This window comes from Membranihabitans marinus (assembly GCF_019802045.1).
In the GTDB taxonomy this organism is placed as follows: Bacteria; Bacteroidota; Bacteroidia; order Chitinophagales; family Saprospiraceae; genus Membranihabitans; species Membranihabitans marinus_A.
This window is the reverse complement of record NZ_JAHVHU010000011.1, coordinates 1-115,343: the sequence shown is the minus strand read 5'-3', so window position 1 is coordinate 115,343 and position 115,343 is coordinate 1. Positions and strand designations below refer to the sequence as shown.

Sequence of the window (115,343 nt, the reverse complement as noted above, 5' to 3'; positions counted from 1 at the left end):
GTTTGGAAACCAAAACCATGACAAGGACTGTACTATTACCCCTATTGTTATTGATTTTCGCCATCATAGCTTTCCTATGGGAGGGTTCTTACTGGCATGGCAATCGCTCGTACATCCTGCAACAAGACCAGCTTCAGTCCGAACGGGTAGTACCTGATATATCGCCTTCACTGGAATCCGAGCGCATCAAAAACATCCACTAGGGATTCCGGGCAAAGATCTTAGGAGGTAAAACGGATGCACACCAGGGATGAATTTGGATGAACGGCTGATCCTGAAGGGGCGAGAGACAGAATAGGATTATTCACTACAGGTACTCAGAATATGAAGTTGAGAAGAGATTTTCTTTTAGCTGTTTTTATATTATTTGCCATTCCAGTGATCGGCTATTTTGTGCTACAGCGGGCAGCTGATGACCGAATGAAAATATCAGCCACACTTCAACCCAAAGATAGTATATCCCTAGACCTCAAAGTCCAATTTCTTAATGCGGAAGGCGCAGAACAAACAGAATACCTGGTTAAGTTGCCTTATGTATTGAAAGTAATCGGTACGAAAGAGTCGATTTTTGACATCACACAGATCGAACACATCATGTATATCATAAATGATCGCACTGATCTGGCTTTTATGATGTATGAACCGGAATTGGAACATACAGTCAAAACCCGCATGATGGGGTATCGATATGCCAATTCAGGAGAGGATATGACAAGATATGGCGACGTACTATTAGTCGATGTATTCAATCGAATTCTTCAGATCTATGATCGGGATGATCCCGAATTGTATAAAAAACTTCTGGAAGATATCTCTTATGCCTTTCCAATGGTCGATTATCAGATAGACAAACGAAATCAAAATGCAAAACAAAGCAGCGAATAAATCGCTTGAGAAAAAACTCAATGCAGGTGCTATAGTGGTAAGTATTGTCGTGTTCGTCCTGGTATTGATGATGCGTCGGGTCAAACTGAATGTGGATATTGATTTTGGATACCTGCCTGCCTTTCACGCCACCCTCAATGGTCTGGCTTCCATTTGTCTTTTAATTGCGTTCTGGTCGATCAAAAACAAGAATATTCAGCGCCACCGGCGCTTTATGGTAACAGCTTTGATCCTTTCGGTTTTATTTTTGATGTCGTATGTCGTATATCATTTTACCATGCCAGAAACCCTGTATTGTAAAGAGGGCACGGTCCGTTATATATATTTTTTCTTATTAATCAGTCACATCATATTAGCGGCTGTCATTCTGCCTTTTATTTTGTTTACTTTTATCCGGGCGGTTACCTTCCAATTCGAACGGCATAAGAAAATGGCCCGGTGGGTTTTCCCGCTCTGGTTTTATGTGACCATCACAGGACCTGTTCTATACCTCATGTTGAGGGATTGTTATTAAATTTGTGTATCTTTGAATTGTTATGAGAAATAAAGCACGATATCGAAAAATGATGCTTGCGCTGCTTGTTGTCGGCGTACTTATTCTTCTTCCGGTTGCAGAAGTTATGGCCCAATGTCCCATGTGCCGCATCGGTGCAGAAACCAATTTAGCTTCGGGAGGGACTGCAGGTTCAGGACTTAATAAGGGGATCTTATTGCTACTTGGGCTACCTTACATATTGTTTGGTACTTTCGGCTACATCTGGTGGAAAAATAAGAAGTCTCCGGCAGAGGAATAGCGGAATGGTCGTGATGGCAGGTCGTCCCTGTAACCGTTGGTGTTCTGAAAATGACAATTCATCTTTACCGACGTAAAGATCATTTGGCCTCATACTGCTAACCCATTTATAAAAACGACGAGATTAGCCTGACCGCATCTTGCCGAGGTGTAGGACACAAGAAGTCTGATGTGGCAAATAATCCGGGCTGAGAAAGGAGCTATTGCCTCAGCGTTCCAAAATATATCGTAAGCTAAAACCACCACCCCCGGCTTCAAATCCATTGCCACCGATGAGATATAAGTGCGGCATCCAATCCAGAGAAATATTGAGTGGAATATCTCCAAACGCATAATCGAGTCCGATGGCACCGAGGCCACCTATACCGATTCCCCCACTAGAAAGCAATACAGAAGCACCAATCCCCCAATACCAGGTCAAACCGCGAACATCGTTGGTGAATGCATTGTGTTTTTCATAGGTCAAACTGGCGTAGACGTCCCCAAAATAAAAACCACCCAAAAGTTCAAAAGCAGATTCTGGTCCTACAAATTGCTTATAGGTGACATTCGCACCCAGTCCACCCCGTACGCCGACAGATCTGGAATAATCCTGTGCCTGACCTTGAATGGCAAATAAAAAACAAAGTCCAAATAGAAAGAGTAATGATTTTTTCATAGTCGTTTTAGCTTAAGTCTGTTTCTTATTTTAAAGTACACAATTTTTAAAAAAGGGATGCAAATCTAAATAATTAATTCATGTTTTTCCAGGCATAAACCAGCAGAAGGATCCAGCTTGTCAAAAATAGCAGTCCGCCCAATGGGGTGATGGGACCCAGAATACTCGAAGGGATGGAGTGACCGGATTGGGTGGCCATGAGATACAAGGATCCTGAAAAAAGGATAATCCCTCCAGCAGCAAAATACCAGGCTGCGTTCAACAAAGGATGGCCGCCCTTGATGAGTATGATGCACCCAATGAACAACATCAGAAAGGTGTGGTAGAAATGGTAGCGATTTCCTGTGTTGAATATCTCTTTTCCATAGGTGTCCATCACGCTGTCCAGAGCATGGGCTCCAAAGGCTCCGATACCGACGGCCAGAGCTCCAAAAATAAATGTAATGATGAATTTCATGTTTTGTAAAGTTTAGTGGCCTGAGGGCCGTTTGTTGTTTGTGGCCTGCGGCCGTTTGTGGTTTGCAGGTAGCCAACAGCCAACAGCCAACAGCCAACAGCCAACAGCCAACAGCCAACAGCCAATTTCAAACCTGCCAATTTATGGGTTTTTGCCCATTTTTTGTAAGATATACATTGGTATCGGCAAAATGATTATTCCCATGAAACGCATTCCCTGCCAACGGGGAAGGATGCTTGCTTTCCAGAATTAAGTGTCGTTTCGGATCGATCAGCGATTTTTTGGAACGTGCAAAATTTCCCCACAAAAGAAATGCGATTCCGCTTCGCTCCGTAGACAGTTTATCAATGACAGCATCCGTAAATGTTTCCCACCCCGCTTTGGAATGAGACCGCGGTTGTGCTTCCTCGACGGTCAGGACTGCATTTAGTAAAAACACCCCTTGACGCGACCAGGGTGTCAGGTCGCCATGGCTGGGAATATCAAAATCTGTGCTGCGATGCAGTTCTTTGTATATGTTCCTCAACGAAGGGGGGATCCGGATTCCTTTCGGAACCGAAAAACTTAAGCCCATGGCCTGCCCCGCTTTATGGTAGGGGTCTTGACCGAGAATGACCACTTTCACCTGATCGAATGGCGTGGAATTGAATGCGTTGAAGATCAGTGATCCGGGTGGATAGATGGTTTTATTTTTACTCTGTTCTGATTTTATAAATTGAGTGAGTTTTTGAAAGTATGGTTTCTGAAACTCTTTTTCAAGTACCCGAGCCCAGGATTCTTCGATTTTGACGGAGGACTGATTCGTAGTCATGGCGTGTATCTTAGTTAGTATGAAATTGGTTTTCAAATAGTCGATATAAAATGTACAGAATTGCCCGGTATTTTTTTAGTTTTGTGCCGCAATTCTAACAAATTGGCCCCGTAGCTCAGCTGGATAGAGCAACTGACTTCTAATCAGTAGGTCGCAGGTTCGAATCCTGCCGGGGTCACTTACGGGTGTGAGTGTGGGTGTGAGTGTGGGTGTGAGAGTGAGAGTGGGAATGAGAGTGAGAGTGGGAATGAGAGTGAGAGTGGGAATGAGAGTGAGAGTGGGAATGAGAGTGAGAGTGGCTTGGCCTGCGTAAATTTGTATCCCAATCATTACATAATTCTTTAATTCTCAAATACCACCATACTATTTTATCCCAATGGTGCTATCGCTTACAATGGGTCTTCTGGCTTTCATACATACAAGGGTAAACGCTTCACGGTGTAAAAAATCTATCAAGGTTATGTACTATAAATCTTTGAGTGGATGATCCCAAAAGGTTTTAGTATCAAAATCTATCATTCCCAAATAGGCATCGCTTAAACGTGGAATGTATATTTTGTCCAGATCTTTAATTTATTTTGGAAGATTAGCCGTGTTTGATCAAGTTCCAATGCTATTTCTCTTATCGTAATATTCTATGTACAAATTGGCTGCTATAGCATTTTCGAATACATGGATATTAAATAACTGACTTTCCTTTAACATTGAACCCCGTACGGGGTTCTCAATAGGGAGGGGCTCTTTCTCCCGGCTGCACTTCGCTTGCCGGGGGTTATTCACTTTGAACCCCATCCGGGGTTCTGAGTATTAATGATCTCTTTTTATCGTAAAATTACAATCTATTGGGTCTTCTGTTGAACACCGAGGCCACTCCAGAAAGTCTAAATTGAAATGAGTAACCCCGGTGCTTCAGCCCGGGGTTGTTATGATAACGCAAAATTTGGCTTTAGCCATTAAGAAACATGCATTTGGGGTTAAAGCCCAATAGTGTTTTACATTTTTTTAAGCCCGGCATAAATACCGGGGTTACTTTTGCGAAAATCAGACTTTTCGGAGGAAGCTCAGTACCCAATAACACCGAAGGTGTCGAAGGTGAATAACCCCGAATAAGCCGATAGGTGCCATTCGGGGAGAGGAATGTTAGTGCTTTGAAATCCGTAGGTGTTCAACCTGACCATCTTATTTTTTGACAGAATTTTCGTATTTAAATAACCTGTTTATATGGAATTCTCAACCACGTATTTTTACTAATCCGGTTATAATCAAAAAAATATTTATAGACGTCCGGTAGACTTTTCTTTGACTAAATCTTGCTATAAGAGTTACGGCTTGCTGCACTTACGATAAAGAAAATATGCAAAATGATTCCCGGAATGAAAAACATCATGTATCCTATACGACAATGATCAACCATAAAATACCTCTTAAATCATTGATTGACCCCACTAAGGAAGTAATAAGTCCAAAGGATTTGAAAAGTTGATGGAATTCTTCTATAAACCCCGCAGGATATGATACCGGTCATGATATAATATGAGGATTTTCTCTATTTTTACAGGAACAAAAGCCTGATGTTTTGAAAAAAATAGTTCATCCCACAGATTTTTCTAAAAATGCTTCAACGGCATTATCGTTTGCTATTGGTTTGTGTGAAACGTTTAATGCAGAACTTATTTTAGTAAGTATCGGTGACCTACCCAGTGTACGGCCCAGTTCTTCATCTCTCTTCAGTTTTTCTGAAATAGAGAGAAAACAGGGCCTGTCGTTAAACGATAAATTGAAGTCATATGCTAAGCCGCACCTCACCGACACGGATCTACAGGTATCGTATCGGGTTGCATTGAACAGTACCTATGCCAAGGGAATACTGGAAGTGGTTCAGGACACGAAAGCAGACCTCATCGTGGCGGGTACAAAAGGACAAAGTGAATTAAAACAGATATTGATGGGCAGTACCACGAAAGAGCTGGTGTCAACAGCACCCTGTCCGGTTTTGGCCATACCTGAAAAAGCTGTGTTTGATGGCTTTAATAGCATCGTGTATGCCTCGGATGATGTGCCCAAGGATATTTTTATCATAAATAAAGTGGCGCCTTTTGCCCAGGCATTTGGTGCTCGTATTTCTGCACTTCATGTGTTCAAAAAAGAACCGAAAATGGATGCTGAAAAATCAGATTATATCCAAGAAATCTGTGAAGGCGTGACCTACTCCAATTTTAAATGTGATACCCGAGTATCTCCCGACGTGTCTCAGACATTAGTCGATTATGTGATAGAGAATAAGGCTGATTTATTGGTTTTGTATGAGAAGGAGGCCAAGGGAATCCGCAAACTGTTTCGCAAAGGGAGGGTAAAGGAATTTATAGATTATGTCGCCACAGTTCCATTGATGAGTTACAACACTCACGCTTTGCAGAAAAAACGTTAGAACAATTCGAAATCATTGCCCACGATGAAAAGCACTTGATCGGTGTGGTTGATCTACTTTTCGCTCATGGCTTTTCCTGATTCATTTTGTTTTTTGAGCGTTAGATGATCAGTTTTGGAAGTTTGAAGCCACACATCACCTGATTTTCGAGATACTTGCATCGCCACCCCAAATTTGTCATAGAACTCCTGTTCCACCTGTGCTACGGTCCGCTCTTCGCCAATGTCAATCGATTCCGGTCTCATAATCGTTTTTATGCTGCTGAAAAGTTCATTGGGTGAAATCATGTCGGAAACCCTCGATAATTCCTCTTCATCATGTGGCTTATTGTAAAAATCAATTTTCAAGTAAGGATAAACTTCATGAAACTTGTTTTGCGCATGAGCTATTCTGGTGTCTAAATTAATTTGAATCTGCATGATGTGTTGTTTTTTATACTAATAAAAAAGGGTATTATTCCTTTGCCCCTGATCTCCGGGGTTAACATTGAAATTTTACGGAATCATATGGAAGAGGGTCGTGATATAATCCTTACATTCGTATATACTCCGATCTTGAAAATGAATAGAGTAAAAATACATTAATTTCTATGGAAAGTAAAATATTGAATAAAGGAGTTTATGTAGCGACCACCGAACCCAATAGTGGGAAATCAATTGTGTCATTGGGGCTGATGGATACACTGATAAAAAAGGGACTTCGCGTAGGCTATTTCAGGCCTGTTATCGATGATTTTCCAGAAGGAAAGATAGACAACCACATTAATACGATCACCTCCTATTTTCATCTGGATCTGAAGTTTGAAGATTCCTATGCCTTTACCCGGAACGAGATTATCCGGATGAAGAATGAAAACAAAGATGATGAAATTTTCAGCCGGATTATCAGGAAATACAAAGCTGTAGAGAAACGTTTTGATTTTGTCATCGTAGAGGGTTCCAGTTTTACGGGAGAAGGATCCATCATCGAGTTTGATATTAATATACTTATAGCTAAAAATCTGGCCATCCCGGCCATTATTCTGGCCAGCGGTGTCGGCCGGACCATGGAAGATTTCCTGGGAACCATGCTCATTGCTTATGACTCGTTCAGAGATAAAAGCGTCAAGGTGGTATCGATTATTGCAAACAAGGTGGAGGCTAGAAACCAACAATGGGTGGTGGGGGAATTAGAGAAGAATCTTTCGGATGATCTGGTCGTCAGTGCCATTCCCATGGATCTGGCGTTGTCCAATCCTTCGATCAAGGAGATTGTCGAAGAGTTGGATGCCAAAATACTTTTTGGATCTTCCTATATTAATAATCTGGCCGGGTACTACAGCGTTGGAGCGATGCATCTTCCGAACTACCTTAAGCATCTTAAAGAAAATGGGCTGGTGATCACACCGGGAGACCGGGCAGACCTGATTTTGGGTGCCTTACAAGCTAACATCTCTGCCAACTATCCATCCATTTCAGGTATTGTTCTGACGGGGGGGCTGTTACCAGAAGATTCCATCATCCGCCTTATTGAAGGCCTTTCAGAAATCGTTCCCATTATTTCCACCCAGGGCGGTACTTTTTCTGTAACGAACAGGATTGGTATGATTAAATCTCAGATTTATGCCGAGAATACCGAAAAAATAGCCCTTTCCATCGATAGTTTCAGGAAAAACACGAACGTTGGCCGTTTAACCGAAATGATGTTTGATGTCGAAAGCAAGATCGTGACGCCGGGTATGTTTCAATATGAGCTCCTGGAACAGGCAAAATCAGTGAAGAAGCATATCGTATTACCCGAAGGTGTCGACGAACGTATTCTGCAAGCTGCCCGCCTGTTGATAAAATCAAATGCAGTCGATCTGACTATTCTCGGAAACAGGGCACAGATCGAAGATAAAGTACGGTCCGCAGGTGTTGATCTTGATCTCAATGCGGTTCACGTCATTGATCCTTTGCATTCCGATCGGTTTGATCGTTATGCGGACACGCTTTATGAACTGCGGAAACATAAGAATGTGACGCGGGAACAAGCCCGGGAGCTATTGAAAGAGGTGTCCTATTTTGGGACCATGATGGTGTATTCCGGGGACGCGGACGGCATGGTCTCCGGCGCCATGCATACGACCCAAAATACCATCCGGCCAGCGCTTCAGTTGATCAAGACGAAGCCCGAAACATCCCTGATATCCTCTGTATTCTTTATGTTACTGGAAGATCGGGTATCCGTGTACGGAGATTGCGCGATCAATACCAATCCCACTGCGGAGCAATTAGCACAGATCGCATCTTCTTCAGCAGATACCAGTGTGGCTTTTGGGATTGAACCCAAAATAGCCATGTTGTCCTATTCATCCGGGGCATCCGGAGTAGGAAAGGACGTAGATAAAGTACGGGAAGCGACGACTTTGTTAAAGGAAATCCGACCGGACCTTGATGTGGAAGGCCCGATTCAGTATGATGCTGCGGTTGACCTCAATGTGGGCAAAATTAAAATGCCGGGATCAGCTATTGCCGGACGCGCCAATGTGTTTATATTTCCAGATCTCAATACCGGAAACAATACGTACAAAGCCGTACAGCGTGAGACCAAAGCTCTGGCGATCGGTCCGATTATTCAGGGGTTGAAAAAACCGGTCAATGATCTGAGCAGGGGTTGCACAGTCGAAGATATTGTGAATACGGTCGTCGTTACGGCCATCCAGGCCCAGGATGTATAATAAGAAAAGCAGGATTATGAAGGTATTAATTATCAATTCAGGAAGTTCATCAATCAAGTTCAAGTTACTGGATATGCCCTCCGAAACGATGGTCTGTACAGGTTTGGTCGAACGAATCGGTGCATCCGCTTCCCAATTGAGTTATAGTACAGGCGACACCAAAATACTGAAATCCCATGACTTAAAAAACCACAGACAAGGGCTGGAAAAAGTGGTGGAAATTTTGATGGATTCTGAGGTGGGCGTGATTGCAAGGAAAGAAGAAATTGAGGTGGTAGGGCATCGGGTTGTACACGGCGGAAAAACCTTTTCGGAAACGGTTGAGATTAATGGTGGGGTGAAAAAAGAAATCGAAGAATTTTCCACCCTGGCCCCTTTGCACAATCCACCCAATCTGGAGGGTATACTGGTTGCCGAAGAATTATTTCCTCAGGCTACCCAAATTGCTGTTTTTGACACCGCTTTTCACCGGTCCATCCCCCAAAAAGCCAAACGGTATGCCATCCCCGACCCGCTGTATGTGGAACACGGTATTCAAGTGTATGGGTTTCATGGGATCAGCCATGAATATGTATCTAAAAAGGCGAATGATTATCTGCGTCTTCAGAGGTCAAAAATCATCACCATCCACCTTGGGAATGGATGCAGCATGACCGCTGTGAAAAATAGGGAAAGTGTAGATCATTCGATGGGTTTCTCCCCCAATGAAGGTCTGATCATGGGAACCCGTAGCGGAGATATCGATCAGGGCGTGATCTTTCATTTGATCTCGCACCTGGGCTACGATCCGGAGGAAGTGAACACCCTTCTTACCAAACAAAGCGGGATGCTTGGGCTCACCGGATATTCAGATCTTCGGGACATTGAATCCAGGGCCCTGGCAGGAGATACAGTGTGTACCCTCGCATTGGAAATGAATGCCTACCGAATTCGAAAATACATTGGCGCTTATGCGGCAGCTATGAACGGACTGGATGCGCTGGTGTTTACCGCCGGGATCGGAGAGAATTCCAGTAAAATGCGAAAGCTTATTTGTGCCGATATGGAGTTTCTGGGAATTGACCTCGATGAGGATAAAAATGACATAAAATCCGATCAATTGCGTTCTTTGAATTCTACCACATCCAAAGTTCAGATACTGGTAGTTCCTACGAATGAAGAACTGGAAATTGCAAAACAGGCCTACCGGTTGAAAATGGCGTAATCCGTTGGCTGTATCCGGTACAATCTGACCGATGTTTCCGTGTCAAATGGTTCGAATTATTTCAGACAAGTGCTGTCCATCTTCTATGGGGAATCTCCTCTGGGTTTTAATTTTCGGTTTTCTTTTCCAGATTGCGAAAATATTTACGGAACAAGAAGTTGTGCTTAAGAGCTTCCATGTTTTGATCAAACTTTTCGGTAGCTTCCTGGATGTTATGAAGGCTGTGGTCTATTTTTGCCGTCATCGCCGTGTCTTTTAATAGTGCACTTACAGGTCCACCACCATGGTTTATATTGTTTTGGATATCATCTACTACCGTAGCAGCATTGTGCAGTAGTGAATCCGCTGAATCACCGACCTCTTGAATTTTAGAGATGGCTTCATTTAGATTATGAGCCAAAGTAGTATCAGTGAGAATGGCCCCAGCGGTGCCTTTTCCTTTCTTTACACTATCAACGATCGCATAGAGCTCATTGATCATATCATAGGCTTTTGCGGTGGTCAAATGAACATTCTCTACCGATAGGCTCAATCTCCTGGGTAGATCCTCCGCATTCAGGATACTCCACAAAGCATCACTGCTATTTATACGCTGTACAGTGGCCTTTAATTCCTCAGCGATGATGCTTATATCCTGATTTGTCTTGCTGAGAGTTTGTATAACTTCGTCCGTATTCACCGGAACTTTGGTTGGCAGAATATCACCATCTTCCACCAGGGACGAGATTTGCTTAGTAGACTCTATATTAACGACTTTATTACCCACTAAGCCATCCGTACCAATGGAGACCAACGCATTTTTTTGTATGATTGACTTCATCTTTTCGTCAATAGTCATGACTACTTCCAGGGTGGTATCATTGAGGATCGTGATATTTCTTACTGTTCCTATATCAATGCCGGCATACCGCACATTGTTTCCGGGCTTTAAACCCTGGACATTTTCAAATTTGGCTTTCAATCCAAAATTGGATCCAAACAAGGAGTGATTGTTGCCAATCATATACAAAAGAAATATCAAAAAAAGCAAGCCTGCCAGGACGAACACGCCCAATTTTACATTATTCACTACTTTTTTGCTCATCTGTATTTCTGTTTGATTTTTTATTCAAAAAATTCTTTTACCGCCGGATCTTCATGATTTATAATTTCCTGATACGTTCCGGTGACATGATTAGTCCCGTTCATCAGGACGATGACCCGGTCACCGGTCAGGCGCAAGCAATTCATGTCGTGAGAAATGATGATGGATGACGTATTATACTTTTTTTGTATGTCCAGCATCAGACCGATGATTTCTTTTGCGGTGACCGGATCCAGACCGGTCGTTGGTTCATCATACAATATGATGTCAGGTCTCAATATCAGAGTACGCGCCAGTGCGATCCGCTTACGCATTCCCCCGGATAATTCAGCCGGCATCAAATCGACGGTATGGCTTAATCCTACATCTTTAAGAGCTTCCATGACGATGGTATTGACCTCTTTCTGAGTGATATCCAGCATGTGTCTTCGCAACGGAAATTCAAGGTTTTCCCGTATGGTCATAGAGTCGTACAATGCATTGCTCTGAAAAAGAAAACCGACTCGTGCCATCACCTGATCCAGTTCTGCATCATTTAATTTAGGAATGCTTTTCCCAAACATTTCTACCATCCCTTTATCAGGTTTGATCAACCCTATGATGCATTTGATCAATACAGATTTTCCCGATCCGGATTTGCCAAGAACAACGACGTTTTCTCCTCGGTATAAATCCATGTTAAAATCAATCAGTACATGATTTTCTCCAAATGATTTATAGAGGTGGCGGATTTTTAAAACTGTCTCCTTGGGTTGTCCTCGGTCTCTTTCTGATTTATTACTTACTGCTGGCATCATGAGTATATCGTTCTACGAGAATTTTTCTTAAAATACGGCTTCAATTAAAACCCAATAACTCGGTGATCTGCACGGCTAATAAATCCAGGATGAAGATCATGATGGATGAAATAACAACAGCAGAATTTGCACTTCGACCCACGCCTGCAGTCCCTTTTTGGGTGGTATAGCCTTTGAAGCAACCTATGATCCCCACCGCAAAACCAAAGAAAAAGGTTTTTATAAATGCCGGGATTACATCATAGTAGGCCAGGTTATTAAAAATCTGCGTCCAGAATAAGTTGAAACTGATGTTTCCGCTAATATTTACTCCGATATAGGATCCATATAGTGAAATAGCATCGCTTAATATGGTGAGGATGGGAAGCATGAGGGTCGTGGCCAATACTCTTGTGACCACCAGGTACTTGAATGGATTGGTCCCGCTCACTTTCATTGCATCGATTTGTTCGGATACCTTCATGGATCCTAATTCAGCACCGATACTTGATCCGATCTTTCCTGCAAAAATCAATGCTGTAATCACTGGAGCAATTTCTCTGACCATTGCAATACCAATGATGGCGGGTAATTGTGATTCTACACCATAACTAACCATACTGGGGCGCAGCTGCATCGTAATTACCAAACCCATGATAAATCCAGTCAGACCGATCAATGGCATCGATCGGTAGCCAATAATATAACATTGCCTGAAGAATTCCGCAACCTCATACCGAGGTTTAAAAACCTGGTTGAAAAACCGACCTGCAAAGCGGAATATTTGGCCGGTTTGTCCGAGAAATGCTTTTATGGAGTTCGCTTGAGCCATTCATTATTGGTTTGCCTATTCTGTAATCTTTCTTTTTAGGATGGCGTAGTCGCGGACTGAGGAATCATTGCCTGGCCAGATTGATTCTGTTTGGCAAGTGTCCAGTCATCTGTCTTTGAAGTTTGGAGCCAGAGATCACCCGATCTACGCGATACTTGCATGGCTATCCCCAGTTTCTTATAAATCGTTTTCTCAAGGTCTGACACCTTTCGGTTGGGGCTAATATCTATTGTTTTTGGCGTGATGGATTTGCTTACCAGACCAAAAAGCTTAGTTGGTGCAATCATGTCTTTATCCTCAAATAGTTCCTGTGTTTTATGATGTGTTTTATAAAAGTCTACTCTTAAATAAGGGTAGACCTCTGAGAACGCTGTTTGTACGTCTTTAATGGTTGATTCCGGGCCAATTTTAATTTTCATTGTGTTTTGATTTAAGATGGATAATGCCTGGTGAATCATTCTTGAAAATGGAATTCTGGAATGGCAAACATAGGTTGGTAAGTGTTTGTGTGAAATGATCGTAATCAGTACAACCTATGAATTTGGTCAGTAGCCTGAAAACGGGCTAATTACAATCAGTAGTACCGCTGATGAGAGGCATTTCTTGGGAACTTGCGGGCAGGTATATTTGTGTTCATTAATTTTTCGAACATAACTTTTTCACAAGTACTTCTGTAAAAACCAGATCATGTCAGATATCATAACCATTACCCTGAATCCCTGTATTGATAAAAGTACTTCTGTGAGCGGGATTCAACCGGACAAGAAACTCAGATGTACACCGCCGGTTTTTGATCCGGGAGGTGGAGGCATCAACGTGTCAAGAGCCATCAAGAATCTCGGTGGTGAGGCTCTTGCTATTTATCCCTCCGGCGGTTATTCTGGAGTATTTCTAAATCAGCTTTTAGCAAGGGAAAGCATTCCAGTATTGAATATTCAAACCAAGCAACATACCAGAGAAAACATGATCGCCGTGGATACAATGTGCAATCAGCAGTACCGTTTTGGAATGCCGGGACCGTTGATGGAGGTCGAAGAATGGCAACGATGTTTAGAGGCAGTGGAGCATAATGATTCAGAATATATTGTCGCGAGTGGAAGTTTACCTCCTGGTGTTCCAGTAGATTTCTATGCTAAATTGGCTCTGATTGCAAAGCGAGATAAAAGAAAATTAATAGTGGATACCTCCGGAGAAGCACTTCGGCATGCTGTAAAGGAGGGGGTGTACCTCATAAAGCCAAACCTTGGGGAGCTGAGTAGTTTGGTAGGTGAGAATGAATTGGAAACCAATGAGATAGAGCCGATTGCTAAAGATTTAATCCTGAATGGCGGTTCTGAAATAGTGGTAGTTTCTTTAGGCGCACAAGGTGCTATGCTTATCACTAAGGATGTCACCTATAAGGTGGATGCTCCCATTGTGAAAAGGAAAACGACGGTGGGGGCAGGGGATAGCATGGTCGCGGGAATTGTTTTTTCTATTACGCAAGGTGAAAATCTCCGACATGTATTGCGATATGGGGTCGCCTGTGGAACGGCAGCGACATTAAATGCTGGAACTTCTTTGTGTAGCAGACAGGACGTAGAGCGACTGTACAAACAAATTCAAAATGAAAAATAGCATCACCATACCAGAAACCATAAGTTCACGGATTGTATTTAAGCGGAAGTTCAGTTTAAGGGAAATGTACCGCTCATTTGTTTTTCTCCCGGGTGCAATTTCCAAAATGATTGAAAATAAAAAAAGCAAATTGGTTGATGAGGATTTTATACGTCGACTACAATTGGCTGTCACCGAGGTAAATGGGTGTCCGGCCTGTTCTTATCAGCATACCAAAATGGCGTTGCAGCAGGGTATGTCCAATGAAGAAATAAGCAGCTTTTTAAGCGGTGATGATGACTTTATCAAGCCGGAAGAAGCAAAAGCCATCCTGTTCGCGCAGCATTTTGCGGATTCACGGGGATATCCGGAGAAGTACGCATATGATGCCATTGTCAAAGAATATGGTAAAAATGAAGCACAGACTATTCTGTCAGCTGCCCAAATTATGATAGCGGGAAACATGTACGGAATCCCCTACAGTGCTTTTCAATCCAGGCTGAAAGGCAAGCCGTTCAAAGACAGTACGCTGTTTTATGAATTGGGGATGCTTGTAATGGGGGTCGTTTTATTGCCTGTGGCCATCCTTCATGGAATGGTGAGAATGGTATTTGGGTTTTCAAATATCAAGTTTAAAAATAGTATTTAAATTTAAAACAAAAAGTATGGATAATTCAAATAAGAGTGAAGCAACACTTATAAATGATATGACAGTTGATCTTTTGGTCGTCGGATCGGGAACAGGCCTTTCGGCTGCGTTGGCTGGTAATGAAATCGGTCTTAAGAGTCTCGTGATTGAAAAAACGGCCCATGTTGGAGGCTCTACAGCGCTATCCGGAGGCGCTTTCTGGATCCCTGCCAATCCGATTCTGAAAGCCGAAGGATCAAATGACCATCTTGAGAAGGCTGAACAATATCTCGATACCCTGGTCAAAGATGATGCTCCACGGGACCGCTGGAAGTCATTTCTGGTCCAGGGTAGCGCTGCGGTGGAAATGCTTCAACGCACCACGCCCATGAAATTTTTCTGGTCAAAAGGCTATTCCGATTATCATCCGGAGGAACCAGGCGGAGACGCAGAAGGACGAACTTGTGAGTGCCGGCCTTTTAATATTAAAAGACTGGGCAAAGATCTTTCAAATTTTCGTCCGGGTCTCATGGCTTCATCCCTTCCCATGCCTGTGACCGGGTATGACTATAAGTGGATGAATCTGATGATGCGAAAACCTTTGAAAGCTTTTCCGATAATATTCAAACGGTTATTGCAAGGCGTCGGTGGGATGCTACTGGGAAAAAAATTAGTGGCTGGTGGTCAGGCGCTGGCAGCTGGCTTGTATGCCGGAGCCCTGGAAGCTGATATTCCTGTGGTGACAAACGCGGAGCTGGTCGAGCTTATTGTGGATGAAAAACGTGTGACGGGAGCTGTAGTGGAACAAAATGGTCGTAGAATTTCTATAAAGGTAACGCGGGGCGTTGTATTGGCTGCGGGTGGGTTTGACCACAATATGCCGATGCGTCAACGCTATCAATCAGAATCTTTAGTTGACGATCTCAGTTTTGGTGCAGAAGGGAATACCGGTGATGCTATTGAGCTTTCGCAGGAAATGGGAGCCGATATTGATCTGATGAAGCAAGCCTGGTGGTTTCCCGCGGTGGCTCCCACGAAGCCGGGAGAGAACCCTCAGGTCCTTCTGGCAGAACGCTCCCTTCCGGGCAGCTTTATGGTGAACAGTAAAGGCCAGCGTTTTATCAATGAGGCGATTAACTATATGAGTTTTGGCCAAAAAGTATTGGAATACGAGGAAAAGGGTAATCCGGTTGGTGATATGTGGTTGGTCTTTGATCAGACTTATCGGAACAGATACTTGTTGGCGGGTTCTGTATTTCCCAGGTCACCGCTACCAGATGAGTGGTATGAAGCGGGTATAGCGCATTCAGCGGATTCACCTGCAGCACTTGCGAAGTCCATGGGGCTGCCTGAAAAAGATTTTATGGATTCATTCAACCGGTTTAATCAAATGGCGGAGGAAGGAAAAGATAAAGATTTTCAGCGGGGTGAAAGTGCCTACGATAGATATTACGGTGATCCGACGATTAAGCCCAATCCAAATTTACTCCCGCTTAAGGGGAAATTGTATGCCGTGAAAGTAGTGCTCTCTGATCTGGGTACCTGTGGCGGACTTGTGGCCGATGAACATGGCAGAGTATTGCGTGAAGACAAATCGGTCATCGAAGGTTTGTACGCGATCGGGAACACGGCGGCCAATATCTTTGGAAAGACTTACCCCGGAGCAGGTGGTACGATTTGCCAGGGGCTGGTTTATGGTTACATCGTAGCTCAGCATGCAGCGGCTAAAGAGTCTGTTTCTACCTAGTGCACCAAATCAAAATTAATGTATAGGTATTATCTCGCGCTTCCAGATCGCGACGTTTCCTCTGCGCTCACGAATCGCTTCTTGTGAGAGGCGATCCGTGAACGTGGAACAATCTGGGAGCGCCTCATTATAATGCATACAACTTCTGAATTGGAGCACTTGTGCAAGCGGAACCAAATATAACTTATCGAACTTCATTCTTGTCCTTCATCCTGATGGATATCAAATTCCAACGAGCTGGTATTGGTGTAAGAAAGTAGTGCTGATATTCACCTCGTCGCCCCATAATAGGCGGCCCCCAGCAAGGCTGTTTCGGGGTTTAACAGAATGCGAACAGGTACTTTTTTTAAAAGATAATTCATTCGACCACTGCGCACAAAAGAATCGTTGAAGTGAAATTTTTCAAATAATGGGACTATTTGAGGAGCAATGCCACCTCCTATAAACAACCCGCCGGTGGCCTTCATTTTCAAAGCAAGGTTGGCCGCTTCACGAGCCAGATAATGAATAAAAAGTCGCATGGTTTTGTGACACCGTGGACTATGTTCGATGTGCTGACTAATTTCGGCTGCGGAATCACCGCTGTCAACCTTATGAGTCACCCACGCGGGTTCCTCCAGATTTTTATTTTCTGTTAGAAATTCGTAGATATTGACAATGCCGGGGCCACAGATCAACCGTTCATTGCTGACATACCCGTGCTTTTTCTGCAGGTATTTATACAATTCAAAATCGAATTTATCCCGAGCCGGAAATTCGCAGTGTCCACCTTCTGAGGCAAATGGATGGTAATATGTTCCATCAAAATAGATTCCCGATTCACCCAAGCCTGTCCCAGGAGCCAGTATAGCGGCATTGCCCGAAGGCTGAGTACTGCCTTGATGAATAACTACTACATCCTCATCAGTGAGCATGGCCAATCCAAAAGCGGTTGCTTCCAGATCATTGATCAAGTGGACCTTAGGAAGACCCAGCTGCCGGATGATTTCGCGGCTGTTTACTTCCCAGGAGAGATTGGTTGGCTTCGCACTCCCATGAAATACCGGTCCGGCCACGCCAATACAACAGGTATCGGGCTTCGGTTGATTTTTCAAAAAATCTTTGATTATCTCGGACATGCTTTGATGTTTCTGGGAAGGATAATTCTGTTGTTTGAGTATTTTTTTCTGATCTCCTTTCATTTCGATGAGAGCGAGATTCGATGTAGTACCACCTACATCAGCCGCAAGGACAGAAACAGCATGGTGAGTGATCTCGTGATGCATGGGAAATAGCAAAGGCAACATATTTTGATTTATTTTATTAAATGTACTGAAAAGTATGGATAATACGGATTAGTATGCGGGGAATTAGACTGGAATAAAAAACGAGAACGAAAGAATTTCAAAGTGATCTTATATCAGGTACTTCCCGTTACCTTCTATGTCGCGCTTACTGCCTGATTACTATCATTTGCATGACTGACCAAGGATGTGGCTTAAATGTACAGAGTTCCTTATTTTTATGCTTATATTCCAAGGGCTGGTGCAGTAGGGATTAATTGTTGACTGACATTTTATGAGACGGGCCGGTGACCGTGTGATGATCTGGATCGTCAGGTCAAATTATTGAATGTATGAGCTTACTCCGAAAAGTCAGTTTATTATTTTATTAGCCCCGTGCCTTTAGGCCGGGGATGATAATGCAAAATTATATTGGGCTTTATCCCTGAATGTGTTAATTTATTAATGGTGAAAGCCAATATGTGTGTCATGATAGATATCTCGGGCTAAAGCACCGGGGCTAATCATTTTAAAATATGATTTTCTGGAGTGGACTCAATGTAAGCTATCACAAATCAAGCAAAATGCAAGCAAAAAAATCTAATGAAAAAAAATCACCAAAGGGCTTTAATATTTATTGGATATATGCCGTGTTCTTGGTGATATTGATCGGGTCTTACCTTATGAATCCAGCTACAGAGGGGGCGGAAATAAGCTGGTTGCGCTTTGAGCAGGATATGCTGAGTCAACATGATGTCGAAAAAGTAGTGGTGGTTAACAAAGAACAGGCGGAGATTTACATTAAACCGGGCCGGCTGGAAGAAGAGAAATACCAGGATATTCCGGATAATTTCTTTCAGGGGATGGCCGCGCCGCATTATACGATGCAAATTGGGTCGATTGAAGGTTTTGAAAGCAAATGGGAAGAAGCTCAGCAAGACTTTACACCGGCAGAGAAGGTCGAACTCAAATACGAAAACCGGGTCAACTGGTGGAGTGGTATTTCCTGGCTCTTGCCTTTTGCATTGATTGTGCTTTTTTGGCTTTTTATTTTCCGGAGAATGGGTAGAATGGGCCAAGGCGGAGGAATCGGCTCCATGTTCAATTTCGGAAAATCAACGGCCAAACTCACTGATATCGATACTCGAAGTGAAGTCACTTTTGAAGATGTAGCCGGTTTGAAAGAAGCCAAAGTTGAGGTGATGGAGGTGGTGGATTTTCTCAAAAATCCGAGTGAGTATACCAGACTCGGCGCTAAAATACCTAAAGGCATTCTCTTGTATGGGCCTCCGGGCACAGGGAAGACATTACTCGCTAAGGCGGTGGCTGGCGAAGCCCGGGTGCCTTTCTTTTCATTATCGGGTTCAGAATTTGTTGAAATGTTTGTAGGGGTGGGTGCATCCCGGGTACGGGATCTCTTTAAAAAAGCCAAGGAAAAGGCACCCAGTATCATCTTTATTGATGAAATCGATGCTGTAGGGCGTAGCCGGGATAAGGGGAATGCCCTCCAATCCAACGATGAAAGAGAAAATACCCTGAATCAAATGCTTGCGGAGTTGGATGGTTTTGGACCCAACACGGGTGTGATCGTCCTGGCTGCGACGAACCGTGTAGAGACCCTGGATAAAGCACTGTTAAGGGCGGGCCGATTCGACCGTCACATCTATCTGGAATTGCCCACTAAAGAAGAAAGGATTCAAATATTCCGGGTTCACCTCAAACCACTGAAGCTGGACGATGATGTGGATGTGGAACTGCTGGCGGCATTGACACCGGGCTTTTCGGGCGCTGATATTGCGAACATTTGCAACGAAGCGGCACTATATGCAGCCCGTCATAAAAAGAATATGATATCACAAAATGATTTTGCACAGGCGCGGGATCGGATTGTGGGCGGACTGGAACGGAAAAGTAAAATTATTTCACCCAAAGAAAAATATATTGTGGCTCACCATGAAGCCGGTCATGCGGTAGCCAGCTGGTATATGGAAAATGTGGATTCTTTGGTCAAGGTATCGATCATTCCCAGAGGGAAGTCATTGGGTGCAGCGTGGTATTTGCCTAAAGAACGTCAGATTGTTACCAAGGGGCAGTTTTTAGATCAAATGTGTGCCATGTTGGCCGGCCGGGCAGCTGAAGAGATTATTTTTGATGAAGTGTCATCTGGAGCGTTGGATGATCTGGAGAAGGTGACAAAGCAAGCTTATAACATGGTGGCTTATTATGGATTTGATAAAGAAATTGGGCCGATCAGTTTTTACGATTCCACCGGTCAATATGAGCGCCTACTCGGTAAGCCGTACAGCGAAAATATGGGGAAGCTTATCGATCAAGAAGTACAGCAGCTGATTCTTTCCCAATACAACCGCGCACTGAGCATCTTGACCGAGCATAAGGATGAACTCACAGAGCTGGCACAGCTTTTACTGGACAAAGAAGAAGCGGACAAAGAAGATTTAGTACGAATTTTAGGGAAACGGAAAGCAGCAACATTATTAGGGACTGGAACGAAATAATCGATCCGGTTTTGACTCGCCCTGTGGAATAATGCCTCCCGCATGCCGCGGGACGCGGTATGGCATTGTGTTGAAATGCACGGGGTATAAAGGGTGTTTTTAAGTTGCAAGAGTTCAATCCGGTCCAAAGATGTAAGCTTGCCCGCGCGAAAAAGGAGATTTTCGGTTCCCTCATCCAAGGTCCACTGGACCTTGTGCCTGCAGGCTTCATTCAGTCATCCATCCCGTTTACTACCTTAAGAATTTAGTTCATGATGCACTGGTGCGCAAAAGATCTGGCTAATGCTATATATATATAATTATTTTCAAGCAAGCACATTATACTTTAAGGTTATTGGAATTTACCGAATATTTATTTTATATTTATACAAATTATTTTATTAACGAATCGTGCGCCGAAAATTTGATATTACCTTAGCTTTAATACTTCCATATTCTATGAAACCTCAAACCATTATTCCACACCTCTTATTCTTCATTTTTCTTACCATAGTAGCACGGGCGCAATGCCCCACCGGGGATGTCACCCTCTTGTCTCAGGCTGAGGTTAATGCCTTTGCCACGAATTATCCATCTTGCACGACTCTGCCCGGCCATCTTGGCATATCCGGAAATAATATTATGGACTTAAGCCCCCTCGAAAACCTGGAAACGATCGGCGGGTATCTGCTTATTTACAATAATAGTTCTTTGAAGAATGTGGACGGTTTATCGTCATTGTCATCGATCGGCGGGGATCTGAATATTTATAATAATGGTTCTCTGGCGAATGTGGACGGTTTATCGTCCTTGACATCGATCGACGGGGGTCTGAATATTTATAATAATGGTTCTCTGGCGAATGTGGACGGATTATCGTCCTTGACATCGATCGGCGTCGTTCTGGAAATTCGAGATAATAGTTCTTTGATGAATGTGGACGGTTTATCCGCCTTGAATTCGATCGGCGCGAGTCTTTACATTTTTTATAATAGCTCTTTGACGAATGTGGACGGTTTATCGTCATTGTTGTCGATCGGCAGGAAACTTTATATTGTGAGTAATGTTTCTTTGACAAATGTGGGTGGTTTATCGTCCTTGTCATCGATCGGTGGTGATCTGGCTCTTTACAATAATGGTGCTTTGGCGAATTTGGACGGATTATCGTCCTTGTCATCGGTCGGCGGAAATCTGGACATTCGAGATAATAGTTCTTTGACGAATGTGGATGGTTTATCGTCCTTGTCATCGGTCGGGGGGTGGCTGTGGATTCAGAATAATGCCATACTACCTTCCCTCGAGGGGCTGGAAAACATTGATCCGGGATCGATCACGGATTTACGGATACAAGATAATCCTATACTCTCCTATTGCGACCTGTCCAACATCTGCACCTACTTAGAAGGAACAGGGCCCAGAACGATAAGTAATAATACCGGAGAGTGTGCCACAGAAGCGGACGTGGCATACGCCTGTTTGCCGGAAGTGGTCTCGGTGTCAGATCCAGAAGCCATCGTAGAACTATGTTACGGTACTGCTTGGGAAGATGTCAGAAACTTGCCAGACATTGTTTTGGTAACATTGGAAGATGACAGCGTAGTCGAGGTTTCGGTGGAGTGGAAAAAAGGAGGCTATAATGGCGTTAATCCGGGGAAATATGAATTGAAAGGAGAACTAAGAATCGCACCAGGGGCGGATTATAATAACCTCGGTAAGCTGGAAGCGACACAGACTTTACGGATTTTGCCGTCCCTGGAGATTCAATTGGTATCCGGTGTAGCCCGGGGAGATACGATCCATCTAACCGACTGCCTGCCCCCTGATATTTCCAGAGACGACCTGGACATCAGCCCACACCGGGGGAGGATTTCTTTTCGAAGCAACATATACCCGGCAGATCTTCCCGAACCCCGGCCTCACGGGATGTGGAAACTGCTGGAGTATACATATGAAGTGACAGACCGGTGTGGGGTAACAAAATCCTTCGAAAACTTTGTGGCACTTTACGACCTGGACCCGCCCGTTTTCCGGAATTTTCCGCCTGATATCAGCATCGATTCACCTGATCGTCTTCCTCCGGCACCCTCCGATGTCCGTATCCTCGATATCTGCCGGTATGTGGTGTGGGATACAGTGACCACAACGCCCATAGTGGATCCCGAAACCAGTGATACCCTGGCTTTTGTCCGCCGGTGGACGGCCGAAGACGGTGTGGGGAACAAATCCTTCCGCGACCAGATGATCTATATCCATTCGGTACCCCGACCTGATCTCAATAGGATCAAAGCACATATCGTAAAGGAATCCGACTTGCCAGCGGCCCGGTTCCCCGGTGGCGTCGGTACAGACTCTATTCCGGTGACCCTTTATCGGATTGATTCTGTTACAGGGTCCAATCCTGTGGATACCCGTTTATCTGGCAATTGGCAAGGCAGCAAGGGCACTGTCGTTTTTAGTCCGCTTCTTCCGGGATCGTACCGGATTAATATTGATGTACCACCTGGATATGAAGCTTTTCATCCCGACTCGCTGATCATGGCGGACGGCTGGTCGGATACGCTAGTTCTTTCCGGAGATTCTACCTTGGATCTGGAAACTATCCTGCTGGTACCGGTTCGCGATACCACTGCGATGGCTGGGTCTCTAGTGGAACCAGGCATTCCTGATTATTCTGAAATAAGCGCTGCCGAAATAAAGCCAGTTTCCATATATCCCAACCCCACCTCAGGTCGGATAAAAATAGAGGTTCAAAAAGGAATCTCGCTCAACTATACCATATTCAACCACCTGGGACGGGTCATGGAAAATGGCAGAGTAGAAAATGGATCAGTACTTGACTTGAGCAAACAAGCTCATGGAATGTATTTTATCAGATTAGAAAATCAAGGATTTGTAGCTACCAAAAAGATCCTGTTGTTCAATCAATGATCCGGGCTGGCTTGAGCAACATTCCTGATGAATATCCATAGCGATGGGGAATTATTTCCCGTTTTGGTGCTCTTCAACCGGCAACGATCCGCCAGAGATGGATCACAATGTAAAAAGTCGCCGATACTTTGGATCCTGCCAAGTTCTGTTCAAGAGTTTGGTACAAAATTCACCTCTGGGAGTTTACTAATTGATCCGTTATGTGTCTTGCAAATCAAATCCAGCCATTTTTTGGCAAGATTTATTACATAGTGATATCATTGGGGAGAATAAGGGTTAAGACGGGTCGCTCTCACGCCTGCCCTACTAGTGCACGAACTCATAAATACTATACACTATTGAAGGCTTCTTTTATTGACATATCTTCATCATCAAAATCCTTACTTAGCTATGGCTATGCGCGGTTTTGCTTCTTCGATGTGTCAAAAAATAATCTCTTCTATAGCATACATTACTTATGATTCCACGCACTAGCAACCTTCTTCCCCCATCCTCATTGGTTCTGGCTCATCCAGGCTAGGTATTGGTGGAAGGCACCTGGCCTGGTGTGAAGATTGGGGGGCCTTCCTTAGGTCATGAGGTAAACCTTACACCTGACCTGTTCCAGAGGTGTAAGGCACTATCCTCTCCCTCCAACCTCCACTACAAGTTCCTCCCACCATGCCCCTCTTGTGATTTATCCTTTCTTTTTCAACGCTTCAAATCCAGCCACTACATCAAACAATTCTTCGTCAATCATGCTTTGCCTCATCCGGTTGTAGTTTTGTTGCAGCACTTCCAGCATTTCTTCAATATTTTTTTCGGCTCGAGTCATAGCCGCCAGCCGACTGGCATTTTCACTGGCCAGGGATTCGGCACAGGCTTTGTAAAGGGATACGAATAGGTATTCCCGAACCAGTGTCCGCAATGTTTCTTTTGGATGGCCAATCGTTTCGGGTAGATTCCTGGTAGGCCACCGGAGTTGTCGGACTTCCTGTTCCCATTGTTCATCTATCGGAAACAAACGCCGGCTTTTGGGCTGATAAGTTTCGCCGGTCAGGGGGCTGTTGTGAAAAACGAAGATGGAACCTGAGTTGGGGCTTTTTCTGAATTCCTCAATATGAGTTAGAATATGATTAACCAGTGGCGTGATACCAGATACAGAGGTAGGGACAGTAAATAATTTTGTCGGAAAAAGTTCTGATTCCGATAAGCGAAAAAAAGTTCGCTCACCAATTGCCCAGGACTCCATCCGCCCCGGCACTGCTTTCAATGTTTTTTTTGAAAATAAACTGATGGTATCATTGAATGGTCCGACCAATCCCTGATCAGAACCGAAGACGATGGCTACATGCCGTACGGGTCCGGCTTGATCGTGCATTACTGTCTCACTGGTGATCTGATCTCTTAAGCTAACATACATGCCCAGCGAAATCGACCGATAGTAATCCTGTAAGGCCTCAACAGCCATTTCAAAACTGGTCATATTGGATATCGCCATGGCTTTCATGGTCCGCACGACTAGAGCCAACTCTCCGGCACTCTTTGTTCGCCGTTGTATGTTCTCAAGTGAACCTGTCATGATGCGTCTCTAAAATCTAAATTATCTTCCACCAAAGGCTGAAGAATCTCCTGAATCACGCTGAAAATAAAGGTTTTATCCACTTCCTTCAGTGCTTCGGAAGAGTGAATGCGCCGCACTAGTTCCTCTGGAAGCCGGGATGAACCCTGACTGAGTAAACGTTCTGCTTCTGGTATTTTCTCCAGAGGAATATTTTTCAGTAACCCGCCGGTTAATGCCAGTAAAAGCATGATTTGATCCGGGACTGAAACGGGATTCAACTCGGGCTGTTTTAGACAGGCTCTTATCCGATTTCCATGCGCAATGATTTCTCTGCTTCTTTCATCCATTCGGGTCCCAAAACGCATAAATGACTCCAATTCCTCAAACTGGGCATAAGCCAGCTTCAGATTGCCGGCTACTTCCCGATACACAGTGAGCTGAGCTTTGCCACCTACCCGGGAGACTGAAGTAGCCACATCCACTGCCGGTAACACACCCAGGTCGAACAATCTCGGAGAAAGATACAACTGTCCGTCCGTGATGGAGATCAAGTTGGTCGGAATATACGCTGAAATATTTTGTGCCTCTGTTTCTATGACAGGCAACGCAGTGAGGGATCCTCCACCATGAGCCTTGTTCAGATGGGTGGATCTTTCAAGCAACCTGGAATGAATATAAAATATATCACCCGGAAAGGCCTCCCTGCCTGGTGGCCGCCGGAGTAAAAGAGAGAGTTCCCGGTAGGCCCGGGCGTGGTGGGTGAGGTCATCGTATACGATCAACACGTCGGATCCCTGTTCCATAAAGTATTCCGCAATGCTTGTGGCGGCGTACGGTGCTATGTATTGCAATCCCGGCGGATCGTTCCCTTCGGTGACCACGACAGTGGTATAGTCCATCGCGCCATGATCATTGAGCTGAGATATCACCTTAGCCACGGAAGCAGAGCGCTGTGCGATCGCACAATAAACACAGATGACATTTTTACCTTTTTGATTGATTATGGTGTCGATCGCGATCGAAGTCTTTCCCGTCTGACGATCTCCCAGGATCAGTTCGCGTTGTCCCCTTCCGATCGGAATGATGGCATCGATGACCTTGATCCCGGTTTGCAATGGTACATTGACCGCTTCACGATGCATGATTGGCGGGGCCGCACGCTCGACGGGGTACCTCTGGCTGGATACCACAGGACCTTTGCCATCCAGGGGTAAGCCGAGGGGATTCACGACGCGACCTGAGAGTTCCTCGCCGACCGGAATATCAGCAATCCGGTGGGTCCTCGTAACCGGATCACCGGCACGCAATCGATCTTCCGGTCCCAGAAGGATTACGCCTATTTCATCCGGATCCAGATTAAATGCGATTCCGAACAGACCATTGGGGAATTCCAGCAGCTCTTCGTTCCCTGTACCCGGCAGCCCGCTCACGAGGGCGATGCCGGATGACACATGTGTGACGATACCTTTTTCCCGATACTGAATCCGGGGAGTAAACTCCGCTTTTCTTTCGCTGATTTCACGAAAAGTATTTTCTATAGTTTCTATGAAATTAGGATGTGACATGGTCTTTCTGCTTGTGTGATAACAAGGATGTGAATTCCTTTTGAAATACATCCAGGTACGAATTGATATTCCAGGAAAACTGGAATTTGCCGGTATGGATCGAGATCCCACTAACCAGATCTGGTACGACTTCATATCGAACGGGTACAGATCTGTTTGCAGCTTTGTAGAGCGCTTTTTCAAGCTTATCCCTGGATGCTTGTTCCATAGAGAAGGCACTTTCGATCAGAATCGACCCCGCACCAGAGAGTGCTTCCTCAAAATTTTTATTTTCCCGATCGTCCCAATCATTTATTTTGTCAATAAAGACGGAAACGATCTGCGATTCAAGATCGGCATCGGCCAGGTCTTCCAGGGCTTTACTGGAAATAGCAAAAACGCCATCCTGTAGTTTTTGTTTCAGTAGCCCGGTCTGCTCCTTGGCGTCACGGGCCATCGCTTCAGCATAACGGGCACGCAATGCCTGAGCTTCTGCCCGAATCTCATCAAACCGCCTTTGTTTCTCTTTCCGGACGGCCTCAGCTGCAGCAGCTTTTATTTCTGATTTTTCTTTATCAAATGCCGCATTTTTATGTTTGAATTTTTCCCGTGCTTTTTGAGCTTCTGCTTTTTCATGTTCAGCTTCACTCAGCTGTTCAGCGATTTTTTTCTCCCGTGAATCGATGGCATTCAATACCGGCTTGTATAAAAAGCGCTTGAGCAGCCATACAAGGATAAGAAAATTGACGATTTGTGCTATAACTGTAAACCAGTTGATCTCCATTATAAGCGATTAATTTACTATGAACTGGTTCCAGAAAGGGTTGGCAAAAATGAGGATCATCGACAGTACAAAGCAATAGATCGCGGTCGATTCGATCATAGCCAGTCCTACAAAGAGGGTCCGGGTGATCGTCGAAGCTGCATCCGGCTGTTGTGCGATGGAACTTAGCGCCGTTGATACGGCCCGTCCTTCACCGATGGCAGGCATCATACTGCCGATTCCTGTGGTCAGTCCTGCAGTTACTATTGAAACTGCTGCAATAATTGTTGTGTTATCCATTTTGATTCGTATTTTTTGATGTAATTTTTTGTGCATCTTCTGTAGCAGCCGCAATGTAGACCGTAGCCAATATGGCAAAGATATATGCCTGTACTACGCCGGTGAGCATCCCAAAAGCGCTCATAAGCACCGGAAAGAAAAAAGGCGCAATAGAAAGCAAAATCGTCAGAATCAACCCACCGCTCATTATATTGCCAAACAACCGCATGGCCAGTGAAATGGTCCGCGATATTTCTCCGATGATATTGAATGGCAACATGAGTACATTGGGTTGTATGTAGGTCCGTAAATATCCTTTGATACCACTTTCTGCGATCCCAAAAACGGGAACCGCAATGAATACGCAGAGCGCCAGGGCTACGGTGGTGGACAATGAACCTGTCGGAGGTTCATACCAGGGAATGATCGCCAACAGATTGGAAATGACGATAAAAAGAAACATAGTTCCTATGAATCCTATGTAGCGTCTTGCTTTTGTCAATCCCAATTCCTCGATTTGGTCTTTTATGGCCAGAACCACAATCTCCAGAATCGTTTGCCACCGCGTGGTTTGGAATTCTGATTTTAAATTTTTTGTAATCAACCATGAAGATACCACGAGGAGGATCATAATCACCCAGGTCATTACGATCGTCAGGTTCAGCTGGAAAAATCCTTCCTGCCAGAAAATGATCTCATCAGGGCTGATTCTCATACGGCGCTTCTTTTATCCATCTTCATGATCGGTTGGGGTGCTTTCTGGGACAATCGAGTGGCGATAAACCGGGTTATAAGAAATCCACCCAGACAGATCAGCAGGTATTCCCATCCCATATGGACCATATAGTAAAAAACGGCGAGCACAGAGGCCATCCTGAGCACAAAGCTACTGATGAATATCAACGCAGGTTGACTGGATCGGGCTCCTTTCTGTACGGTCAGCCATAAGACTCCGAAAAATGCACTTCCCAGTGCAATTCCCGTAAAAAATGATAGTAATATTTTAATCGTCATCTTGATTCGTTTTTTTATTGATTTCTTGATTTTCTTTTTCTACCCAATTCCACGCCATCGCCAGCCCGGCTATCAGACCGGCGACCAAAAGGGACAACGTCCAGGAAAAAGGCTGGGGGTACCGCTTGTCGAGCCATACACCAAGTGCAGCTCCCAGGAGTGTGGGCACGACCACAGACCATCCTATTATCCCGAATAACCCAAATCCGGACCAGGCACGTGGTTTTTCTTTTTGGGCTTTCAATTTTCGGTCAGCTTTGTCCCCGATTTCTTTACTGAAGGACCGCTGCATCGTAGGTCGCTCTTTTTTCATCGGTCGTCGATTACTTTCTGAAAATTTCGAATAAAGCCACTTTCCAGTCTGGCCATCGTGGACCGCGCTTCTACTTCGCTTTTATCGAGGTCTAGTATTTCTTCCTCCACCACGCTCCGAAGTTCCTCCAGTGGTGCTCCCCCGACCGCATTGCGCACTGCGATCAGCACTTCGTACCCTGATTTGACCAGGATGCCCGTATCGACTGCTACATAGTTTGTCGCTCCTGATTCTGTTTCATAGGATAATATACCAGGGATAAGTCCTGTGGTCCCGTCCAACCGGTGGGGCAACAGACCATATGCACCGGCATGGGTCTCTACTCCTATTTTAGTGACTCCCTGAACTTCTGCGAATACCTTATTAGGAAGCAAAATTTTCATTTGTATTTTTTGATCATCGTTCATGGGTCAAATCTCTTTTTGATTCCTGGTCCGGGCTTTTTTTACGACTTCATCGATTGATCCGATCATATAAAAATCACTTTCCTGATAATCCATAAATTCATCACTCAATATTCTTTCGCACCCCTCCAGCGCATCCTCCAGCCGTACATTTTTTCCCTTGTATTGGGTGAATTGCTCTGTTGTGAAAAAGGGTTGGGTGAGGAACCGCTCCAATCTGCGGGATCGGTTAACGACCTTTTGGTCCTGCATGGAAAGCTGTTCCAACCCCAGCATTGCAATGATGTCTTTTAGCTCTTCATACTGAGCCAGCGTCTGTCTGATCTCCTGTGCGATCCGGTAATGCCGTTCCCCGATGATGGTCGGAGTGGCCATCTTTGAATCAGATTCCAGGTGATCAATGGCCGGGTACAGACCTTCACTCGCTCTTTTTCTGGACAGAACGATCGATGCAGAAAGGTGAGAGAAGGTATGGACAGCCGCAGGGTCAGTCAGATCATCCGCCGGTACATAGACAGCCTGTATCGAAGTGATCGCTCCGGTCCTGGTGTTGGAGATTCGTTCTTGCAATTGCGACAACTCTGTGCCCATGGTGGGCTGATACCCCAGCCGGGATGGCATTTGGCCCAATAAGCCAGATACTTCCATGCCAGCCTGGATAAATCGGAATACGTTATCGATGAGGAGCAGAACATCTTTGTGTTCATCATCCCTGAAATACTCTGCCATAGTCAACGCAGCATGCCCCACCCGGAACCGGGCGCCTGGAGGTTCGTTCATCTGTCCGAAAAACATTACCATATTGGGCAGGACGCCGGCATCTTTCATGTCATGGTAGAGTTCCAGCCCTTCGCGGCACCGCTCACCGATACCACAAAACATACTGACTCCCTCATGATTTCGGACCATATTGTGGATCAATTCTGTCAACAATACAGTTTTACCAACACCAGCCCCGCCAAACAGTCCGGCCTTTCCGCCCCGTTCCAATGGAACCAGCACGTCGATGGCTTTTATTCCGGTCTCAAAAACTTCAGAACGGGTGGATCGTTCCAGGAGTGAAGGCGGTGCCCTGTGAATGCTTCGTTTTTCCATCCCATCAGGCAATATATAATCATCTGATGGATTCCCGAATACATCAAACATATGGCCCAGTGTAGCCTGTCCCACCGGGACTTGTATGGGTTTATTATGTGATTCTGCCTCCATTCCTCTGGCCAGGCCTTGCGTGGGAGTCAGTGCAACGCCACGAACATGGTGTCTATCCAGGAGCAGCTGCACTTCGATGGTAATCTCTTTTTGGGGACCCGCAAGAATCATTGACCGGATGGGTGGCAGGTCATTTTCAAAATAGATATCTATCGTACTACCGCGAACTGAGGTAATCGTTCCCACATTGATGTGTGGCGAATCAGGAGGGGTACGATGTGGCATAGAAGTATCCATTTGAACTCTTCTTTTATTGTGGTGACCCTGGCCTTATATTAGAACCCGGATCTGAACAGGGTGGTAATGCGCACCCGTTTAATTTTAACTTATAATACTTTTCTGCTCCAGTGTTTCCTGTCAACAGACATTATGCTGCATAGATATAGGAATTCAGAATGAAATAATCTGATGAAGATCATGGCCGAGTATGATACTGATCATTAAGTTGTTTTAGAATCGTATCTATTTTTGATGTAATCAAATGAAAGTCATGAAAACCATCATCCATCCGACAGATTTTTCTGAAAACGCACTCAGAGCTTTAGATTATGCCATAGAATTTTCAGTGCGGTATGGGGCTGAGCTTATTGTATTGCATATAAGCGATTTGCCAACCGCCATGAATAGTAATTCATCATCGACTTCCTACACAGAAATGGAGAATGAAAGAAGAGCCTCCATTACGGAACAGCTAAAAAAATATGTGGCCAACCCAATTAAGAACACACCGGATCCGATCAAAATCGATTTTAAGGTTGTATTTAACAGCACCATCATCGATGGCATACTGGAGACCATTAACCGCAGCGAAGCTGATCTGGTGGTGGTCGGAACGAAAGGGCGTAGTAAGTTGCGCGAACTCATCGTGGGCAGCACGACAAAAGCATTGATTTCAAAAGCTTTTTGTCCTGTCTTGGCTGTGCCTTCTGAAGCAGAATTTAAAGGTTTTGAACACATTATATATGCATCTGATTTTAATCCCAATGATCTGGAGGTCATTCATCGAACCACCGATGTAGCGCAGAAGCACGACGCCGCTGTTTCGGTGCTGCATATATCCAAAGAGGAGCCCGGAAAGGATTCTGATGCAGCGGCATTTAAACAATGGCTGACTGAGGTAGTCCAATATCCAAAGATCAAATTCGAGGCTTTGGTTTCTGAGCAGGTTCCCCCGGCTTTAGCTGGTTATGTCTCCGAAAACGACGCAGATTTGGTCGTGTTTTTTGAAAAAGAAAACTCCTTCATTCGAGGAATATTTCACAGAGGTACGGTGAAGCATTTTGTGGACCATGCAGCGACCGTTCCTCTGATGAGTTTTAATAGTCACTCCATCCGCAAGTAGGATGAAAAGTAATAGTTTTTAGATCATCATAAAAATAAAGTTTTGGCTCGAAGAATATATAGTATCATCACCGCAATATCGATCTTGATTATTATCTATCTGATCAGCACGCCGGTGGTGATCGGGGAGGATGCACTTTTTTGGATTGTCATTGTGTTGTACAGCGTGATCGTCGGTTCCGTCCATGGACTGTTATCTCATTCCATCAGTTCAAAAAAGAAAGACGCTCTGGTATTTTATCCATTTCTGATGGGCGGGTTGTTTATGGCACTACTTCTGATATACATATTTCTAATATTGCCATTCGTTATACCGGGTTTTATGTGATATTTTAGCTCTGGAATATAATTTATCTTTAGTAAAAGCTCCTTTGAGCCCAGTAAGAGCCGAAATAATGCTGAAAAAATTAATACAATCCGATGTCAGCAATGAACATTTTAAAGCTTTTTTCGAGCATGCAGCGATAGGAATCGTAGTCACTACGCTGACTGGTGAAATTACTGCCATTAATCCGTTCGCACTGGAAAAGTTTGGGTATGATTCTACAGAACTCATCGGTGGTAAAATAGAAACCTTGATCCCAAAACGGTTTCATGCAAAGCATGTCAATTACCGGGAAGATTACTCTGAAAATCCAGACTCCAGACCGATGGGGATCGGGATGGATTTATTCGGTGCCCGAAAGGACGGCACAGAATTTCCTGTGGAAGTGAGTCTGGGGCATTATGTGAGTCAGGATGGCCAGTATGTCATCGCGTACATTGCCGATATATCCAGGCGGAAATCTGTTGAGTCCGAATTTGAAGAGCTCCATGCAGAGCTGGAGAACACAGTAGAGGAGCGAACAAAGGAACTTCGGAGAACAGAGCATCTGTTTTTGCAATTGCTTAAAAACTATCCGGATGGCGTGATTTGTATCGTGGACCAACACTATCGGTTCGTTTACACCGGCGGCGAACTGCACAGACAGCTCAATGCAAATATTGACGAATTAATTGGGCAGGAAATCTTCCCTTTTTTTCCGGAAGGATTACGGTCTGTGATACTATCTGAATTGTCGCGTGTGTTCATTCACAAGGAGCGAATTACCGGATTAGAACTGCCTTATACCATCGCTGGTGGAACCTATGTTTTGGACTCGTTCCCACTGATAGAGGGCGAAGACCCGATCCAATACATCGGTATTATAATCAAGAACATCACAGAGTTGAAAAAAGCTGAACAAAGTCTGCGGGAAGACCTCAGAATCGAAAAGGATTTAAATGAATTGAAATCCCGGTTTGTATCGATGGCTTCGCACGAATTTAGAACGCCTCTGAGTACGATTCTATCTTCCGCCTACTTGATCGGTCAATATTCATCTGAAGCGGATCATCCAAAACGCGACCGGCATTTGCAGCGCATCATTTCTTCGGTCAATACCCTCACTGGTATTTTGGATGATTTTCTGAATTTAGGTAAAATAGAAGAAGGTAAAGTACAGCCCCGGTTTTCAGACTTCAATGTGGAGGATCTGATTAAAAATACGCTGGATCAAATAAAGCACAACTTAAAAAAAGACCAGGAGATTAATTATCAGCACGATGGTGATCCGATGGTGTTTTTGGATACCTCCTTGCTCAAGCATATTTTGATGAACTTGATTTCCAATGCCAGCAAGTTTTCGTCAGAAGGCGCACCGATTGAGCTGGTCTCCAGCCAAACTCCGAATCGAATAGAGATTTCGGTCCGGGACTATGGAATTGGGGTGTCACCGGAAGATCAGGAACACTTGCTGGAGCGGTTTTACCGCGGTGCGAATGCTCAGAATATTCAAGGGACCGGTCTGGGACTGTCTATTGTCAACAAGTATGCGGAAATCATGAATGGTCAGGTCTGGTTTGAAAGTGAACTGAATCAAGGGACAAAATTTACCGTCGTATTTGCCAGATCAAAAGAATAATACCCCGTGGGGATTGAATTATGAAAAAAATATTGTTGATAGAGGATAATGAAGATGTTCGCGAGAATACATCAGAGATTCTGGAACTGTCCAACTATGAAGTTGCCGTGGCTGAGAACGGAAAAGTGGGTGTCAAAAAAGCGCTTACTTTTTTACCTGATTTAATTATTTGTGATATCATGATGCCCGAATTAGATGGTTTTGGGGTGCTTCACGCCATTCAGAAGAATGCGGAATTAAAAAACATCCCGTTTATTTTTCTTACAGCAAAAACCGAAAGAAGTGATTTACGCAAAGGTATGGAACTGGGAGCTGATGATTATCTTACCAAGCCTTTTAGTGGCACAGAACTACTCAATGCGGTGGACGGCCGACTAAAGAAAAGAGCCTTGCTCAAAAAAGAATTATCGTCCGGAATGGAAGGATTGCAGCACTTAATGAAAACCTCCTTTGGTGGTTCAGACTTGCAAACAATAACAGAAGGACGTCATACGAATACCTACCAGCCCCATCAACTTATTTATTCAGCTGGAAACCACCCCAATCAATTGTACTATGTTGTCCGAGGTAAAGTCAAGGTTTCCCGGATTAATGACGACGGCAAGGAATTGGTGACCGGGCTGTATACTTCTGGTGATTTTTTCGGCTATGTTGCTATGTTGGATGGAGCGACCTATAGTGCTTCTGCTGCCGCGTTGGAAGATACGGAACTGGCCACTATTCCCCGAGACGATTTTGACCAGCTCATCCACCAGGATCAGAAGATTGCACAACAATTCATAAACCTGTTGGCACAGATGGTCGCTGAAAAAGAGGAACAACTGGTGAATATTGCCTACAACTCTCTTCGCCGAAAGGTAGCTGATGCGCTGATTCTGCTGCATCACAAATTTTATTCAACCTCAAATGATGGGGAGAAGTCCATCGATGTCAGCCGGGGAACCCTTGCATCTGTTGCAGGCACTGCCAAAGAGTCCCTGATCAGGACCCTCAGTGATTTTCGTGCTGAAGCCCTTATTGAAATAAATCAGGACCGAAGCATTACCATTCTCGACTTGAAAAAGCTAAAGGGGATGATCAATTAGTTTTCTTTTTCACGTGAAACTTTCTGTTGAAACTGTTGAAATACAGCAATCAACGAACGAAATCGGTCTTCCGAATAGACCATGTCTTCCCGCAAATGATGAATGGTTTCATAGAGTGTTTTAGGAAATCTAATGGCTTCTAATTTATAGTCCCTTAGTAAATTATCCAGTTCAATGACCTCGCTTTTCAGTACACTGATTATTTCATCTTCTTCGATGGACCTGGTTTGAAAATGTTCGATTTCATCGAGGGATTTTTGGTTGTATTCCTTCTTAAGAATAGCCGAAATATTATTTTTTATCATAATGTTTTGTTCCATTCTGGAATCGAGCATTTGTTTCCACACGGAGACTTCGGCCAGCCATTTTTTTATCCAATCGCTGGGAATAGTATGATTTGGAGTTGACGTATTCATCTACATGCCTTTTTTAAGTTTGTTCTGAGCCTAAAGGTAGTCCTCATTGACATGGTATAGAATGACAACGGTTAATGAAGGGAATGAGGCTGGTCAAGTCCGGGCCCAGAGAAATGAGCAGGGGCATGGAGCAACTTTTTAATGGCGAATTGAAATTTCTATTTCCCCAGTTGGATTAATTTGCGCGACAGGGAACTCGAACCCTGGGTGATGTGTAGAGCGTAATTGCCAGCCGGCAAATGATCGGTGCGAACTTCCATTTGTCGAGCAGATCCCGCAGCGGGCATCTGTCCGGACAAGACCGTCTGGCCCAGCACATTGGTGACCCTATATCGCGCGGTACCTTCACAGTCACTTCGAAGATCCAGTGTAAAATGGGTCGTATATGGATTGGGGTAAACACGCAAATTGAGACAATCATTATTTGTATCATCGTTTGAAGTGGCCACCGTCTGCTGATCGGTCAGATTAAAACGAACCTCACTGAATCCGACACACGGACCGCCGTAGTTATCAGTGGGGGTAATAATCACATAGCGGGTTTGCGTGCCTTTCCAGTCCACCACGGTTTCCCCTTCGTAAATACTGGTCCCCGGCGCCTGGTCCATTTCAAAGGAACCGAGATGCATCCAGAACTGACCGTCCAGGGAATAATCAATTTCGAAGGTGCGCATGCCGGAAGCCCGTTCCTGCGGGATATTTAGATTCCATATTTTTAGTTCTGCGAGCGAATAAACCGATCCAAAATCATAATAGGCCCAATGGGACTGGCCTCTGTTTTCATTGGGGCTTTTGGCTGTTTCACAACTTACCCAGCCTGCTGTCCAGGAGGTGTTGTGCCGGTCCGGGTAGCACTGGCCATGGAGAAAAATCGGCAGAGACAAAAGCATCGATAAGTAGATTATTTTCATGATCACAGGTTTAGAAAGCCAATAGGACGGTTGACGGATGAGGGATTGTAGAAATTACGGAGATTGGGAAAGAGTTCCATTGCTTCTCCTTTGGACACGCCGAACCACAAGGCCAATTCGGCAAAATATTGATCTGCTGAAGTGGTAGGGATCAGGACCCCATTTCCCAGATCGAGTGGGTTTTTTAATTCCAGGGAAGGGTATTCGCCATAAATACGTCCGCCTTCGACTGCGCCACCCATGACCATGGTATGGCCACCCCACGCGTGGTCGGTGCCATTGCCATTGGACGTTAGCGTTCGTGCAAAATCAGAGATTGAAAATGTGGTCACTGCCTGGGATTTATTGATCTCTTCCATTGCTGCCTGGAATTCACTGAGGGCCTTGCTGACCACGGGAAGCATATTCCCTTGATTGGTCAGTATCTCATCGTGGTGATCCCACCCGCCAAAATTGAGGAAGAAGATTTGGCGCTGAAACCCGAGTGTAGCCTGAACCGAAATGGTTTGGGCAATCATTCGGAAGCTATTGGATATGTAATTGTCAGAGAACGGGGTCTGGAACGAATGCGCCTGCTCCAGGGCTTGCTGGAATTCTTGTGTAGCCTCATCTGAACTTTTGATGGTATTGACGTAGGTCTGTTTGTAGATGTCCTGGTACTGTTTGTCCAGCATCTCGCTGAGCGCCGCCTGCTGGATCACATCCAGTTCCCAGGAGCTGTTGCGGCCGTAGATTCCCGGAGCACCGTTGGGACTGATCGCATACTCAAAGATCTCATTGCCTTGTTGAAATACGTTCGTTTCTGACAGGGAGATATTCATGGACATCTTTTGATTGAAATTCATAGACTGCACCAATTCGGCCACACGGCCACCCCATCCGGTCGCAGCACGTTGTTCCGGCCGGCCCGTCTGCCATTGCTGGATCTGATCTGAATGGGAAAAAAGACCGAGGGGGAGGGGATGACTTCCGCTGTAAAATTGTTGTTTGGTGGTGGGTTCGATCAGGGTTCCCACATTGGCAACGAACGCGAGCTTCTCCTGCCCAAAAAGCTCTCTGACTTCCGGCATGCCGGGATGAATTCCAAAATGCCCGGATGCTAAGCCCGGTGAACTCAGAGGTAACAGATCCTGCCGGGGAATCGCCAGATTGGATCGGGTGGTCTGGTAGGTGTTGTACTGGTTTTGCTCCGTGGGCACCAGCATGTTGTAGGAATCATTCCCGCCGGAAAGTAAGATGCACACCAGGGCTTTGTAGTCACCAGCTGCAGCCGTGGTCGAGTCCGCCAGAGCTGCTGCATTAATGGCTTTGAGGTTGATTAAGGAGGAATATAGCGTGGTGTATCCCAGCGCTGCACAACCCATTTGGCCCAAAAATTTTCGTCGTTTCATAGGATGCAGATGGTGTTATTTTAAAATGGCGAAGTCGGGATTGATCAAAGTCAGATACAAAGCAGTAGCCACCCGGTATTCCAGAAAGTCAGCCCCCATATTCCCGGGGCGCAGACTTTCCATCGCTTCGCGGATTATCTTTCGGTTTCCATCGGTCATTTGACCGTGGGTGAAAAGAATGTCCAATTTGTTAAGCAAGATCTCAGGGTCCTTGGCCAGGGGTTCGCAGGTCACATAATCCAGGTAGGTGGGTTCGATCTCTTCCCAGGAATTCAACAAATTCCAGCGGAGCGCCCATTGATAGAACTGGTTGATGATTCCAATACTGGTCTTGGAATTGTGAATCTGAAATTCGGGACCATAGAGATCGCCTTTTTTCTTGAAGGATTGGGGCTGATAATCCGGCAGGAAAAAATTGAACACTGAATTGGAAGCGAGCGGGATCTGTCCGGTGGTTTCAGCAAACTGATAGCCGATGTTCCAGTATTTGCCATTGATATTGAGCAGATCCATGGAGCGAACCACCTGCATATAGCGCTGAAAGGGCTCCCGCAATTTGCCCTGGTATTCATCCTGTATCCAGGCACAGGTGCGTGCCTCAGGGTCAAGCAGAATAGCTTTGACGACCGCTCCGAGATCACCTCGTTCACCGGATCCGTTGTTATTGAACACGGAAGCCACTCGGTCGATGTATTCCGGGCTCGGATTGGATTTGACCAGGTTTTGAATCAACCGCCGGGCCAGAAAGGGCCCTACATTGGGATGCATGGCGAGGTGGTGGATGGCCTGGCGGACATCTTCCATGCCGGATTGTCCGGCCGGGAGGGTGGTCCCGTTGATCAAATTTTTAGCGTCTGTATCATGGTACTCTTCGTACATGACCATCGGCACGGTGTAATCATTCCAGTACGGTTCCAAACCAAAATAGGGTTCGGTCAACCAGTCCGTGGTCTCCTTGATACCACCGGGTCCGAGTCCGGTGAACACCCGGGCCATTTCGGTGATGTCGCTATTGTCGTAGGTCGGGATATCCTGTCCGGCGCCGTCTTTTTTATGCGTTCCGTCATTGTTCAGCATGTAGAGGCCGATGCTAAAAAGCTGCATAACCTCCCGGGCATAGTTTTCATCGGGATGGATGTTTTTCTCCGGATCCGCTTTGGGGTTGTTGTAGTGACTCAGGTAAAAGCCCATGGCCGGAGATAACGTCACCTGATAGAGTAAATCTTCATAATTCCCAAGCGCATTATTGAGCAGGATATCGTAGTAGGTGGCCAGGGCTTCCCCCCGTCCGTCCAGATCGGACCGGATGGAGATCACCATGATTTGGCTCAGTGCCCAGGCGACCCGTTGTCGCAGTAAATCTTCATTTTGGATGTTATTCTGCCAGAACGCATACTGGAAGTGGTTCCAGGCGGGACCATAAAAATCATCGGGATTGTTTTCGGGATCCCGGAGGTAGAGTTCGTACGCTTCCCGGGTGATCGCCGTCATGGTTTCCATCATGGAAGGGCCGTGTATGGAAATTTGGTCATCGATCCAGTTTTCAAACCCCATGTCCATGACCCGGTCGATATCCAGAGCACTTCCGCCAAAGGACGCCTGCGATAGAAAACGGGCGGCGGCTTGTCTGGGGCCATCGAGACCTCGCCCATTGATGGTATTAGCAATGTGGGCCTGTTGATCCCGGCCGGGGGGTTGGAAATCGTTACTGGAATGAACGGTCATCCCCTGATAGTGACCGGCGCCGATATAGTCGGTGTATTCCTGGGCATGAATAAGTGAGGTACTGAAAAGCGCCATCAGAATCAGAATCCAGCGATGCATCATATAGGGTGTGTTTTATTAAGGTCACTCAAATTGTTTCTGATCCCGGGTTGCTGATAAATTTAACGATTTATTAGAGTTGGCGGTATTGAGGGTAGAAACTTTAACCTTTCGGAGCAGGGGGGGCACGACGGACTTCACGAGGAATCAGGGCTCATTTTCACCGAGAATCACGGCGTATGTCGTGTCAAGCACTTGCCGTGAAAGCCTTGCGGGTGTGGATAGTATCTGGCACCTGAATAGCGGACACTCACCAGAACGTGGTTTCGCCGAGAATCACGGCGATTGTGGTGTCAGACACTTGCCGTGAAAGCCTTGTGGGTGTGGATAGTGTCTGGCACCTGTACAGCGGGCATTAACCAGAGCGTGGCTTCACAGAGGATCACGGCGTTTGTGGTGTCAGACACTTGCCGCAAAAGCCTTGCGGGTGTGGATAGTATCTGGCATCTGTATAGCGGGCATTAACCAGAGCGTGGCTTCACAGAGGATCACGGCGTTTGTGGTGTCAGGCACTTGCCGCAAAAGCCCTGCGGGTGTGGGTAGTGTCTGGCACCTGAATAGCGAACCACAGGAACGAATCATAGTTTTGGATATGTCAAACCCCGAGGTATTGTACAATTGTTGATGATTTGAGTGTCCCGGGAGAATGGAGCTCCAGCTCCGTTCATAGTTGGAAATCAACCTAAATCAATGGATGTCAGTAGTCCGACCAGCGCGGATCACTTACAGAGTAAAAAGCAATCGAGTCAACTGCATCGACGATGTAAAAGAGAAATACGAGGCATAGTGTCGAAACAACCGCATCCACTGAACGCAAACATTTCTTTGAAGAAAATTTGATAACTAATAAATAATGGGCACCACATTATTTATATACGAGTTGAGACATATAAGGATGCGGCTTGAGATTTAACAGATCTTCGAGATCTGTCAAATCTGCCGCATTCCAGTATGGTGCGATTAAGAGGATGACGGACAGACATTGACGTTGACGGATTCATTAAGTTTCAATTCCAGTATGGTGCGATTAAGAGCTTGATCTCCTTCACCTCAACCGGACGTGCTCCGTGTTTCAATTCCAGTATGGTGCGATTAAGAGGATAGGGCGGTTCAGCTTCAACAATGGGTATTCATGTTTCAATTCCAGTATGGTGCGATTAAGAGTAAGCTATCTATTGAATCTTACCCTAACCTATCTTCGTTTCAATTCCAGTATGGTGCGATTAAGAGTTAATTCCAGTACGGGGACAGGTACGACATTTAGCCGGTTTCAATTCCAGTATGGTGCGATTAAGAGTTGATAAAAAAGCCTAACGAGCTTTGCTTCCAATAGTTTCAATTCCAGTATGGTGCGATTAAGAGGGGTGCGGGCTGTCAGTAGGAACAGCGGCTACTACAGTTTCAATTCCAGTATGGTGCGATTAAGAGGGTATATGGAAGGGTGGTATATGGATGGATGGCACAGTTTCAATTCCAGTATGGTGCGATTAAGAGCACGCCAATTTAGTTTGGTTGTCAAGTACGGTGCTCGTTTCAATTCCAGTATGGTGCGATTAAGAGTTCCCCGAAATTGTCGCGCTCATATTCTTGACAAAGTTTCAATTCCAGTATGGTGCGATTAAGAGAACTCTATTCTAAACCGAACACCCGGATGCCTGTGAGTTTCAATTCCAGTATGGTGCGATTAAGAGCGGGAAGATATAATTGACGTGATAGGGAAGAGGACAGTTTCAATTCCAGTATGGTGCGATTATGAGCAGACCCAACGTAATCAATATTGAATGTCACAACAGGTTTCAATTCCAGTATGGTGCGATTAAGAGTTTCAAAGCGACGCATCAAATTTGGGCTGAAAACAGTTTCAATTCCAGTATGGTGCGATTAAGAGACCGACATAGTCAGGGGTTGAAAAAAGATGTTACCCGTTTCAATTCCAGTATGGTGCGATTAAGAGAAGTACTTTGCGACCTTGATTAATTCATTAAGTGTGTTTCAATTCCAGTATGGTGCGATTAAGAGTGAATAGTATCATGAAGCCAGTCGTTGTCCTTATACGTTTCAATTCCAGTATGGTGCGATTAAGAGACGTTCCCGTCCTTTGCTTCCGCAGTGCTGTAGAACAGTTTCAATTCCAGTATGGTGCGATTAAGAGTACACTCATTTTTCTTGTTTTGATTAATTAAGATCAGTTTCAATTCCAGTATGGTGCGATTAAGAGAAGCCTATGAGAACATTTCAGTTCAGAAGCTCATAAAGGTTTCAATTCCAGTATGGTGCGATTAAGAGACAGATCAGAAGGTCTTACCCGCGGTTGCAAAGCGTGTTTCAATTCCAGTATGGTGCGATTAAGAGGTTTCAGGAAGCCAAAACAGAGGACGCTATCATCAACGTTTCAATTCCAGTATGGTGCGATTAAGAGTCATCAAAGGATTGGTGTTTATTGTAGTGTAAAAAAGTTTCAATTCCAGTATGGTGCGATTAAGAGATGGCAATCTATCTGGAAGCCATAGGCTGTCATCAGGTTTCAATTCCAGTATGGTGCGATTAAGAGTCTTACCAGGTCTTCTAACACTTCTTTATTAGAAGGGTGTTTCAATTCCAGTATGGTGCGATTAAGAGAGGATCTGTTTTAGGATCTGATCTTTAATATGCGGGTTTCAATTCCAGTATGGTGCGATTAAGAGGAGTGGCAGATGGCTAAGTTCGCAAAGCCTGAATCCAGTTTCAATTCCAGTATGGTGCGATTAAGAGTTTGGTTTGGAAAGTCAAAGAATCACCCTCGGCAAGTTTCAATTCCAGTATGGTGCGATTAAGAGACCATTCTATATTGACCGGTCCGGGGGCATTGATCGGTTTCAATTCCAGTATGGTGCGATTAAGAGCTGGGCCGTTCTCTACATTGACTATTCCGTCAGATGTGTTTCAATTCCAGTATGGTGCGATTAAGAGTTGGGGGACATTGATAAATACAACACAGGCACATTGAGTTTCAATTCCAGTATGGTGCGATTAAGAGGACACCGTTACCTCGAAGTCGTTACACGGGTCTTCGTTTCAATTCCAGTATGGTGCGATTAAGAGTTACAAGTCCGATCTAGATAGCGTAGCGGCGTGGATCGTTTCAATTCCAGTATGGTGCGATTAAGAGGCAACAGGCGGATGGCAGGAAGATAGTGACGGAGTGGTTTCAATTCCAGTATGGTGCGATTAAGAGTTGAAGTGGATGACCTTGTGTCCGAATTGAAGAAAAGTTTCAATTCCAGTATGGTGCGATTAAGAGTTCATTAATCCGAAGTTCTTTTTTCTATTCCACCTGGTTTCAATTCCAGTATGGTGCGATTAAGAGTTCAGGCTCCGATATCTGTAGATTTGTGATTCGGTGTTTCAATTCCAGTATGGTGCGATTAAGAGGATAGGGCGGTTCAGCTTCAACAATGGGTATTCATGTTTCAATTCCAGTATGGTGCGATTAAGAGTTAATTCCAGTACGGGGACAGGTACGACATTTAGCCGGTTTCAATTCCAGTATGGTGCGATTAAGAGGGGTGCGGGCTGTCAGTAGGAACAGCGGCTACTACAGTTTCAATTCCAGTATGGTGCGATTAAGAGTTCCCCGAAATTGTCGCGCTCATATTCTTGACAAAGTTTCAATTCCAGTATGGTGCGATTAAGAGTTTCAAAGCGACGCATCAAATTTGGGCTGAAAACAGTTTCAATTCCAGTATGGTGCGATTAAGAGACCGACATAGTCAGGGGTTGAAAAAAGATGTTACCCGTTTCAATTCCAGTATGGTGCGATTAAGAGAAGTACTTTGCGACCTTGATTAATTCATTAAGTGTGTTTCAATTCCAGTATGGTGCGATTAAGAGGAAAAACACGGAATCAAGAAAGGTAGTTATTTTGGTTTCAATTCCAGTATGGTGCGATTAAGAGACAACAATTCGTTGAACAGGACTTCATTCTAGTAACGTTTCAATTCCAGTATGGTGCGATTAAGAGTCCGGCTGCTATTCCATGTCCGGCCATTGTAGCTAAGTTTCAATTCCAGTATGGTGCGATTAAGAGCGGCATGAAACGTATAAATGACATCATGTTCGAAGGTTTCAATTCCAGTATGGTGCGATTAAGAGTTTGATTAGCCCCAAAATCAGGGCAATAACTCCGAGTTTCAATTCCAGTATGGTGCGATTAAGAGATCAATTTCAGGTGTTAATGAAAATATTCTAAATGTTTCAATTCCAGTATGGTGCGATTAAGAGTTTAAATACCACAAAAATCTAAACCCTAAAATCTAGTTTCAATTCCAGTATGGTGCGATTAAGAGTTACCAATTGAAATTGGCAGACAAATTTATAAAGTCGTTTCAATTCCAGTATGGTGCGATTAAGAGAATAATACAAGCGATTACACCCGGCATCCTGGATCGTTTCAATTCCAGTATGGTGCGATTAAGAGGGCTATACCTGCCCACATGATAGCAATAGAAATCGAGTTTCAATTCCAGTATGGTGCGATTAAGAGTGGATCTTTTGATCGACTGGACAGGGAAAAGTTCGGTTTCAATTCCAGTATGGTGCGATTAAGAGCCGTATAGTTTCGTGAGCTAAAGTACTCACATTCAACATTAATTCCAGTATTTCAAAGAACATTTTGTCTGGTTTTGGCGTCTATCTTTATTCATATGTTTTTATCCTTTGTACGACAAGTAGATAATTAACACGTAACCAAATTGTTATAAATGACAAGCTCAGTAGCTGGCCATATTTGCGTGTTACATATCTTCAGCGACGACTTCAAAGTATAATATCAAGGGGGTTTTTATCAATGCCTATGATCTCTTTTTCCAGCCAATCTTCATGTCGGGATTGAAATATAATCAGACTATCTTCGTCTTCGTTCATTATCTTCCGAGCCTTTATCTTATACTCCTTCAGCTTGACAGGGGTGATATTCCCTTCAAATACTGAATTCTGGATCCAATTTAAATATCTCCGGCTCAATTTCAGCATTTTTGCCACTCGTTTTGTATTTACATCATATACAGCTATTACATACATTACCACCAGATTTTAAAAGGTTTATATTCATCTTCCATTCTCAGTGCATATTTGGCGATTTTATAACACTCCAGCCGAACCAGTCGTTTATAACTCACACTCCGGCCCAATGACCGGTGCTTGATCGTCTGTGTTAATCGTTCGTCAAATTTTTTGATAAACACTTTTTTACCATTTTCTTTCAGAAAACACCCACCAAGTCGTTGTTCAAAATGATCATCCCGCAACATACTCCGGTTGAGTGTCTTAAATATCACCCGGTCAACCAGGATGGGCTTGAATATTTCAGCAATATCCAGCGCCAGACTATATCTTCGAAAATCAGGTTCATGCAAGAAACTGATGGTCGGATTGAGCTGGGTATGATATATCTGCTCTAAAGCCAGCGTGTAACTCATCATATTACCAAAAGAAATCAGCGCATTGATTTCATTTCCCGGTGGTTGCCGTTCCCTTTCACCCATTTCATAATTCTCGATAATGGTGTCAAAAGACTTATAATATTCCTGGCGGATGTTTCCTTCTATGCCCATTAATTCCGCTACATCATTCGTCTGTTTTATTTGATTCCTGTGGGTCTCAACTTTTTCAATATGTGTTTCCAGCCCACCTTTCCGGGACTGGTAATATTTCAGATTCTTCAGCATATTGAAACTTGCTCCCTCGATCAGACTGGTAGCGATATGCATTCGTCTTTTCCGGTTTAAATAGGTTTTGGTTTGGGCAATTTGCATTTTACCAGCCAGCAGATATTCTTTGGGATGGAAGCTACCTGTGTAATGTTCATAGTAGTCGAAGAAATGGACCGGAATACCTTGCTTACCCAAAAAGTTGAAGAGCGCAGAGTTGGCATCGATACTCCCGAAGATGTATAATCCGGCAATACCCTCCACCGGAAGATACTTGGGCTTTTGTTCGTTACCGGCTTCATCCGTCCGGATAAATTTTAGCGTGTTGTCCCGACGGCTCACCCGGCCCGGATTGAAAAGGTAGTAGGTCTTCTTCATGGTGCACTTTCTTCAGCGTAGTAAAATTCATAGTACGCACACTTTTTGCATATCGGTTTATTTATACGTGGTGGGCATTTGAGTTCCTCTATAATTTCATGGACAGCATTTACCCATGTTTCCACACTTTCCTCATCCACATCTTCCCAGGCTACTTCTTCAGTAATACGTAGTTTGGGATATTCCAAAATGGTTTTTTTTACCGGAATATCGTGTTGCCGTAGAATATACATATAGTATTTGACCTGGGCGAGGTGGGCAGCTTCTTTTTTATTGGATTTCTTGACTTCCCGAAGGGTGAATGTTTTGGGGTCAAAATAATCAATCTTTATTCCGGGTAACTCAAGCTGTTGCCACTTCGCAGCTCGCTGTGGATAAGAGTGTTCGTCGATTAATTTACCTTCTGCCACGAGCTCGCTGGTGTGCTCCATTTGAATACCATGGTGAAACAGCCATACCTTCCGATGGCATACATGATAATAGGCGATATGGGTGGCGGTGATGGGCATAGTTATTTTGATTTAATTTATGGTATCGGTTTGGACGGTTTTAGGTTTAACAGATCTTGGAGATCTGTCAAATCTGCTGCCCCAGGATCTGTCAAATCTGTCGCCCCTATTTAAATTCCATTTCTTCTATCTTTTTGGTTTGAAAGTCGGCACTAAACCGGATGAACTCCTTTTTACTGCCAAATAATGATAAACCCTTCTTGCAGACGATGGCGTTTTCGTTGTCAGAAACATATTCCTGGTATGAACTCCAGGGGTATCCATCATAACTCGTATTGTAACCATGGTGTATGACATTGTGGTGAATATAAGTAATCACTGATTTCAGATCTTCATCTGTTGCTATCCATCGTCGTCTAAATGTTTTTTGAAACAGGCTTCCTGTTCTGTCTTGTTGTTTATTAATGGACTTGGCATAGCTCAGTAGGAACCTCCGCAATCGTTGACTGACGATGTATGAGCCAAGCTGTGTTTCAAAAGGGAGGTTGGTTATTTTTTCCGGATGGAGGTCGTATTCTGTGATCAAGTTGTTCTGTAGTGAATGCGGCAAAAGATGCGGCTTAAGATTTAACAGATCTTGGAGATCTGTCAAATCTGCCGCGTCACTTGCCGCTCCGAGATCTGTCAAATCTGCCGTACCTGCATCACGTGCCGCATCAGCTTTGACACCGATAGTTTTTAAATGTGGCATCACATATCTCTGCACAAAATGCCGGTCTAACTTAAAACTCTCATCATCTTTGGCTGAAGCAATGACTTCTTCACCGGATTTTACACGTACACATATATGAAAGTGATTATCGAGCAAGCAATAGGCATACGTATCCATGTAGTCCTTCACGTAATCCTGATATCGCTTTAGGAAATACGAAAAGTTATCCTCCTGAAAAAAGATTTGCCTTTTTTCATTGCCCCGGTTGTAGATGTGATAGGCCTGTCCGGGCAGCAGTGGGAGCGAAATGTCTGTGGAGGAAGGCATTGGTTCAATATATTTATTTTTGGTTTATGATACAAGCCTATGGTGGACAAGAGCGGCATGAGATTTAACAGATCTTGGAGATCTGTCAAATCTGCCGCTCCGGGATCTGTCAGATCTACAGAATAATGAAAAAAGATTTGCTTTTGTCATTGCACCGGTTGTAGATATGATAGGCTTGGCCAATCAGTAGCGGAAGTGATATGTTTGTGGAGGTTGGCATAAGAAGAGGTTGATTACTTAGATATTTATTCTATCTTCATATTCAAAACTCTCCATTCTTTTAACCAATTCTTCTTTTGCCTGCTCCAAAGCATTAGCATTTTCTGATTTGGTAGGTATATATCCGCTCGCAGAAAGAGTTACAAAAGTTTGAACCCCATCCAGATCTTCCTCAATGACAGGTAAAGCCTTATTTTCCTCTTCTTCCTGTAATTTGGCCCGTATACTTCCGGCAATTTTATTTGCATTGTCACTTATGGTTATAGCTAGGGTTTCCATCAAGCTAAAAGTACGCGACTGATTGGAAGTGATATGCCAATGAATGATGGATTCTGCCAGTGCAGGAATCAATTCTTCTCGCATGTTCTTTGGTGCAACAAGACAAGGGCCGAATACATTTTTGCTTTCAATCCATCCTTTCTCTTTTAATTTCTCAATAGTCTCATCATTCATCTCTGGCTCTAAAGGATTTGTGTTTACTGAAAAAAGCTTTCTCAGGTCAATAGCAATATCCTGAACAAACAATCCGGTTGCTCTTCGATTGCTTGGAATCCATTTTCTGCTCAGACTTCTGTCTTTCCCTTCTAAGAGTTCTGCGATTTGTCCCTCTGTAAGCTCTTCTCCTTTTGGTCCGCGAACAATCACTTCATTATTTGGCATGTCTGTTCGATCAAAGGAAATGTTTTCAGAATTTATTCCACACAAAAGCGGATGTATGCCTCGCATTGCTGAAATAGAAAGCGGGCTTCTACGTTTCAAGGTTTTTTCCTTTCCTCCCTGGGGGGCTTTCATCCATCCGCCAAATAATTGATCGGCATATGACGGATCACAACTCGCAAATACCTCACCTTCTCCAAGTTCTCCTTTTTTGTTCACATCAAATACAAATGTGGTTGGTGATGGTATTTTGCTGATGACAGAAGTTAGTTTGTCAATGATGGAGTGTTTAACTTGCTGACCACTGGAGTATGGAATATATTTGTTGAATTGAGGGTCATAATATCTTTTCTGACCGTCCTCCACACCAAATACAGTGTGTTCGGCCTTTTTTAATGTACGGATGTAAATTGTGTTTGACATAAGTTGTAAATTTATTTGTTAAGCTTTTCTGCTTTGAAAAGCGTAATCGAATTTGATTAAAGTGATTAAATATTTAAAATCAATACTGTTGCTTAAATGAACTCTGTTTTTTAGTTCGTTAAAGACGTCCAGTTGGTCGTTGTTGACAAATTCCTTGTCACTTACCAACTCAGAGAGCTGGTCGATAAAAGCTCTTTTTGAACTGGAAGAAAGAAGCTCTTTAATTTGATTTGAAAACTTTGTCTTTCCCTTTTTCTTTTTACGGTATGCTTCTGCACACTGAATGAGCGTTTCTGCGACTGTGGCTGTATAGTCAACCATTTCCTCTTTGTTTTTTGAAATCATAGCTAATAACCAGGTTTTATAAGTTCTAAATGGAATGATGTTTTTTTCATAATCCTTTTCTTCATTGTTTTTCTTTTTAAAGGAGGGTGTTTTCCCGGGCTTAAAATATTCTTTCAGTCCTTCAGGTTCCAGCGCCTGTATGCCAATAGCACCCAGTTCACAAGCCCGCTTGATGTGAATGCCATACATTTGTTCATATTTTTTTGCGTCACGTAGAGCGGCATTTTCACCAAACAACTTCTTGTATGTGCCAATTAATGTTTTAGCTTCATCAAATCGAAATGGAAAGAAACCAAGAGTTGTATTTGTTTGTCCAAAGCTGAATAAATAGCCTGTGTAGGTTTTATTGGAGAAATGTTTCGATAGGTTGAAAAACAGCTGACTCCATTTCACCGTGTTGAGGACAGTTCCTTTTGTAGTGACCTTAAAAAACCCCTTGTCGTTTAACGTTCCAAAGTCAGGGTCGGGTTCTGGATATTTGTCATAATTATAGTTTAACCACTGTCCATTCCAACTGGTAATTTTATTGGGTGCTAAATCCTCTAATGAAGGATTGTTCAAAAATTTCCGATAAACTTTCCAACCATCATAGACTTTTAATAATATATCTGGTTGGTCAAACAGGATGGAAAAACCACCAGATACGCCAATGCTCAAACCAGCTCCTATCCATGACAAATAGATTTCCTCAATATCTATTTCTATTTTTACTGAACTCACAAGGCCGGACGTAGTGGCGAATTCTTTGGATTCGGATGCGGGAAAACCCAAAGCAACACTTGCTTCTATATCATTATTTTCATAAGCATCATTCACTTTGATATGAAATTCTTCTAATTTGATTTTTCTTTCATCTTTGTTTAGAGTTTTTAGGATTTTAATCCCGTTTTTTCCCAAAGACTTTACCTCAAGGAAATCATTTCGGGGTTTAACAACCGTTTCGAGATAACTTTGAGCTTCGTCTTCTGAATCAAATTTTAAGGTCTTACCTTCATTATCTTTAATCGTTTCACGAATACCTTTTTCACCTTTTTTCGAAGTAGAAAGTTCCTGAACGAAGGGCGAGTTTTGAACCCAGTATAAATATTTTTTATTGTTAAAGAATGTCTCAAAGTAAACATTGTCAAAGAACTCCTTTGCTGAGTACGACTTGCCATATTTTTCATTGTAAGCATTTAATAATGTGCGACCGACTGGAACTGTATTCATAAATTGTTTTGTTTTTAAAGGAAGCTTTCTGTTGTGCTGAATGATTTTGCTTTTTCAATTTCAAACCCAAATTCACTAGAATATGAATGGTCTGGCATAATAAACGGTTTTGTTCCGTACTTGCCTTGTGGAAAGTCTTTTACCTGCCAGTATCTGGCGGGGATTTCCAAAAGAATTCGATCGTCGTATCCAGAGTTTTCATAACTTTCAATATCCTTATTCAGAATACAGCTTACACTGTCAATCTCGAGCAACTTCAACAAGTACGATTTTGCCCGGTGTGTTAAATACTGTAACTTACAAGTCCCGTCCGCTTTAAAAACAGAGTGTGTCTCAATGTCAATGACATCTATCTCTGGAAACACTTTATCAAGCATTAGCTGCAAATCTCTTTCATGTAATGTGTCACTAGTCGGTAGAATCTTGTAACTTTTTTCTAATACTTTCAATTTGTATGGAAGAGCTTTCTTTGTATCATCAGGTGGCGCTATAATATATACCGGCTTTAAATGTCCAATCGTCTCATTTGTACGTTTGCGGTTTACTCTGCCAAATCGCTGAATCATAGCATCCAAAGGTGCTGTTTCTGTCACCATCAGGTCAAAACTTATATCCAAGCTTACTTCAACAACTTGAGTGGCAATAACAATGCAAGAATTTTTACTTGTATTGAATTTTCCATTTGGCTCTCCATCTTCGTTCAATCCTAAAAGAAGCTCTTCTTTCTCGTTTCTATCTCCTCTTTTAAACCGGCTGTGAATTAACAGACTTGGGACATCATAATGTTCTACACAAAAATTATATATATCCTGAGCTGACTTTACACGGTTGCACACAAGGAGAATTTTTTGATTTTTCTCTATAGCTGATTGAATAATTTCTGTTGTATCATTCCAGCTTTCAATCTTGTGTGTTGTATGTCGGTCAAACCTATCCAGTTCTGCCTTGGTGAGCTTGACTTCCATTACATTTTCTTTTCCGAGCACGTTCAAAATCTTATTATACAAAACGGTAGGCATAGTTGCCGTTCCTATGTGTAGCCTGCAATTGAGACGGTTTAAAACCTCAACAATTTTTAAAACAATGGACCTTGTAATATCTGTGTAGGTATGGATTTCATCGAGGATAACATCACAGCCTTCAATATCGGTGATTATAGATTCAAAGCCCTTGCAACCAAAAATTATTCCTGCTAATTGATGGGGGGTTAACACTTTAATCGAAGAACCAACAAGACTTTGTTTCATTTTCTCTTCAATAGTCCCGTTTTTCACGGTAACAGAAGATGATGTGTGTAAAACCCTGATATCAAGGTTTGGGTTAGTGCTTTCCAACTCATTCTTCACTCGATTATACATGGCGTTGATAGACGCCTGATAGGGTAGAGTGTAAAATACTCTACCTTTGCAGCGCCTGAACAAAAAGTCTGTTTTGCCGGCGCCGGTGCAGGCAACTACAATAGTGTGCTTTTTTGAAGACGAATCACTTTTGAGAGATAATGGATATAGTTCACCTTCCCGATTATAAAATTCTAAGTTTGGTGTTTTGAATATTTGTTTGGCTTGCTCATCACTTTTATCGATAAGGGCTGAAGCAAAATGATCTGCAGAAACCAGCAAACCTTTATATTTTGAATAACCGTGATTATTGATTTTCGATTCTACAAATTCAACCACTTTTTCATAGTTAGCTCTTGCTTGTGAGAGTAATATTTGTTCAGGTGTGTCAATATTAAATGCTGAAAGGATTTGTAATGCACCCACGGACCAGTTTTCCCAATCTTCTGAGTGCAGATCAAAGACGTCAAAATCAAAATTTTGGGGCAGGTCCAATAAGCCTCTTCCTGATGGGTCGTTTAACACGGATTTATGGTGAGCAATTACCATTTCAATTAGATCACTGTGAATTGATTCGTCAAAAACAGATAAAAAAAGAAGCGATGCTATTTCATGTCGGAATGGCGGTTCATTTTCTGACCATGAGTATTCAGGCTGTAGTCGTTTTTGGAATATTGGATGAACTTTTCCTATATCGTGTAAAATAGCACCTTTTGCAGCTACCGTCTTATCAATGCCTTTTGTTGAGGCAATTTTTTCTATTACAATTTTAACATACGATAAATGTTCGTACAGCGTTGTATAATCCGGCTTCCCTTTTGCTAATATGTGGTTAAATGAATTCATCAAAATACAGTTTTTACGGGATTACCGAGTACCCTTAGCCACCCATACATTTTTGCAAAATCATTATAACGATTATACCCCACAAGAAAAGACTTTTTATTTTTCTCGAATACCAATTCAAAACCTCTAAAACGTTCAGTATTGGTTTCGAATTCCTCTTTTGAAGTTTCTATTATTTTGTCGGGATAAAGAATATCTTCATTTCTTGCCAAACAAATGTGCTGTGTAAAAGCTATTTGTGCATCACGTTTGTCTGTAAAGGCAAGGTGTAGTGTTGGATTTACAAATACACCTCTTGTTAATATTGCTTTAGGTCTCTCAAACGTTTTATTTGTTCCTCGACCTTTAGAGTTCCATCCTCGTGGCTGTGTTTGTTCCTGTTGTCTTGATATTAGTTTATATGTAAGTCGATGTCCTACTACCTTATAGATGTCCCATTCTCGGTTAATAAGTTCAGGAAATAATTTTTTTTCAATACCTGAAACCATTGAAGGGGTTAGGAATTGTTGACTGTATACTTCTTCGTCACGTACCGCTGTCCATGGCTTTATAAAGCCAAACGGTCCCGTATATTTTACTACATAATACTTCATATCATTTATTTTTTCACCTCACTGCCCCAAATCCAATCCCAGTACTATTCCCCACACCGACGTCCCAGGCAAAAGATACCGCTTCGGGTTCCCCTTTTACGATGATAGGACATAAAGTACCTTTAATGTCAATTTTGTTGTACCGGATCTTCTTTGTTTTGGGATTTTGATACTCCGGGTCAAACATCACTTCAATATTATGGGCTAAGCCTGCTTTGGACAATTTATGCTGCATCGTCTCGGTGAGGTAGCCATTGGACTCCTCGTCAGAAGGGAAGAAATATTGTTGCCCGTCGCCATCTACCCGGTTTCGCTTGATCAGAACCGGACTTTGTACTAGAAACCGCCGACTGTCACCAAACTCGGGCGTTGGCTGTAGGACAACCTCTCGCACCTGCATGCCCCATCGAATATCCTGTCCCTGGAATATGCCATCAATCATTTTCTTGAGCAGATCACGGTATGGGGCACTGACATAGAATGTACTCCCATTCGGAAAGTCCAACCCATTTTTTCCAGCTACTCCATGACTTAACCAGGAAAGGGAATAGAGGGATATGTCATCATGAATTTCATTATTACCCAGCCATTTGTGAAAGGCACCAACCAGGGAAGACTGGTAGTCGAATGGTACCGGCTCCGTATTTTGTGTCAAATGTAAATATACTCTCATATTTATTAATTTTTTCTTATGTCTTTTTAATTTACTTACCCCTCAACCCTAAACATACCCCCGCCCATTGTCAACTTACGTCAATGGGGTATAATATTTTTCTAAAAAGTCCAGTTTCTGTAATCTTTTGGCGGCTTCCGCTTCGATTACTTTGGGCCTAATCACCCGGATCTCACCCGGTAACCGAAGTATTATGGAGGTGACGGGTAGAAGATTTGCCACGGTGGCCTGCAATAAAAAACGGTTGTCAGAAAGCTCGGATGAGAATTGCGCTATTCCGGGGTTTTCTTCCTTGATGATATGATAGGCCCCCCGACTCATCTCGAGTTCAATATCCCAAGTAGTATCTTCGATCATCCAACCAAAACAATCGGTTTCAATTTTATCTGAATAATCCTGAGTGAACCACTGGCTTTCATTTAGAAGTTCGACTTTTTCTATTCGCTCGGTTTTATATTGATGAACCTTTTTAGCCTTCAAATCATAGGCATACAATCGCTGATAATTGTCTTCCAGTTGGATGGGTTCGACCTTATAATTGTCCTTATCATTGCTATGTGCAGAAGAATACCCTACCAGGGTTACCCGTTTTTTAGCGCGTATAGCACGATCCAGCATTCGAATGGTTCGGCCGAAGTCTGCAGCCAATACTTTGTTTGGGAGTTGTAAAATGTCAGAGTGAATGTACAGCTTGTCATAGATCGACTTGTAAGCAGGGGCGTTCTCCGTTATCCGGCTTGTGATATACTCGACCTCCTGTTGAGTGAAGCTGATGCTAATGTGCTTGTCTCTTTTCGCTTGGATTAATTTATAGGTATGATCTCCAATTTCTTCAAATAGAAATCCGGCATTTTTTAGGACCGTCAAATACCTATAAGCCGTCCTCGTAGATACATTCAGTCGTACTGCGAGATCATTCATCGTGGAACCTCGAGACAACAAGTTTAAAGATTTAAAACAGTTGATAATTTGTTTTTCTGTTCGTTTCATTGGGGAGTAATTGGAGCTTACGAATGATTGAACTATTGGTTTGCTTAAAGATATCAAATTATCACATAATGTCGGTCTTTATGAAGAGAGTCTTTATTTATTATTGTAATGAATGAGTTTGATTGCTATCCATTGTACTATTAAATTAATCTGGCTCAAGGGTCTTTATTTTTATGGTTCAAGGATGATTCGAATGATTGCAGTGTAATTTTTTTCCATGACTTTAGATTGATTAAGATGAAAGAGTGGCTGGCGTGAGATTTAACAGATCTCAAAGATCTGTCAAATCTGCTGCTCCACTTCCGGGAGCAAGAGCTCCCGCCTCCCAGGTATTGCTAATTCCAGATAAAGATACCTTTCTGAAAGTTTACCTCCCGTTACGAGGTAGGGAGTCAATTCACACCAGGTGTCTATTGTGGAGTTTATAAAATCGTCTGCAGTTGAGAATGGCTTTACAATCCCCCACGCTCAACCTTTAACACGGCTTGCAAATCCATATTCCAGGATAAAGATCCCTTTGTGAAAGCAATTCACAACCAACTGATCCACGAACAGCTTGCTCAAATCGCTGCGAATACCGGATAAAGATAAAATTTTGAAAGTTTACCTCCTGTTAATAAACTAAGGCAGGCAATTCACGAAAGCAGATGTGGGTTTGGATATTGATGTGGGTGTTTAAAGTAGTATCGAGGGTTTATGTTTGGATATCCCCACTCCTGATCCCGGCTCCTACAGTGATCACCGACCACCGGTCACAACGAAAAATAGAAGCACCAAAAAATATATCGACCACTGTCAAGATGATTAGTGCTTTTGTCGACGGCTAAATCGCGTCGTTACTACTTGCTACTGCCGATATAAAATTCGCGTTTTCGTGGCACCTACTTAGTCCCATGAAACTGCCACACCGTGCCCTTACAGCCCTGGTCATAGGCTGGGTGAATGGCGCTGAGGGACATTAGATCAATGTTAATACAAAAATCCGAACAGCCAAAGAGGTGCACTGTTTTTGTAAGCACTCAGTGTGTTATCTTTCGCTACTAAAAAATCTGAAAAGGAGCTGACTTGTTTACTGGATTTGTTTTTACCTCCAACTTCGATAGCCTTTCCATTTACAAAAAAATCACCACTTTTTGGCAGACTGACGGACAGCCCGCTGTTGATTAACTGATTCAATAGAAACGTTTCCCTGATATTGCCCATTTCATTATGTGGTCTTAATGCATAGATGAGATTTGTATTTTCGAGGTAGATTTTATCCGGTTTTTGCAAGGTAGCTACTCCTTTTCCTTTTGTTCGTAGCGTATTTATTAATTTGCCTTGCTCCAGATCATGTAACCAAGTATATACAGAATCCCGGCTCGCTTCCAATTTATGGGCCAGAGCGGATATATTTGGTTTAAATGGGACCGATTCTGCAATGACACCGATCAGTTTTTTGATTTTTTGCGCAGTCCCCGAACTGTAGTCCTTAATGTGGCTTAAATCAGAATCAATAACCGTATTGATAATCTGATTTAAAAAAATGGGGATCTGTTTTGGATCATATTCGGATATCATTGGGAAATAGCCTACTTGTAAATATTCCTGAAACAATCTGAGGATAGGGGAATCAGTTTTAATTTGTTCAATGAAGGGCTGGGGATGGCTTGAAATGGAGGGCCAGTCGATGGTTGTCAATTCATTAGTCTCGGTGAGATTGATATATTCTCTGAAAGAAAGTCCGTGCATGTCATATAGGATCACTCTTCTGCTTAGATCTGCGCTTCCCTTGAAAATCTCCAGGGCCGATGATGAAGTAAATACGATTTTCAAATCAGGGTGGCCATCATAAATGACCTTCAACTCATTGGACCAGCGGGGATATTTATGTATTTCATCAATAAAAATGTACCGACCTCCGATTTTGTAAAACTCATGAATGGTGTCGAACAAGGGATGATGATAAAAGTATGGATGATCCATGGTAATATACAAACCATTTCCATCTTGATGCAACTTATTTTCTTTAATGTATTGTAGGACCAGGGTGCTTTTCCCTACTCCTCTCTGGCCGCGTATTCCAATCATTCTCAGAGTCCAATCAATCTCATAATAGAGATATCGATGAAACTGAGAACTGACCATTTTCAGTAAACTGTCTTGATAAGTATACAATATGTCCATGATAGTGTCTTTTGCAATTGACAAATATACTCATTTATGTCGATTGAAAAAGTCATTATTGCCACTATCGACTTTATAATAACCGACCCATTGCACTTCTTTTTGATTATGATTTTGAGCCAGCCATTCCCGGAAGGTTTCAGGAGTTTCGAAAAAGAGAAGGTCTTTTTTCATAATTTTGCGTCATTTAGTTCTCAAAATACTTGGTGGTGCTTTTTATCTGGGCTCTGTCTATTTCTCATATAGATTTGGTCAAAAAAAATCTGAATCAAACCAAGTCCAGGAATTTGATTAAGTCCAACCAATTTCTCTGTCTTTTCTGACTTCTCTTTGCCAGGAAACTGGATCTTTAATATCTTTAAAAGCTTTAGATTTTGCAAGATTTTGAAGCGCATTCAATGCCATTTTATTATTTTTAATGGCTTCTTGGTCTATATCTGATTTCGTAATTTTCAATCCCAGGTTTTTTGCTAATTCTTCTACTTGTTTTAAGAGTTTTGGATCATCTCCTGATATTTTGATTTCCATGGTGGGTATATTTTGAGGATAAGATAACTAAAAATATCTTCCTGCCTGGGAATTACAGCCAACCATATGTCTGAAAGCATCAGGATATAGCTGTGCTACCATCCTGCAAGACCTGTCCCGCCATGCGGGAGCGGGACTAATTCTGCGTTAATCTGCGTGATCTGCGTGATCTTCGGGTCACCATAGATAATTAGAAATTGACACAACCGTATCTTAAAAATTGCAAGAAAAAATGCCTCTCCATTTGAATCAGAACGAGCCATTTTTATTTATATTTAGAAGGTATTTTGATCCAGTGACTATAAAAACACTCTGTCGATGAAAAAGCTATGTTTACTCAACGTAATTCTGTTTTCTTTTCTGACGATTCTGTCGGCTCAGCAGCTTCAGGGTTCCTGGAGTGGTGAACTCAAGACACCCGTCGGCGAACTAACCCTGGTGCTGCACATCCAGGATTCCGCCGGGGTGTATACAGCTGTGCTGGATAGCCCGGATCAAAATGCAACGGGTATTCCGGCTACCAAAATTACTTTTGAGAACCAGCAGCTTCATGTTGAATTAGCTCACGGCGCCATTCTATACGATGGCAAATTGCTGGAAAATGATTCCATCCGGGGCACGTTTCAGCAAAGCGGTATGTCCATACCACTGACGCTTCACAAAGGAGCGGTGAAGGAAAAAGTGTTGCAGCGACCCCAGCATCCGACGCCGCGATTTCCCTACGCGTCCGAAGAGGTTACCTTTTCGAATGCAAAGGCCGATGGGATCCGGTTGGCCGGCACGTTGACGCGTCCCGCCGGGGACGGCCCTTTTCCAGCTGTGGTGCTGATCTCCGGGAGCGGACCCCAGGACCGCGATGAGACCATCATGGGGCATAAACCGTTTTGGGTGCTTTCCGATGATCTGACCCGCAAAGGGATCGCCGTACTGCGCTATGACGATCGGGGGACGGCAGCGTCCGAAGGTGACTTCAGTGCCGGTACCACCGCAGACTTTGCAACGGATGCGGCAGCAGCTGTGTCGTTCCTGCAAAAGAGAAGTGATATTAATTCGGATAAGATCGGATTACTCGGCCACAGCGAAGGGGGAATTGTTGCTTCGATGGTCGCTGCCGAGGATCAAAACATAGCTTTTGTCGTGCTGTTGGCAGCGCCGGGTGTAGATGGCCGCGAGATCCTGATGGATCAATCCGCACTCATCGCCGAAGCGTCGGGAGCCTCCCAAGAACAGATGGAAACGGCCTCGGAAATCAATCGTCGGATTTATGATATTCTGTTGCAGGAGGACCGGTCACCTTCCGTTCGTGATTCACTGATCCAACTATTGGCTTCCGGCATGCCCGAATCCACACCGAAAGAACAGCGCTTGACTGCAGCTGAAAGTCAGGCGGATCAATTGATGAGCCCCTGGTTTCGATATTTTCTGAGCAATGACCCCACCCGGTATTTGGAAAACGTTCGGGCACCGGTCTTGGCGATCGGTGGGGGAAAGGACCTTCAGGTTCCCGCTGAAGAGAACATCGACGCCATCAAAAGGGCTTTAAAGAAAGCGGGCAACACCCGGGTGGCGACAAAAATTTATCCGGAACTGAATCACCTGTTCCAGCATGCCACCACCGGACTCATGAATGAATATGGAGAATCCACCGAAACCATAGCACCCATTGTGTTGGAAACGGTGACCGATTGGATAGTAAATCAGGTTCGATAGGTGGAGGCTGCTATTTGACCGAACAAACTGATTTTTTTTGATATATTTGTCCAAGTTCATTTTACGCATTAAAATTCCGATACATGGATAAGAATCAACCCATGACCAAGAAGGCCTCCCGCCGTTTGTTTTTACAGCAAACTACACTCGGCGTTGCCGGACTGCTGTGTACGCCGGCGCCCTTATGGACCGATGGTTTACCTATGAAGAAAAAACCCAACTCAAAATACGCTGGTGTGCAAGTGGGTGTCATCACCTATTCGTACCGAAGCATGCCGCACGATATCCATCAGCTTTTGAAATACGTAGTGGACAGCGGGATCAGTGCCGTGGAATTGATGGGCGGTGCCGTGGAGAGATACGCGGGAATACCAGCCGATAAAGACCAGATAGCAGCCTGGCGGGCCAACGTGTCGATGGATAAATACAAGGAAGTCCGGAAGATGTTTCGAAAAGCAGGCGTGGATATCTATGCCTTCAAGCCCAGTGCATTGGGTAATAAAAATACTGATGCAGAAATTGAATATGCTATGCGCGCTGGTAAAGCTCTAGGAGCACAGTCTGTAACGGTGGAATTGCCCCGCGATCCGGTCCAATCCAAACGATTGGGTGCGCTGGCCGCCAAACATAAAATGCATGTTGGGTATCATACGCATACGCAGGCAACTGACACGGTTTGGGATGAAGCCCTGAGTCAATCTCCCTACAATACGATTAACCTGGACATTGGCCATTACATCGCGGCCGGTGGTAAAAACACTAAACAATCGCTACTCGCATTTATCGATGCCCATCACGATCGGATCACCTCCATGCACTTGAAAGACCGACAATCCAAGAAAAATGGAGCCAAGAATCTGCCGTGGGGCGAAGGGGATACCCCCATCGTGGAAGTTCTTCAGCTGCTCCGGGATAAAAAATATAAAATCCCCGTCAGCATCGAATTGGAATATAAAATCCCGGCGAACTCAGACGCTGTCCAAGAGGTGAGGAAATGTGCCACATTTGCTCGAAAAGCATTGGAAGCCTGATCAATTACTGATCAGGTAGATTGTAATAACGGATGCGAATTAACTTGCAAATTTATTCCAGAATGATTTTTTTGTTGGGTTTCCCCAACGGTGAGAATGAGAATATATAAGTAATTCCGGTCAGCTCTATAATTGAACAATTGACCTGGTGCATCATCCAATAGGATGACATGGGGCGCCTGCTCCGTAAATTGAAATGATCAATATCTATGTTGAACACCTACTTAAAACGGAAAGATTCATGAAACAGAGCGCTATTTTTCGATCACATACCGGTCCAGCTCTTCAAAATGGCGGTCGTACGTCACAATTTCCAACCGGTTCCCATCAACTGTGATGTGTGGAAACATATGATTCCTAAAATACACCACTTCATGGGCCTGGGGTGTTGTCCGCTCTTTGTTTTTGTAGGTAGTACCCACTGACATGATGTAGGTCGGCGTTCCTGTTTCATTCAGATCCGCCCCGTAGGCTTTGGTTCGCTGGTAATAATGGAAATGCCCCGTCAGAACCAGGTCCAACCCATATTTTTCAAACAAAGGCACCCAGGATTCTTTAATGTCGCTGTAATCTTCATGGGGCGTAAAAGGTGAAAAGTGAAATGCTGCAATTTTAAATGTTGCATCGGAATCTTTTAACTCCTGTTCCAGCCAATCTGCCTGTTCTTCCACTGGAATGCTCACACAATCCATCATGAAAAATTGCGTATTGCCATACGTGAAAGTGTAAGTCAGCCCCGGCTGCTTTCCTGCCGGACCGTTGTGGGGGTACTTCAAATATTCCAAATATCGAGTAGGAGGGAGCCCCTCCTGAGCATCGTGATTACCCGGGGTCGCCATATAGGGTTTTGATCGAAATACATCGCCAGAATAGCCGATGGTTTTATCCCAGTCGTCCCGAAACAGCCCTGTATTGACATTGTCGCCGGATTGAATATAAAACCGGATGTTGGGAAACAGAGAATCACCCTTCTGCACTAATTTTCCCCAGTCCGGATCGCTGTGGACATCCCCAAACCAACCAAACTCAAAGGCATCTCCGCCATCGTCCGTCATGAATTCGTAGGTCCTGGAAGTGTGTGTGGGTGTGGAGAGCTGGTATTGGTAGGTGATGCCCGGTTTAAGATCCGTCAGCTGAGATCGGAAGCGGTGATTGAACCGGTCGTTGGCCAGCATTCGATCCTCCAGGACCGTTAGTTGTCCATTGATCACTGCGGTGTCTGTACTACCAGGTGTCCAGTACCGAAGGGTGCTTTCTTTTTCGTCAGTAGAAGTACGCCAGCCAATATCCATTGTGGTTTTTGGATCACTGGACCAGGTGAGTAGGATTTGATCAATGGTGTCCGACGATGGGAAATCCGTGGTACGGAATGCATCCTGCATCAAATGAGCTTCCCGCGATCGACCCCGGTTCGTGACCAGCAAGGTGGCTCCGGTCAGTTCGTCCGGTAATTCGGTGATAACCAGTTCGTCCCAGTCAAAATACGTGTAGCTGCCTTTATGGAAGGGCGTGATGATCTGGTGTGTCGGATATACGGGCTCAACGACCAATGGTTGTTGATTCTCCAGTGGTCTGATAATGGTAAAATACACCCGGTTGTGTCGATCAAATCCATTGATGCCCAGTTCTACCCGGCCGGCCGGATAGGTCTTTTTCCATACTTCGTAGGTGTTGAATTTGTTTTTGACCTGCATGTCCGTTTTCTGAAAACCCGTTTCCGGAATCCAAAAAGGTAGTTCGTCCTGATCGACGCTTCGGCATACGTAGACTTCGGACTTCTGATTGATGTCAAAAACCCAGTATTTACTGGCTAAAACCATTTTTTCTTCGTCGTTAAATTCTTGAAGAACATCTTCCTGGGTGTAATTGGCAAATTCGGCTTCTCTGCCTTCGCTGTAGATCGTGGTGACCGCATCGCTGATCACATCGCTTATGGTGAGTTCAGTCTGCTCCATGGGGTGATCGTTTTGACAACTCAATGTGAAGAACAGAATGCAACCTACGAACACATTGCAGAGGGGGTGGGCACGAAATGACAACATGGTTTTACTTTTTAAATGAAAATTAATTGAATTTCCGGTATTTACGGATGCACTGTATTCCATTTTATGGACAGATCTGTAGCAGATACCGTCCTGATTGGTATGCCCTTTCAATGGGGCTGGATCAATCCCGCTTTTATAGTTCACAAATAAAATATTATTGTGATGTATAAACTAGTGATTTACTTGCAATCTGTGATAGTAAATGTTTAATCCGTCTTCAGATTCAATGCGGTGTCGCAAGTTTGCACTTATCCCGGCTGCTGGAAGAAGTGAATCGACCAGGTCCAGGTGGATTTTAATCGGGGGACAGCGGGGTGGGAAAAAACGGATTAGCGAAGCTGTTGATTATTTTTATTAATTTGTACAGCAAAATAGCAAGATCATGTCAAAAATAGACCGGAGAAAATTTATTGCTCTTACCACAAAATCGGGAGCTGTCGCGATGGCCTGGCCCGACTTGATTCAGAAAGCGCTTTCGGTTCAGGCGAACAATACCAAAGGGACGATCGAGGATGTAGAGCACATTGTGATTCTGATGCAGGAAAACCGATCCTTTGATCATTATTTTGGGACGATGAAAGGGGTGCGTGGTTTTGGTGACCGGTTTCCCATCCCGCTCGAAAGTGGTCGCCGGGTCTTTCATCAGTCCGACGGCAAAGAAGTGGTTCCGCCCTATCATGCCGATAAAAATGCGACGAATGCCGCGCTGATCAAAGGGACACCGCACAATTTTCCTGATATGCAAGCCGCTTGGAATCAGGGCAAATATGGTTATTGGCCGCTCTTTAAGACCCCTTATTCGATGGCTTATTACACGCGTGCTGAGATTCCGTTTCAATATGCGCTGGCAGAATCGTTCACGATATCCGATGCCCACCATTGTTCGGTGGCGACCGGTACTGATCCAAACCGGATTGTGTTCTTCTCCGGCTCCAACTTTGATCCTGAGCGCCGGGCCGCCGGTCTCAATGGCACGGACCAGGACTCGGAGCCGGTCAACCTCCGCTGTTGGATTAAGGGAGAAATGCCCGAGCCGGGCTACACCTATCAGGGAAATGCCTTCACATGGCCGACCATTCCCGATGTGCTCGAAGAAGCGGGTGTAAGCTGGCGGATTTATCAGGACCCGAACGACAACTGGACCGGGGCCATGCACGGTTGCCTGGCTTTTGAAAGTTTTCGCAATGCAAAACCCGGTTCATCCATTTATGAGAACGGCATGTCCCACTGGAGTCTAGATGATCTTCGAAGTCATGTGGAAAAAGGGACGCTTCCACAGGTGAGCTGGGTCTTGCCGGCCCAAGATGATTCCGAACACCCCGGTGCACCATCCAGTCCCTATCGGGGGGCGGATTTTACCCATCAAGTGCTGGAGGCACTGACGACCAACCCGGACGTGTGGGCGAAAACGATATTTTTCCTGAGTTTTGATGAGAATGATGGCTTGTTTGACCATCTCCCGGCTCCGGCGGTTCCGTCCTATGATGCAGCAGGGAATTTGGCCGGGAAATCCACCTTGGATCTGGAAGGCATGTACTTTGATGCCGGTCCGCCACCACCGGCAGACGATACGGACAAGAGTAAGAAGGGCGATGATGAGGCACGCCGGGATTATCTGGATGAGCGGGATACGATATCGGGACGGGTGCGACCCTGGGGCTTTGGTCCTCGCGTACCTTTGTATATTATTTCACCCTGGTCCAAGGGCGGGTGGGTGCACTCGGAGGTGGCAGACCATACCTCGGTGGGGCAGTTTATAGAAAAACGGTTTGGCGTTCATCTGCCCGCTATAAGTCCGTGGCACCGGGCGGTCTCCAGTGATCTGGTGTCGGCGTTTGATTTTGTAAACCCCAACGATCCACATTTTCCTAAAATGCCCCAGACCAGTGATTACGCATCCAAAGATGAAGCTTCGAAGAAACTGCCGACCGCAAGCCCGCCGGATCAGCCGAAACCGTTGTATCAGGAAAAGGGAACCAGGTACTCGCGGGCGTTGCCGTATCGGTTGAATGTGGAATTTGACTTTTCAAATGCAAAAAAGGTGGGTATAAACTTCCAAAATTCCGGTCAGGCCGGTGCGGTTTTTCATGTGTATGACCTGCATCGACTGGACCAGATTCCCAGACGATACACCGTCGAAGCGGGCAAAGAGTTGGCTGATGACTGGGCTGTTTTTGGTGCGGACGGATCATATGACCTGGAGGTGTATGGTCCCAATGGCTACTTTCATAAAGTGAAAGGGAGCGCCGCTGTTTTACCTTTGACCACGGAGATCGAATACCTTGAAAAGCAAAATAATCTCCGGGTGAAAATAAAAAATACAGGGGATGACACCACACATGGAGCTATCACCGCAAATGCTTATGATTACCCACCGGTGGCGGTGGGAACCCTAAAATCATCCAAACACTTTTCCCACCATTGGAATTTGAAAGAAAGTGGCAGCTGGTATGATTTTACGGTACACACCCGGGAAGGGTTCTTGCATCGGTTTGCGGGACGGATGGAGACCGGTCGTGACAGCATAAGCGATCCGGGGATGGGTGCGTGAGTGAGTGTGAGTGTGAGTGTGAGTGTGAGTGTGAGTGTGAGTGTGAGTGTGAGTGTGAGTGTGAGTGTGAGTGTGAGTGTGAGTGAGGTAGTGGAACCGCACGACCGTGCGCCGAATAGATCTGCCAACGACATGAAGACCTCAAATTTATAGAATTCAAAATGCTCAAAATCTCAGGTTGTCTGGTATCTAATGTAAATTATTCGTATTTTTGTATACAAAATTTAGTGCATGAAGCCAGATTCTTTATCCTACACGGTTTATTTAGAAGTCCGAAAAAAGATCCTTTCGCACCAGATCCCTTCGGGGACGCGGTTGATCGAGGGGGACTGGGCCCGCAAGATGGATGTCAGCCGGACCGCTGTGCGGGAGGCGTTGACGCGTTTATTGGGAGAGCATCTTTTGGTGATGGGAGAGCGGGGCGGATACTATGTCAAGTCCATCACGGCCGATAATGTACGTGAAATCCGGGAGATCCGGGAAATACTGGAAGTAGGTGCGCTTCGGCTGGCCATTGAAAAAATCACGGATGAAGAAGTGGCGGTATTGGAAAAGATTTGCGATGACTTTACCAATATGGTCGAAGGCGGTTACCTGAACGGGGCGTGTGAGGCCGATATGAAGTTTCACGAATCCATCTTGTTGTTTTCTCGCAATGAGCGGTTGATGGAGGCCTATCATTCGAGCAATATTCCACTTTTTCATCTTAAGCTCGAGGAGGTGTATTCACATATGGACGATTATGAGTTGACCGATAAGGAACACAGGCGGATTCTTGAAGCCATCCGGGAGCGTGATTTTAAGGCTGGTAAAAAAGCATTAAAAGCCCATTTGTACCGGGGCGAGATGGCGGCATTAAATATGGAGTAAATAACTCAGCTTTTTGCTGTACTGCGGGTATGTCCATTCCAGAAAGACATGTGTCAAAATTGTATCCCCGGTGCTTCACAGACTGTGAGAAAACAAGGTTTTGATGTAACCCCGGTCTTGCGCCACCGCTAAAGCTTCAACGCACGCGGTCAGGCCGGGGTGCCGTGCACATCCTCATATTCGGGTTTTAGTTCTTATTGTCAATCGATTATGGGGCTAAAGCCCTATAATATTATGTCGCTTTTAACTCCGGCATCTCGTCTCGTCAAAACTCTTGGCGAGACGAGACTGGGGTATCTTTTACGTTTTTACGCAAATCAGACTTTTCAGAGTATGCTCACGGGTATCCTTCTAAATCCTGGAATGCCATTATATCCACGATGTATTGATCACTTAGCGGAAGGGGGCATATTATAGGGTAGGTGCCCCTTAGCCGTATAACGAATTGCTGGTTAAATGTATACGTGAAGTCATATCTGATAATTATAGATTTCAAAAAATAGTCTAAACTTCAGGATTAGGGAATGAGACGTCTCGACTCATATATAGGCCATAGATGGTGAAACTGTCGAAGGATCGTGCCAAAAAATGGGTGGAACCGATGGCTCTCATTTGAATGTATACACCTGATTGCCACAGATTATATCAGCGGCATCCCTTTGGGAATATCTGTAGCTGCCAGATAATATCTAACCTTTGGTGCTTTGGCTACTGGAATTGAATATGATTGTAGTTTCCAATAGTTTTTGAATTTTTTCAGCTTTAGAAGAATGATGTTTTAACTTCAATGTGGGCTTATTGTCTTCTGGGTAATTTATTGATTATCAAGGATAAATAAAATGAGACCTAATTATAAATGTTGTTGTGAAAACGTATAACTATATCTACATCCAAAATAATTTTTATATTATTTGGAAATGTATACAAAATATGCTTATATTTACGTACGAAAAAATTATTAATGTGTATATTTCACTATCTTTAAATGAGTTTTTAAATCCTGACTTAATCATCATATTGTTATGAAAAATACCTGCTTCTTCCTCCGGATCTTTTGTGGAACTTTATTTCTGGCTGGCAGCCTGAGTGCCTTACACGCACAAAATTCTTGGACGATCACTGGTCAGGTTTACGATAGCCTCAGTCAGGAACCTTTGATCGGGGTCAATATTCTTAACCGGAATACTGGCCAGGGGACTACAACAAATCTGGAAGGTGAATTTAGTATAGACGGAAACCCAGAGGATGTATTGGTATTTTCATACATCGGTTATGCAACGGCGGAGATTCCGCTTACTTCAGAAAACGTTCTCAACGTTGCCATGTCTGCTGATGCTCAGACTCTGGATGAAGTGGTAGTCGTAGGATATGGTACTAAAAAGAAGCGAGATCTTACAGGTTCAGTTTCTGTTGTTGATGCTGATGCATTGAGGAAGGCTCCACCTTCTCGTTCTGCAGAACAAGCACTTCAGGGAGTGGCCTCAGGAGTAACGGTTATTACTTCCGGATCACCGGGGTCTTCAAGTAAAATTCTAGTAAGAGGTGTGACTAATTTTGGAAATACCCAGCCGCTGGTAATAGTAGATGGTATTGAGCAAAATTTGAATCATATTAGTCCCAAAGATATAGAGTCCATTCAGGTACTCAAAGATGCTGGAGCTTCTTCCATATATGGTGTGAGAGGCGCAAATGGTGTGATTTTGGTTACAACTAAAAAAGGGAAAACTGGAGCCCCTGTTGTCTCTTATGATGCCTCATATGGGATTCAATACCCTTTTGGGGAAAACCCATTCAATCTGTTGATGTCAGAAGATTATATGACGGTGTATAATAAAGCTTTTCCTGGAAACGCAAAATTTCCGGGTGGTAAGATGCCCGACTACATGTATAGAGGTCCTGGGGGAGCAGGTGTTGCTATGCAAGGTGATCCAGCAGTAGACCCTTCTTTGTATTTCTGGGAATCTCCAAATACTGGAGGCAATTATATCATTCAGAAATTGAACAAGGAAGGTACTGATTGGTATAGTGAATTGTTTAAAAAAGCCCCGAATATGGAACACAATCTATCTGCCAGTGGAGGAACTGATCATTCTAAATATCTTTTTTCTCTTGGATATATCGACCAAAAAGGAACCATGGTTGAGAATCAACTTCAAAACTATTCAGCTCGAATTAATACGGAGTTCAAGATAGGGGATAATATACGCATTGGTGAAAATTTAAATGTTTTTCATCGAGATTTTCAGTCAGCTGCACCAAGAATTATCAATGGCGTAATTAATATGGAACCAATAATTCCTTTACACGATATCCAAGGTAATTGGGGTGGCACTTTCGGGGGGCCTGAATTAGGATCTGGTGATAATGTAGTTGCAGCTCAGAATCGGAAGAACAATGATATTGATAAATCATGGTTTATTGTTGGAAATGTGTTTGGAGAAGTTGAACTATTGGATGATTTTACACTGCGGAGTAGTTTGGGGTATAATATTTCAAATTCATACGAACAGAGTTTCTATCACACGCCAGTTGAAGGCCTCCAAACCAACACCAACGATAACAGGCTTGGTGTGAGTAGTGGATTTGGGAGTACCATGACGTTTACCAACACAATAAATTACAAAAGAGATTTTGGTGTACATCATATTGATGCACTTATAGGTTCTGAGGCCATTAAATATTCTGGTCGTGGGCAGAATGCATATAGGACAAAATTCTTTTCGAATGATTTCAATTTCCTGATTTTGGGAAATGGAGCAGGTGCTGTATCCAATGGTAGTTATATAAGTTCCAACAGCTTATTTTCACTTTTTTCAAGACTGGATTATACATTTGACAATAAGTATTTATTGTCGGGGACCTTGCGAAGAGATGGATCATCCAGATTTGGTCCGAATAAAAGATATGGTGTTTTTCCTTCGGTTTCCATCGGTTGGAGAATATCTCAAGAAACATTTCTACAATCCATGAACTGGTTAGATGATCTTAAAATCCGGGCAAGTACAGGTGTATTGGGATCTCAGAATAATGTGAGTGCAGTTAATGCCTTTAGTTTATTTGGTAGTGGTATGACGACTACGGATTACGATATCAAAGGAACAGGCAATTCCATAGAGCAAGGATTTGCCGTAAACCGTATCGGAAACCGGGTGACAGGTTGGGAAGAAAATGTAGTGACCAACGCCGGGATAGATTTGGTAGCCTTTTCCGGTAGAATTGATTTTTCCATTGATTATTATAAGAAATCTATCAATGGACTATTATTCACAGAGCCTCTTCCTGCTGTAATTATTGGAGGAGCCAATGCCCCTGCGGTCAATATTGGAGATATTCAAAATACTGGTATAGATCTAAATGCACAATACCGAAGTAAAGCTGAGGCGGAGTTTAATTATTCTTTTGGAGTTAATTTTACGAGTTATAATAATAAAGTCGTAAGTATTCCAGGGCCCGGTTACTTTTATGCAGGTAACATGGGAACTATTTCTCAAACCGTCGGAAACGCAGTACGAAATGAAGAAGGGCATCCAATAAGCTCATTTTACGGCTATAAGGTAATCGGTCTATTTAATAGCGATGAGGAAGTAGAGAAAGCTCCTGTACAGGATGGTGCTGCACCGGGTCGTTTTCGGTATGCAGATATTGATGGTGACGGAGAGATAACGGGCAATGACAGGACACATCTCGGTAGTCCCAATCCTGATTTTACTTACGGGGTTAGTTTAAATATGGAATATAAAAACTTCGATTTTTCTACTTTTTTATATGGGTCTCAGGGTAATGAACTATTCAACACAGTCAAAGCGTATACCCATTTTTTAGCCTTTTATCCTCCATCGAATAAAAGCAATGATCTATTAAATGCATGGACGCCAGAAAATACCGACACAAATATTCCTAAAATTGAAACTACAAAATCATTCAGCACAACCGATGCTCCCAGTTCATTTTTTGTGGAGGATGGTTCCTTTTTGAAAATTAAATCCCTTATGTTGGGTTATACAATAAAAAACAGTTTAATTCAAAATTTAAGTATATCAAACTTAAGAGTGTATGTCCAAATTGCTGATTTATTTACATTTACGAAGTACACAGGGTTAGATCCAGAATTGGGTGGTGCCACACAAAATTTTGGTATTGAAAGTGATTCAGGCAATTACCCGAATTATAGGAGCTTGAATTTTGGACTATCTCTTTCATTTTAACAACATTCCTATTAATCTGATAAAAATACAAATTATGACACTCAATTATAAACTTTTAGTTTCAGTAGGATTGACATTAATAATGCTGGTTTCCTGCAATGAAAGTTTTTTGGAAATTGAACCATTCGGATCCGTCAGTGAATCTACTTTAGCCAATGAATCCGGTATCAATAAATTATTGATTGGGGCATACTCGTTACTGGATGGTGGAGGAGCCAGAGGAGGCGGTATTTGGACGGGATATTCATATTTGCGTGGTGGTGATGATACCAATGCTGGAACAGAGTTTGGTGCTACAGAGTATTCAGCTTTTTTATATAATAAATTTGATCAGCGGATAGAGGAACATTGGCAATTTGGTTATGCGGCAGTGAACCGGGCAAATGATGTTTTGAAAATGATTCCCAACGTAAAAGGTGCATCACCAGAGGCATTATTACAAGTAGAAGCTGAAGCACGATTCTTACGAGGCGTTTTTTATTTGGAGCAGCTTGTTAAGTATTACCAGAATGTGCCGTGGATTGATGAAACGGTGGAATACAGCAAACGAAATTATTTAATACCTAACACGGAAGATGTTTACCCAAGAATTGAAGCAGATTTTAAGTTCGCAGCCGATAATTTAACAGAGACAAAAAGCGAGGTGGGACGTGCCAATAAATGGGCTGCTAAAGCCTATCTCGTTAAAACCTATATGTTCCAGAATAAATTTTCGGAAGCTCAGTCTTTGCTGGATGACATCATAGCTAACGGACAAACATCCAATGGACTGAAATATAAGTTATTGGATGAATATAATCACAATTTTATAGCCCGGACGAAAAATGGTTCAGAAGGGGTGTTCGTGGCACAGATGTCAGTTAATGATGGTACTACGAATGGGAATGGTAACCCAAGAGATAAATATAATGGCACCTATGGTGGACCCGCCACCTGTTGCTATGGATGGTTGGGGCCAACATTTGACCTTGTGGATGCATACCAAACCGATCCCGAAACCGGATTGCCTTTAATCGATACGTATCAGGATTCTCCCATTACAAATGATAATGGACTAAGTTCCAGCGACGATTTTACTCCGTATCAAGGGACTCTGGACCCAAGGCTGGATTGGACAGTTGGAAGAAGAGGGATTCCTTATAGAGACTGGGGAGTCCATCCGGGCCAGGCATGGGTGCGAAATCAAATTAATGCAGGACCTTATAATGCGATCAAAAATATCGCTGAAAAAGCAAGAGTTGAAAGCGATAGAGGTACAAGTGGATCAACAAATAACCCCTATAATCTGATTCGCTTTGCCGATGTATTATTATGGGCGGCAGAATGTGAAGTAGAAATTGGGAGTTTAGATAAAGCAGAAGCGTATGTCAATCGAGTCAGAGCCCGAGCCGCAAATCCGGATGGATGGGTGAAAAAATTTTTAAATCCGGATGAACCATTAGAAGGATTTTCTGATGAACCGGCAGCAAACTATAAGGTAGGTCTCTATTCCGGTCATTTCGCCGAAAAAGGAAAGTCCTATGCTCGAAAAGCAGTATTTTTTGAGAGAAGACTTGAGTTAGCAATGGAGCACCACCGGTTCTTTGATATGGTACGATACGATGGTCGGGATTTCGATATTGAAGCCCGGTTTGATTGGTTGATGATTAGAGAAGGAAATGAAATTACAGCTCCTAATAATAATTGGCTTAAAGGAGATTTTGTGCGCGGCAAACACGAGTATTTTCCGATTCCTCAAGGTCAAATTGATCTCAGTGTTGGAGTAGATGGCGAATCCATTTTGGTTCAGAATCCAGGGTATTGAAAGTTCCTAAAAGGTGTGATTTAATACTGAGGCTATGCCATTGGTTTGTCAATTAATTAATACAACTTGATTATAATATGTAGACTGATTAGTGTGTATGGTATTATTGTGTATAGTGTAAATCAGCTGAATGTGTAATTCTAATATTTAACTTATAATGTTATGATAAATGACTATATAAAAGGAGTTAATAGTCCTTCGTTTTTTTTTGTTATAATAATCAATTCGCTTTGTTTTTTCTTTCCAAAATCAATATTTGCAAATGAAAAGCCGAACATTGTTCTGATAATTGCTGACGACCTTGGGTGGAATGATCTCGGATGTTACGGGAATTCTATTGTGGCGACACCAAATATTGATCGAATAGCCAAGGGGGGATTGAAATTTACTAATGCTTATCTTACAACCAGTTCTTGCAGTCCAAGTCGTGCGAGTATAATAACCGGAAGATATCCTCACAATACTGGGTTTCCCGAATTTACTTTTAATGGAGGTATTGCAGATGAGTTGCCAGTGCTTCCTGAGTTATTGAAGAAAGCTGGTTATTACACGGCACAAGCTGGTAAGTGGCATTTAGATAACGTAGTATTTGATAGCATCAACAAAGATGACATAGGTCCTGGTGGAGAGTCTAACTGGGTTACTACTCTAAAAAACAGGCCAAAGAATAAACCTTTCTTTATGTGGTTTGCTTCAACTGATCCTCATCGTAAATGGGGGGCAAATCAATTTAGGGGATCCAATAATCCTGATAATATTACCCCGCCACCTTTTTTGGCTAACACTGCTGAGACACGTCAGGACTTAGCAAAATATTATGATGAAATCACCCGATTTGACTTTTACGTAGGTGAGGTGGAAAAAGAACTTCAACGACAAGGTGTTTTGAATAATACTGTAATTATCATTATTTCCGACAATGGGAGAGCTTTTCCACGATGTAAAACTCGTTTATACGATAGTGGCATCAAAACACCCCTCATTATTAAGTGGGTTGATGGTATAGATTCCGTTGGTATTGAAAGTAGCTCTATGGTTAGTGTAATTGATATTGCACCTACTTTGCTTGATATCGCTGATGGCAATATACCAAAAAGTTTTCAAGGAAAAAGTTTTAAAACTCTTCTCAATAAGCCTCAATTAAATTTTAGAACATATATTTTTGCCGAGCATAATTGGCATGGATTTGAAACGCATGAGAGAATGGTACGTACGAATAGTTTTATGTATATTATCAATCGAAGACCTTCGCTCAGTAACCCACCACCTATGGACGCCATAAAAAGTCCTTCTTTTGATGACTTAATTCGTCTAAAGGGTAAAGGTCAACTTACAGATGCACAGGCAGATATTTTTATCACTCCACGACCATATGAGGAATTATTTAACTGTATTGATGATCCCTATCAAATTGCAAATGTGGCGTCTTTACCTGAATACAAAGAAGTGTTAAGCAGTTTAAGGAATATAATGATTGAGTGGCAACAGGATACACATGACACTACTCCAGAAAACCTTACACCCGACTGGGTTGATCGGGAAACCGGAGAACTTCTTGATTTAATCAATAATGAACCAGGAGAACATCTTGAGCATCGAGGTGAAAATCCTGGAGGGCCAAGGGCATTAACAATTACATCTGGAGGTCCATTTTAATATCTCATTAATAGAAAAAAAATCTGAAATTTATTAATATGTTAGAATTATTAAATTCGTGTACATCTCGTCGAAAATTCCTTGCTACTTCGGCTGCAGCAACTGCAGGGTTAGCCCTTTCCCCTCGCTTCGCCTTCGCCGGTCCACCAAAATCATCCCGAAAAGTACGGGTGGGTGTCGTTGGCGGACGCTTTGGTCTCGGGTTTTATTTCAATGAACACCCCAATGTCATCGTTGAGGCGGTCAGTGATCTGATCCCGGACCGACGTAAAAAACTGATGGAACGATATGAGTGTGAGAAATCTTATGAATCTTTAACCAAGCTGTTGAAGGATCCCAAAGTAGAAGCGGTTGCTATTTTCACGCCGGCACCCGATCATGCGGCGCACGTTATAGAGACTTTAAATGCAGGGAAACATGTGCTGTGTGCAGTTCCAGCAGCGATGACCATCGAGGAATGCTACAAGGTCCTGGAAGCGGTGGAACGCACCGGACTCAAATATATGATGGCAGAAACGTCTACCTACCGGATGGAAACCATCACGGCCAAAAAAATGTATAAGGAAGGAAAATTCGGAGAAATTTTCAGCGGCGCGGCCCAATACTACCATCCGGGTATCGAAGAATTGGCTTATGATGGACAAGGGAACAGAACCTGGCGATATGGTTTTCCGCCTTTGTTGTATCCCACACATTGTACGGCTTACCTCATCGCTGTGACCGGAGAGCGATTGTCCCGCGTGACGGGAATCGGTTGGGGCGACGATGATCCGATCTTAGCGGATAATGATTACAATAACCCCTTCTGGAATGGTTCCGCTTTTTATAGAACAGACCGGGGGAATGCCTTCGATATCGAAGTGTGCTGGAAAGGAGCTCTGGCCCATTGCGAACGGGGTGAATGGCGAGGTGACAAAATGAGTTACTATATGGCTTACAAGAATGAACCGACCCATGTGGTGTACGCCGGTGAAAAAATGACTAAAGATGATGGCGGCTTTTCCGTGGCGCACCCGGAAATGGAAGCGTATGATCAGGAAATCTGGTGGGAAACAGATATGCTGCCTCAAGCTATGCGTCACAACAGTGGTCACGGGGGATCGCATACTTTTATTACCCATGAATTTATATCATCCATCGTAGAAGATCGCGAATCAGAGGTCAATATATATGAGGCTTTGGCTTATACCGCACCGGGAATCGTGGGGCATCAGTCGGCTTTAAATGCTGGGGAAAGCATGCGAATCCCGAATTTTGATAAGAAATAATGATCCGTATTTTTTTGAAAAGTATCACGATTACAGAGGTTTTGATGCTTTTTGAAATTCGAATTTATTCAAAGGGAGATGAACAGTAAAAACTCAAATTTTATAAACCATAAAATCATTTAATATATAAAGCAATGAATAGCAGAAGAAAATTTATGATCAATACCGCCACAACGGCTGCCGGATTAGCTGTATCCTCCCGGTTTGCCTTTGCCGGCCCACCAACCTCGTCGCGAAAAATCCGGGTTGGCGTCGTTGGGGGGCGGTTTGGACTGGGTTTTTACTTTAATGAACATCCCAACGTCATTGTGGAGGCCGTCAGTGATTTGCGTCCGGATCGACGTAAGAAACTCATGGAACGGTACGAGTGTCGCAAATCCTATGAGTCTCTGGAACTTTTACTAAAAGATCCCAAAATAGAAGCTGTCGCTCTGTTCACACCGATGCCGGATCACGCCGATCATGTGATTCAATCTCTGAACGCCGGTAAACATGTGTTGTGCGCTGTACCGGCAGCCATGACGATTGAAGAATGTTACAAAGTGCTGGAGGCGGTAGAGCGGACTGGATTGAAGTATATGATGGCGGAAACGTCGACCTACCGACAAGAGACCATTACCGCTAAGAAAATGTATAAGGAAGGCCGGTTTGGTGATATATTTAGCAGTTCAGCACAGTATTACCACCCGGGGTTGGAAGAGCTTTATTTTGAGGAGGATGGCAGCCGAACCTGGCGTCACGGGATGCCCCCATTGTTGTATCCAACGCACTGTACGGCTTACCTTATCGCAGTGACCGGGGAGCGACTTTCACGGGTCACCGGTCATGGATGGGGCGATGATGACCCGATCCTTCAGGACAATGTGTACAACAACCCCTTTTGGAACGGAGCTGCTTTTTACCGGACAGATCGGGGCAATGCATTCGATATTGAGGTGTGTTGGAGAGGCGCGCTGGCGCATTGCGAACGCGGTGAATGGCGGGGTGATAAAATGAGTTATTACATGGCTTATAAAAATGAACCGACCCACGTGGTGTATGCCGGGGAGAAGATGACTAAAGATGATGGTGGGTTTACCGTGGCTCATCCGGAGATGGAAACTTATGACCAGGAAATGTGGTGGGAAACGGACATGCTGCCTCAGGCCATGCGACACAATAGTGGCCACGGTGGTTCGCATACGTTTATCACGCATGAGTTTATTTCAGCTTTGTTGGAAGATCGCGAACCGGAAGTGAATATTTATGAAGCGCTGGCCTATACAGCGCCGGGGATCATCGCGCATCAGTCTGCTTTGAACGACGGTGAAAGTATGCGGATACCCAATTTTGATAAATAGATTAAACCTGACCGGTTTGGTAGATTATATCTAAAATATACCTATTAAATATTTTAGCTGAATGTAATAAGAACTTGGATGGAACCTGTCAGCGGTTGGACGCGAGAAAAAAACGCTGGCAGGTCAGCATCTAGCGCTCTAGAAGGATATCAGAATAGAGGATAAAAGTATTCCTAAATCCATCAATTCTCAGACGCTGTCAAGTTATTCATCCGCTTAAAACAAACATACGAGGTTTAGCTTAGCCTACAATTAAAGCAATAATTGGATTTGAACGATGGATTATTTAATAGCCACTTCAATTTTTTAAACGAAAGAAAACAAATGAACAATCGGCAAAAATCGAAAGAATTAATAGAAAAAAACAAACAATGGATACCAGGTGGCGTGGTTTCACTAAACCGGAAATCCGAACCCAATATTTGCTTTACGGAAGGGCAGGGGAGCAGGGTGAAAGATCTGGATGGCAATGAATACATCGACTATCAGGCGGGGTTTTCGGCCTCGTTTCTCGGGCACAATGATCCCGATGTCAATGCCGCAGTAGCCGAAACGATGAACAGCAACGCCTTGCTCATGGGGGCCGGACCGACCGATCTGGAGGGCGAGCTGGCGCAGCTATTTTGCGAGGCGATTCCCGGCGTCGACAGTGTGCAAATTTGTAATACCGGATCTGAAGCGACTTACCATGCGATCCGTATTGCCCGAACCGTGACCGGGAAGGACCATGTGATTATTATGCAGGGTGGTTACAATGGCTGGCACAATGATGTGGCCTGCAATGTGATCAGCTCCAAAGAGGCGGTCGGACCGCGGGTCAGTCCCGGTGAATATCCTTTTGATGCGATCTCTGCCGGTATTCCTGAATCCGCCAAACACCTGGTTCATATCATAAATTACAATGATCTGGACTCTGTAGAATATACCCTAAAACGATATCCGGTGGCCTGTATCCTGACTGAGCCCATTTTGCAAAATATCGGGGTGGTAAAGCCCTTGAAAGGTTATCTTCAGGGCCTTCGTGATTTAGCGGATGCTCATGATTTCTTACTCGTTTTTGATGAAGTAAAAACTGGTTTCCGGCATGCGCTGGGCGGGTATCAAAGCATCTGCGGAGTGACGCCAGATTTGAGTACTTTCGGAAAAGCGGTAGCCAATGGTTATCCCCTCGGTGTGATCGGCGGTAAAAAGGAATACATGGATTACTTCAATCATCCGGATAAAGATAAAAAAGTACTCATTGCCGGAACGTTCAATGCGTTTCCTCTAACTACAGCGGCAGCCATAGCGACCATTCGGAAATTGGGTTCTGAAGAACATCAGGTGTATGATCACATCGAACATTTAGGTCGCATGCTGGAGGATGGACTGAATGAAATCTTCGCTGATTTTGATTTGGATGTGGTGGTGGCTCGCCAGGGATCAGCGTTTTGTACCTACTTCATGGATCATGCGCCGGTTGATTTTCATGACATTCTGGAACACCATGACTTTGAATTTGATCGAGCGTACCGGTTGAAACTGATCGAAAAAGGCGTGTTCAACTTTCCCTTGCCGATCAAGCAAGGCAGCATTTCGTATGCGCACTCGGAGGAGGATATTGAATTGACGTTGAAAGCGACCAGGGCGGTTATGGAGGAATTATTAACACCTGTTGCTGAGGACCATAAAATCACTCCATAACCATGAAAATCACTGGTATTGAAGCGATTGTATGCCATGCCCGGATGCGCAACTGGATCTTTGTCAAAGTTCAGACCGATCAGCCCGGATTGTGGGGCTGGGGAGAAGCTACCTTGGAGTGGCATACCCGATCCGTGGTAGGCGCCATTGAAGACTTGGCTACCCTGTTGATCGGCGAGGATCCACGTCGTATAGAACACCTGTGGCAGATGATGTATCGACAGCATTTTTGGCATGGAAATGGAATTGTTCGAGGTACGGCCATAAGTGGTATTGATATCGCTTTGTGGGATATACTCGGAAAGATTCAAGGGGTTCCCTGCCATGAACTGTGGGGCGGACGGGTTCGGGATTATATCCGGTTGTATTCGCACCTGGGGGGAGGAAAGATGGAAGATTTTTACGAGACCGATCCGGAAGATGCCAGCCGGTTTGGTGAACTGGCCCATCAGGCTGTGGAGGAGGGTTTTACAGCCTTTAAATCGATGGCTGTTCCCGAAACGATGGTCTTGGAAGGGCTAAAACCGGTCCGGTATGCAGAAGCTTGCGTCCGATCCATGCGGGAAGCGGTGGGTGATGACATTGATATTATGGTGGATTGTCATGCCCGACCGAGTCCGCGGATGGGCATGCTATTCGCAAAGGCTTTGGAACCGTATAATTTGTATTTTTTTGAAGAACCTTGCTGGCCGGAGACAATGGATGACATTGCTGCGATTCAGCAGGCAGTAAAAACACCCATAGCCAGCGGGGAGCGTTTGACAGGAATACACGCCTTCCGGGATATGCTTGAAAAGCGGGCGGTCAGCGTCATCCAACCCGATATTACACACTGCGGAGGTCTAAGTGAAGTCCGAAAGATAGCCGCACTGGCGGAAGCCTATCGGGTTGCTATCGCACCGCACAATCCACAGGGACCGGTCAGCACAGCGGCCTCGATTGAGTTTGGCTTTTCCAGTTCTTCTTATCTTATCTGTGAAAGTGTACACCAGGACGTACCATGGCGGGATGAGGTAGTCCGGGAAGGATTTACGGTGGAAAAAGAAGGCCGGATTGTTCGGCCCAATCAGAAACCCGGTTTGGGTATCGAGATTGACGAGGCGGTTGTCAAAAAGCATCCCTTTGAGCAGGAAGTTCTGCAACGGAGCTTTTATCCGGATGGAAGTGTGGGAGATTGGTAATCGCGGTGGCTGATAGAAGGTGAACAAAGACTTAAGCAGCCCTTCTAATGTAATAGCTAGCTTAGTACATAAAATAATTTTATGAATCTTATACATCAAAATAAAATAGCTGTCATCAGCGGGGGGCTCGGTGATATTGGCCGGGCCACCGCTCTGGAATTTGCCCGCAGTGGCGCTCATGTAGCGTTGTCTGATCTATATGAAAGCAGTGAAGCCCAAGGTCTTTTGGACAAGTTGGAGGCGCAAGGAGTCAAAGCGATGTATACCAAAACCGATGTGGCCGTGGCTGCGGACGTTCACCAATGGCTGGATGAAGTGGAGTCTCAATTGGGATTGCCTTCCCTGATCGTGGCTAATGCCGCCACGGCGACTCTTGCCGGCATTCATGAGGTATCGACGGACCAATGGGACAGGGAAATTCAGGTGAATCTCCATGGAGCATTCTACATGACCCAATATGCGACCCAGCGCCTGGTCGAAGCCGAAAAGCCTGGACGGGTAGTCTTTGTGGGGAGTTGGGCCGGTCATGCTGTTCACGTTCAATTGCCGGCTTATTCTGTGTCCAAAGCAGCCATTCGCATGCTCTGTCAGAGTATGGCGCTGGAGTTAGCACCGCACCAGATTCTGGTCAATGAGATTGCACCCGGCTATGTAGATGCCGGCTTGAGCGGGAAAATATGGGCTGATAATCCGGCATTAAAAAAAGACTCAGCGGCTAAAGTGCCCATTCAAAAACTGCTCAGTGCCGCAGATGTGGGCCTTCAAATTGTTCAACTCTGCCATCCGGACAATGTACATATGACCGGTCATGCCGTCGTGCTGGACGGGGGCCTGAGTCTCATACGACCCTAATGAAACAAATGGAGTAATCATGGCAAATACACAGTGTGAAATTTCGAATTCGTTTTGCGGGTATATAGGAATAGCAGAGGCTGATATGACACCGCCAGCAGGCATTTATTTGGGGAACTGGGGGGCTTCCACCTCACCGGTCGCTACCGGTATTCACAGACCGCTTCATATGACATGTGTCACTTTTCAGAGCAACCAGAAGGAAAAACCACTGGTGTTGCTGGGTTTTGATCTGGGGTGGTGGAAGGATCGGAACGATGAGCTGATTCTGCGAAATGAGATCTTAGAAGCCTGCGGTCTGACTCCGGACCGGCTTTTGATCTGTCTTTCCCACACGCATGCGGGACCCTCCACCTGTCGGAAGGACGTGCATCAACCCGGTGGTGAACTCATCGAGCCGTATCTGAATAAAATCAAAAATGTTGCCGTAGACAGTATTAAAAAGGCGGTATCGAAAGCGAAAAAATCATTGTTGTCCTGGGCCTATGGCCAATGTGGGTTGGCTAAAAACCGGGACCTGAAAGACCCGGGAAAAAATCGATACCTGGTCGGTTATAACCCCGAGAAAAAAGCCGACGACACCTTGTTGTGCGGTCGGATTACGAACGAGTCCGGTCAGATCACTGCGACCATCGTAAACTACGCCTGTCATCCGACCACACTCGGTTGGGAGAATACGCTGATCTCGCCGGATTACATTGGTGCGATGCGGGAGACGATTCGAGAAACGATGGGAATTCCATCCTTATTCATTCAGGGAGCATCCGGCGATCTGGCTCCGCTCCTGCAGTATTCCGGTGACACAGAGTTGGCGGATGGCCATGGCCGGCAATTGGGATATGCGGTATTGAGTACGCTGGAATCGATGACCGCACCGGGCACTGTACCGGTATTTGACGGAGTGGTGGAGTCTGGTGCGCCCCTGGCCATATGGAATGAAATTCCTGAAACCGTGTCAAATGCGTGCGTACCGGTCAAACGGGATATCCGGTATCTCCTCAAAGATTTTCCGGATTACGCCGAACTGGAAACCGTCTGGCGGGACACGAATGATCCCGTGACAAAAGAACGATTGTGGCGAAAAATGGGGATCCGTGCCGGCATTGGAGACGGAGATGAAACGGTTATTGCTGTCTGGATCTGGAAACTGGGCGGCGCCTACCTGGTCGTACATCCCAATGAAGCCTATTCGGTTTTTCAAGAAATGATAAGAGCTTCCTATCCGGGAATTCCTGTTGTGGTTGGTAATCTGGTGAATGGATCCATCGGATATTTTCCACCGAAAGACCTGTATGATCAGGACCTTTATGCCGTGTGGCAGACTCCATTTGCTGCTGGCTGTCTGGAAGTATTGATAAAAGATACCTTAAGAGAATTAAAGCATTTAGAGAAAAAGTAATATGAATTTAAATCTGACCCCGCTCGACATTGCTGTCTTTAGTTTGTACATCATTGCCGTTTTTGGCCTTGGGATTTATGCAGCAATGCGCGGTACCAAATCAAAGAGAGATTATTTTCTGGCGGGTGATAAATTGCCGTGGTACATGATCGGGGGGAGTATCGTGGCAGCCAATATCAGCAGCCACCATCTGGTTGGCGTGATGGGGGTGGCTTACGATCGGGGCTTTGTGGCTGTGGTTATCGAGTGGGGCGCTATTCTGATCGGATTCAATGCATTGCTGTGGATATTTCTTCCTTTTTATCTACGAAAAGGGTTCTATACGGTGCCCGAGTTTTTGTATCACCGGTTTGGAACGGCCGCCCGGACCGTTTATTCGGTATTGATTTTACTGACTTATATTTTGGTCGAGATCGGTGGAGTACTCTATCTGGGCGCATTAGCCCTGCATACCCTGATTGATATTCCGGTCATGACCAGTGCCATCGTTTTGGCGGTATTGACAGGGATTTATACCATTGCCGGGGGATTGCGGGCCGTCGTCTGGACGGAGATGCTCCAACTCGGCGTGCTTTTATTTGGGGGCTTTGCATTAAGTTATTTTACGATTCAGGAGACCGGGGGATGGTCGGCGGTCTGGGAAACCTCTGGCGATTGGCAGATGTTTTATCCGGCCGATGATCCGGATTTTCCCTGGACCATGTATTTGGGCGGAATCATATGCATTAGTGTTTTTTACAATGCGACGAATCAGTTTATCGTACAGCGGGTGATGGCTGCCAAGAACGAGTGGCATGCCCGGATGGGAGTGATATTCAGTGATTATTTGAAATTTCTTATTCCGTTGATTATCGTTGTTCCGGCATTGGTCGCGCCAAAAATATTTCCGGATCTCGATCAGCCGGATTTGCTCTTCCCATTATTGGTCGAAACCTTGCTACCGGCCGGATTGGTCGGTCTGGTTATGGCCGGTCTTATAGCAGCTATGATGTCGCATTTGTCCGGGGCCATCAATTCGTCTACAACCATACTGACAGTTGATATTTATTTGCCTTTTTTTAAAAATAAGTCGTCGGATAAAAGCGCTGTTCGTTTTGGCCGCATCTCGGGAGCGGTTATTATTTTGCTTGGTATTATTACAACTGCGGTGTTCCTACAGCATTCCGACAAACCGGTTTTTTTGTATATCCTCAATGCGTACGGTCTGTTTACGCCGGGGATTGCTGTGATGTTTTTACTCGGCATTCTCTGGAAACGAACGACAAATGCCGGTGCACTGACTGCCGGATTTCTGACGATTCCAATGTCTATTGCGATGGAGCTGTGGTTTCCTGATATGCCTTTTTTCAATCGAACCGGGATCGTTTTCTGGGTTTGCATCGGTATTTGTGTGTTGATTAGTTTGGTTACCAAACCGAAATCCGCTGCTGAACTGGAAGGATTGATCTGGACCAGGGACAGCTTAAAATTACCGGTCGGGGAGCGTGAACTGTACAAAGGGATACGCAGTCCACTCCTCTGGTGGGGGATTATTACTGCGATTGTGTTGTTCTTCTACATCCGGTTTGCGTAGTGATGGATTTGGAAGTGGTAGACAAAGAATTTTTACACCACTCCTGGATTTACCTGGGGCTTACACTTTTAGATGGTTATCATAACTTGATTATGCTTTGATGCAGCGCCATAAAAAGGCTTGCCACTGTACTTTCATTATCGACTATCAACAGACAAGAACGTTTATGGCACAAATGTCCCCCGCTGGTGGGGGATCAAGGGGGTGGGGAAACCCCATAACCCATGAAGGGTTTGGAAAACTCGACACCACAGGAGAGGGGTGATAAATTCGGAAAAATGAATAGAAATAATTGAGATTATTTCCGTATATTCTATCCACGATCTGTGGATAGAAATCCTAGAAAGATCAGGCCTATGGGACATCACTATTACAATAGAAATCTGAGAGGTTTAGCAAACCATAACAGAAAAAATATGACCAAATCTGAAGCTTGCATGTGGAAGTATCTATTAAGCAGAAGACAAATGAAAGGATATCAGTTTCGACGACAGCGTCCAATTGGTTCATACATTGTCGATTTTGTATGTCTTCCCCTTAAGCTCATCATCGAAGTGGATGGCCTTACGCACGAGAGTGAAGATGCATGCAGGAGAGATAAAAAACGAGACAAAAGATTATCTGATATGGGTTTTACCACGTTAAGATTTTCATCATGGGAAGTATTGAATAAGATTGATGATGTATCAATAATTATAGGAGACTGGATTACCTCAAATGCACTTGTCCCACCCCCCGGCCCCCGCCAGCGGGGGAGATCCTAGTTTAAATACTTCATTTTGTGCATCTTTTTCCCAGAATCATCCCAAAGAAAGACTTCGTGGGTCATTGGTTCGCCAGAATCGAGATTGATGCAGAAGCGTGATGAGGGGGATTGGCACAAGTGTCCCCCGCTGGCGGGGGATTGGCACAAGTGTCCCTCGCTGGCGGGGGATTGGCACAAGTGTCCCTCGCTGGCGGGGGATTGGCACAAATGTCCCCCGCTGGCGGGGGATCAAGGGGGTGGGGAAACCCCATAACCGATGAAGGGTTTGGAAAACTCGACACCACAGGAGAGGGGTGATAAATTCGGAAAAATGAATAGAAATAATTGAGATTATTTCTGTACATTCTATCCACGATCTGTGGATAGAAATCCTAGAAAGATCAGGCCTATGGGACATCACTATTACAATAGAAATCTGAGAGGTTCAGCAAACCATAACAGAAAAAGTATGACCAAATCTGAAGCTTGCATGTGGAAGTATCTATTAAGCAGAAGACAAATGAAAGGATATCAGTTTCGACGACAGCGTCCAATTGGTTCATACATTGTCGATTTTGTATGTCTTCCCCTTAAGCTCATCATCGAAGTGGATGGCCTTACGCACGAGAGTGAAGATGCATGCAGGAGAGATAAAAAACGAGACAAAAGATTATCTGATATGGGTTTTACCACGTTAAGATTTTCATCATGGGAAGTATTGAATAAGATTGATGATGTATCAATAATTATAGGAGACTGGATTACCTCAAATGCACTTGTCCCACCCCCCGGCCCCCGCCAGCGGGGGAGATCCTAGTTTAAATACTTCATTTTGTGCATCTTTTTCCCAGAATCATCCCAAAGAAAGACTTCGTGGGTCATTGGTTCACCAGAATCGAGATTGATGCAGAAGCGTGATGAGGGGGATTGGCACAAGTGTCCCCCGCTGGCGGGGGATCAAGGGGGTGGGGAAACCCCATAACCCATAAAGTGTGGGAAAACTCGACACCACAGCTGGGCGGGAAAAGTGCTTTTTTACTTCGATTGCCAAAATTCCTCCGTATCCATATCCATGATGGTCAATGGACCGGTAAATCCAGCGCCGGTATCAATGTTCCAGACGTTTAATCTTTTTTGGGGCAAACATTCTTGTTGACCCGGGAAACTCAGTAGATTGGTATGTCCGATGAATAACATTTGAAACCTTGTAAAGCAGGAGAAGGTGGCTTGACCCCGGGCGTGTTCTTCGATGGCGGTCTTCCACATCAGTCGATCCCAGATGATATAATTTGCTGACATGTCCCGGAGATTGAGATCAAATCCGCCGTGCAGCACAGCTTTGTTGTCCGGTGTGACTTGGTATGGTATGAGTGAGTTGTAAAAATCGACGTGATCCGGAGGAATTGTACCGGAAGATAAGATCTTATTTTTTTTATTGGATCTCATTTTAAATCCATAGCTTTCCAGAGTGGATCGCCCGCCGTGTTCCGCCCACACGGATGAAATGCTTTTTTGGTTATGATCCTGGTGAAGAAAATCGATCATAAACTGATCATGATTGCCTCGAATGCAGACCTTGTCCGGGAATGTCAGTATAAGATCTACAACTTCCTTCGAATGGGGGTGTCGGTCAATGTAATCACCCACAAAGAACAATCGATCCGATGTGGGATCATAATTGGACGCTTCCAGTGCAGATAATAAGGCATCCCGGTTTCCGTGTATATCTCCTATGATCAGCCGTCGCATACTTATTTGATTTCAGGTTCAGATTTCAGATTTCTCCCCAAAAGTACATCCCCCATAATTATTGCTATCTCTCCAACCCGGGAATGCTCCATTAAAAACTAAAAAATGAGAATTAAAAATTACTCATGTGTTCCTGAACTTTTTGATGGTCCGGACCACGATGGGTGGTAGCAAGTCGTTGGCCAGATTGACCGCATTGTTGTACACTTTCATTCGTGGAGAATCTTGCCCTTTGCGGGAGGCAAACGTCGTGGTAATCCGTTTGCCGGTTACCGTGTCGACAGAATCTGACCGGCCATTGGAATAGTAATAAAGTGCCAGCGACTTTCGGGAGCGGTCCGGCGGGCAGGTCAGTTTATCCGGATGACCGTGGTACGACAAATCGGTGGTGGAGAACAGAGCGACCCGATTGAATAACGGAGCGATCCGGGCACCGCATTCGGACATGTCGGTTTTCCACAGTTCAAAGTGCCCCCCGTATTCCTCTTTCCAGTCTTTATTCAAATAAATCAACAGGTTTAATCGCCGGTCCAGGTTCATTTTCCGGTGTTTGTGAAAGTCGACGTGGACTTTCAGAAACCCGCCGGGCTTGATTTGATGGAATCCACCACCCTCAAAATAGGGATCGGGCACGAGCGTTTCCTTAATTCCCGTCATTTCATTGAGAAACTCAAGAAAGGGCTGGGAGTTTAGATAATGAACCAGTTTTCTGGTATTTTCCTGAAAGGAGTATTCACCCCGGGTAGCTAATTTTTCTTCATTGGGGTTGCTATAATGTATTTCTTTTTTCTTCTCCAGGTCGGGAAATTCATCGAGTACCGAACTGAGAAATTCTGGATCAAAGAAATTGTCAAAATAAATATAGGGGAAAGGTCGAGCCGATTGATATTCTGCTTTGCATTCCTGCGCCAGTTCCCGAAGGTTGGCATACTTTGGACTTATAAATTGGGCCATGGATTGGTAGTTATTTTTGTCCCAATATATTAAAAATAGATGAGATAATCTGCTGTCGGACAGATATTGTAATCAGGATTCGATGATCTTAATTTTTTCCGTAAAACAGGTACACAACCCATCATATTTTATATATTTATCTTTTCTTTCATTTAAATCTATAATTATTATGTCCAATCAAGAGGTATGGCTTCCTTCGCTTCAGACCAAAACCGCTCAGGAAGGTTTTGAACTTGCTTTGAAATTATCTCGTATGGGTGTGAAATCCACACAACCCGATGTCGAGGTGTTAAAAAGGCTGCGGAACGACTACGCAGAAGATGCGATGGGGCTGACTGCTGCATCACAGGTTGTTGCTATTAATTTTCAGACGGTGGCTGCAGCGAATGATTACTGGAAATAAATCTCAAACACAGTTATTGATGTTCCGGATACATTTGATTACCCATTCTTCCTTTTTTTCCAACACCGGGGTTCGATGAGGCGTCTTGACCTACCCGTGGAGGCTATACTATGTGCCAATGGGAAAGGATGCCTGGTCATCAACCCATCAGCCTGAATTTGGAAGTGGTTTCCTTTGAATATTTAAAAGATGTCTGTTCTTATACTGGCTGTTTTCTGATACCATGCACATGAAAGAGGAATCAAAGGTGTATGTTGTGGGACCGATGTTATTGAGCGGAGATTAAATAAAAATCACGATACAAACGACCATTGTACCCGCTTTGTGTGGGGCCGCGGGGATTCATATCGAAGTGTCCGATTTTTTTAATGTGGAAATCTTTGAACACGGTATGCACCTCTTCCTCCAGGATATCGAAAGCCAACAATCCAAATTTGTTTTGATCCGGAACTGAAAAGGTATCCTGGCAGTAAAGAACAGGAAGGGGGGCACCATAATCCCAGATCAATTCGGGCGATGCCTCCTTGAATTCATACACTGGAAGCCGGGTCGAGTCTTCCCACTTGTGGAGCTCGGACAGTCCTTTGTATTGGGGGTTTACAGCCATGGCGTCAGACAAAGGAAACCCAAATAGTACAATTGTACCCATGAATGCGATGGTCAGATAAAATCCCCGGTCGATCTGACCTTTTAGCAATGCTCGGAAAATAAGCAGTCCAAGGATCGGGAGCGCAATAGCGAGTAAAATAAACCATAACCAATAGCCCGTAAGATGTTCTTGTAAAACGGCATACCCAGCAAAAGGCAGAATAATACCCAGAGTACCTACCAGTCCAAACTGACCCCACACTGGGATTTTTTCCATACTATTCATTTTGGGACCATACCGACGAAAAAGATATTCCATGTAACACCCTGTATTCAATGCCAGGGGAATCAGGACCGGAAGCAAATACCGTGCTTTCTTTTCAGGAACAATGGATAGCAGTACCACGGAGGCCAATGTCCACAAAAGCGTGAATCGATATAATTTTAAATTGGGTACTCGTTTGCGCAGGTACGGGTACAGTAAACTGACAAATGCAGCAATAGTCCAGACGCCGCTCTGAATAAAGAAACTCCAGTAATAATAAAAAGGTTTTACCTGATAACTTTGCCAGTTGGCCACCTCTTTCGTGGTGATGGCCTGCGCTTCGTGTGTATCGAAAAGATAGATATAAACATACCACCAGCTGGAAATGATTAGGCTGACAAGCACCAGCAGAACAATCGGGAGTGATAGTTTACGAAGATTGGGTTTAGCTGAAGCACCAAATCGGTAGACCCAACCCCAAGCAATCAAAAAGGGTAAAAAGAGAGCATAGAGTGATACCGGACCTTTGCTCATAAACGAAAATCCTAGGAATAATCCAGCCATCAGTGCGTGACCGATCCGGTGATTTTCTGAAGTAAATAGCCGGTATATCTGGTATATGGCACCCATCATAAATGCGTGGGTAAAGATGTCCCATTGACCATTGCGTCCCGCCCACAATATGTAAAATGACGTCATCAGGAGTAGGGTGCTGTTCAGGGCATACCGAGCATTATTGGAGATCTTTTTTCCAAAGTAATAAAAAGTACACGCCAATAATACGGCCATCAGAACAGCGGGAAAACGCAATGGTCCTGTATTCTTTAAACCAAATACAGCTCCTGATAGCGCCGTGATCCATGTGGGCAATGGTGGTTTTTCATACCGCGGTTCAGCGTTCATGGTCGTCAGAATCCAGTGCTGATCATGGAGCATCTCGCGGGCGGTAATAAAGTTTCTGGCTTCCATTATATTGACCGGAAGGATTCCCAGGTGGGGAAGAAACAAAATGATGCAAACGAACAGAATCGCAAATGGGTACAGCTTTTCAGGAAACTTCATACTTTTGATTTTTCCAGATCACAATATTTCGTACATAAATCGTCAAACCGGCGATGTGTCCGACCAGGAGTACAGGGTCCCGTCGAAAGATCGCATAGATCAGAATGAGTGTAGCGCCAGCTGCACTCAGTCGCCAAAATCCAACAGGTAATTCGCTGACTTTGTATTTTTCGGAGTAGATCCATTGGTAGATAAATCGGAATGTGAACAGAATTTGGGAACCAATACCGAGCATCAATAACCAATATGGAATGCTCTCATTGTCTAGGAGGAGTGAAAAATCATACGTACTGTGGTTGTACCCGACTATTACCGCAATAATAGGAACCAATAGTAAGATATACCGAACCACTCTGGGGGCTTTTTGCCATTCTCCCTGCAGTTGGAGATTGCGGATGTAGATGAAGTAAGTTAGGGATTGCCCCAACATAATGGCAAAATCATGCCGGAAATAGCCATAGGCAAATAGTAGAAGGGATGCCAGCAGGCTGAGTTTCCAAAAAATAGAGGGCGTGATCACCCGCCTGTATCGTTCTGAAAGCAACCATTGCACGATCAGGCGGCTGGAAAAAAGCAGCTGAGCAAGAAATCCAATGCCATATATAACCCAGGTACTCATCCTTTTGCTTTTATCTCATACCGGATGTATTTCCTTTTCATCCACAGAAAAGCAAAGCAGTCGATGAGCGGTCCCCAGATCCGGTTTAGTAAACCGTATTTGGGGGTTCCAGCAGTGCGTGGAAAGTGTCGGACCGGCACCTGAATAACCCGTCCGTTCTGGAGTAAAATCATCGCCGGGAGGAATCGGTGCAATCCTCGGAACATCGGAATGTTTTTGGCATATTCTGCACGTATGATTTTTAACGGGCAGCCCGTATCATCCATGCCATCCCCGGTGAAAGAGCGTCGAATTTTGTTGGCAATCGTCGATGAGAGCTTTTTAATTCCCGAATCCTCCCGGTCTACACGCACTCCATTGACCAAATCGTAGTCGTTAAGGTAGGGTAGAAGTGTTTCAAAATCCTGCGGCGTGGTTTGAAGATCGGCATCCATATAGCCGATCAAGGGTGACCTGACCTGGTCAATGCCTGCCTTAAGTGCTGTACTTAGCCCGCCATTTTGTGCTAGGGTGATGTAATTGAAGTCTTTGTATTTCTCACATATATTTTCAATGCCCGATTGACTCTCATCACTCGATCCGTCATTGATCAAAAGGACACTGGTGCGCTTTGATGCCTGGGTCAGGTAGGCGTTTAATTCTTTCCCAAGTCGTTGGATATTTTCCGCTTCGTTGTATATCGGGATCAGAATAGTGAGTTCATACATGGGCTACGATCGTGCGTTTGTGGGCACAAAGGTATTTCTATTTTTATTTATCCACGATCTAAAAGTATAAAATTTTATGCCACAGTCAGTAAGTTGTAGGTTCTCCTGCATGCTCGGTCATCGATGCAAGCAATGAACGGGTACCTTTTATTTGGCATTTTTGAAATACTTTATAAAAAGTTCTACCCCTATTGGACAATGTGATCAATTGTGAGGAAGTGCGAAGTAGAACTTCTATTCAACACAAAGTAGATGCGGTGGATTTGTTTTGGATAACCAGCGTGTGCTTCGATTTATAAATTTCGTACGGTATTTTTGAATTGGAGCACTGGTGGTTTAATCGATAAATTACTACGGCCCAATTTTGTGGTGCACTGCGTGAGTCATTTATATATATTGTAAATTATTATTTATAATATTTTATGATACAGAGCACTAGGAGTTGCCGATCCCAAGCAAATATCCGGTGCGTAGTTAAACTTTATTTGTCAAAATTATAATTCAATGTTACACCCACGCGGCTGGGAACTCCTTTCTGAACATAGTGACTTTCAAATCCTCTCATGTCCGTCGATGAAAAATAGAAGGCATTGTACCCGGTATTGAAGATGTTTTTACCCCAGAAATCTAAACCAAAGTTTCCTTTTTTGAAGCTTATTTTACCATTTGTACGACCATAAAAGGGTTGATATTCATCATTTGCTTCGGTCCAGTACATCTTTCCTGCACCAGCATATTGGATATTTATTCCTATTTGATCGAGAAACGACTCTTTTTTGAGCTCATGCAGATAACTCACGCCCAGATTCATGGTGTGTCGTGGTGCAAAAGGGATGTAATTTCCTGAATAATCGATTTCTTCCTGCGCATAATTGCTAAGGCGGGCATCTGCAAAACCGTATTCGCCATACAAGGTGAAGGAAGGATCCGGATTGTAGCGGACACTGAGTTCCACGCCCTTACTCTCTGATTGACCGGCATTGGTGACACTGCGTCCCACAGTGCCTTGCTGGTCTACGATCCGTGTAATCTGTATGTTGTCCACATTCATATAAAAAACAGCGAAGGTGGTGAACAACTTTCGGTCGTGCATCTCACTTCTTCCGCCAAGTTCATATGTCCAACTCAATTCTGGTTCGTACGACATTTTTTCTTCAAGGGTCAGTTCTGGTGTTCCAGAGGGTGGACCGCCGGGGCCACCACCGGGACCGCCGGGGCCAGGGAATCCTTGGAATGCATTCCGTATCAGAGACTCCATCAGGGAGCTTTGAAGGACTTTATAAAAAGCCTGTTCGTTGTATCCGCCGGATTTATAGCCTTTTGATGCCGACAGATAAAGTGAGGTAGATTCTGATACTTTATAACCTAAAGCCAGCTTGGGTAATATTTCCAGGTAGTTTTTAGAGAAACTTTCTAAAAAGGAAGTGTCTCCGTTAACCGTAAAAGGAGGAACCCCTGGTGGTTGCTTCAATTTTATCTGTATGTCGGCACCCTGGCTTTTTGCATCCAGATCAATTCCCGTTCGTTCGTAGTCAAATCGGACTCCTCCCGTAGCTGATAAGCCATTGACACCGAAAAGTTTATTTAAGGTAGATTGGTGGAAAATTGCGACGCCGCTGGACGGTTTTTTATACGTACCCGGAAAACCAATTTGGTCGTTCACGTAGGTGATTTCAGGTACAGCCGGATTACCGCCACCGATTCGGTCCAGTTGTGCCTGCAGGATAGCCACCCCATCTTTTTCGATCGTGACTGGTGCTTTTATGGTGTTGTTGTTGGAAAACGCAAACGCGCCTAGGACCCATTGATACGGATGGTCACTCTCTGACTTTAGGGTGAGTTCTTGACTCAGCGCATGTTCTTTCTGAAATTGGTTCAATGTAAATATGGATTCGGGTGAAAAGTCCTGATCCACCTTCATTCTGTCCTTGGCGAATTGATATCCTGCCGTGTAATTGAGACTGTACCCATTGCCAAAATAACGGAGAGACAGTCCGTTGGTGTATAAATCCCGGTTATAGGATCCGGGAAAATCATTTTCAATTCGTCCGGACGCTAAATTCATGTATGGAAAGGCACTTTGGGAGGTGTTTTCAAAATGAGAAAATACTTTGGCTGTTAGTTTAGAAGAAATCAGCCATTCCAGCTTTAAACGCGCCCCGCCACTTTCAGAATCATCAGCACGATCACCTGTTTCATCGTTGACAAAGTAACCATTGTGCCTTTTATAATAACCCGTCAAAGAAAGGCCGACACTCTTTCCCAGTTTGTTGTATGTGGAAGCTTTGGCATGGAAATGACCGTAATTCCCCGCCCCGACACTGGCAGCCAATCCCTGGTGACGCAGGGGGGAACGTGTGTATATATTCACAATACCACCGATTGCATTTCGGCCGTACAATGTGCCCTGAGCACCCCTCAGTACTTCTACACGCTGAATATCCTGCAATTCAAAATCATAGGTCGAGGTATTGAATCTGGGGACATTGTCCACATATAAGCTGACCGTTTGCGGGCCGTTCCGCGCTCCGATACCTCGGATGTAAACGGGCGTGGATACCTTGGAGCCATAGGAAGGAATAAAAAAGTTAGGTATATAGCCACTCAGTTCTGTCAGAGACTCTATATTCCCGTCGCTGATCTGTCTGGGGGACAATACAGACACCGAAGACGGAATATTTTTCATCAGGTTTGTCTCCTTGATGGAAGTATTCACAACCATCTGATTGAGATAGTATACTTTGATCGAATCTTCCCCGTTTGCCTGAAGCTGATCTTGCTTGGATTCCTGAGCATATAGATTGAAGGAAACCGTACTGATAAATAGAAATAGTATCAAATTTTTCATAACCATGTATATATTTTGATATCAAGGTCCGGTTTTAACATCCTACCCGGGTAAAAGTTGAGGCCAACCTTCTGAAATATAAAACTAAATTTGTCGATGAATGATATGAGTACAAAGAAGCGCAAAGGTTACAAATTTATTCCTCTTTATAGCTGTTCCGATCTTTCTTTTTGGAGCAAGTCGTCTTTTTTTATTATAAAATAAAAGGTGGTCAACGCCCTGTTTTATTGGAGTTTGAATGGGCAGATCATATTTTATTAAAAAAATGTAATGAAATGATTTGTTATTTAAAATATTGCATTCTATATTTGTTCTATCTTCAGTTGTGTTTTGCGCCTCAAAAGAGGTTATAGCAAAGTTCAATTGGTTTATAAAGAAGAGGTGAGAGACAGGCTCGGTGACCCTCTGGCAGCCCCTTAAATGGAAGGTGCCAAATCCTGACTTATTAAAGTAAATATAAATCATTGAAAAGTAAATTAGTCATGGACGCAAGTCAAACAATTCTTTCCCGACTACCCCAGAACGATCACTGTTCTGTTGTTGATTTTTCCTCCTCAAGTACGCTTATGCCACACATGTGCATGTGTTGCTGTTGTTGTTGCTAAAATTCATTCATATAGATTGAATTGATGCGAACACTGATGCCTGAGCGCATCTGGTATTTGCTATATTATTCGCCCTATATGCCCGGAGGCCTGCATTCCAGGTTCCTCCTATCCGCAATCCATTCTTTTAAAAGTACATTAATACACTCATGGAAAAGTTATATAATATCGATTTATTAAATGAAATATTAGGCAATGCTAAAGCACTTCCGGCACTTCAGTGGCTATCAGATCACACGTGGTTTCGGCCAGTTTTTTCCACCTCATTTGGCCAGGAAGATCAGGTGATTTCCGATCTCGTGTTTCGTAAGGAGCTGGATGTACCCGTATTTACGTTGGATACCGGCCGATTATTTCAGGAAACGTACGAAGTTTTTGATCTGACACGCAAGAAATATGGGAAAAACATTGAGGTGTACTACCCCCGGCAGGAATCGGTTGAGAAGTTGGTAACATCAAAAGGACCACACAGCTTTTATGATTCGATCGAGAACAGGAAAGAATGCTGTGGTATACGGAAGCTGGAACCGCTGACGAGAGCATTGAAGCCATACAATATATGGATTACAGGGTTGCGCGCCGGACAGTCTCCGAATCGACAGGCACTGCGTCGTTTTCAATACGATCCAAAATTTGATATAATCAAGTTCAATCCATTGTTGTACTGGTCTTTAGATCAGGTAGAGGAATATCTCAAGAACCATCATGTACCGCAAAATAAATTACATCAGCATGGATTTGTCAGTATTGGTTGTGCACCGTGTACCCGAGCGATACAGCCCGGCGAAGATATTCGAGCTGGTCGGTGGTGGTGGGAAACGTCAAAGAAAGAATGCGGTTTGCACTCAGAGTAGATTAATCTACCCATAATCAATAACCAAAACCAAGCGCAGCGTCCTTACACCCAACATCGCGGCGCACTAATACCTTACACTATGCAAAGCTTTAGAACAGAATTAGAAAATCCGGTGGTAGAAGAAGAACTGCTCGAGCTGGGACAAAAAATTGCCAAGTTTAAAAACGGGGCCATTCCCGAAGACCGATTTAAAAGCCTGCGTCTGGCACGGGGAATTTATGGACAACGCCAACCAGGCGTTCAGATGGTTCGGATAAAAATCCCCTATGGGGCACTCAACAGAAAGAAACTCGCTCGGATTGCTGCCGTATCGGATCGGTATTCCACGGGTAATCTGCATATCACAACCCGGCAGGATATTCAGATCCATTTTGTCAAGCTCGAAGATACTCCTGAACTCTGGGAAGAATTGGCACACGATGAAATCACTATCCGTGAAGCGTGTGGGAATACCGTTCGGAATGTGACCGGATCGCACCTGGCAGGCGTACATGTCAATGCTCCCTTTGATATCAGCCCTTATGCCAAAGCAGTTTTTGAGTATTTGGTACGAAATCCCATTTGTCAAGATATGGGACGTAAATTCAAGATATCATTTTCTGCCGCAGAAGATGATGATTATTACAGCTATATTCATGACATTGGCTTGATCCCCAAGGTACATGAAGTACACGGAAAGACAGCCCATGGGTTTAAAGTGCTGATCGGCGGCGGCTTGGGCGCTCAGCCCAATCTTGCCGATATCGCCTATGAATTTTTACCGGCTGATCAATTGATCCCTTTTGCAGAGGGGTTGATTCGCGTATTTGATCGCTATGGGGAGCGGGACCGCAGGAATAAAGCCCGTATGAAATACCTTATTAAGGATGTGGGAGCGGAAGAACTGATTCGACGCGCAGAAGAAGAACGGCAGGTTTTGCCATTCACCAGTTATCCAATTGAATACAGTGAAAAGGAAACCGATGCGGTGGATGGAAAATATGTTTTTGACCTGTCGGATCCGGGATTTCGGGAATGGTTCGCTTCGAATACAACCCGTCAAAAACAATCGGGGTACTATACCGTCGGTCTTCGTATCCACAATGGAGATATTTCGACCGATAAAACCCGCGCTCTGATCGAGGTGATGGCCTCTTTTGGCCTGGATGATATCCGGACAACGATCCATCAGAATTTTGTGATCAGATATGTCAAAGCCTCCCAGTTGGCTGCATTGTATAAAGCCTTGAAGTCCCTGGCATTGACACAGACAGGTCCGCAGGGATTGGGAAATATCGTTACTTGCCCGGGAACGGACACCTGCAACCTGGGGATTGCATCCAGCATGGGGTTGGCTACCCGGCTGACCGAATTACTGGAAGCTGAATATCCTGAGCTGGTCGCTTCTAAGGACCTTGATATTAAAATCAGCGGGTGTATGAATGCCTGTGGGCAGCACTCCCTCGCTGCGATTGGTTTTCAGGGCATGACCATTCGGGTCAATAAAAAAGTGGCACCGGCGTCTCAGATCCTTCTGGGGGGTAGAAATTTTGGAAACGGAGAAGGGCGATTTGCGGATAAGGTCATCAAAGTGCCTTCGAAGAAATCCGACCAGGCGCTACGTATTTTGCTGGATGATTACAGTGCGGGTAAACTGGGTAAAGAAGATTTTACGACGTATTACCTGAGAAAAGAAAAGGATTATTTCTACCAGTTATTGAAGCCACTGGCAGATACCACTGACTTTGAAGATGAATGGTTCCAGGATTGGGGGCGCGAGAAAGATTATGTCAAGGCCATCGGGGTCGGTGAATGTGCCGGCGTGGTGATTGATCTGACCCTGGTACTGATCGATGAAGCCGATGAACGACTCGTAAGAGCTCAAAATGAATACGACCAGGGTGAATATGCCCGTGGAATTTACCACACGTATACGGCATTGATCCACCTGGCCAAGTCCATGCTGATCCATACCGATGAAAAGCTTAACACGCAGCATCGGATCATCGAGTTGTTTGACCTGCATTTTGGTTCTCTCTTGGATCAGAAAGACTATTCGTACAAAGAACTGGTCTTGAGCATGCGACAATACGAACCGAACGAAGAATTTGCTTCCTGGTATATGGCAGAAGCACAGGATTTGAAAAATGAAATCATTCAATATCAAAAAAACAGTCACTATGAAAACGCATAATACACCCAAATTGACCCTCGTCGGGGGTGGACCCGGCGATCCCAAACTAATCACTGTCAAGGCTATTGAAGCGTTGCAATCTGCTGACGTGGTTCTCTTTGATGCTTTGGTTAATAATGAATTGCTCGCTTATGCCCCGCACGCACAAAAAGTATTTGTGGGGAAACGCAGGGGATGGAGCCGGTATACACAAGATGAAATCAATCGGCTGATTGTCAAACTGGCACATAAGTGTGGGTCCGTGGTCCGGTTGAAGGGGGGTGATCCGATGGTTTTTGGTCGCGCCCAAACAGAAATCGATTATGCAGAAAAACATGGATTGATCGTGGAGGTCATTCCGGGAATCAGTTCCTACAGCGGCATTGCGGCCTACAACAAAGTTCCTATTACCGAACGGGGCATCAGTTCGGGTTTTTGGGTACTGACCGCCACCAATGCCAGAGGGGAAATCACCAAAGATATTGACTATGCCGCCCAATCAAGCAGTAATGTATTGATTCTCATGGGAACGCGTAAACTCGACCAGATCGTGGCACGTTTTCGTGCACATCATGGTTCGGAGTATCCGGTGGCGCTGGTTCAAAACGGTACTTTGCCGACTGAGAAAACCGTAGTTGGTCAGCTGTCCAACATCGAACGACTGGTCGCACAGCAAGGCATTCAAAATCCCGCGGTGATCATTATAGGCGAAGCGGCCCGTCATGTTCGTCCCGGGTATTTTCATGCCTACGATGAATCGGTTGTTTCGTTCACGTCTAAAAAAATCAGCTGATGAAACCGACCAACACGTTATTTCCTATTTTTCTTCGTACAGATCGATTGCATATCTTGATCATTGGCGGGGGATCGGTGGCCGAGGAAAAATTGCATTTTCTATTTAAAAACAGCCCCGATGCACATGTGACAGTCGTAGCTCCGGAAATATCAGATGCGGTTCTGACCCATGCAGGGCAATACGATATATCTTTCCATCATCGGAAATATGAATCGACGGATATCGAATTGGGGGATCTTGTAATAGCCGCAACGGACCGATCGGAATTGAACCAACGGGTCCGAAAAGATGCACGTTCTGCTGGTAAATTAATCAATGTCGCAGATAAACCCGATCTTTGTGACTTTTACCTCGGCGGGGTGGTCACAAAAGGAGACGTGAAGATCGCCATTTCCACCAATGGAAAGTCACCGACTCTGGCCAAGCGATTGCGACAATTGTTGGAAAAGAACCTTCCGGATGAACTGAATGTGCTTGCTAATCATTTACATAGGGTAAGACCTCTATTTGGTTCAGATTTTAAGAGGAAAGTTGAAAAATTAAATACATTAACTGAAACGCTAATAGAAAATTGAAATGATACAAACAGAAGTTTTGATTATAGGGGCAGGCCCCGTTGGATTGTTTACTGTTTTTGAAGCCGGATTGTTAAAGTTGCATTGCCATCTGATTGATGCCTTGCCGATTCCCGGTGGACAGCTCAGTGAGATTTATCCCAAAAAACCCATTTATGATATACCTGGTTTCCCTGAGATACTGGCGGGTGACCTGGTAGATAACCTGCTGCAGCAGATCGAACCGTTCAAGCCAACCTATACCTTGGGAGAGCGTGCAGAAACCATCCAAAAAGATGAAGAAGGCCAGTATGTGGTGACCACTAATTTGGGCACAGTCCATCGCGCACCGGTCGTCTTTATTGCCGGTGGTCTGGGATCTTTTGAACCGCGCAAACCACCCATCGAAGCGCTCGCTGATTTTGAGAACAAAGGAGTGCATTACTTTGTCCGGGATCCGGATTTGTTTATCAATCAGGAAATCGTGATATCTGGTGGGGGAGACTCCGCCTTGGATTGGGCCAATTATTTTGCCGAGAAAGAATTATCACCAGCTGTGACCCTGGTACATCGACGTAATAACTTCCGAGGGCACCGGGATTCTGTTCAGAAAATGTATGATCTACAGGATGCTGGAAAGATCAATGTGGTGACCAATGCAGAAGTTGTTGATGTCAAAGGAACCAATGTTCTGGATACTGTGGTGATCAAACACAAAAGCGGGGAAATGGAAGAACAATATACGGATGTCTGGTTGCCCCTCTTTGGTTTAAGCCCGAAGTTGGGCCCAATCGGAGACTGGGGACTGGAAATTGAAAAGAATGCTATCAAGGTCGATCCCGCCGATTACAGTACGAATATGCCTGGTATCTACGCGGTCGGCGATGTGAATACCTACCCGGGAAAACTGAAGTTGATCCTCTGTGGATTCCACGAATCCACCCTGGCCTTGCAATCGGCTTTCAATATCATCAATCCGGATAAAAAGTATACCATGAAGTATACCACAGTGAATGGGATCCAGGGATTTGATGATAAAGAAAATGATGAGAAAGAGGAGAAGAATTTATCGTTGAACGGACACAATAAAGTTCATTAAATCCATAAGTTTTTAAAAAGAAAACCATGTAATACGGTCTTGCAGTTGGGTAGCAGCTGGTTCAAGGTAAAATGATCACCATATTTATGAAGAGGAATCCGCCATTGCTAAATCTGCATGGCCTGGGACACTTATTTCAAAACTATAATATTTCAAGAATAAAATGTTTGCTTCATCGATGAATGCAGTCCATTTTTTCAAACCAATTAAATTTTTATAACTCACTATTTAAAATTAAACAAACCATGTCAAACTTAACATTTTCAGTGAAGGGTCGAAACGAGAATGCGACCCGTTTTGTAGCGAATGCCCGCCATTTCCAATTGATCGTAGATGAGCCCGAAGAACTCGGAGGAACCGATCAGGCAGCCAATCCAGTCGAATTTTTATTAGCTGCCTATGCCGGTTGTCTCAATGTTATGGGGCACATCGTAGCTAAGGAGCTGGATATTGATCTGCGGTCCCTGGAAATTGATATCGAAGGCGATCTCGATCCCTCGAAGGTGTTCGGAAAGCCGACCGTCAACCGACCTGGTTATCAGGAAATTCGGGTCCGGCTTATTCCGGAATCCGACGCCACGCAGGAACAATTGAAAATATGGACAGAAACGGTCGAATCACGATGCCCTGTGAATGACAACCTGTTGAATCCTACACCGGTGAAGCTGGTCGTGGGTGCCGCGGTAACCGCCTGATGCATTGGCATTGAAGGAGCAGTACGATTGATGATTTTATGACGTTAGGAACTGGCCTGATATCTTGTTTCACAAGGTGTCAGGCCACTCCTGTTATACGGATATACGGTGAGATAACCGAGGAATGGTGCTTTCGGAAAAGAACACAACGCTATGTTTCAAAGAGAAATTGATATTTTTGCATTTAATAAAGAGATCATCCAATATGGAACAATCCAAATATCATCGCCCCACCATTCAATCCACCTCGGACGGGTCTTCTACGCTCAATCATTCGGTACTTGACGAACTATATCATTCACGACATGGCGCATGGACAGAAAGTCAGCACATTTTTATACAACATGGTTTGGTGCCGGTTCTGCAGGGTTCCGCCCAAGAGATCTCGATCTTTGAGATGGGATTTGGGAGTGGGTTGAACGCCGCATTGGTTCGTGAAGCTGCTCGTCGTTCTAAGATTCCGGTTCATTATGTAGCTGTCGAACTTTATCCGGTGGAATTGGATGTGATTGCTGAAATGGCGATGCCGGACCAACGAGCGGACGAACGAAATCGCTGGCTGGATCTGCACCAGTCGGCGTGGAATGAAGATGTGGAGATCGATCCCTATTTTGCCTTGCATAAGATTAAGGGTGCTTTTCCCGATCAATCTGTTCCGGGATCTGGAACTTATGATCTGATCTTTTATGATGCTTTTGCACCCGGTGCTCAACCCGAACTCTGGGGTATTGAGGCCCTGGGGCAGTGCTTTGATCTATTGAGGCGGGGAGGCGCATGGATTTCCTATTGTTCCAAAGGATCTGTGAAACGCAATCTCCGGGAAGTGGGATTTGAAGTCATCCCATTGCCCGGTCCGCCGGGAAAACGAGAAATAACCAAGGCAGTTAAGTAATTTATAGCGGGAGACACCCCATGGAAAACAACCGAAATAGATCCACGGAGTTTATGAAAATTTCATAAGGCATAAAAAATTATAGGTTCTTTTACCCTTTCGCTGATCACTTTTGGAGTTGCTATATTCTATGGAATAATGTTATTTACAAATAATATTTGTGTTATATTGTAGGTGTGTGAATGAATATTAGTATATTTATTCATCTACGCTTATAATTAATTACAGATGTCTGATGCAAAGCAACAAGCCTATCCTACTATAAGAGAGAGTTGGGTGATTCTTGGGGTTAATCTTTTGCTTCTTATTGTTACAATTCCTATTGGAATAATAGCCTACAAATTTTTAGATGATCAGCTTGCTTTTTTGATAGCCTATGTTTTTGTAAACGGAATGGTGTTCTGGTGGGCGTATGGGGTGAGAAAAAGTAAAACAGGTAGGAGTTCTTTCAGTCTGGATGGTTTCCTTCGCTTGTATTCTCCAAAGAAAGCTATTTTATATTCCTCTTTTCTTTTTGGTCTCGTACATATGAATCCATGGCAATTTATTACAGCCATGGTTGGAGGTGTATTTATGGGATGGGTGTATTATAGGACAAAAAATTTGTTTCTATGCATCCTAATCCATTTTGTGAATAATTTCATTCCAAGTGTTGCCAGTTATTTCTTGGGTCCTGAGATGAAAATTGAGCTTTCTTATACAGAATATTATGGAGGCATCGCACCAATGATAATTATTATTATCACGGCTCTTATTGTTGCCTTCACATCCATTTTTCTGCTATATGAAGAATTCGAAATGAGAGAAAAAATAGAATGGGGAGAGCTCGATCCAGCTGTCGAAGAGCACCACCAAGTTCACAAAGTAGGGGTGTAGATATCATCTTTATAGAACAAAAGCCCGACTTGCGGGCGACAGCTCATAGCCAGGGTCGTTAGAACCTGGAAAATGTCATCAGATTTATTGGATCCCATGGAGATGACAGGTTCATATTTCGTCTCTAATAAGGTGGATTTCACGATGGTATGGCAGTCTGTTGTACTCATATTCAACAAATTTTGGGGGAATTCTGAAAAAGAGAATATTTCTTATGAACATGTACGAGATTCCATATCCGCACCCCAAAGTAGGTACTAAATACACAGAGTGGCTGCCAAAGTGTTTCTTGGTGAACTTTGTGGTTAGAAATTCTATTTTTCATAAAACCTTTGGAGATGCGCTACTATTTCTTCGATGGTATCATAAATACCGAGGTCGAGGTTTTTCAATTTTCCTTCATAACTCAACTGATAGAGCAATGGGTATACCGGCCAGTCCCGGGCCCAAAAAGTTCGCCCCATAAAGATCATCGGACTGGCGTACTCCAGGGTGAGGTAATGATTTTGAGTCACCTCTTGAAAAACTTCCTGCGTGGTTCCGGCACGTCCCGGCGTAAAGACGATTCCTCCTTTTGCCAAGGCAAGCAATCCGTCTTCCCGGATGCTGTTCGTAAAATATTTCGCGATGTGACTGGCAAAGGGCGTGGGTGGTTCATGACCATAGAGCCAGGTCGGAATGCCCAGGCTGTATTTTTTTCCTCCGTCAATGGAATGGATTACCTGGAAGGCGGATGTCAACCAGTTGCTGTCCTCATAGGAGGGCGCTTGGGACAGGATCTCCAATGCTCTCAATACATCCTTATCTTCGGTGCCGGCGAGCCAGGCACCCAGGTGTGTGGCTTCCATTGCACCCGGACCACCGCCGGAAGCCATCAGCTTCCCTTGCTCGGTCAGGTGTTTGGCCAACCAGACGATTTTTCGATATTGTCTGCTGGTTCGAAGCAATTGGTGACCGCCCATGATCGCAATAATGGATTTGGGATCGTAATGGATCACGAAGTCTTCCAATGCATTTGTTATGGACTGGTCGTGCAGTGCCCGGGCAAGAGATTCCTTAAGATCTGTCGTATACTTTCCGGTTTTTATGAAATGCCGGAAAATAACCTGGTCTGGTGTATCGTGGAAAGATGTCGGATTTTCAGGAGAAAAACCTGCGTAAAGATCGTCAGCGCGGTACAGTTTATTGGGGTAGACATCGTAGGGTACATCCAAAGTAGGAAAGATGTAATTTTTATGCTGTAGAGCACATACCATGGAATTTTCCAGCGTACACCCCAGAAAAAGTGAATCTCTGATGTTAGCTTGCAAAAGTTCGTGCGCTATGTTGCTCAGATCCATATTGTGGAACGCAAGATTTGTCATGGGTTCGCCCTGATCACGCAATTTCCGGAATTCTTCAATGGTCTTTATTTCACGAGTCGTCAACATATCAATGATGATTGCAGCAATTATTTTAAAATGATGATTATTTTTAGATGTTGCGTCCGTTTTTTTTGTTCCGGTCATCGTATATTTAGAAAATTGGCCCGCTATGCGAAGTCGCTTTCTGAGGATATTCCATCCGATAAATATGCCATCACGAATCCAAACCCAGGATGACATCCATGAATTGGTACATATCCTTCTTGGTGTTGTAAAGATGCGGAGATACCCTTACACAATCCGAACGCATGGAGACGTGGATGTTTTTATCGGCAAAAGTTCTTTCCAGTTTTTCTTTTAATTCCGTTTTGAGCAAGTGGATGCCCACGATGTGGCTGCTCCGATAGTTGGGGTCTTTTTCGATCCAGTAGGACTTGCTTTTAGTGATCGTATCAAACAATTCTGCCGTCAGATAATCGCAATATCCCTGGATAATGTCCACCTTCCACTCCAGAATCAATTCCAGACTTTTTCGCAACATAGCAATGTGAATAAAATTGCTGTATTGACCACTGTTGTACCGCTGAGCATTTGGGCCGTATTTCTCCTCGTATTGGGTGAGTCTCGTAAAATCTTTGCTGTTTTGTCGGTTGATCCAATTTTCTTCAATGGGATTTCCTTCGTCAAAAGCAGGACCGAAGTATCCCACGGTCATACCATAGGGGCCCATCAGCCACTTGTATCCGGCGCAGATGAGCGCGTCTGGTTTTATTTCCTGCAGATCAAATTTCAGGGCACCAATAGACTGTGTTCCATCCAGAATTAACAGCGTACCATGTTGTTGGCACTTCTCTGCTATGCGTTTCAGGTGGTACCTGGTCCCGTCCGTCCACAGAACTGTCCCTATGCATACCGCAGCAGTTTGATCCCGGATGGCATCAATGATCGAATCGGTCAGCCGTTCGCCCCTGTTCTTATAGAGATCTGGTAGGGGAATGGTTTTTACATTGTGATGGCTGTCTGGCTGATGCCACGGGAACACTGCTGATGGAAATTGGTCTTCGACGATCAATACTTCATTCCCATAACCTGGTTTAATATTTTTGACCACATTCGCCATCCCGTAGGAAACGGAAGGAAAAAGAGCGATCCGATTCGGTTCGGGGTTGTTGATCAGTTGGGAAAATAAACTTCTTACTTCATCGGGTGTACTAAAAAAGGCTTCTTTTCCAATCGAAGTTGGGTTCATTTTCTGCCGGATCCCTTTTTCTCCGGCTTCCGCCACCACCATCGGCGTGGGGGTCATATATGCGGCATTCAAATAGGTCTCATCGTCCGGTAATTCAAAAAATTGTCGCTGGGTACTGATCATAAATTAGTGGTTTTCTGCATATGTTTGTACGGCGTTCCAGACCCGCCATACATTTTTGTAACAAATCTTTTCGATGTCCTCCCGGGAGTAGCCCCGATCCAATAATTCATCGATCAGATTCGGAAACTGAGATACATTTTTCAATCCTTCGGGCAAAGAATCTCCCACGCCATCAAAATCGGATCCCAGACCAACGTGGTCTATTCCGGCTATCCGTACAATGTGGTCAATGTGATCTGCTACTTTGGCCAGATCCGAGTAGCGCGGTGCATCATATGTTTTTCTGAACTTCTTTTCTTCCTTTTTGAAGTTGGGATCTCCTGGAGTGATGTTGTTATCTTCTTGATATTGCCTCCACTTGGCCTGGTAATCTTCCCGGTTTTTGGTAATCTGATTGTCGAGAAAATTGGAACCAAAATTCACTTGAATCACCCCGCCATTTTCCTTCATTTTCCGGATCATATCGTCACTCATATTTCGTTCAAAACCAGGTGTGAAGTGCCTGCATGAAGAATGTGATGCTATTACCGGTGTCCTGGTGACCCTCATCACCTGGTAAAAGGCACTGTCAGAAATGTGGGACACATCCACCATAATCCCGGTGTTGTTCATTCGACGCACCACACGGTAACCAAAAGGACTGAGTCCATTCCATTTTCGTTCCGGATCGTAGGATGAATCGCAGATCTGATTCCATTTACTGTGTGTCAAGGTGATGTAACGGATTCCACGATCATAAAAATAATTCACCAGGTCGAGGTCACTGCCAATGGGTGCGCCATTTTCCATCCCCATAGGCAGCGAAATCAAGCCCTTTTCAAAATTTTTATTGATTTCTTGCGTAGAGCGCCCGGATCCATATTTTTCCGGATAATTTGAGATGATGTATTCCACAAAATCAATGAGTGAATCCGCCAACTCCTTTGCTCCGCCAGTCTCCTGGTAGCTGGCCGGAATATAGATGCTCATAAACGGCGCATCCAATCCACCGGTCTTGGACCGGGTATAATCAAATTCTCCCCGTGGTGAATGGATGGCTACATCTTTATTATTTGCATTGATTTCACCATAATTTGCCCTGAAATGGTATGGAAAGTCAATATGGCCATCTGTAATGATCACACCGTGTGCGATGGCCTTGGCTTGCTTGGAAGCCGAGTGACCATTGTGCTGGCGTGGAGAGCTCATTTTTGGATGACAGGCAAAAAGTAAACTCAAGCCAAGTAGTACGGCACTGTAGATTTGGATATGGTGCAGTTTCATAACATGATTATTTGACAACGAAATTAATCATTCTTCCAGGCACGACGATGACTTTTACAACCGATTTCCCTTCCAGCCACTTTTGCAGTTCCGGTGCATGTAATGCCGCTTCTTCCAGTTCTTTTTTATCCAGACCGGTGTCGAAGTATGCGGTGGCTCTTTTCTTTCCATTGATGCAAAGTGGATATTCTACTTCATCATCAACCAGATACTTCTCCTCCGAGACCGGCATTTTAGCTTGATGAACGCTGGGAGATTCACCCAGCATTTCCCACAATTCTTCAGCCAGAAAGGGAGCAAAGGGTGCGATTAGTCGGGTCAATGGGTTTAAAATTTGTACTTTATTGCAGCGTGCTTTTTTTAGGTCGTTTACAGCCACCATCATCGCGCTAATGCAGGTGTTGAATGAAAATCGCGCGGAATCCTCTTCTACTTTTTTGATGGCCGTGTGAAGAATCTTCCATTCTGCTTTGGAGGGCTCGTCGGTAGATAGAGAAATGTGGTCTGCCTCATCAGTGAATAAGGACCATATTCTACGAATAAATTTAAAGACGCCTTCGATACCGTTGGTATCCCAGGGTTTGTCCTGCTCGATAGGCCCCAAAAACATCTCATACATGCGGAAGCAATCTGCCCCGTATTGACTGATAATGTCATCCGGATTGATGACGTTGTACTTGGATTTGGACATTTTACCTTGTTCGGAAATGGTCCGGATGACCACCGATTCCTCGTCGCCGTCTGTTACTTGGCCATTCTGATAGGTGCCTCCGGTACCGTAAAAGGTGGCGTTTTTAAAGTCAGGCGCCCAATCCGTGTACTGATCCAGTCCTTTTTTACTGAGATAGCTGTTTTCCTGACCGTAGTCTGATACGAAATCAACCAAAACTGGAATTTTGGCATATTGGTCAAGTTGGTCTTCTTCCACGAGATCGGCGGAATAAAATTCCTGCGTGCCGGTTGTGTTTTTTTTGAGAAGTATCGATTCTATGGTACCCTGAATTTTTCCCTGGTTGATTAATTTCTCGAATGGTTCGGACGTGGGCACGTAATCCAAATCATGCAGGGTCATATGCATAAACCGGGCATACATCAAATGGGCTACGGCATGTTCAGCGCCACCAACGTAGAGGTCTACGTTTTGCCAATATGCAATCGCTTCCGGACTGGCCAGCGCATTTTCATTGTGGGGGTCCATGTATCTGAGGTAATACCAGCTCGAACCGGCTACGGCCGGCATGGTATCGGTCTCCCGGGTATGATTTTTATCATACTGAACCCAGTCATCCAGTTTGGCGAGCGGTGACCGGCCATTGGTAGCTGGTCGAAAATCGTCCGTATCCGGCAGCTCAACCGGAAGCTCATCCAGTGGGACCGTTCTGGGGATATTGTTTTTATCATAAATAATGGGTATGGGTTCGCCCCAGTATCGTTGTCGGCTGAAGTTGGCATCCCGCAATCGGTAATTGACCTTCAAATGTCCGATTCCACGTTGCTCCAATTGTTCTATAATGAAAGGAATGGCTTCTCGGACTTCCATACCGTTAATAATTGAAGAATTGATCATTTTACCAACTTTATCCTCCCGGCTGGCATCCGGATATTCAGAGCGATCCACTACCTCAATAATCGGTATGTTATATTTCGTAGCAAAAGCATGGTCGCGCTCGTCATCAGCCGGAACGGCCATGATGGCTCCGGTACCGTAATCGACCAACACATATTCACTGATATAAACAGGGATTTTTTCCCCCGAGAACGGATGTCGGGCGTAAGAACCAGTGAATACACCCGTTACCTTTTTCTCGGCCATACGTTCGATATCGGAGCGGCTATTAACATATTCGATATATTCTCCGACTTCTTTGTTTTGTTCTGCTGTAGTCAGGGATGACACGTATTCATGCTCCGGGGCCAGTACCATAAAGGTAGCGCCAAACAAGGTATCAGGCCGTGTGGTATAGATTTCGAGTGATTTATCCGAACCGATCAATTCAAAATATATCGTAGCACCGGTGGATTTGCCAATCCAGTTTTCCTGCATGGTTTTTAACGGTTGCGGCCAGTCAATGTCATTCAAGCCCTGAAGTAGTCGATCCGCATACGCTGTAATCCGAAGATACCATTGGGTCATTGCTTTTCGTACCACCGGATAGCCCCCGCGTTCCGACACCCCATCCTTGATCTGGTCATTAGCCAGGACAGTTCCCAGTTCTTCGCACCAATTCACGTACCCAGTTTTGAGATACGCCAACCGATAATGCATGAGAATATCTGATTTGGTTTTTTCGTCAAAAGCTTTCCATTCTTTGGCTGTAAATGTGCTTTCATAATCCGTGTGCGCCGAACAGTTCTCATTTCCTTGTTGGCTAAAGTATTGAATTAACTCATCGATTGGGCGGGCTTTTTCCTGACCGGTGTCGTAATAATGTGAAAACAACTTGATGAACAGCCACTGTGTCCATCTGTAATATTCCGGAACACTGGTCGCTACCTGACGGTTCCAGTCGAAAGAAAATCCCAGGTTGGATAGTTGTTCACGATACCGCTCCATATTGTTTTTGGTACTGATGGCCGGGTGGATGCCGGTTTGCAGCGCGTATTGTTCGGCTGGTAATCCAAAGGAATCAAAACCAATCGGATGAAGGACATTGTAGCCAGACATCCTTTTCTGACGCGCATAAATATCCGAAGCGATGTACCCCAAGGGGTGACCGACATGGAGTCCCGCGCCGGAAGGGTAGGGGAACATATCCAATACGTAATATTTTGGGCGGGAGGAGTCGTTGGAGACGGTATAAATGTTGTTTTCCTCCCAATATGTTTTCCATTTTGATTCAATGCTATCAAAATCCAAGTGTATCATAGTGTTTTGTAATTATGGTGTAAAATGATGGCTGGCCGGAAAAGTACCGCCGACTGATTCCATGCGTACAGCCTTGTATTCCGCATACAGCCCAAAAATATAGGTATAAATCGAGATGAACTCCTTAATTAATGAATTTTTCACCGATTTTTGCGTTTTTTGTATAAAATACCTTTTATGAGAGCTATTGTGAATATTATCCTCATTGTGTTGATTGCCGTTATCGGTTACAACTATTTCTTTGGTAGTTCCGAGGAAAAATCCGATTCTCAGGAGATTGTGGATCAGGTCAAGGACCTCGGGAAAAGCATCGGGAGTCTGATTACGAGTGAAAAGCAAAAGATGGAAGAAGGGAAATACGATGGCCTTTTCGATAAGGTGGAAGGAATATTCCGGACGCTGGAACGGCAGTTGGGCGCAAATGATTCCGATCAAAAAGAAGAATTACAGGATTTGGAAAGGGATAAAAAGGCTTTGGAACGCGAAGTACGAGACGCTGAGGAACACGAAGTGAGTCCGGAAAAGAAAAATGAACTGGAAGAAAAATTACAGGAATTGCTTGAAAAAACTGAACGGTTGCTCGATAAAAACAACGAAGAATAGGCTGGTCTATGCCCGAATAAATGGTATCCCCGGATCGGTCGATTCCTTGCCATCTATCGTCCCCAGGGGACTTCAAGTACTCATCACTAATATTCCAGGGTCTCACGACCCTGGCTATGAACAATCGTCCGCGATGGGGACTACTATCTTAGCAACATTAAATACGCTACGCCAAATTATTTTCACGCCTCAATCTCTCCGGCCGCATCCCGATCCAGGAAAAAATGTACATTGGGACTTTTACGAATCAGCTGAGCCGGATATTCTTCCGGATTTTCCTCACCATGGAGCACTTCTTTCAGGGCATCGGCTTTATTCCTGCCTGTGACCAGAAAGGCAATATACCGGGAACGGTTAATCACCGGCGCTGTCACTGAAATCCGGTAGACATCTTTATCCTCCAGATAAACCTCCTTGACCCACGCACGCTGTTCCCGTACCAGGTCTGTGTGTGGGAAAATGGAGGCCGTATGGCCATCGTCACCCAGCCCCAGCAGCGACAGATCAAATGAATTTCCTTCGGGAGCGAACTTCGTTTGCAGTTCCAGTCCGTAGACGCTGGCCGATGATTCCGGTTGGTCTGGAGTCGGCATCGGATGAACATTTTCGGCCGAAATATCAATGTGATCCAGCAAAGCTTCTTTGACCATCTTATAGTTCGAGTCGGGGTGCGTGTGGGGCACTGCCCGTTCATCACCCCAGTAGAAGTGGACGGTCTCCCAGTTGATTCCTCTTTTGACACCTTCTTTCGCCAGGCGTTCATAGATTTGTCGGGGCGTACTGCCCCCCGACAGACTGATCGAACAATGATCTTTTTCCGTAAGTGAATCAGAAATAACGTCGACGATAAATCCTATGACAGCTTCCTGCCATAGCGTATTGTCTTTGAATATATGAAGTTCTTGTGGTTGGTTGGTTGACATAATATCGTGTTTTAATCTTCTAATGGCGCAGTGATCCAGTGGAATCCATCTTCGGCAATCAAGGCTTCAACTTCTTCGGGACCCCATGTTCCTGCAGTATAATTCGGGAATGTACCTGGTGGGTGATCTGACCAGGCTCTGACAAATGGCATGACGACCCGCCAGGCCTCTTCCACCTCATCGGAACGCATAAACAAAGTGGCATCACCGGTCATGATATCGTGAAGCAGGTTTTCATATGCTTCGGGCTGATCGTTTTCATACATGCCTGAATAGCTAAACTTGAATTCAGCCGGTTTGAGCCGCATATCCAATCCCATTTTTTTGGCTTGAAATCGGATGCGGATCCCGGTGGACGGGGATATGCTGATGATGATCCGGTTTGGAATCATGTGCTCCGAAGTAGTATTTGGAAACATCTGATGGGGAACCGAACGAAACTGTATCGTGATCACAGACATCTTTTCCGGCATCCGTTTGCCGGACCGTACATAAAATGGAACATTTTGCCATCGCCAGTTGTCAATAAAAAACCGGATGGCAGCAAAGGTTTCTGTATAAGACTTCGGATCAACTTTGACTTCTTCCCGGTAGCCTTTGGCCTTTTCCCCCTTAATCCATCCTTTAGCGTATTGGCCCCGGGCTGAATTTTTGAAAACTTCCTTGCCTTCGTATTGGCGGATCGCCCGAAGAACATCTACTTTTCGATTTCGTATTTCATCGGCATTGAAGTGAACCGGTGCTTCCATGGCCGTAAAACACAGCAGCTGAAGAACGTGGTTCTGAATCATATCTTTCAGGGCGCCTGCCTTATCATAAAAACCGCCTCGATCTTCCACCCCGACGGTTTCAGAGGCTGTGATCTGCACGTGTTCTATGAAATTTCGATTCCATACCGGTTCAAAAAGAATATTGGCAAACCGAAAAACGAGCATATTCTGGACGGCTTCTTTGCCCAGATAGTGGTCTATGCGGTAGATTTGCTCTTCGCTGAATATTTCAGTCAGCAGTTGATTGAGGTATTGAGCGCTTTCCAGATCATTGCCAAACGGTTTTTCCACGACAATACGTGAACAGGATTTGTCGTCACAAAGGTTATTACTTCCTAACTTTTTAGCGACGGGTTCGATCAGAGATGGGCTGATCGCAAAATAAAATACAGAAATGGCGGTTTCTTCCCATTCCTCTTCCAGGGATTTAATTTTCTGACCGATTTCCTGGTAGGATTTGTCATCAAACACATCGGAGATCAGGTAATGAATTTTGTCTTTGAAAGCATTCCAATCTTCTTTTTTCGCTTTTCCACGGCGGGAAAATTCATCCAAACCTTTTCTGAGGTAATTGCGAAATTTTTCATCGGTATATTCGGTTCGTCCCAGCCCGATAATAGCAAACTTTTCAGGAAGCTGATCATCGAGGTACAGGTTATAGAGCGCCGGAACCAACTTGCGGTTGGCCAGGTCACCACTTCCCCCAAAAATGGTGATTATCGTGGGTCTTAAGTTGTCTCCTGATCGCATGGTATTTGTGTTTTAAGTGTGAATTCGGATGGTGTAACATCAATGTCCCCATACCGTATGAAATACACCTTCTCGGTCCAGTCTTTCATACGTGTGGGATCCAAAGAAGTCTCGCTGCGCCTGGATTAAGTTGGCTGGCAGACGAGCCGACCGGTAGGCATCAAAATAGGCGATGGCATTGCTCATGGCCATGATGGGAACTCCAAAATCGATGCTCGCTTTGGCCACTTTTCTGATCTCATCCTGTAGATCATTGACCGAGGCTGCAATGTTATCATCCAAAAGCAAATTTTCTAAATTGGAGTTTTTGGTAAACGCCGTTCGGAAATCTTCCAATACTGCTGCCCGGATAATACAACCGCCCCGCCAAATCTTGGCAATTGTTGCCAGATCGAGTTGATAGTTATACTCAGTCGAGGCTTTACGCAATTGGGCCATGCCCTGCGCATAGGTGATCACAAATGAAAAATAAAGCGCTTTTTCGAGGTCATCAAGGCTGCACTGATCACCATCGGTCACTTTTTCTGGTACCGGGCCGGACAATTTATCGGTAGCTTTTGCCCGTTCATCCTTATATCCAGACAGGTCGCGCATAGCGACCGCCAGGTCTATACCGGGTACGGGGACTTGCAGGTTCATCGCATCCTGCGAGGTCCATTTTCCCGTTCCTTTTTGTTTGGATTCATCGCGGATCACATCGATGAGATCTGATTTGGTCAGAGCATCTTTCTGTCTAAATATTGCGGCTGTGATTTCGATGAGATACGATTCCAGACGATCATTGTTCCAGGATTCAAAAGCGGTTGCGATATCGTGATTTGACATTTTCAATACCCGCTTCATAAAGTCATAGGCTTCAGCGATGAGCTCCATCAGGCCGTATTCGATCCCGTTGTGAACCATTTTTACATAATGCCCGGCACTTCCCTGGCCCATATACGCCACGCATGGTTCGCCGTCCACTTTTGCGGCAGTGGCTTCAAAAATTGGCTGAATCCGGTGCCAGGAGGATTCTTTTCCACCCGGCATCATGCTGGGGCCTTTTCGCGCACCTTCTGCACCTCCGGAGATCCCCATTCCGACAAATTCTATGTTCTTCTGTTTCAGTGCTTCAATCCGTCGATTGGTATCGGTAAAGTGTGAATTTCCGCCATCGATGACGATATCGCCCGGCTCCAGATGAGGCAGTAGGTCCTGGATCACATAATCAACAATTTTACCAGCCGGCACCAACAAGATAACCACCCGGGGCTTCTTGAGAACCTGAACAAATGAAGGAACATCATACTTACCGGTAATCTTATACGCACGGGTAGCTTCTTTTAAGGCATCTACCTTGGATTTATTCTTGTCATAGCCCACTACCGCATACTGGCAGTCTGCCATATTCATCAGGAGGTTTTGCCCCATCGTTCCAAGACCGATCAGCCCCAATTCGTATTCCTGTTCCTTCATTGGTTGTTGTTTTAATTATTATGCAGCGCTTTGGCTTTTTTTACGATGTTCTCTACCGTAAAACCAAAGTGCTCAAAAATTTCTTCGTAAGGTGCACTCGCGCCAAAATGATCAACCGTAATAAGATCACCCTGATCGCCAACCCATCGGTGCCAGCCAAGTGATGCACCCGTCTCTACGGCCAGACGCTTGCGTACACCGGCGGGTAATACTTTTTCCTGGTATTCATTGGATTGCTGTTCAAACAACTCCCAGCTGGGCATACTGACGACACGGGCATCGATGTTGTCTTTGTGCAATTCTTCCTGTGCCTGGATCAACAGATGGACCTCCGAACCGGTGCCGATCAATACGACATCGGGTGTTGAACCCTTTTCAGGTGATATCACATAAGCTCCTTTATGCAACATATCAGCGGGCGCGTATTTATCCCGATCCAAGATGGGTAATTTTTGACGGGTCAGCACGAGCATGGTCGGTCCGCTTTGATTTTTTAGTGCGGCTTTCCAGGCTTCGGTGGTTTCATTGGCATCGGCTGGTCGTATCACGGTCAACCCGGGCATGGCTCGTAGGGAGGCCAGGTGCTCAATAGGTTGGTGGGTCGGACCATCTTCACCCAATCCGATGCTATCGTGTGTCATAGCGTAGATGACAGGTTGGTTCATCAATGCAGCCAAACGTATCGCTGGTCGCGCGTAGTCTGTAAATACGAAAAAGGTGGCTGCGTAAGGTCTTAACCCGCCGTGTAGTTGTATCCCACTCGAAGCCGCACACATACCCAGTTCCCGGATTCCCCAGGCAATATTTCGACCCTGGGGTGTTTCTGATTGAAAATAATCGCTGTTCTTAATGAGCGTTTTTGTGGAAGGCTCCAGATCAGCACTTCCTCCGACGAGCCAGGTGAGCTTGTCAGCGACAGCATTGAGGAAAGAACTATTCACCGCACGCGTAGCCATCGGACCATCCTTGGGTGAGAAAACCGGTACTTCGCTGTCCCAGTTTTCAGGGAAACTGTGGTTCAGGTGGGTATGTAGTTTTTCGGCCAACTTTGGGTGATCTTTCTGGTATTTAGCCAATCGATCATTCCACTTGGTTTCAGATTCTACCCCCGCTTCTACCACGGTCCGCATGTGGTTCAAGACATCATCCGGTATGAAAAATGGTTCAGCGGAAGGGAACTCGTAATATTCTTTGGTCTTCACAATTTCTTCATCGCCTAAAGGAGAACCATGGGCACCCGGTGTGTTTTGCTTATTGGGTGACCCGTACCCGATGGTGGTCTTGAGTATGATCATGGACGGCTGATCGGTATTGGACTTGGCTTCCTGAAAAGCTTCTTCGATCGCGTCAATGTCGTTTCCTTTTTCACCCAGATCGATGACCTGCCATCCGTGCGCTTTAAATCGTGCGACCTGGTCGTCGGAACAACTCATGCTCGCTTTTCCTTCGATGGTTATATTGTTGTCGTCAAACAAGCAAATCAGCTTACCAAGCTTCAAGTGCCCTGCAATGGAAGCTGCTTCGTGCGAAATACCTTCCATAAGATCTCCGTCACTACAGATGCAGTAGGTGTGGTGATCGATTATTTCATGGTTATCGGTATTAAATACTGCTGCCATGTGTTTTTCGGCCATCGCCATCCCAACCGCATTCGCAAAGCCTTGTCCCAGAGGACCTGTGGTCGTCTCTACGCCCGGCGTGTGGCCATATTCAGGGTGCCCGGCGGTCTTGCTTCCCCATTGACGAAAGTCTTTGAGGTCGTCCAGGGTCACATCAAAACCAGTCAGATAAAGCAGGCTGTACTGCAGCATGGAGGCATGGCCGCAAGATAGAACAAACCGATCCCTGTTGATCCAGTTGGGATTGCGCGGATTGTAATTCATGATGTTTTTGTAAAGCACGTACGCCGCCGGAGCCAGTGCCATCGGAGTTCCGGGATGTCCCGAATTTGCTTTTTGAACAGCATCCATCGAAAGCGTCCGGATGGTGTCAATAGCTAAGTTGGTCGTTTTATCCATGATATTGTTTTATACTATAATTTAATTTCAAAAGAATTGTTCGCAACAAATTTAGATGAAGTTTTCATAAATCACGATTCTAACAAAAAATTTGTTGGATTCCTAATGCTCCTTATAAATTCCTTAGTTTTGTGCTAATACTTTAGCTATGGAAATGAATGAAGAGTTTAGGCTGGCTGAACAATTTATAAAGGAAACGAGCACTTCGTTGTTTCTTACGGGTAAAGCAGGGACCGGAAAGACCACTTTTCTCCGGCACATAGTGAAAGCATCACCCAAAGACAGCGTGGTTGTTGCCCCCACAGGCGTCGCAGCTATTCATGCATCGGGTTCGACCATTCACTCCATGTTTGGATTGCCGCTCAAGGCATTTGTACCTGTCAATGATCCGGTGGATCACAACATAGCCAACAATCCCTTTAGCCTGGGGCGTCATCTTCGGTATCGAAAAGATAAAAGGAAGTTATTGCAGGAGCTGGAATTGCTGATTATCGATGAAATTTCCATGGTACGGGCCGATATTTTGGATGCGGTCGATTATGCGTTGCGGTACACCCGTCGAAATTCCCTGCCTTTTGGGGGAGTTCAGATTTTAGCGATTGGGGATTTATTTCAATTGTCTCCCGTGGTTCGCCGGATCGAATGGCCCGTTTTGAGTCCTTATTATTCAAAACCCTATTTTTTTGAGTCTGCCGCCTGGAAAAATCTGGGAGCGGTGACTTTGGAGCTTCAGAAAGTATACCGACAAAAGAATGAAACATTTTTATCGGTGCTCAATAAAGTGCGGACGGGCACAACGAGTCCGGATGATATTCAAATCCTAAATAAAAGGGTCATCACGGAATCCGAAAAAAAACAGCTCGCTGACACTATTGTACTGACCACGCACAATGCTACGGCGGATCGGATCAACCAATCCCGGCTGGATCAACTACCCGGTTCTCCCTTTAAATTCAAAGCCAAGGTCAACGGCGATTTTTCAGAATCGGCGTATCCGGTGGACGAAGCCATCACCTTGGTGGAAGGAGCTCAGGTGATGTTTGTCCGCAATGATACCGAGTCGGGGCGTTACTTTAATGGCAAGATTGGAAAGGTGATCGAGGTGGATGGTGATTCTGTCAAGGTTCGATGTGGAAAGGAAGCTCCGATCGATGTGGAACCAATCGAGTGGGAGAAGTTCAATTATAAAATGAATGATAAAGATGAAATCATTCAGGATAAGGTAGGTAGTTTTACACAGTACCCTTTGCGGTTGGCCTGGGCCATCACAGTCCACAAAAGCCAGGGGTTGACATTTGATCGAATAGCGCTTGATTTGTCCAGATCGTTTGCGCCGGGCCAGGTTTACGTCGCCTTAAGTCGTTGCCGGACCCTGGAAGGATTGCATTTGCACGCGCCATTGACCCTGCAGAATATTCTGGTGGATCGGACGATTGTTGACTTTTACAAAGCAGGGCAGGAGCGGCTGGATATGAAGAATGAGCTCGAAGCGGGACGGCGTAAGCAGTTGACACTACGCTTGAAA

Annotated in this window: 96 protein-coding genes, 1 tRNA gene, 1 CRISPR repeat array and 1 riboswitch (1 of these 99 running past the window's edge); of the genes, 45 read left to right on the top strand and 52 right to left on the bottom strand. The window is 44.5% G+C overall.

Annotated elements, in window-relative coordinates:
• The 4 genes from KUV50_RS12755 to KUV50_RS12740 all read left to right on the top strand — a co-directional run.
• Positions 1-203, top strand: partial view of a cytochrome C oxidase subunit IV family protein gene (locus tag KUV50_RS12755; protein ID WP_222580548.1) — the final stretch only. 226 nt of this gene lie to the left of the window's left edge; only the last 203 of its 429 coding nucleotides appear in the window; its start codon lies beyond the left edge, outside the window; the stop codon is at positions 201-203.
• 121 nt (positions 204-324) lie between these two features.
• The gene (locus KUV50_RS12750; RefSeq protein WP_222580547.1) at positions 325-885 is read left to right on the top strand and encodes a hypothetical protein; all 561 of its coding nucleotides are present in this window, start codon (positions 325-327) and stop codon (positions 883-885) included.
• A complete protein-coding gene (locus KUV50_RS12745) occupies positions 863-1,399 on the top strand; it encodes a DUF420 domain-containing protein (RefSeq protein ID WP_222580546.1) in 537 nt (178 codons plus the stop codon). Before KUV50_RS12750 ends, KUV50_RS12745 begins: the two co-directional genes overlap by 23 nt.
• 22 nt (positions 1,400-1,421) lie before the next feature.
• Positions 1,422-1,679: a hypothetical protein gene (locus KUV50_RS12740; protein ID WP_222580545.1), complete on the top strand. Its 258-nt coding sequence runs from the start codon at positions 1,422-1,424 to the stop codon at positions 1,677-1,679.
• A 207-nt stretch (positions 1,680-1,886) separates the two neighbouring features.
• Here the strand turns inward: KUV50_RS12740 and KUV50_RS12735 are convergent, their stop codons facing one another.
• The 3 genes from KUV50_RS12735 to ung form a co-directional block, all read right to left on the bottom strand.
• Positions 1,887-2,336: a hypothetical protein gene (locus tag KUV50_RS12735; protein WP_222580544.1), complete on the bottom strand. Its 450-nt coding sequence runs from the start codon at positions 2,334-2,336 to the stop codon at positions 1,887-1,889.
• 73 nt (positions 2,337-2,409) lie between these two features.
• The gene (locus tag KUV50_RS12730; protein WP_222580543.1) at positions 2,410-2,793 is read right to left on the bottom strand and encodes a DUF423 domain-containing protein; all 384 of its coding nucleotides are present in this window, start codon (positions 2,791-2,793) and stop codon (positions 2,410-2,412) included.
• Between the two features lie 127 nt (positions 2,794-2,920).
• On the bottom strand, positions 2,921-3,604 hold the full coding sequence (ung, locus tag KUV50_RS12725) for a uracil-DNA glycosylase (protein WP_222580542.1): 684 nt from the start codon (positions 3,602-3,604) through the stop codon (positions 2,921-2,923).
• Between the two features lie 104 nt (positions 3,605-3,708).
• Between ung and KUV50_RS12720 the strand changes: the two genes are divergently transcribed.
• Together KUV50_RS12720 and KUV50_RS12715 are read left to right on the top strand one after the other, a co-directional pair.
• A tRNA-Arg gene (locus tag KUV50_RS12720) sits at positions 3,709-3,782 on the top strand.
• Positions 3,783-5,180: 1,398 nt separating this feature from the next.
• Positions 5,181-6,032, top strand: a complete 852-nt coding sequence (locus KUV50_RS12715) for a universal stress protein (RefSeq protein WP_222580541.1) — start codon at positions 5,181-5,183, stop codon at positions 6,030-6,032.
• Positions 6,033-6,085: 53 nt separating this feature from the next.
• Here KUV50_RS12715 and KUV50_RS12710 read toward each other — a convergent pair whose 3' ends face one another.
• Positions 6,086-6,451, bottom strand: coding sequence for a hypothetical protein (locus KUV50_RS12710; protein ID WP_222580540.1), 366 nt, complete (start codon positions 6,449-6,451; stop codon positions 6,086-6,088).
• Between the two features lie 185 nt (positions 6,452-6,636).
• On the opposite strand from KUV50_RS12710, the gene pta reads away from it, so the two are divergent.
• Both pta and KUV50_RS12700 read left to right on the top strand, forming a co-directional pair.
• A complete protein-coding gene (pta, locus tag KUV50_RS12705) occupies positions 6,637-8,730 on the top strand; it encodes a phosphate acetyltransferase (protein WP_410000055.1) in 2,094 nt (697 codons plus the stop codon).
• A 16-nt stretch (positions 8,731-8,746) separates the two neighbouring features.
• Complete coding sequence (locus tag KUV50_RS12700) at positions 8,747-9,934, top strand: acetate/propionate family kinase (RefSeq protein WP_222580538.1); 1,188 nt, start codon at positions 8,747-8,749, stop codon at positions 9,932-9,934.
• 106 nt (positions 9,935-10,040) lie between these two features.
• Here the strand turns inward: KUV50_RS12700 and KUV50_RS12695 are convergent, their stop codons facing one another.
• From KUV50_RS12695 to KUV50_RS12680, 4 genes are read right to left on the bottom strand one after another with little or no spacing between them, the layout of a single operon-like run.
• Positions 10,041-11,018, bottom strand: coding sequence for an MlaD family protein (locus KUV50_RS12695; RefSeq protein WP_222580537.1), 978 nt, complete (start codon positions 11,016-11,018; stop codon positions 10,041-10,043).
• A gap of 20 nt (positions 11,019-11,038) precedes the next feature.
• Positions 11,039-11,812 carry an ATP-binding cassette domain-containing protein gene (locus KUV50_RS12690; protein ID WP_222580630.1) on the bottom strand — a complete coding sequence of 258 codons (774 nt, stop codon included), beginning with the start codon at positions 11,810-11,812 and terminating at the stop codon, positions 11,039-11,041.
• Between the two features lie 43 nt (positions 11,813-11,855).
• A complete protein-coding gene (locus KUV50_RS12685) occupies positions 11,856-12,626 on the bottom strand; it encodes an MlaE family ABC transporter permease (RefSeq protein ID WP_222580536.1) in 771 nt (256 codons plus the stop codon).
• 35 nt (positions 12,627-12,661) lie between these two features.
• Positions 12,662-13,045: a hypothetical protein gene (locus KUV50_RS12680; protein WP_222580535.1), complete on the bottom strand. Its 384-nt coding sequence runs from the start codon at positions 13,043-13,045 to the stop codon at positions 12,662-12,664.
• A gap of 268 nt (positions 13,046-13,313) precedes the next feature.
• On the opposite strand from KUV50_RS12680, the gene KUV50_RS12675 reads away from it, so the two are divergent.
• The 3 genes from KUV50_RS12675 to KUV50_RS12665 are packed head-to-tail and all read left to right on the top strand — an operon-like array spanning position 13,314 to position 16,597.
• Entirely contained in the window at positions 13,314-14,243 is a 930-nt protein-coding gene (locus KUV50_RS12675) for a 1-phosphofructokinase family hexose kinase (RefSeq protein WP_222580534.1), read from the top strand.
• Positions 14,233-14,871 (top strand): carboxymuconolactone decarboxylase family protein, encoded by a 639-nt coding sequence (locus tag KUV50_RS12670; RefSeq protein WP_222580533.1) that lies wholly within the window; start codon positions 14,233-14,235, stop codon positions 14,869-14,871. The genes KUV50_RS12675 and KUV50_RS12670 overlap by 11 nt, the downstream gene beginning before the upstream one ends.
• 16 nt (positions 14,872-14,887) lie before the next feature.
• Entirely contained in the window at positions 14,888-16,597 is a 1,710-nt protein-coding gene (locus tag KUV50_RS12665) for a 3-ketosteroid-delta-1-dehydrogenase (RefSeq protein WP_222580532.1), read from the top strand.
• Between the two features lie 269 nt (positions 16,598-16,866).
• Here KUV50_RS12665 and glk read toward each other — a convergent pair whose 3' ends face one another.
• Positions 16,867-17,883, bottom strand: a complete 1,017-nt coding sequence (gene glk / locus KUV50_RS12660) for a glucokinase (protein ID WP_222580531.1) — start codon at positions 17,881-17,883, stop codon at positions 16,867-16,869.
• 560 nt (positions 17,884-18,443) lie between these two features.
• On the opposite strand from glk, the gene ftsH reads away from it, so the two are divergent.
• Together ftsH and KUV50_RS12650 are read left to right on the top strand one after the other, a co-directional pair.
• A complete protein-coding gene (gene ftsH, locus KUV50_RS12655; protein ID WP_222580530.1) occupies positions 18,444-20,375 on the top strand; it encodes an ATP-dependent zinc metalloprotease FtsH in 1,932 nt (643 codons plus the stop codon).
• Positions 20,376-20,813: 438 nt separating this feature from the next.
• Positions 20,814-23,282 (top strand): T9SS type A sorting domain-containing protein, encoded by a 2,469-nt coding sequence (locus KUV50_RS12650; RefSeq protein WP_222580529.1) that lies wholly within the window; start codon positions 20,814-20,816, stop codon positions 23,280-23,282.
• Between the two features lie 676 nt (positions 23,283-23,958).
• Here KUV50_RS12650 and KUV50_RS12645 read toward each other — a convergent pair.
• Genes KUV50_RS12645 through atpD form a run of 9 tightly spaced genes read right to left on the bottom strand, consistent with a single transcriptional unit; the run spans position 23,959 to position 30,576 of the window.
• Positions 23,959-24,843, bottom strand: a complete 885-nt coding sequence (locus KUV50_RS12645) for a F0F1 ATP synthase subunit gamma (protein WP_222580528.1) — start codon at positions 24,841-24,843, stop codon at positions 23,959-23,961.
• The gene (locus KUV50_RS12640; RefSeq protein ID WP_222580527.1) at positions 24,840-26,390 is read right to left on the bottom strand and encodes an alternate F1F0 ATPase, F1 subunit alpha; all 1,551 of its coding nucleotides are present in this window, start codon (positions 26,388-26,390) and stop codon (positions 24,840-24,842) included. Before KUV50_RS12640 ends, KUV50_RS12645 begins: the two co-directional genes overlap by 4 nt.
• Positions 26,377-27,153 carry a hypothetical protein gene (locus KUV50_RS12635; RefSeq protein WP_222580526.1) on the bottom strand — a complete coding sequence of 259 codons (777 nt, stop codon included), beginning with the start codon at positions 27,151-27,153 and terminating at the stop codon, positions 26,377-26,379. Before KUV50_RS12635 ends, KUV50_RS12640 begins: the two co-directional genes overlap by 14 nt.
• A gap of 9 nt (positions 27,154-27,162) precedes the next feature.
• Complete coding sequence (locus KUV50_RS12630; protein WP_222580525.1) at positions 27,163-27,432, bottom strand: F0F1 ATP synthase subunit C; 270 nt, start codon at positions 27,430-27,432, stop codon at positions 27,163-27,165.
• A complete protein-coding gene (locus tag KUV50_RS12625) occupies positions 27,425-28,126 on the bottom strand; it encodes a F0F1 ATP synthase subunit A (protein ID WP_222580524.1) in 702 nt (233 codons plus the stop codon). The genes KUV50_RS12630 and KUV50_RS12625 overlap by 8 nt, the downstream gene beginning before the upstream one ends.
• Positions 28,123-28,425 carry an ATP synthase subunit I gene (locus KUV50_RS12620; protein ID WP_222580523.1) on the bottom strand — a complete coding sequence of 101 codons (303 nt, stop codon included), beginning with the start codon at positions 28,423-28,425 and terminating at the stop codon, positions 28,123-28,125. The genes KUV50_RS12625 and KUV50_RS12620 overlap by 4 nt, the downstream gene beginning before the upstream one ends.
• Positions 28,415-28,738: an AtpZ/AtpI family protein gene (locus KUV50_RS12615; protein WP_222580522.1), complete on the bottom strand. Its 324-nt coding sequence runs from the start codon at positions 28,736-28,738 to the stop codon at positions 28,415-28,417. The genes KUV50_RS12620 and KUV50_RS12615 overlap by 11 nt, the downstream gene beginning before the upstream one ends.
• Complete coding sequence (locus KUV50_RS12610; RefSeq protein ID WP_222580521.1) at positions 28,735-29,121, bottom strand: F0F1 ATP synthase subunit epsilon; 387 nt, start codon at positions 29,119-29,121, stop codon at positions 28,735-28,737. Before KUV50_RS12610 ends, KUV50_RS12615 begins: the two co-directional genes overlap by 4 nt.
• Before the next feature lie 27 nt (positions 29,122-29,148).
• Positions 29,149-30,576 carry a F0F1 ATP synthase subunit beta gene (gene atpD, locus KUV50_RS12605; RefSeq protein WP_222580520.1) on the bottom strand — a complete coding sequence of 476 codons (1,428 nt, stop codon included), beginning with the start codon at positions 30,574-30,576 and terminating at the stop codon, positions 29,149-29,151.
• Between the two features lie 265 nt (positions 30,577-30,841).
• Between atpD and KUV50_RS12600 the strand changes: the two genes are divergently transcribed.
• The 4 genes from KUV50_RS12600 (at position 30,842) to KUV50_RS12585 (ending at position 34,720) form a co-directional block, all read left to right on the top strand.
• A complete protein-coding gene (locus KUV50_RS12600; protein ID WP_222580519.1) occupies positions 30,842-31,693 on the top strand; it encodes a universal stress protein in 852 nt (283 codons plus the stop codon).
• A gap of 42 nt (positions 31,694-31,735) precedes the next feature.
• Positions 31,736-32,020, top strand: coding sequence for a hypothetical protein (locus KUV50_RS12595; RefSeq protein WP_222580518.1), 285 nt, complete (start codon positions 31,736-31,738; stop codon positions 32,018-32,020).
• Positions 32,021-32,087: 67 nt separating this feature from the next.
• Entirely contained in the window at positions 32,088-33,635 is a 1,548-nt protein-coding gene (locus KUV50_RS12590; RefSeq protein ID WP_222580517.1) for a PAS domain-containing sensor histidine kinase, read from the top strand.
• Between the two features lie 20 nt (positions 33,636-33,655).
• Positions 33,656-34,720, top strand: coding sequence for a response regulator (locus tag KUV50_RS12585; protein WP_222580516.1), 1,065 nt, complete (start codon positions 33,656-33,658; stop codon positions 34,718-34,720).
• Here the strand turns inward: KUV50_RS12585 and KUV50_RS12580 are convergent.
• The 17 genes from KUV50_RS12580 to KUV50_RS12500 all read right to left on the bottom strand — a co-directional run bounded on the left by KUV50_RS12580 (position 34,717) and on the right by KUV50_RS12500 (position 56,801).
• Entirely contained in the window at positions 34,717-35,136 is a 420-nt protein-coding gene (locus KUV50_RS12580) for a hypothetical protein (protein WP_222580515.1), read from the bottom strand. The two genes, KUV50_RS12585 and KUV50_RS12580, sit on opposite strands and share 4 nt — an antisense overlap.
• Before the next feature lie 158 nt (positions 35,137-35,294).
• Positions 35,295-36,047: a T9SS type A sorting domain-containing protein gene (locus tag KUV50_RS12575; RefSeq protein ID WP_222580514.1), complete on the bottom strand. Its 753-nt coding sequence runs from the start codon at positions 36,045-36,047 to the stop codon at positions 35,295-35,297.
• Positions 36,048-36,049: 2 nt separating this feature from the next.
• Positions 36,050-37,438: a DUF1501 domain-containing protein gene (locus KUV50_RS12570; RefSeq protein ID WP_222580513.1), complete on the bottom strand. Its 1,389-nt coding sequence runs from the start codon at positions 37,436-37,438 to the stop codon at positions 36,050-36,052.
• Between the two features lie 15 nt (positions 37,439-37,453).
• Positions 37,454-39,265 carry a DUF1800 family protein gene (locus tag KUV50_RS12565; RefSeq protein ID WP_222580512.1) on the bottom strand — a complete coding sequence of 604 codons (1,812 nt, stop codon included), beginning with the start codon at positions 39,263-39,265 and terminating at the stop codon, positions 37,454-37,456.
• A gap of 934 nt (positions 39,266-40,199) precedes the next feature.
• Positions 40,200-43,849: a CRISPR direct-repeat array (repeat unit 30 nt; unit sequence GTTTCAATTCCAGTATGGTGCGATTAAGAG).
• A 207-nt stretch (positions 43,850-44,056) separates the two neighbouring features.
• Positions 44,057-44,320: a CRISPR-associated endonuclease Cas2 gene (gene cas2, locus KUV50_RS12560; RefSeq protein ID WP_222580511.1), complete on the bottom strand. Its 264-nt coding sequence runs from the start codon at positions 44,318-44,320 to the stop codon at positions 44,057-44,059.
• The gene (cas1b, locus tag KUV50_RS12555) at positions 44,320-45,327 is read right to left on the bottom strand and encodes a type I-B CRISPR-associated endonuclease Cas1b (RefSeq protein WP_222580510.1); all 1,008 of its coding nucleotides are present in this window, start codon (positions 45,325-45,327) and stop codon (positions 44,320-44,322) included. Before cas1b ends, cas2 begins: the two co-directional genes overlap by 1 nt.
• Positions 45,324-45,836, bottom strand: a complete 513-nt coding sequence (locus tag KUV50_RS12550; RefSeq protein ID WP_222580509.1) for a CRISPR-associated protein Cas4 — start codon at positions 45,834-45,836, stop codon at positions 45,324-45,326. Before KUV50_RS12550 ends, cas1b begins: the two co-directional genes overlap by 4 nt.
• 106 nt (positions 45,837-45,942) lie before the next feature.
• A complete protein-coding gene (locus KUV50_RS12545) occupies positions 45,943-46,815 on the bottom strand; it encodes a hypothetical protein (RefSeq protein WP_222580508.1) in 873 nt (290 codons plus the stop codon).
• A 237-nt stretch (positions 46,816-47,052) separates the two neighbouring features.
• Entirely contained in the window at positions 47,053-48,114 is a 1,062-nt protein-coding gene (locus tag KUV50_RS12540) for a hypothetical protein (protein ID WP_222580507.1), read from the bottom strand.
• Positions 48,115-48,132: 18 nt separating this feature from the next.
• On the bottom strand, positions 48,133-49,668 hold the full coding sequence (locus KUV50_RS12535; RefSeq protein WP_222580506.1) for a hypothetical protein: 1,536 nt from the start codon (positions 49,666-49,668) through the stop codon (positions 48,133-48,135).
• Positions 49,669-49,682: 14 nt separating this feature from the next.
• Positions 49,683-51,851, bottom strand: coding sequence for a CRISPR-associated helicase Cas3' (cas3, locus tag KUV50_RS12530; protein ID WP_222580505.1), 2,169 nt, complete (start codon positions 51,849-51,851; stop codon positions 49,683-49,685).
• Positions 51,851-52,444 (bottom strand): hypothetical protein, encoded by a 594-nt coding sequence (locus tag KUV50_RS12525; protein WP_222580504.1) that lies wholly within the window; start codon positions 52,442-52,444, stop codon positions 51,851-51,853. The genes cas3 and KUV50_RS12525 overlap by 1 nt, the downstream gene beginning before the upstream one ends.
• A gap of 13 nt (positions 52,445-52,457) precedes the next feature.
• Positions 52,458-53,117 (bottom strand): CRISPR-associated endoribonuclease Cas6, encoded by a 660-nt coding sequence (gene cas6 / locus KUV50_RS12520; RefSeq protein ID WP_222580503.1) that lies wholly within the window; start codon positions 53,115-53,117, stop codon positions 52,458-52,460.
• A 75-nt stretch (positions 53,118-53,192) separates the two neighbouring features.
• A complete protein-coding gene (locus KUV50_RS12515; RefSeq protein ID WP_222580502.1) occupies positions 53,193-54,107 on the bottom strand; it encodes a helix-turn-helix transcriptional regulator in 915 nt (304 codons plus the stop codon).
• 969 nt (positions 54,108-55,076) lie between these two features.
• Entirely contained in the window at positions 55,077-56,273 is a 1,197-nt protein-coding gene (locus KUV50_RS12510) for an ATP-binding protein (RefSeq protein ID WP_222580501.1), read from the bottom strand.
• A 30-nt stretch (positions 56,274-56,303) separates the two neighbouring features.
• Positions 56,304-56,447 carry a hypothetical protein gene (locus KUV50_RS12505; RefSeq protein ID WP_222580500.1) on the bottom strand — a complete coding sequence of 48 codons (144 nt, stop codon included), beginning with the start codon at positions 56,445-56,447 and terminating at the stop codon, positions 56,304-56,306.
• A 117-nt stretch (positions 56,448-56,564) separates the two neighbouring features.
• Positions 56,565-56,801, bottom strand: a complete 237-nt coding sequence (locus KUV50_RS12500) for a hypothetical protein (protein ID WP_222580499.1) — start codon at positions 56,799-56,801, stop codon at positions 56,565-56,567.
• Between the two features lie 318 nt (positions 56,802-57,119).
• On the opposite strand from KUV50_RS12500, the gene KUV50_RS12495 reads away from it, so the two are divergent.
• Together KUV50_RS12495 and KUV50_RS12490 are read left to right on the top strand one after the other, a co-directional pair.
• Positions 57,120-58,511 carry an alpha/beta hydrolase family protein gene (locus tag KUV50_RS12495; protein ID WP_222580498.1) on the top strand — a complete coding sequence of 464 codons (1,392 nt, stop codon included), beginning with the start codon at positions 57,120-57,122 and terminating at the stop codon, positions 58,509-58,511.
• An 83-nt stretch (positions 58,512-58,594) separates the two neighbouring features.
• Positions 58,595-59,542 (top strand): sugar phosphate isomerase/epimerase family protein, encoded by a 948-nt coding sequence (locus KUV50_RS12490; protein WP_261395180.1) that lies wholly within the window; start codon positions 58,595-58,597, stop codon positions 59,540-59,542.
• A gap of 254 nt (positions 59,543-59,796) precedes the next feature.
• Here KUV50_RS12490 and KUV50_RS19605 read toward each other — a convergent pair whose 3' ends face one another.
• Complete coding sequence (locus KUV50_RS19605) at positions 59,797-61,731, bottom strand: purple acid phosphatase family protein (RefSeq protein ID WP_222580497.1); 1,935 nt, start codon at positions 61,729-61,731, stop codon at positions 59,797-59,799.
• A 238-nt stretch (positions 61,732-61,969) separates the two neighbouring features.
• On the opposite strand from KUV50_RS19605, the gene KUV50_RS12480 reads away from it, so the two are divergent.
• From KUV50_RS12480 to KUV50_RS19765, 15 genes are all read left to right on the top strand, one after another.
• Positions 61,970-64,138, top strand: a complete 2,169-nt coding sequence (locus KUV50_RS12480; protein ID WP_222580496.1) for a phosphocholine-specific phospholipase C — start codon at positions 61,970-61,972, stop codon at positions 64,136-64,138.
• A gap of 231 nt (positions 64,139-64,369) precedes the next feature.
• Entirely contained in the window at positions 64,370-65,008 is a 639-nt protein-coding gene (locus KUV50_RS12475; protein WP_222580495.1) for a GntR family transcriptional regulator, read from the top strand.
• Between the two features lie 1,022 nt (positions 65,009-66,030).
• Positions 66,031-69,213: a SusC/RagA family TonB-linked outer membrane protein gene (locus KUV50_RS12470; protein WP_222580494.1), complete on the top strand. Its 3,183-nt coding sequence runs from the start codon at positions 66,031-66,033 to the stop codon at positions 69,211-69,213.
• Positions 69,214-69,247: 34 nt separating this feature from the next.
• Positions 69,248-71,017 (top strand): RagB/SusD family nutrient uptake outer membrane protein, encoded by a 1,770-nt coding sequence (locus KUV50_RS12465; protein WP_222580493.1) that lies wholly within the window; start codon positions 69,248-69,250, stop codon positions 71,015-71,017.
• A gap of 162 nt (positions 71,018-71,179) precedes the next feature.
• Positions 71,180-72,673 (top strand): sulfatase, encoded by a 1,494-nt coding sequence (locus KUV50_RS12460; RefSeq protein WP_222580492.1) that lies wholly within the window; start codon positions 71,180-71,182, stop codon positions 72,671-72,673.
• A 38-nt stretch (positions 72,674-72,711) separates the two neighbouring features.
• Entirely contained in the window at positions 72,712-73,941 is a 1,230-nt protein-coding gene (locus KUV50_RS12455) for a Gfo/Idh/MocA family oxidoreductase (protein WP_222580628.1), read from the top strand.
• A 134-nt stretch (positions 73,942-74,075) separates the two neighbouring features.
• The gene (locus KUV50_RS12450) at positions 74,076-75,281 is read left to right on the top strand and encodes a Gfo/Idh/MocA family protein (RefSeq protein WP_222580491.1); all 1,206 of its coding nucleotides are present in this window, start codon (positions 74,076-74,078) and stop codon (positions 75,279-75,281) included.
• A 324-nt stretch (positions 75,282-75,605) separates the two neighbouring features.
• Positions 75,606-76,964, top strand: coding sequence for an aspartate aminotransferase family protein (locus KUV50_RS12445; protein WP_222580490.1), 1,359 nt, complete (start codon positions 75,606-75,608; stop codon positions 76,962-76,964).
• Positions 76,965-76,966: 2 nt separating this feature from the next.
• The gene (gene dgoD / locus KUV50_RS12440) at positions 76,967-78,145 is read left to right on the top strand and encodes a galactonate dehydratase (protein WP_222580489.1); all 1,179 of its coding nucleotides are present in this window, start codon (positions 76,967-76,969) and stop codon (positions 78,143-78,145) included.
• 81 nt (positions 78,146-78,226) lie between these two features.
• A complete protein-coding gene (locus KUV50_RS12435) occupies positions 78,227-78,997 on the top strand; it encodes an SDR family NAD(P)-dependent oxidoreductase (protein ID WP_222580488.1) in 771 nt (256 codons plus the stop codon).
• Positions 78,998-79,016: 19 nt separating this feature from the next.
• Positions 79,017-80,396: a neutral/alkaline non-lysosomal ceramidase N-terminal domain-containing protein gene (locus KUV50_RS12430; protein WP_222580487.1), complete on the top strand. Its 1,380-nt coding sequence runs from the start codon at positions 79,017-79,019 to the stop codon at positions 80,394-80,396.
• A 1-nt stretch (position 80,397) separates the two neighbouring features.
• Positions 80,398-81,969, top strand: a complete 1,572-nt coding sequence (locus KUV50_RS12425; RefSeq protein WP_222580486.1) for an SLC5 family protein — start codon at positions 80,398-80,400, stop codon at positions 81,967-81,969.
• A 356-nt stretch (positions 81,970-82,325) separates the two neighbouring features.
• Positions 82,326-82,733 carry an endonuclease domain-containing protein gene (locus KUV50_RS19770; RefSeq protein WP_410000052.1) on the top strand — a complete coding sequence of 136 codons (408 nt, stop codon included), beginning with the start codon at positions 82,326-82,328 and terminating at the stop codon, positions 82,731-82,733.
• Positions 82,734-82,843: 110 nt separating this feature from the next.
• Complete coding sequence (locus tag KUV50_RS12415; protein WP_222580485.1) at positions 82,844-83,032, top strand: hypothetical protein; 189 nt, start codon at positions 82,844-82,846, stop codon at positions 83,030-83,032.
• 91 nt (positions 83,033-83,123) lie between these two features.
• Positions 83,124-83,531 carry an endonuclease domain-containing protein gene (locus KUV50_RS19765; protein ID WP_410000051.1) on the top strand — a complete coding sequence of 136 codons (408 nt, stop codon included), beginning with the start codon at positions 83,124-83,126 and terminating at the stop codon, positions 83,529-83,531.
• Positions 83,532-83,749: 218 nt separating this feature from the next.
• Here KUV50_RS19765 and KUV50_RS12405 read toward each other — a convergent pair whose 3' ends face one another.
• Together KUV50_RS12405 and KUV50_RS12400 are read right to left on the bottom strand one after the other, a co-directional pair.
• The gene (locus KUV50_RS12405) at positions 83,750-84,463 is read right to left on the bottom strand and encodes a metallophosphoesterase (RefSeq protein WP_222580483.1); all 714 of its coding nucleotides are present in this window, start codon (positions 84,461-84,463) and stop codon (positions 83,750-83,752) included.
• A 123-nt stretch (positions 84,464-84,586) separates the two neighbouring features.
• Positions 84,587-85,417 carry a 2OG-Fe(II) oxygenase gene (locus tag KUV50_RS12400; RefSeq protein ID WP_222580482.1) on the bottom strand — a complete coding sequence of 277 codons (831 nt, stop codon included), beginning with the start codon at positions 85,415-85,417 and terminating at the stop codon, positions 84,587-84,589.
• A gap of 169 nt (positions 85,418-85,586) precedes the next feature.
• Between KUV50_RS12400 and KUV50_RS12395 the strand changes: the two genes are divergently transcribed.
• Positions 85,587-85,820 carry a hexameric tyrosine-coordinated heme protein gene (locus KUV50_RS12395; RefSeq protein WP_222580481.1) on the top strand — a complete coding sequence of 78 codons (234 nt, stop codon included), beginning with the start codon at positions 85,587-85,589 and terminating at the stop codon, positions 85,818-85,820.
• A gap of 268 nt (positions 85,821-86,088) precedes the next feature.
• Here the strand turns inward: KUV50_RS12395 and KUV50_RS12390 are convergent, their stop codons facing one another.
• The 4 genes from KUV50_RS12390 to KUV50_RS12375 form a co-directional block, all read right to left on the bottom strand.
• Entirely contained in the window at positions 86,089-87,735 is a 1,647-nt protein-coding gene (locus tag KUV50_RS12390) for an ArnT family glycosyltransferase (RefSeq protein ID WP_222580480.1), read from the bottom strand.
• Positions 87,722-88,354, bottom strand: a complete 633-nt coding sequence (locus KUV50_RS12385; protein WP_222580479.1) for a lipid-A-disaccharide synthase N-terminal domain-containing protein — start codon at positions 88,352-88,354, stop codon at positions 87,722-87,724. The genes KUV50_RS12390 and KUV50_RS12385 overlap by 14 nt, the downstream gene beginning before the upstream one ends.
• The gene (locus KUV50_RS12380; RefSeq protein WP_222580478.1) at positions 88,351-89,061 is read right to left on the bottom strand and encodes a glycosyltransferase; all 711 of its coding nucleotides are present in this window, start codon (positions 89,059-89,061) and stop codon (positions 88,351-88,353) included. Before KUV50_RS12380 ends, KUV50_RS12385 begins: the two co-directional genes overlap by 4 nt.
• Positions 89,062-89,542: 481 nt before the next feature.
• Positions 89,543-91,909 (bottom strand): TonB-dependent receptor, encoded by a 2,367-nt coding sequence (locus tag KUV50_RS12375; protein ID WP_222580477.1) that lies wholly within the window; start codon positions 91,907-91,909, stop codon positions 89,543-89,545.
• A gap of 365 nt (positions 91,910-92,274) precedes the next feature.
• Positions 92,275-92,372: riboswitch (SAM riboswitch) on the top strand.
• A gap of 291 nt (positions 92,373-92,663) precedes the next feature.
• Here KUV50_RS12375 and KUV50_RS12370 point away from each other — a divergent pair.
• From KUV50_RS12370 to KUV50_RS12335, 8 genes are all read left to right on the top strand, one after another.
• Complete coding sequence (locus KUV50_RS12370; protein ID WP_222580476.1) at positions 92,664-93,368, top strand: phosphoadenylyl-sulfate reductase; 705 nt, start codon at positions 92,664-92,666, stop codon at positions 93,366-93,368.
• 81 nt (positions 93,369-93,449) lie between these two features.
• Positions 93,450-95,543 (top strand): nitrite/sulfite reductase, encoded by a 2,094-nt coding sequence (locus tag KUV50_RS12365; protein ID WP_222580475.1) that lies wholly within the window; start codon positions 93,450-93,452, stop codon positions 95,541-95,543.
• On the top strand, positions 95,530-96,315 hold the full coding sequence (cobA, locus tag KUV50_RS12360) for a uroporphyrinogen-III C-methyltransferase (RefSeq protein WP_222580474.1): 786 nt from the start codon (positions 95,530-95,532) through the stop codon (positions 96,313-96,315). The genes KUV50_RS12365 and cobA overlap by 14 nt, the downstream gene beginning before the upstream one ends.
• On the top strand, positions 96,315-96,893 hold the full coding sequence (locus KUV50_RS12355; RefSeq protein WP_222580473.1) for a bifunctional precorrin-2 dehydrogenase/sirohydrochlorin ferrochelatase: 579 nt from the start codon (positions 96,315-96,317) through the stop codon (positions 96,891-96,893). The genes cobA and KUV50_RS12355 overlap by 1 nt, the downstream gene beginning before the upstream one ends.
• Before the next feature lies 1 nt (position 96,894).
• Positions 96,895-97,971, top strand: a complete 1,077-nt coding sequence (locus KUV50_RS12350; protein WP_222580472.1) for an NAD(P)/FAD-dependent oxidoreductase — start codon at positions 96,895-96,897, stop codon at positions 97,969-97,971.
• A 245-nt stretch (positions 97,972-98,216) separates the two neighbouring features.
• A complete protein-coding gene (locus KUV50_RS12345; protein ID WP_222580471.1) occupies positions 98,217-98,666 on the top strand; it encodes an OsmC family protein in 450 nt (149 codons plus the stop codon).
• A 205-nt stretch (positions 98,667-98,871) separates the two neighbouring features.
• The gene (gene mnmD / locus KUV50_RS12340; RefSeq protein WP_222580470.1) at positions 98,872-99,558 is read left to right on the top strand and encodes a tRNA (5-methylaminomethyl-2-thiouridine)(34)-methyltransferase MnmD; all 687 of its coding nucleotides are present in this window, start codon (positions 98,872-98,874) and stop codon (positions 99,556-99,558) included.
• A gap of 228 nt (positions 99,559-99,786) precedes the next feature.
• On the top strand, positions 99,787-100,434 hold the full coding sequence (locus KUV50_RS12335; protein WP_222580469.1) for a CPBP family intramembrane glutamic endopeptidase: 648 nt from the start codon (positions 99,787-99,789) through the stop codon (positions 100,432-100,434).
• On the opposite strand, the gene KUV50_RS12330 is transcribed toward KUV50_RS12335, so the two are convergent.
• The 6 genes from KUV50_RS12330 to KUV50_RS19435 all read right to left on the bottom strand — a co-directional run bounded on the left by KUV50_RS12330 (position 100,416) and on the right by KUV50_RS19435 (position 107,443).
• On the bottom strand, positions 100,416-100,604 hold the full coding sequence (locus KUV50_RS12330) for a hypothetical protein (protein ID WP_222580468.1): 189 nt from the start codon (positions 100,602-100,604) through the stop codon (positions 100,416-100,418). The genes KUV50_RS12335 and KUV50_RS12330 overlap by 19 nt on opposite strands.
• A 144-nt stretch (positions 100,605-100,748) precedes the next feature.
• The gene (locus KUV50_RS12325; RefSeq protein WP_222580467.1) at positions 100,749-102,038 is read right to left on the bottom strand and encodes an LOG family protein; all 1,290 of its coding nucleotides are present in this window, start codon (positions 102,036-102,038) and stop codon (positions 100,749-100,751) included.
• A complete protein-coding gene (locus KUV50_RS12320) occupies positions 102,013-103,170 on the bottom strand; it encodes an aminotransferase class V-fold PLP-dependent enzyme (RefSeq protein ID WP_222580466.1) in 1,158 nt (385 codons plus the stop codon). The genes KUV50_RS12325 and KUV50_RS12320 overlap by 26 nt, the downstream gene beginning before the upstream one ends.
• Positions 103,171-103,173: 3 nt before the next feature.
• Positions 103,174-104,433: a dipeptidase gene (locus tag KUV50_RS12315; protein WP_222580465.1), complete on the bottom strand. Its 1,260-nt coding sequence runs from the start codon at positions 104,431-104,433 to the stop codon at positions 103,174-103,176.
• A 7-nt stretch (positions 104,434-104,440) separates the two neighbouring features.
• Entirely contained in the window at positions 104,441-107,299 is a 2,859-nt protein-coding gene (locus KUV50_RS12310; protein WP_222580464.1) for a leucine--tRNA ligase, read from the bottom strand.
• 12 nt (positions 107,300-107,311) lie between these two features.
• Positions 107,312-107,443, bottom strand: coding sequence for a hypothetical protein (locus KUV50_RS19435; protein WP_261395176.1), 132 nt, complete (start codon positions 107,441-107,443; stop codon positions 107,312-107,314).
• Between the two features lie 33 nt (positions 107,444-107,476).
• Here KUV50_RS19435 and KUV50_RS12305 point away from each other — a divergent pair, with 33 nt between their 5' ends.
• Positions 107,477-107,902: a hypothetical protein gene (locus KUV50_RS12305; RefSeq protein WP_222580463.1), complete on the top strand. Its 426-nt coding sequence runs from the start codon at positions 107,477-107,479 to the stop codon at positions 107,900-107,902.
• 182 nt (positions 107,903-108,084) lie between these two features.
• Here the strand turns inward: KUV50_RS12305 and pgl are convergent, their stop codons facing one another.
• From pgl to tkt, 4 genes are read right to left on the bottom strand one after another with little or no spacing between them, the layout of a single operon-like run.
• On the bottom strand, positions 108,085-108,825 hold the full coding sequence (gene pgl / locus KUV50_RS12300) for a 6-phosphogluconolactonase (RefSeq protein ID WP_222580462.1): 741 nt from the start codon (positions 108,823-108,825) through the stop codon (positions 108,085-108,087).
• Positions 108,826-108,836: 11 nt separating this feature from the next.
• Positions 108,837-110,345 (bottom strand): glucose-6-phosphate dehydrogenase, encoded by a 1,509-nt coding sequence (gene zwf, locus KUV50_RS12295; RefSeq protein WP_222580461.1) that lies wholly within the window; start codon positions 110,343-110,345, stop codon positions 108,837-108,839.
• A gap of 39 nt (positions 110,346-110,384) precedes the next feature.
• Positions 110,385-111,800 (bottom strand): NADP-dependent phosphogluconate dehydrogenase, encoded by a 1,416-nt coding sequence (gene gndA, locus KUV50_RS12290; RefSeq protein WP_222580460.1) that lies wholly within the window; start codon positions 111,798-111,800, stop codon positions 110,385-110,387.
• 11 nt (positions 111,801-111,811) lie between these two features.
• Entirely contained in the window at positions 111,812-113,818 is a 2,007-nt protein-coding gene (tkt, locus tag KUV50_RS12285) for a transketolase (protein ID WP_222580459.1), read from the bottom strand.
• Positions 113,819-113,966: 148 nt separating this feature from the next.
• Between tkt and KUV50_RS19600 the strand changes: the two genes are divergently transcribed.
• Positions 113,967-115,343, top strand: a 1,377-nt coding sequence (locus KUV50_RS19600; RefSeq protein WP_222580458.1) for an ATP-dependent RecD-like DNA helicase, incomplete at its 3' end; no start/stop codon positions are given.

What these genes read in the sequence shown, in the direction of transcription:
- KUV50_RS12550 (WP_222580509.1), bottom strand. Translation starts at nt 45,836, where the DNA reads ATGCCCATCACCGCCACCCATATCGCCTATTATCATGTATGCCATCGG.
- ung (WP_222580542.1), bottom strand. Translation starts at nt 3,604, where the DNA reads ATGACTACGAATCAGTCCTCCGTCAAAATCGAAGAATCCTGGGCTCGG.
- KUV50_RS12740 (WP_222580545.1), top strand. Translation starts at nt 1,422, where the DNA reads ATGAGAAATAAAGCACGATATCGAAAAATGATGCTTGCGCTGCTTGTT.
- KUV50_RS12645 (WP_222580528.1), bottom strand. Translation starts at nt 24,843, where the DNA reads ATGACAGGTTCACTTGAGAACATACAACGGCGAACAAAGAGTGCCGGA.
- KUV50_RS12435 (WP_222580488.1), top strand. Translation starts at nt 78,227, where the DNA reads ATGAATCTTATACATCAAAATAAAATAGCTGTCATCAGCGGGGGGCTC.
- KUV50_RS12490 (WP_261395180.1), top strand. Translation starts at nt 58,595, where the DNA reads ATGGATAAGAATCAACCCATGACCAAGAAGGCCTCCCGCCGTTTGTTT.
- KUV50_RS12395 (WP_222580481.1), top strand. Translation starts at nt 85,587, where the DNA reads ATGTCCAATCAAGAGGTATGGCTTCCTTCGCTTCAGACCAAAACCGCT.
- KUV50_RS12375 (WP_222580477.1), bottom strand. Translation starts at nt 91,909, where the DNA reads ATGAAAAATTTGATACTATTTCTATTTATCAGTACGGTTTCCTTCAAT.
- KUV50_RS12460 (WP_222580492.1), top strand. Translation starts at nt 71,180, where the DNA reads ATGATAAATGACTATATAAAAGGAGTTAATAGTCCTTCGTTTTTTTTT.
- KUV50_RS12710 (WP_222580540.1), bottom strand. Translation starts at nt 6,451, where the DNA reads ATGCAGATTCAAATTAATTTAGACACCAGAATAGCTCATGCGCAAAAC.
- KUV50_RS12685 (WP_222580536.1), bottom strand. Translation starts at nt 12,626, where the DNA reads ATGGCTCAAGCGAACTCCATAAAAGCATTTCTCGGACAAACCGGCCAA.
- KUV50_RS12345 (WP_222580471.1), top strand. Translation starts at nt 98,217, where the DNA reads ATGTCAAACTTAACATTTTCAGTGAAGGGTCGAAACGAGAATGCGACC.
- KUV50_RS12690 (WP_222580630.1), bottom strand. Translation starts at nt 11,812, where the DNA reads ATGCCAGCAGTAAGTAATAAATCAGAAAGAGACCGAGGACAACCCAAG.
- KUV50_RS12325 (WP_222580467.1), bottom strand. Translation starts at nt 102,038, where the DNA reads ATGTCATCCTGGGTTTGGATTCGTGATGGCATATTTATCGGATGGAAT.
- KUV50_RS12615 (WP_222580522.1), bottom strand. Translation starts at nt 28,738, where the DNA reads ATGAAAAAAGAGCGACCTACGATGCAGCGGTCCTTCAGTAAAGAAATC.
- KUV50_RS12745 (WP_222580546.1), top strand. Translation starts at nt 863, where the DNA reads ATGCAAAACAAAGCAGCGAATAAATCGCTTGAGAAAAAACTCAATGCA.
- KUV50_RS12350 (WP_222580472.1), top strand. Translation starts at nt 96,895, where the DNA reads ATGATACAAACAGAAGTTTTGATTATAGGGGCAGGCCCCGTTGGATTG.
- KUV50_RS12695 (WP_222580537.1), bottom strand. Translation starts at nt 11,018, where the DNA reads ATGAGCAAAAAAGTAGTGAATAATGTAAAATTGGGCGTGTTCGTCCTG.
- KUV50_RS12525 (WP_222580504.1), bottom strand. Translation starts at nt 52,444, where the DNA reads ATGAAGTATTATGTAGTAAAATATACGGGACCGTTTGGCTTTATAAAG.
- KUV50_RS12680 (WP_222580535.1), bottom strand. Translation starts at nt 13,045, where the DNA reads ATGAAAATTAAAATTGGCCCGGAATCAACCATTAAAGACGTACAAACA.
- KUV50_RS12315 (WP_222580465.1), bottom strand. Translation starts at nt 104,433, where the DNA reads ATGAAACTGCACCATATCCAAATCTACAGTGCCGTACTACTTGGCTTG.
- KUV50_RS12445 (WP_222580490.1), top strand. Translation starts at nt 75,606, where the DNA reads ATGAACAATCGGCAAAAATCGAAAGAATTAATAGAAAAAAACAAACAA.
- KUV50_RS12640 (WP_222580527.1), bottom strand. Translation starts at nt 26,390, where the DNA reads ATGTCACATCCTAATTTCATAGAAACTATAGAAAATACTTTTCGTGAA.
- pgl (WP_222580462.1), bottom strand. Translation starts at nt 108,825, where the DNA reads ATGTCAACCAACCAACCACAAGAACTTCATATATTCAAAGACAATACG.
- KUV50_RS12590 (WP_222580517.1), top strand. Translation starts at nt 32,088, where the DNA reads ATGCTGAAAAAATTAATACAATCCGATGTCAGCAATGAACATTTTAAA.
- KUV50_RS12505 (WP_222580500.1), bottom strand. Translation starts at nt 56,447, where the DNA reads ATGAAAAAAGACCTTCTCTTTTTCGAAACTCCTGAAACCTTCCGGGAA.
- KUV50_RS12500 (WP_222580499.1), bottom strand. Translation starts at nt 56,801, where the DNA reads ATGGAAATCAAAATATCAGGAGATGATCCAAAACTCTTAAAACAAGTA.
- KUV50_RS12380 (WP_222580478.1), bottom strand. Translation starts at nt 89,061, where the DNA reads ATGTATGAACTCACTATTCTGATCCCGATATACAACGAAGCGGAAAAT.
- KUV50_RS12600 (WP_222580519.1), top strand. Translation starts at nt 30,842, where the DNA reads ATGAAAACCATCATCCATCCGACAGATTTTTCTGAAAACGCACTCAGA.
- KUV50_RS12355 (WP_222580473.1), top strand. Translation starts at nt 96,315, where the DNA reads ATGAAACCGACCAACACGTTATTTCCTATTTTTCTTCGTACAGATCGA.
- KUV50_RS12385 (WP_222580479.1), bottom strand. Translation starts at nt 88,354, where the DNA reads ATGAGTACCTGGGTTATATATGGCATTGGATTTCTTGCTCAGCTGCTT.
- KUV50_RS12455 (WP_222580628.1), top strand. Translation starts at nt 72,712, where the DNA reads ATGTTAGAATTATTAAATTCGTGTACATCTCGTCGAAAATTCCTTGCT.
- KUV50_RS12735 (WP_222580544.1), bottom strand. Translation starts at nt 2,336, where the DNA reads ATGAAAAAATCATTACTCTTTCTATTTGGACTTTGTTTTTTATTTGCC.
- KUV50_RS12335 (WP_222580469.1), top strand. Translation starts at nt 99,787, where the DNA reads ATGTCTGATGCAAAGCAACAAGCCTATCCTACTATAAGAGAGAGTTGG.
- KUV50_RS12565 (WP_222580512.1), bottom strand. Translation starts at nt 39,265, where the DNA reads ATGATGCATCGCTGGATTCTGATTCTGATGGCGCTTTTCAGTACCTCA.
- KUV50_RS12610 (WP_222580521.1), bottom strand. Translation starts at nt 29,121, where the DNA reads ATGAAAATTTTGCTTCCTAATAAGGTATTCGCAGAAGTTCAGGGAGTC.
- KUV50_RS12465 (WP_222580493.1), top strand. Translation starts at nt 69,248, where the DNA reads ATGACACTCAATTATAAACTTTTAGTTTCAGTAGGATTGACATTAATA.
- KUV50_RS12425 (WP_222580486.1), top strand. Translation starts at nt 80,398, where the DNA reads ATGAATTTAAATCTGACCCCGCTCGACATTGCTGTCTTTAGTTTGTAC.
- KUV50_RS12310 (WP_222580464.1), bottom strand. Translation starts at nt 107,299, where the DNA reads ATGATACACTTGGATTTTGATAGCATTGAATCAAAATGGAAAACATAT.
- KUV50_RS12545 (WP_222580508.1), bottom strand. Translation starts at nt 46,815, where the DNA reads ATGCCTTCCTCCACAGACATTTCGCTCCCACTGCTGCCCGGACAGGCC.
- KUV50_RS12370 (WP_222580476.1), top strand. Translation starts at nt 92,664, where the DNA reads ATGGAAAAGTTATATAATATCGATTTATTAAATGAAATATTAGGCAAT.
- KUV50_RS12670 (WP_222580533.1), top strand. Translation starts at nt 14,233, where the DNA reads ATGAAAAATAGCATCACCATACCAGAAACCATAAGTTCACGGATTGTA.
- KUV50_RS12630 (WP_222580525.1), bottom strand. Translation starts at nt 27,432, where the DNA reads ATGGATAACACAACAATTATTGCAGCAGTTTCAATAGTAACTGCAGGA.
- KUV50_RS12535 (WP_222580506.1), bottom strand. Translation starts at nt 49,668, where the DNA reads ATGAATACAGTTCCAGTCGGTCGCACATTATTAAATGCTTACAATGAA.
- KUV50_RS12475 (WP_222580495.1), top strand. Translation starts at nt 64,370, where the DNA reads ATGAAGCCAGATTCTTTATCCTACACGGTTTATTTAGAAGTCCGAAAA.
- atpD (WP_222580520.1), bottom strand. Translation starts at nt 30,576, where the DNA reads ATGCCACATCGTACCCCTCCTGATTCGCCACACATCAATGTGGGAACG.
- KUV50_RS12320 (WP_222580466.1), bottom strand. Translation starts at nt 103,170, where the DNA reads ATGATCAGTACCCAGCGACAATTTTTTGAATTACCGGACGATGAGACC.
- KUV50_RS19770 (WP_410000052.1), top strand. Translation starts at nt 82,326, where the DNA reads ATGGGACATCACTATTACAATAGAAATCTGAGAGGTTTAGCAAACCAT.
- KUV50_RS12575 (WP_222580514.1), bottom strand. Translation starts at nt 36,047, where the DNA reads ATGAAAATAATCTACTTATCGATGCTTTTGTCTCTGCCGATTTTTCTC.
- gndA (WP_222580460.1), bottom strand. Translation starts at nt 111,800, where the DNA reads ATGAAGGAACAGGAATACGAATTGGGGCTGATCGGTCTTGGAACGATG.
- mnmD (WP_222580470.1), top strand. Translation starts at nt 98,872, where the DNA reads ATGGAACAATCCAAATATCATCGCCCCACCATTCAATCCACCTCGGAC.
- zwf (WP_222580461.1), bottom strand. Translation starts at nt 110,345, where the DNA reads ATGCGATCAGGAGACAACTTAAGACCCACGATAATCACCATTTTTGGG.
- KUV50_RS12470 (WP_222580494.1), top strand. Translation starts at nt 66,031, where the DNA reads ATGAAAAATACCTGCTTCTTCCTCCGGATCTTTTGTGGAACTTTATTT.
- KUV50_RS12390 (WP_222580480.1), bottom strand. Translation starts at nt 87,735, where the DNA reads ATGAAGTTTCCTGAAAAGCTGTACCCATTTGCGATTCTGTTCGTTTGC.
- KUV50_RS12750 (WP_222580547.1), top strand. Translation starts at nt 325, where the DNA reads ATGAAGTTGAGAAGAGATTTTCTTTTAGCTGTTTTTATATTATTTGCC.
- KUV50_RS12665 (WP_222580532.1), top strand. Translation starts at nt 14,888, where the DNA reads ATGGATAATTCAAATAAGAGTGAAGCAACACTTATAAATGATATGACA.
- tkt (WP_222580459.1), bottom strand. Translation starts at nt 113,818, where the DNA reads ATGGATAAAACGACCAACTTAGCTATTGACACCATCCGGACGCTTTCG.
- KUV50_RS12430 (WP_222580487.1), top strand. Translation starts at nt 79,017, where the DNA reads ATGGCAAATACACAGTGTGAAATTTCGAATTCGTTTTGCGGGTATATA.
- KUV50_RS12675 (WP_222580534.1), top strand. Translation starts at nt 13,314, where the DNA reads ATGTCAGATATCATAACCATTACCCTGAATCCCTGTATTGATAAAAGT.
- KUV50_RS12650 (WP_222580529.1), top strand. Translation starts at nt 20,814, where the DNA reads ATGAAACCTCAAACCATTATTCCACACCTCTTATTCTTCATTTTTCTT.
- KUV50_RS12700 (WP_222580538.1), top strand. Translation starts at nt 8,747, where the DNA reads ATGAAGGTATTAATTATCAATTCAGGAAGTTCATCAATCAAGTTCAAG.
- KUV50_RS12570 (WP_222580513.1), bottom strand. Translation starts at nt 37,438, where the DNA reads ATGAAACGACGAAAATTTTTGGGCCAAATGGGTTGTGCAGCGCTGGGA.
- cas6 (WP_222580503.1), bottom strand. Translation starts at nt 53,117, where the DNA reads ATGAGAGTATATTTACATTTGACACAAAATACGGAGCCGGTACCATTC.
- KUV50_RS12585 (WP_222580516.1), top strand. Translation starts at nt 33,656, where the DNA reads ATGAAAAAAATATTGTTGATAGAGGATAATGAAGATGTTCGCGAGAAT.
- KUV50_RS12495 (WP_222580498.1), top strand. Translation starts at nt 57,120, where the DNA reads ATGAAAAAGCTATGTTTACTCAACGTAATTCTGTTTTCTTTTCTGACG.
- KUV50_RS12625 (WP_222580524.1), bottom strand. Translation starts at nt 28,126, where the DNA reads ATGAGAATCAGCCCTGATGAGATCATTTTCTGGCAGGAAGGATTTTTC.
- KUV50_RS12405 (WP_222580483.1), bottom strand. Translation starts at nt 84,463, where the DNA reads ATGCGACGGCTGATCATAGGAGATATACACGGAAACCGGGATGCCTTA.
- cas2 (WP_222580511.1), bottom strand. Translation starts at nt 44,320, where the DNA reads ATGTATGTAATAGCTGTATATGATGTAAATACAAAACGAGTGGCAAAA.
- glk (WP_222580531.1), bottom strand. Translation starts at nt 17,883, where the DNA reads ATGTTGCCTTTGCTATTTCCCATGCATCACGAGATCACTCACCATGCT.
- KUV50_RS12730 (WP_222580543.1), bottom strand. Translation starts at nt 2,793, where the DNA reads ATGAAATTCATCATTACATTTATTTTTGGAGCTCTGGCCGTCGGTATC.
- KUV50_RS12635 (WP_222580526.1), bottom strand. Translation starts at nt 27,153, where the DNA reads ATGGAGATCAACTGGTTTACAGTTATAGCACAAATCGTCAATTTTCTT.
- cobA (WP_222580474.1), top strand. Translation starts at nt 95,530, where the DNA reads ATGAAAACGCATAATACACCCAAATTGACCCTCGTCGGGGGTGGACCC.
- KUV50_RS12620 (WP_222580523.1), bottom strand. Translation starts at nt 28,425, where the DNA reads ATGACGATTAAAATATTACTATCATTTTTTACGGGAATTGCACTGGGA.
- KUV50_RS12510 (WP_222580501.1), bottom strand. Translation starts at nt 56,273, where the DNA reads ATGGACATATTGTATACTTATCAAGACAGTTTACTGAAAATGGTCAGT.
- KUV50_RS12400 (WP_222580482.1), bottom strand. Translation starts at nt 85,417, where the DNA reads ATGGCCCAATTTATAAGTCCAAAGTATGCCAACCTTCGGGAACTGGCG.
- ftsH (WP_222580530.1), top strand. Translation starts at nt 18,444, where the DNA reads ATGCAAGCAAAAAAATCTAATGAAAAAAAATCACCAAAGGGCTTTAAT.
- KUV50_RS12580 (WP_222580515.1), bottom strand. Translation starts at nt 35,136, where the DNA reads ATGAATACGTCAACTCCAAATCATACTATTCCCAGCGATTGGATAAAA.
- KUV50_RS12480 (WP_222580496.1), top strand. Translation starts at nt 61,970, where the DNA reads ATGTCAAAAATAGACCGGAGAAAATTTATTGCTCTTACCACAAAATCG.
- KUV50_RS12515 (WP_222580502.1), bottom strand. Translation starts at nt 54,107, where the DNA reads ATGAAACGAACAGAAAAACAAATTATCAACTGTTTTAAATCTTTAAAC.
- KUV50_RS12540 (WP_222580507.1), bottom strand. Translation starts at nt 48,114, where the DNA reads ATGTCAAACACAATTTACATCCGTACATTAAAAAAGGCCGAACACACT.
- KUV50_RS12365 (WP_222580475.1), top strand. Translation starts at nt 93,450, where the DNA reads ATGCAAAGCTTTAGAACAGAATTAGAAAATCCGGTGGTAGAAGAAGAA.
- dgoD (WP_222580489.1), top strand. Translation starts at nt 76,967, where the DNA reads ATGAAAATCACTGGTATTGAAGCGATTGTATGCCATGCCCGGATGCGC.
- cas1b (WP_222580510.1), bottom strand. Translation starts at nt 45,327, where the DNA reads ATGAAGAAGACCTACTACCTTTTCAATCCGGGCCGGGTGAGCCGTCGG.
- KUV50_RS12305 (WP_222580463.1), top strand. Translation starts at nt 107,477, where the DNA reads ATGAGAGCTATTGTGAATATTATCCTCATTGTGTTGATTGCCGTTATC.
- cas3 (WP_222580505.1), bottom strand. Translation starts at nt 51,851, where the DNA reads ATGAATTCATTTAACCACATATTAGCAAAAGGGAAGCCGGATTATACA.
- KUV50_RS19765 (WP_410000051.1), top strand. Translation starts at nt 83,124, where the DNA reads ATGGGACATCACTATTACAATAGAAATCTGAGAGGTTCAGCAAACCAT.
- KUV50_RS12450 (WP_222580491.1), top strand. Translation starts at nt 74,076, where the DNA reads ATGAATAGCAGAAGAAAATTTATGATCAATACCGCCACAACGGCTGCC.
- KUV50_RS12330 (WP_222580468.1), bottom strand. Translation starts at nt 100,604, where the DNA reads ATGAGTACAACAGACTGCCATACCATCGTGAAATCCACCTTATTAGAG.